This window comes from Sulfurovum xiamenensis (assembly GCF_030347995.1).
GTDB classification, from domain to species: domain Bacteria; phylum Campylobacterota; class Campylobacteria; order Campylobacterales; family Sulfurovaceae; genus Sulfurovum; species Sulfurovum xiamenensis.
In genome coordinates, this window is sequence record NZ_JAQIBC010000005.1 from 1 (window position 1) to 109,649 (window position 109,649).

Here is a 109,649-nt window from a genome sequence, read left to right on the forward strand (position 1 = left end):
TATAAAATATATAACTTTATGAGGTTTCTTCCCCGTCATATTATAAGGTTTTTGTTTTCTAGGCAATTATACAAGCATTTGCTAAGTTCACATGATCACTAATACTTCCCTTAAAGATAATAGGACATTTTTTTTGTATAATACAATGCTTTAATAAAAATAATAGAGAACATTTTGTTCTTCTAATAAATAATCAGGTTACAAAAGGAGCAAAAGTGAAAAAAGAAAAATCGGCTACAAGTATTGTCGTACATCACATACTACATACAACTATTATATTTCCATTCTTTGGATTACTTACGGGGTACTTTGTACTCAAATTTTTAGGTAAGTCTCTTGATGTTACAACACTTATGATTCTCAAAGATTTGGTCAGTATTGGTTTCGTCTTTCTTGGTGTGAAATATTCACTTTCGTACATTAACAAGAAATTTACCGTTTCAAACCCTCAACGTAGTTCAAAAATCTCGATAATAGTCTTTGGAGTTTTAGCTGCATGTATGTGGGCACTTAGTATTTTCAATGGTTTCAATATCATCGGAATTGTTTACAATACTGTCTTTTTCGGAATTATTTTTACAATTTTCTTCGTTTTTACAAAAAAATATTTTTCGAACTTGAAAATTCTACAAACAGCCGTAGCCTAATAAGACTCTACACACCAATAAAAATGGAAAATGTTTATGAACAACAAGCTCAAAAAATAAAAGTTCCTGTAGTAGCTTGGATTATTTTTATAATCTCTTTTCTTGGGATAGTTGGGCTCCTATCTTTTTTAGCTGTCATACTTGGATATCTTTCTGTAGATGATCCACATATGAAAGAATACTACGCTTCACTTGGAGTTATTGATCATTTAAAAGTAATAATCAATCCAATTTTAGCCTTTGTAGCCTCATTCATGTTGATACGCAAAAAACTTATTGCGGTAAAACTCTTTTGGGCGTATGCTTTTTTTTATATAATAAGCCAAATTTACAATCTTATGAAATCTGGAACAAATATTATGTCATTATCCGAGAGTGGTGGCATTGCTGCTCATGTCCTTGGACTACTTTGGGTTATCTTCCTTGTTTACTATTCTAATAGAATGGCAAAACAAGGTTTACTGAAACCATAACACCAATCATAAACCCACTTGCAGCTTTTTGATTAGTCAGTTTTTTAGTTTGAAAACCTTATAAAATATATAACTTTATGAGGATTTCTCACCTGTTGTATTTCTTGTGATAGCTGGACATTTTTTGTATACTACAAATGCTTCAAAAAAGGGGAGAAAGTACATTTATTTCCTCTAATAACATAGTTAGGAAAACATAATGAGCTCCATGATACATCCAACAAGAATAATATTTTTAATTGCCATCTTATTCGCCACTCTTTACTCAGACACCTGTAGTCATGATGTGAGATTGAAAGCAAAAAGCATTGGTGGTTCAATGTACGTAAAGTTTAGAATGAGAGATGCCAATAACTATTATAAAATAAAGCAAAAAAAAGCAACGGAACTACGTTATATCACACACATTTTACTTAAAAAAGGTGAGAATGTCCTCTATGATGCATCGACATCGGATAGTGTATTCCCAATGCAAATAATCTCTTTATATGCCGATAATACGAATGAATCAAATACACTGCAAGCAATTTTGACCTACAATACAGGTGAGCAGCTCAAATGTTCTAAGCCAATCAATCAAAGCATTCTAGAGGATCTGACACTTATACATAATACCTCTAAAATCAAAGAGGATTATAAATCCAATAATTATCATACTACACACCCAAAGCTTTGGGCGGCAACTAGTTTCGAAGAGGCCATTAAAATACTCTACGGCACTTCTGATGTGATAAAAACAAAGAATAAGGCCTATTCCCATTGGGATCATGAATCCGACGACCCTAAACTTGCTGTAAGTGGAGATGGTGAATACCTTCGCATATCTGCTGTGCATGAAGTAGAATCATTGATGGTTCTAGCCTCATATAGGGAAAAGGTTGTCCAATACGTCATAAGAATTCCGGAAAATCATAGCATCGGCTTTCCCATAACTGTACCAATTAACGAAAAGAATTTTACAGCTGATCTTCGCTCGTTTACAACACCAACTAGCCAATTTAAATTTACAGGATATACTAATCCTTATACAGTTGCCATTGTGTATCGTTTACGAAATGGCAAAGTGTATCAGCAGGATTTTTCGACATCTGGAATATCATTTTGTGAACCGCAGAGGACATACCTTTATGTTGAACTGAGGGATACAAATTAAAATATATATAAGTAGTATTTTAAACGTTAAATCAGCCTTTAGTATGAAAACCTTATAAAATATATAAATTTATGAGGATTTCTCCAACGCTAGAAACTATGTTAGATTATAAGGTTTTCATTAAGTCTTATTTGATAATTAACAATATAATCCCAATGATACTTAAAATAAGACCAGCATATGTACCGTAAATAAGTGAACTATATACAAACCTACTAGCATAAAAATTCCAAAGGTGTAACCGTTCTATGACAGTTACTTTTTCATTGTTTTGTAATTGTTCTCGTGTATGCTTTGTTTTTTCTTCAAGCCTTTCTGCACCATTTTCAATGCTTTTTTGTCCAATATAATCATATCCACGTCTTGTAATCCAACATAAATATGCTATTCCTAATCCAATAATAATTAAAGTTTTGCCCATTTCTTCTCTTACTTAGTATCAATTTGTAAAGTTTCATTAATCTTGATCATGCGTATATCTCCTTGATCTCATCCTGTATCCCTTATTCAATAATAAGAACTAGCTCTTTCAGAGACTTGTATTTATTTACTCTTTGCCTTTAACGAATAAAAGTACTAAATGGACAACATTGGAGAGAAAAGGAACTAATATTAATACACTCCACCATTCTGATTTTCCTATATGTCGTAAACGTTTTACAGTAAGTATGATAAACGTGTAGTGAAAAATAATTATCGTAGGAATTGACATTAAATAACCCATAGGCGAATTAGGTAATATTCTCTCAGATACACCAACTATTATCGTAATGAATATTACCAGAAGTGCTATTCCGATAACTATCATAGAATGACGAAAATATGTCATTCTATTAATGCTTCCTGTTGGATTAAAATATATTTCCATTTTGTACCTTCTGTTATGAGATTTCAGTGTCATGAGTATAACAAAAACATCTTGGTCTAACAGCCTTATAAAATATATAACTTTATGAGGTCTTCATTCTTTCCATATTCTATTTTAGATTATAAGGTTTTGACTTTTGTTATAATATTTTATTCAAGAAGTGGAAGAGTTTAATGAGAAAAATTATTTTAATTTTATTAATTATGTCTTTACAGTTATTTGGACAAGATAATAAGTATAAAGTTGGGTTTGTTATTCATGATTTTACACATGACATACTTACAAATGTAAAGTTTAAATACCCGAAGAAAGTAAAAGATTTTGTTAAGATAACATATTTTTCGCTTGAACTAGATGGCCATAAACTATACGATGCGTCGTCAAATCCATTGAGTGGAGGAATACTAGGAGTCAGTTTTTTTGTAAATAAAAGGCCAAATGCTAAAAATATTAAGTTATCTTATATTGATAGTCTTGGGCATACTGATCAAAGAATTAAAAGTATTCATAATGAAAATGTCAAAGTTAGACAAATTAGTTCACAAGATTTAATTAAAAATGAATATACAGATCACCAGCTATGGAAAATAAAAGATAGCGAAACTGCTAAAACATTCTTATATGGTTCAAGAGAACCAATATTTGGGAAAATCTTGCTTTGTATTCCAGATCCAATGGAAGAAAGTAGTCATGGTGTTACTTTGAAAATGAAATCAGATGTTCAATTTGAATCACTGGCAATTTTTACAGATAATAATACTTATGCAACTATTGCTACCATAAATTTTTTCAATAAGACTATCCCTGATTATATCAGTATTAGTATGGAAAAAGATGGAAAAATTATCATAGTTGGGAAAGGAATAGATGGGGAGTTATATCAAGTTTCTCATCATATACAATTTGTCAAAGAAGTAGACAATGGAAATATCAATTGCCACTATTAAATTGTGTACGATTTATATCGAGAATGTCTTGTTTTCATTTTTAGAAAATACAAAGTTCGTAATGACTCCTTATATTTACTATGATATCTTATTTATTAATTAGATAAAATCTTTCATTTATCCTCCACCACCACAACCATCTGCACAAGCCACACGAGCCTTCTCGCTTGTTATATAAATATTTCCCATACTGTCTTTTCCTACGATAATAATAGAATAGTCAGTACAGGTAAACATACGCACATTAAATTTAAGATCTATCATTTTCACTTTATCAAGAGAAAATACCGCTATTGTGGGATATTTGTTTTGATTATTAAAAATTGCAAAAGATTCCAAGTCAACATCGGACGAAATATGAATAGGAATTAGTGTATGACAATAATTATGTTCTTTTAAAGAAAGCGTTATTTTGTTTTCAATAGGTTCCTTTACGGTACCATAAAGTGCTTTTATCGCTTCATCAATATTTTTAGATTTAAAAATTTGAGGATTTTGTTTTCTGTAATTAATTGTTTCTACTTTGTCATATAATGCTGTGGCTTTAGATGGAGTCAAATATTGGCTCTTGCCTTTGTTGGTATTTGCATCATAATTATTTTGAGAACCTTTGTTGTCAGTAATAATAAATTTTATATTTTCAGATCCCTCAATATCAATATATTTAAATTTAATAATTAGATTTTCACGCATATAAGGACTTGTAGAAACATCTAATATTTTTTTATCATTTTTTATATCTATTACTGAAATATGACTAATATAATTTTCCTCCATACCTTTTTGATTATTATATCGTTCTTCTCCAATCATTGGAGATTTCAACATAAACTTGAGATATGTGATATTGTTGTCCCAAGTTGTTTTTAGTCTTAGATAGTTTGTCTCATTTGGTGTTGCCACTAATAAAACAGGGAATAAGAGAGTATTAATAAATGAGGTTAGTTTTTTCATGATACTCCTTAATAAAATTTATTTGTAAGTGATTCATAACTATTGATTAGAAGAACATTTTACACAGTTATTACAATATTTCGGTATTAAGAGTATATCGAAAATATCTTCTACTAAAAACCTTATAAAATTATATATGTTATAAGGTTTTTAGTAGATGTTTATGTAAAGGAGAGTAACTTTTAACACTTTGGACAAGATTAAAGGAAGTATGCAGACAAGTATGAATGATACAATCTAAAATAAAAGTTACTAGAAAACCAGAAGTATAAAAAAGGAGGACAAGGTGCCTTCATAGTTTTCATATCATTAGTATAATCTTAATTTACACAGCTTTATTCAATAACCTGTATAAAAAATAATCATTTTTAATCTCATCTATTTTGTTTGCAAATGATTTGAATATCATTGATTTAACAATATCACAATGATGATCGATAACACCAAAGAGACCATCTTCCAGAAAAGTACCGGATTGCGTTCCAAGAGTGGTGGTCTGGACTTATTTAAAAAGGCTTTATTGGGATGACGCAGGTCATATAAAAATTCAGACAATTCTCCATAACGTTTGTATGGATTCGGTTCCAATGCTTTTTTAAGTGCGTCATCGATCCACATGGGAACCTCATGGGTCTCAGTATGTAAATGTTTGTATTTCAGTTTTTTTTGGGCCTTTTTAGTTGTAGATTTAGCTACCTGCGTACCATAAGGAAGTTCACCTGAGATCATCTGATAGATGATCACTGCCAGTGAAAAAAGATCTGATCTTGTTGTGCCGACCTCGCCCAGAAAATATTCCGGTGCGGTGTATGGTGCCGTTCCAAGTATGTTCTCTTGTTCCATATAGGCATTGCTCTCCACAATTCCTTGAATTCTGGTTGAACCAAAATCAATGATCTTCACTGTTCCTGTACTGTCGATCATAATATTATCAGGTCTCAGATCCTGATGTATCATCTCCTGGCGATGAAGAGCAAGCAAGCCTTTGGCTATCTGTTCTGCAATTTCACGGACGGTTTCTATGGTCGGATTGGGATGATCGATCATCCACTGTGTCAGTGTTTGACCATCAATGAATTCTGTCACATTGTAAATATAATTGCGTTGACGCGTCTGCAGATAGGATTTGACCAGATGCGCATTGTTCATACGTATGGCGATCCACTCTTCAAGCAGGAATCGTTCGAGATACGCCTTGTCTTCACTAAGGTCAATGGAAGGTGTTTTGAGAACCACAGAGGTATCCGTCTCCATATCCACAGCCAGGTACACATGACTTCTACTGCTGGCACTCAACTCACGGATGATCTTGTACCCATCAAATAGCATCCGTGCTTCAAGTATGGGAGGAAGGGGCTTTTCACTCAATTGTTTTTGGATCTCATTGGCATCTTTATCGGGCAGTGTCTCCACTTTGACAAGCTGAATGGTCAGATTGTCATCACTCTCATTTTCATAGGCTGTTTCGACAATGTGTTTCGCTGCAGCATTCAGGTCACCACTGCATGACTCTATGATACTGATCATAAGAGCAGAACTGACATACTCATACACACCGTCTGTCATAAATAAAAAAATATCATTAACCTCTACGGGCAGTGTATCGTAATCGATCTTCAGATCCGAATCCACACCCAAGGCACGACCAAGATAACTTTTTTCCTGTGTCACCCACATACGGTGGTCTTCGGTCAACTGTTCCATCTTGTCATCTCTCAATCGATAGATACGGGCATCACCCACATGGAAAATATGGGCTGTGGTTGACCTGACCACCATTGCACTGAAGGTACAGACATAGCCTTTATTGGCATCATAGCAGTATTGGCTTTGTCTGGTCTGTGCATAGAGCCAAGAGTTCGTTGCCGTGATCACACGTTGTGCAGATTTTCGCACGGACCAGGATTCAGGTGTACTGAAATAATCCATTAAAAATGAGGTGACTGCCGTTTTACTTGCTGTTTGACTGACTTCACTGCTGCTGATCCCATCAGCCAGAGCAATGGCGATCCCTTTGTTGGTTAATTGGGGTTCTTGAGGTACACAAATATCATGAAAATCCTGATTGACCTCTTTTCGGCCTTTAGTGGAGTATTCGCCAATAGAGATCTTTAATTGTTTTTCCATTGTGTTTTGTCACCTTATAGTATCTGGATCTATACTCTTGAGAGTTTAGGTTTTAAAAGGGTTTAATTAAAAGCTTTTGCGTGAGAAAACGCCCTTAATTCAACACTTTTCTATTTTATTTTTGATTGTAGTGAAAGATTAAGACCTGCCGGCATTAATCTTTGAGCACTACACTACCATGATTTGTAAGGCAAGAATTTACCATTCATAGTGATCACCACCCTGTCACCCAGTGGGTTTTCTTCTTTGTAGATATCCAAAGAGAAATCAATGGCACTCATGATACCATCTCCGAACTTTTCACCCACGATCTCTTTGATCGTTTCACCATACACACCGACGACTTCGTACAGACGATAGACCAATGGATCCTGGGGTATCGTAAAGTCCCAGGTCTTGTTGGGATACTCTTGTAAAGTGATCGCAACCTCTTCATCCAAACCAAGTACTTCACAGAGTTTTTCTGCAGGTTCCTTTTTGAGGCTGTTCATCCCCAAACAGGCCGAAGTAACGAAAGTGGTCGATAGACCCACTTTCTCAGCCAACGCTTCCCAGCTCATCTTGGCACTTTTTTTTGCCAGGATGATCGCTTCCGTCATTTCTATTTTTTTCATTTACTCTATCCTTTTTGACTAGTGTTTTTACCTTTCAGCTTATGCAGCTGAAGGGTTTTTTGATTTGTATGAAGCATTGTTCAGTTCACGTTTTGCTCCAGTTTTAACGTGTGTTGCATAGAGTGTCAATCCTGTGAAGAGAAGACCACCTGTTAGGTTACCCAGTGCAACCGGAACCTCATTCCAAAGAAGATAGTCTACAACTGTAAAGTCACCATCCATGATCAAAGAGAATGGGAAAAGGAACATGTTAACGATCGAGTGTTCAAAGCCCATGAAGAAGAACAGCATGATCGGCATCCACATAGCGATCGCTTTACCACTCACTGTTGTAGAGATCATCGCACCCACAACACCCATTGCTACCATCCAGTTACAAAGCATTCCACGGATGAATACAGTAAACCAACCAGAAATACCGTGTGCCTGATACCCCAGTGTTCTGGCTTCACCGATACCTGCAACTTTTTGGGCAATAGCACCACCATCCGTATCAAAACCATAGGTAAAGATGAACGCCATCATAACCGCGACCGTTAACGCACCTCCAAGGTTACCAAGTCCCACTAGACCCCAGTTTCTAAGTATCTGACCTACAGTCACTCCCGGTCGTTTATCGATCCATGCCAATGGCACCAATACAAATACACCTGTCAAGAGATCAAAGCTCATTAAATAGAGCATGATAAATCCGACAGGGAAGAAGGCTGCACCCACAAGACCTGAACCTGTTTTCATCGCAACAGTAATTGCAAACACAGCCGCTAGTGCTAAAATTGCTCCCGCCATGTAAGCACGGATCAGAGTATCTTTTGTAGACATATAGACTTTTGACTCACCGGAGTCAACCATTTTTTTCACAAATTCTGTAGGGGCTAAATAAGACATGATTTACTCCATGTTGTGATAAGTAGTTTTGACATTTTCATTCCTTTTTTTAATTCATAATAGTGTTACAGGCAAAATGGATCACGCTATAACTTGATTGCCTCTTGATGATACAGATAATCATCACTCCATTGTCCAGCAGGATATAACATTTATTAGCGTTATATGTTTTGCTTATGAGTAGTATAATGTAGTTTTGTATGAATAATATTCATTCTATTGTATAAAAAATAATCATTTAAATTCAAGAAGCAGCTGACAGGCAGAGACAAACGTATCAAATATATTACTTTATAAGGTTATACAATGATATGCGAAGCCAGTAACCTATAAAAACCTAGACTTCTGTAGAGTTATATTTATTTATGCATAGAGACAAAATCAAGAAAGAAAATGAAATTTAAAAAATGATGTATTGGTTTGATAGGGATCGTGATGACCGTGTGAGTATATGAAGTAGCACGCTAACTCTCTAACACAAAGACTTGCATTAGTCTCAGTATCAGTGTTAGAGTAACAAATTTTAGAATAATGTACAAGAGCTAGCAAAAGATGCTATGTTAAGCCCCATAAATATATCATTGACATAAGCTTTTTATGTTATTTGGCACAAGTCAGTTACTTTTTAAAGACATTCCCCAACATACCTTTAATCGCACCTTGTAGATCGGCAGGGTAAATCACAAATTTTGAATTTTCACTTTTACTGATCTGTTCTAAAGAACTGATATATCTGTCACCCAGTAAGAACATGGCAGGAAGTTCCTGATCTTTTATGTTTTCGCTTATCATACGGATAGCTTCTGCTGAAGCATTTGCCAGTGCAACCTGCGCTTGTGCTTCTCTTTTAGCCGCTTCTAGTTTACCGTCTGCTTCTAAGATGGCAGCATTTTTGTTACCTTCAGCGGTGGTCTCTATGGCACGTCTTTCTCTTTCTGCAGCTGCCTGTCTCTCCATGGAGGCTTGCATAGAAGCACTGGGATTGATGTCTTGTATCTCAACAGATTTGACTGTGACACCCCAGTCGGCAACGTCATCAATAATGGAGTCTTTGAGTTTAGCTTTAATGTGTTCACGGTTTGAAAGTGCATCATCAAGGCTCATCTCTCCAAGTATAGAACGTAACGTGGTCATGACAAGCTGCTGTATGGCAACTCTAAAATCCTCTATACCATAGATGGCATCTCTAGGATTGGTCACACGTGCAAAAGTAACGGCATTGGTGTGGATGACCGCATTGTCTTTAGTGATGACCTCTTGTTCAGGAATGTCCAGAATAAGGTCTCTCGTAGAGACACGCTCTCTTATGGATTCAAGATAAGGGATGATAATGTTGAGACCCGGAGTAAGTGTTCGCGTAAATTTACCTAGTCTTTCTACTACCCATTCTTCTCCCTGAGGAACGATATTAATCCCTTTGTAGAGCGTAACGATCACCGCAATGACGAGTATGATAACGATATTTAACATTTCCATTTTTTTTCCTTGAGTTAGTTTTGAGTGATAGGTGCAACTTCTATGAGCTGTCCACTAATCTGTACGATCTTCACACGTGTCCCTTTGGCTATATCTACTTTCGATATGGCATGCCAGGAGGTATTCCCAAGCACAGGTGTATCAAAAGTGACTTTTCCTCTGCTATGGGGTTGTATATCTTCCATGACCACACCTAAAGTATCGAGTCTATAGTTTGACTGTCCACTTTCTGTTACAGGCTCTTCTCTGAACCACTTGAACCATGCTGTAATGACAAGAATGGAGAGTATCATCCAGATGGTGAGTTCGAGTGTAAAAGAGGTATCTAAAAATATGTCTAGTATACCTACGATAATCGAAGCGATACCCAGTCCAAGGATAAAAAAGGTCCCCATACTCATATCCCAAATAAGCAATGCTATACCAAAAACGATCCAGTGCCACCATAAAACAGTTTCGTTGAGAAATTCGATCAAATTCACTCCTTTCCAATATGAAGATTTATTATATCATAAAAGACAATTGTGGATAACATTTATGATAATAAGTATTATTTGGATATAATCCCCAAAATTTTCGTACTTCGTACATCAAGGATAATAAATGTCAACTTTAAATGTATATTATGACAAAGATTGTGATATCAACATCATCAAGTCAAAAACAGTAGCAATGATCGGTTTCGGTTCACAAGGGCATGCGCATGCAGAAAACCTTAGAGATTCAGGTGTAAATGTTGTGATTGGTGTAAGAGAAGGTGGTTCTTCTTGGAAAAAAGCTGCAGCTAAAAACTTTGAAGTACTTTCTGTTGCAGATGCTACAGCAAAAGCAGATGTAGTTATGATCCTTCTTCCGGATGAAAACCAAGCTGAGATCTATAAAAACGAGATCGAGCCAAACCTTAAAGAGGGTGCGACTATCGCATTTGGACACGGGTTTAACATTCACTACGGAAGAATCATCCCAAGAGCAGATATTAACGTTACTATGATCGCACCAAAAGCACCAGGTCACACTGTACGTTCTGAATTTGTAAGAGGTGGTGGTATCCCGGATCTTATCGCTGTGGGTCAAAACCCAAGCGGTACGACTAGAGAGTTGGCACTTTCATATGCATCAGCTATCGGTGGTGGTAGAACAGCGATCATCGAAACAACGTTTAAAGATGAAACTGAAACGGACCTTTTCGGTGAGCAAGCAGTACTTTGTGGTGGAACAGCAGCATTGGTACAAGCTGGTTTTGAAACATTGACTGAAGCGGGTTATGCTCCAGAACTTGCATACTTTGAATGTCTTCACGAGCTTAAGCTTATCGTTGACCTTATGTTCGAAGGTGGGATCGCTGACATGAGATACTCTATCTCTAACACGGCTGAGTATGGTGATTATGTTTCTGGTAAAAGAGTGATCAACGCTGAGTCAAAACAAGCGATGAAAGATATCTTAAAAGAGATCCAAGATGGTAGATTTGCCAAAGACTTTATCCTTGAAGGTCAAGCAGGATACCCAAGAATGAATGCTGAGCGTAACAATGACAAAGATAAACTCATTACGCAAACAGGTAACAAGCTTCGTGCAATGATGCCATGGATTTCAGCGAACAAAATCGTAGACCAAGAAACTAACTAATTTTTTTTAGTTCTTTGCATCCATCTTTGAATGATGGGTGCGGTCAGCTACAACTTGTAGCTTCTCTTTCCCAAACATTCAAATCTAAATACAAATCACTAAAAATCTTTAGTTAGTTTTATTGTCTATGGACTTTTTTTAATCCTGTCAAATTTTATATCTCATTCTTAATGCTACTTTGTTACAATAGCTGAAATTTAACAACCAGTGGACTTCATGGCAAACCAACCCAAAAAAACTAATACGAGATCTTCTTCCAGAAAAAAGCCAGTACAAAAACGAAGAGCTAGAAAACCTGCAAAAGGTTCTACTTTCAAAAAAAGTTTTTTGATCGTTCTAGGTGTTTTGTTGATGATCTCTATGGTGATTTTTGGATATTTTCTGGGTCAGCAGGATAGGATGAATGGTCACAGAACATTCACACAGAGCCATAAGTCAGATAGCACAGAGAGTCCAAAGAAACTTTTAGAGGAACTTTCAAAGATCAAAACAGAAAAACCTCGTGAAAAACAGGAGATTGCTGTTAGGAAAGCTCTAAAGACGGAAAGGAATACTTCTGAGAAACCTTTACCTCAAAAAGAAATGAATGAAGAGAACGTCGTAACAAAAGAAGAGAGACCAAAGATAAGGAGCATTCAGAAAACAATCACTTCAGATACGATCGAACAGCCAAAACTCGTGATCATTATAGATGATGTCACAACAAGAAGTCAGCTCAAGAGTATACAGGCTACGGGTATCAAACTCACCCCATCCATATTTCCCCCATCACAGCGTTCGATGACTTCACATAAATTAGCTGAAGGTTTGGAACATTATATGATCCACTTACCTATGGAGTCTGGGACTGCACAATTTAATCAACAGACGAAAACACTGATGACAAATTTCAGCAAAGAAGAGATAGAAGCCAGAGTAAAAGAGATTAGAACACTTTTCCCTACTGCGCGCTATATCAACAACCATACAGGTTCTGTGTTTACTGATAACTATGCGGCGATGCGAACACTCTATAAAACACTTCGTAAGGAAGGTTTTCTCTTTGTGGATAGTCGAACGATCGCTTCGACCAAGGTGCCTATGATAGTAGAAGATTTTGGTGATGCGTATGTTGCAAGAGATGTCTTTATCGATAATATACATACGGTCCCGTATATTCATCTGCAGCTTCAAAAAGCAGTCAAAATGGCAAAGAAAAAAGGGTATGCTATCGCTATAGGACATCCTCATCAAACAACAATGAAAGCGCTCTCAAGTGCAGCTGTGATTTTCAACGATGTAAAACTAATCTATCTAGATGAACTTTATCGATAATCTGCAGCTCAAGGGGATTTCCTCCTTTTAGTCAGGGCACAATTTGAATTACCATACTCTTTTGAAAAGTATGACAATATGTAATATTTTTAATACTCAATATGCCTCTATGATATCATGGGTGTAAAAAGGCACCCCATGAGTCAAACAATCACTCAACATTTACCCGCTTTGAATGCAATGAAGAAGTATCCTTCCACCCTTTTTTATAAGGGTAACCTGGATCTTCTGCAACGACCCAAAGTTTCTATTGTGGGAACAAGAAGACCCTCAAATTATACACGACACTCTACCTATATACTTGCCAAAGCTTTAGCCAAAAGAGGAGTGTGTGTGGTCAGCGGAGCAGCGATGGGAGTGGATACGATCGCACATGCCGGAGCGGGGGAAGAGAATACCATAGCAGTGGTAGCCAACGGATTGGATATACGATACCCGGCAGTGAATAAAGATCTCATAGAAAGTATAGAGACTCAGGGACTTGTATTGAGCCAGTTCAATGATGGTTTCAGGGCCACAGGATGGAGTTTCGTGGTACGAAATGAACTGGTCGTTGCACTCGGGGATATTCTTATTGTTACTGAGGCGGATCTCAATAGTGGTTCCATGCGTTCTGTAGAGTATGCGTTCAAAATGGGTAAAAAGATCTTTGTGCTTCCTCAAAGACTTGACGAAAGTTTGGGTACGAACCAGCTGTTGCACACGATGAAGGCCACAGCCATACATGACATAGAGTCATTTGCTTCTACTTTTGGGCAGATCGCAGAGGATGGAGTAGCAAAAGATGATTTTTTTTATTTTTGCCAAAACTCACCTACATTTGATGAAAGTATTAAAAAGTTTGGTGACAGGGTGTATGAAGCAGAGCTTGAGGGGATCATTACGATACAAAATGGTATTGTAAGGCTCTCTTAGTAAAATATATCTCCCTGTATATAGGGAGATAGATTATTTGGCTGTTTTGGAAAGTTGTGAGAGAAGTTCTTCCAATGATGCTTCTGGAAGCATACCTGCTTGTACAAATTGTACATCACCTTTTGTGTCCATGGCTACCAAGAAAGGAATACTTCCCCTCCATTGTGCTCTTTGCTGAATATAATTTACCAATTCAGTTGCTCTCTCTTCGGAGACTACAATGTAGTTCATACCTTTTTCTTCCGCAAACTTCTTGACCTCTTCATGGGTATAACCTTGTACTTCTATAGAGACAATGGCTAAAGTGTCTTTATATTTTTCCTGAAGCTTAATTAAATGTGGAATTGAAGCGAGGCAAGGAGGACATTTATGTCCGAAAAATTCTAAAAATATGACTTTCCCCTCAAGACCTTGAATGTTAAGACCTTGTTCTGTACCTCTTACGTCATAGGTTTTTCCTGTGATGTCGGTCATGGTCATTTCTGCTAAATATCTTTTATCTTCTGCTGCGTGCGTATAGCTGAAGAGTGATAAAAGTAGAAGGGATATGGTGAATAGTTTTTTCATAAAATGGGCCTTTATAGATGATTTAACAGATTATACACTATGAAGATGTAAAAATCGTGTAATTGTTTCGAATTCTGTAAAAGATTTTTCAAAGAGCATCATCGTATGTAAAAGGGGGAGGGGAAAAAATGATATGAGAAATAGACCTAAAAATATTAGGGAGAGAGGTCTATCTCTTGATGATGCTCTTGTAAAAGTATTATAGTCATATAAGGTTAACTGAATACTAATAGAAGAACACATTATAAATCAGGGAGGGTAATAATGGATCAAGTATTTTCTAAGAGCATCTTTGGGACAAGGAGAAAATGTTTTTAAAAGGAGTCCTAAAATACTTTATAAAAGGGAGGGGAAATATTTTAGGTGTCCCTCGATGCTCTTGTAAGTGTAGTGTAATACAGGAAGGTTAACCGTATGCAAATAAAGAGTAGTTACACTATAATAGTGAGATGAAATAAAGGATATTTTTAATGATAAAAAAAGTTTTATGTCTGGGATTGTTTGTTTGTACGTATGCATGGGCACAAGAGTTGTCACTGGAAAAAAGAATCGGCCAAATACTTATGGTCGGTTTTCATGGTACACATGCATCTAAAGAGAGTCAGATATGTAAAGATATAGAAACCTATAACCTCGGGGCAGTGATCTTATTTGATTATAACCCGGTGAATAAAAATAAGCCAAAGAATATTGCCACAAAAGAACAATTGGCCACTCTGACCAAAGAACTTCAGGCATGCAGCAGTGATGGGAAATTACTGATTGCGGTAGATCAAGAGGGAGGAAAGGTACAAAGACTTAAAAGCAAATACGGCTTTTACGGTAAGTTTCCCAAAGCATCAGATGTGATCAAAATGGATCAAGGTAAGATCAAAGAAACCTATACAAAAATGAGTGAAGAACTCAGCAGTGTAGGTATCAATTACGATCTTGCACCGGTGGTGGACCTTGATATCAATAGGAAAAACCATGTGATTCATGGTTTAGGACGTTCCTTTGGTAAAGACCCAAAAGTGGTTGCTACCTATGCATCTACCTTTATCGATGCTATGCATAGCAATGGTGTACTTACCTCCATCAAGCATTTTCCCGGACATGGCTCTTCGGTGGGTGACACACATAAAGGGTTTGTCGATATTACGAACCTTTGGGATGATATTGAATTGGAACCTTATAGACTTTTAAAAGACAAAGCAGATACAGTCATGGTTGCCCATGTCTTTAACCAAAATATAGATGCCAAATACCCTGCAAGTCTCTCGTATAATACGATTACAAAGTTGTTACGCTGGAAACTGGGCTATCATGGTGTGGTGATCACAGATGACCTTCAAATGGGTGCGATCAGTCAAAAATATGGGTTGAAAAATACACTTAAATTGGCGATCAATGCAGGAGATGATATCTTACTGATAGGAAACCAGCTGGATCCTAAAAAAACCGTCAGCACAAAAAAACTGGTCGATACTATAGTCACATTGGTTCAAAATGGAGAGGTGAAAGAGGAGCATATCAACAGAGCATACAAGAGAATTCAAGGATTAAAGAAGAAACTTTAGTGTATTACTTTCCAAGCCATCGTTCCAAGATGATCTTTGCAGCGATGGAATCGAGCTTCCCATCTTTTTTGTGTTTGAACTGGCCCATGGTAAGTTCTTTGGCTTCAATACTGGAACTCTGTTCATCCTGATAGGCGACTTCTATATCTAGATCAAGCAGCGACACAAAATGTTTGATACGTCTTTCCATCTCTTCAGAACTTTGGGCATCTTTTGGCAGGCCTACGATGAGTTTTTCTATTTCCCACTCTTCTAAAAATGTCTTGAGATCCTTTGCCGCCTGATTACGGTTTTTTCGTAAAATGGCATTTTGAGGCATGACGATCTTTCCATCGAGGCAGATCGCCACACCTATACGTTTAAGTCCTACATCTATACTGGCTAATTTCATAGTGAAATTGTACCCAAACTTTACTCATCTTCAATAATAGGTGGTTTCATCTTTGATGTATCATAAGTGTACTATCTTGTTCGGGTTTGTCAGAATATAAAATATTATACTTCTAAATAAGTAAAAAAATAAAATCCTTCGATAGAATTGTAGTAGGGAAATGTCAGTATGGAGAGTATGAAATTATCAGAATAAGGTAATATCGTATGTATTTGAACAAAATAAGTATGGCCATTATAGGCTTAAGCAGTATGGGGTATGCACAAGCAGACCAAGGTGCAGGATCGGAAACTTTTTGGCTATGGATCGCTCTCTTCGCTTTGGGAATAGTGGGTATAGCTATATTATTTGTTACATCTTATCAAACACAGAAGTTAAAACAGTTTTATAAGTCCATGTTCGAGAAACAGTTGGAGATGGAAAGAAATCAAAATCTCCTACTTGCCAATATGAGTGAAAATGTTCATAATATTGCGAAGCAGACACTTGAAGAAACGCAGCAACTCTCCAAAACATCTACAAATAAAGATACAGTTTTAGGAAACACTGAAAGCAGACTTTTAGATGTGACACATGATCTTTTGGATTTTCTCAGGTTAAAATCAAAACAGGTTGAGATCGTCAATGAAGCATTTAATATTAATAACGTATTGAATGAAGTGTCAGGATCCATATGCTCACAATTTTTGGGTAGTAAAGCCGAACTTATTTTTGATATACATAAAAATGTTCCACGACACTTAATAGGTGACTCGCTGCATTTAGGACAAGCACTCAAAAGTATACTTGAATACCTGATGGTACAAGAGGAACTGGATGAAGTGAAGTTGGAAGTTTCTATGTTTGATACATTTGAAGAAAATGTGGAGTTACAGTTCCAATTCTCTGATAAAGGAAGGGGGATCGATCCTAAAACACTCGAAAATCTATTTGTACCTTATTATGATGTCGATACAGGTAAATACGTAGGTTTAGGCCTTTTTGTCGCCAATGCATTGGTGGATATGATGAAGGGAAAACTTACTGTTGAGAGTCGAGAAGAGAAAGGAAGTACCTTTACACTAACCCTGCCTTTTGACATAGTGAACAAGTCTGATCAGCGAAGATACCGCTTGCCTGAAAAGGCCCTGATAGAGAAAAAGGTGTTTATTGTTGACAGTAATTATAATTCAGCGTTGGCTGTCAAAAGAATGTTTACCTATTTCAGACATGAAGTGACGGTGCTTTCTAAAAAAGAATTCATGAAAACCATGCCTAACTTAAACTCTTTTGATATCGTTATTTTAGATGAAAGTCTCTTCGATATCAGATTGATCCAGTATCTCAATCAAATCAAGATGGGTAAAGAACTGAAAGTGATTGCCCTGAATTCACTGCTCCATTCCAATCAAAATAATGTTAATGATGAAGTGATCGATGCACAACTCTTTAAACCACTCAATCAAGAACGTGTTTTTGAAATGATTGTGAATATGTATAATATTAAAGTACCTGCAGTTGAAGAAGAACAGAAAGATGAAGCGAAACAGATACAAACATACAGAAGAGATTTCACTGAAACTAAAGGTGTGACGCAACACTCTTTTCAAGATTTTTCCGGTAAAAATATTCTTATCGTAGAAGACAACCTCATTAACCAGAAAGTACTGCTTAACTTGCTGCATCTTTCTGGAATAAATATCAGCGTTGCAAATAATGGACAAGAAGCGGTTGATATGGTTAAGAAGAGTCAGTTTCCATTTGACCTCGTGCTTATGGATATCAATATGCCTATCATGGATGGGTTTACGGCTACACAAATGATACGTCTCGAGAGTCAGTATGATGGAATGCCTATCGTTGCATTCACAGCATTGGTTCTGGACAGTGAAATACAAAAGATGTTCAACTGTGGCATCAATGCATTTTTGGCAAAACCGCTCAATATAGGTAAACTCTATACGGCATTTTCTACATACCTTGATGATACATCCAAAGTGGCAGCCAAGAAAAAAGAAGTTGAATCACAAAAGGCCATTAGCTATCAAGGGATCAATATTAATGAGGGTATCACCCATGCCAATAACAGTGAAGCCCTCTATCGCGAAATATTAAAAGAGTTTGCTACTGCATATGGCACCAGTGATGAGATCTTCACCAAATTGATCAAAGAACACCGATATGAACAGGTGAAGATGTTATGTATAGATATGAGAGGGTTGACAGGAGCTATCGGTGCAGAGGATATGCATGCGTTGATCAATGATATACTGCATAAGATCCTCTACAAGAAATATGAATTACTTGCCAATTATAATGAGAAGTATAAATTTGAGATACAAACCTTAAATCGTTCTATCCAGAAGTATATTAATGCAGCATGATGGCTGCTTTGATATGAAGGATAGATGCGTCCATTTGATCAACGTGTTAGCTCGGTACAGCTTTTTTAGGTAGTTTCATGCCTGGCTGCCAGGGTGTTGTATAGCGTGAAGTAGTAATTTCCATCTTTTGTAAGGGGACATCACAATTCATGTATTTGGCGCGTTCATCTTCACTCAAATAACGTTTACACACTTTCATACGTTTAACATAGATGGGTTCCTTCTCAAAGTGACTAACTATGACCTTCCTATCTTTACTGCTTGCATGTGCGAACCATCCATCACCAAGATAGATACCCACATGATTGATCTTTTTACTTCTTTTGTTCGGAGAACCAAAGAAGATGAGATCACCGTAATAGAGGTTCTTAAACTTCACCTCTTTGCCCATTTTTGCCTGTTCCCTTGCTACACGGGGGATCTCTATCCCCATAGATCCGTAAATATTATAGGTCAGCCCTGAACAATCAAAAGCATAGGGCCCCTCTTCTGCCCAGACGTAAGGTTTACCAAGATAAGAGTAGAGTAGCTCTTGGATGTTGTTTCTGTTGGGATTACAGGTTGTTTCAGGTTTGATGATGTCATAGTTTGGGTAGTTGTAGGGTTTCTTCTGTGCACACCCGTTCAAAAGAAACAGGGTTGAAATGAACAATAAAATATATTCCCCTCTCACTTTCATAGGTATCCTTTCTAAAGTATTAACATCGCATCCCCATAGGAGAAAAATCTGTACTTTTTCTCTATGGCCTCTTTATATAAGTCTAACGTTTTTTTTCTTCCGATAAAAGAAGAGACAAGCATGATAAGTGTGCTTTTAGGTAAATGAAAATTGGTGAGTAGATAGGTGACTCTTTGGGGCGGGTTGGAAGGATTTAAGAAGAGGTCACACTCCCCGTGTGTTTTTTTCGTTCGTGCATAATACTCGATCGTTCTGGTCACGGTTGTCCCTATGGCCAACACAGGGGTATCACTGTCAAGCACTTTTGCAGAGCTTTCCGGGATTTCAAAATACTCAGAGTGCATAGGGTGGTCGAGTATCTCTTCGGCCTCGACAGGTTTAAAGGTCCCCGCACCTACATGGAGTGTCACGGTATGTGTTTTATGTCTTTTTTCTAATTCCGCGAAAAGTTCAGGGGTAAAATGAAGGGAGGCAGTAGGGGCAGCTACAGCACCGGCATTTTTGGCAAAGAGCGTTTGATAATCTGTTTCATCTTCTTCCTTGTCTTCTCTTTGCATATAAGGTGGCAGAGGGATATGCCCTATGGCATCAAGCACCAGTACCAATTCCTCAAAACGTATCTCTTTGCCATGATGTGTAAATGTGACGATTCGTGAACCGTCATTATTCAAGCCTGTCACAGTAGCGACAAGTTCATCGTCAAATAGGAGTTCCGTACCTATCTTGACCTTGCCCCGGATGAGTACAAGATAATGGTGTGCATCAAGAGGTTTGTTAAAGAGGAGCTCTACCTGACCTCCACCTTGATTGTTGAGAGATCTTTTATGACCAAAAATACGTGCTTTTATCACACGGGTATCATTGAGAAATACATCACACTCTTTTGGAAGATACTCGAGTAAGTGTTTAAACGTAGTATGGGTCACTGTGTCGGTTTTTCTGTCATACACCAGCAGTTTTGCATGGTCTCTGGGTTGCACAGGTGCCGTAGCTATGAACCCTTCGGGGAGTTCATAGTCATAATTTTTTGTCAGAAGCTCTTCATTCATACAAAGGATTAGTGTGTGCTTTGGGCAGTTTTTTCATCTTCATCTGCCTCTTCACCTTCATCTTCAACGTGTGGGTTGACCACACGTACGATGAGAATAGAGAGACCATAAAGGAGGACAAGCGGTGCAGCCATAAGAAGCTGTGTCAGTACATCAGGCGGGGTAAGTAGTGCAGCCACCACAAAGATGATCAGTACGGCATATTTGAAAAAGTCTTTGAGAGTTTTATCTGTAACAAGGCCAAGAAGTGCCAAGAAATAGGCAAATACCGGTAGTTCAAATGCGATACCAAATCCCATCATGATCTTGGTAAAAAAGCCGACATAGTCTTCGATATTGATCAGCGGTGTATAGAGAAAAGAACCAAAAGTAATAAGGAACTGAAACCCAAATGGCGTCACGACATAGTAGGCAAAAAGCACACCTACAAAGAACATGATCGAACCGCCTATGACAAATGGAAGGATCATCTTTTTTTCATTACTGTACAGGCCGGGTGCCACAAAAAGCCAGATCTGATAGAGTATGAACGGCAGTGCACCGAGCAGACCTGCAAAAAACGAAACTTTCAGTGCGACAAAAAATGCACCACCTACCTGGTGGGTGGTTACCATCCCATCAGCAGCCTTTTTCGAAAGGTGTGCCACTTGGTCCAAAGCCTCATTCAAAGGTGCTGTGATCCATGCCAATATCGCCTCATGAAAGAAAAATGCAATGATAAATGCAATAAATACCGAGAGTACAGAGAGTCCGAGTCTTTTTCGTAGCTCAACGAGGTGGGGTCTGAGTTCACTAAACATTACGCATCACCTTCAGGTTTGTCTGTTGTTTCATCCGTCGCTTCTTTTTTCTTTTGCTTTTTTGGCTTTGTAAAGGTTATCGTGTCATTTTTTGCCTCAACCTGTGTGGCAATGGTCTCCTCTTGGGCTGTCTCTTTACTGTCAGAAGTTGTCTCTTTTGAAACTGCTTTAGAAGACTCTGTTGAGATCTCCTCCTCAAACTCATCAAAATCTATGTTTTTAAAATTTCTAAGTTCGTTCGTTGCCTCATCCAGTTGTTTTTTATAATTCAGTGCTTCTTCTTTAAGATCTGCAATTTTCATCTCCTCTTCAAGAGAACTTTTTGCTTCACTTACAGTCTTTTTGACACCTTTGATAAATTTGGCAACCTCTATCATCGCTTGAGGTAGCTTATCTGGCCCCAAAAAGAGTATCGCAACAATGGAAATGAGAAGTAACTCAGTAAAGCCGATACCAAACATAATATACCTTGTAATTTAATTGCTGTATTTTATCGAATTATCCTAAAATGTAGAGTGCGAGTTCATCACTCAAGAAGAAATTATCATTATAGTAATGTGTCTCATCGCAACGAAGTTTCTCTTTTTCACAAAGGGTATTTGCTTTTTTTATCATCGCTTCTGTAAGTAGGGCTTTCTCTACACCTACATTGCTGCGCAGGCCTAAAAAGATCTTTTCTGTCAGTAGCTCATCCGGAGTGAGTACTTCTTCTATGATACTAAGCGGGTCTGCAACATAGGCTTCAATATCGGTTTGGGGATAAAAACGTTTGTTTTTAAAAAATCCTACGGCACCAGCTCCTGCACCTATATAATTCTTGAGTTCCCAATACCCTCTGTTATGTCTGCTCTGGTAGGTACCGAAGTTTGAGATCTCATAGGCTTTAAAGCCCCGTTTTTCTATCTCATTCGTGACAAAAAAAGCAAGATCCTCATTCTCCTGTCTTACCTCAGGTGTCATTGAAAACTTTGTACCGTCCTCGATGGTCAGTTCATAGGCGGATATATGATCAATAGGAAGAGAAAAGGCTTCCTTTATATCATTCAAAAGCAGCTCTTTTGTGTCACCCTGGTAGTTGTAGATCAAATCTAAAGAGAGATGTTCATATCCCAGTGTTTTAGCAGTGTGTATGGCTTCTTTTGCCTGTTGTGGGTTATGTGCCCGGTTGAGTGCTTTGAGTTTTTGTGCATGAAAACTTTGTACCCCGAAACTGACACGGTTCACACCAAGTTTTTTCATACCCTCAAGCCATACTTTGCTTGCAGAGTTCGGGTTTGCTTCTGTAGTGATCTCTGCATTTTTTTTCAGGTATGGGTGAAGCAGTTCGAAAATGGAAGCATAGAGTGCTGGGTCTACCGTTGAAGGTGTACCTCCCCCTATAAAAAGTGTTTCAATACTTTGCGGTTTAGCATCAAAACGTTGCAGTTCAAATGAAAGTTGCTGATAGAGGGCCTTCATATAGTTGGACTGGGTTTCAAATTTGTCGACATAGGTATTGAAGCTACAGTAGTGACACTTTGAATCACAGTAAGGAATATGAAGATAAATTAGCAAATAGTTTTCTCACTTTTCAAATGTTTGTAACCGCAGTTTAGATAGAATAATATCAGAAAATTAGGAATGTATCGATAAATTTTAGTAGATCTAAAGTAAAAATACCATTTGGTACTGATTACCAAAAGAGACCTGTCTCTTTTGCTTTCTTTGAAAGAAGCACAGTACTAACGCGATAAAAGACTTTGAGTTTTGTTGCGTCCTATTGAATTAGAATGTGAAATGAGTAAAAGCATGCAAAAGAAAAAGAGCTATAGGCCTAATGTTGCAGCTGTCATACTCTCTTCCAAATATCCGGACAAGTGTGAGTTCTTTGTAGCACATCGAAGTGATATCAAGAACGCGTGGCAATTTCCTCAGGGAGGTATCGATGAAGGTGAAACACCTCGAGAAGCATTGAAACGGGAATTGTTGGAAGAGATAGGCTGTGATAATGTAGAAGTACTTGGGGAGTTTCCTGAATGGATCACCTATGACTTTCCTAAAAGGTCACGAGGTAAAACATACCCTTTTGACGGGCAGACACAAAAATATTTTTTGGTACGCCTGAAAGAGAGTGCAACCATCAATTTACAGGCATATGATATTCCTGAATTTGAAGAGTATGAGTTTGTAGAGTATGAACAGTTATTTAAAAAGGTGACCTACTTTAAACGCAAAGTGTATCGTAGAGTGATCGATTATTTTATAGAAGAGGGTTTGATATAGATGTTAGTTGTACATAAATATGGCGGTACAAGCGTTGGAGATTTAGATCGTATCGAAAATGTGGCCAACCGTGTAGCAAAAGCAAAAGAAGCTGGTAATGACATTGTAGTTGTTGTCTCTGCGATGAGCGGTGAAACCAATAAACTCATAGGGTATGCAGAACACTTTACGAAGAATCCTGCAAAAAAAGAGATGGATATGCTGCTCAGTTCGGGAGAACGCGTGACAGCTGCACTGCTATCTATCGCTTTGCAGTCAAAAGGGTATGATGCAGTAGCAATGACCGGACGTCAAGCGGGCATCGTGACAGATAATACACATACCTATGCACGCATAGAGTCCATAGACCCGACTGCAATGCAAGCGGCTATAGGTGTGGGGAAGATCGTTATTGTAGCAGGTTTCCAAGGGATCAATAAAGATGGTTCAGTGACCACACTGGGACGTGGCGGTTCAGATCTATCTGCTGTTGCATTGGCCGGAGCATTGAAGGCGGACCAGTGTGAGATCTATTCAGATGTAGATGGTATTTACACCACAGATCCACGTATCGAACCTAATGCAAAGAAGCTTGACACGATCTCTTATGATGAGATGTTAGAGCTTTCGTCACTGGGTGCGAAGGTGTTACAGAACCGTTCAGTAGAATTGGCAAAAAAACTTAATGTAAAACTATACGCTAAAAGTAGTTTTAGCGACAATGAAGGTACGCTTATCACAAAGGAGAGCAATAGTATGGAAGAAGTATTAGTAAGTGGTGTTGTCCTTGACAAAAACCAAGCAAGAGTGACACTTAGAGGTGTTTCAGACAGACCGGGGATCGCAGCAGAGATCTTCACAATGCTGGCAAAGGCGAACATCAATGTGGACATGATCATTCAAAATATGGGGACGGACGGTTCAACCAATCTTGGATTTACTGTACCGCAAAGTGAACATGAAAATGCCAAAAGATTGATGGAAAGCTTTGACCATGATATCCAAGGGATGGATTTTGATGAGCATGTATGCAAAGTCTCTGTTGTGGGTGTAGGTATGAAATCCCACTCAGGTGTGGCTGCGACAGCATTTACTGTACTGGCGCAAAGTAACATCAACATACAAATGATCTCTACATCTGAGATAAAGGTCTCTATGGTGATAGATGAGAAGTATGGTGAACTTGCCATCCGTACACTTCATGAAGCTTACGAATTAGACAAGTAGGGTAAATGCAGCAGCTTTTAAAGTGGACACTGGAGACCATTCGTGAAGAAGAGTCTTCTTTTTCATGGATGGAAGAGTACCGTTATGAATGGGCACCTTTAGCCAAAAGTGCTGTTTCTCAAAGTATTGAGGGAAAAACAGCGCTTATCATTACGGATGAATCATATGAGTGGTTTTCTCAATATATTTTAAAGAATATCAATGATATGAAAAAAAACAGACCATTGCTTCCTTTCTTCTGTCTATCGAGCTGTTTCCCTCATTTTCAAGAGATGAAATCGACACAGGACTTGCAACTTCTTGAAGATATGTTGGATATCTCTTATCCTAACGGTTATTATATTTGGTATATTGGTAAAGGAGATCATCCTTACACAAAACTCGCCTATAGAAATGAAAACAGCTTTTTATGGGTCATGGATGAAGAGGTCCAAGATAGTTTTGCCTTCCGTAGTTCGGATGCTTTACTGGATATTAAACTGTTACAGCTTTTTAAGCTTTTTGACAACACACTCTCAGCAGCACTTTTCGGGGATTTAGATTTAGAGTCATGAGACTAGTGAGCCAAGTGATCATCAGCAGTAATATCAATGACACGGTGATCCAGCTCGAAGGGCTACAACAAAATGAACGTTTTGTGAAGATCATCAAAGAGGATAATTTTTTAGTCGAAGATGCAAAACTTGCGATAGAAAAGGCGTATATGGCCAGTGATGAGACCACCGTCATTATCCTTGCTGCCAAAACATTTTCCCCTGTGGTACAGAACAAACTTTTAAAAGTGATAGAAGAACCCCCACCCAAAAAAGAGTTTATTCTTATTACACCGAACAAAGCTACGATCCTGGATACCATTCGTTCACGTTTACCTATTACGATGCATTCTTCGTATACAGAAGAGGAAGCGCTGGAGTTGGATCTATCTCACCTCTCTTTGGCTACGGTATATGATTTTGTACAAACCCATAAACGTACAGATGCCAAGGCAATGAAATCGCTTGTGGAACGTATCAGCAAAGATGCTATCTATTCACAGGCATATAACCTGGATGAAAAAACGTTAAATCTTTTTTCGAATGCTTTTATTGCTTTGGATATAGGATCACCGCCACCATTTGTACTTAATACCCTGCTTTTGAAACTTCTGGCTCGAAAAAAACGGTAAAATATACTAAGACTCTAAAGGGGCTTCTATGAAAATATATCAACTTGGACATATCACAGATAAAAAAGCAGCCCTTAAAGCATTGAATGTAGAGAGCGGTGGTATCAGTATCATGGCAAAGAAGATGGAACTGCTCCATTTCTTTATCAAAGACCTTAAAACACCCGCTGCAAATATACTCAAACAGGATGCCCTTAGCATAGGTGCAGAGCTTGCTGTACCTGGTGGGGTCATACTCTGTGAAAAACCTACCTATGACTGTATTCTTATGGGAACGAGAAAACATATGGAACTCCTCTCTAAAAAAGAGTTGGCACAGCCTTTTGGACTTAAAACGATCGCTATGGAATTGAAGAAATTTCTTGCTGTAAAAACCTATCCCACACAGATCATGGGTGTGATCAATGCCAATGATGACAGTTTCTTTTCTGGAAGCAGGTTCAAGGCTGAAGATGCCATAAAGCAGATCAAAGAGATGATAGAGAGTGGTGCAGATATCATTGATATAGGTGCTGTATCTTCCCGCCCGGGGGCAGATGAGGTAAGTGCAGAAGAAGAGTTGGCACGTATCAAACCTGTTTGTGATATCATCAAAGCTGAAAAGCTGTATAAAAAAGCAACGTTTTCTGTGGACAGTTATACACCTGATGTTGTAGCGTATGCACTGGATAGTGGATTTACGATTATCAACGATATTACAGGAGCAAGTGATGATGCTATCGTCGATCTTGCAGTGAAGTATGATGCCAGACTATGCATCATGCACATGAAAGGCACACCAAAGACCATGCAAAAAGACCCATATTATGATGATGTCATGGTGGAGGTCAGTGATTTTTTTGAGGCGCGTATCGCGAAATGTGAAGGTTTAGGGCTTGTCAGAGAAAATATCATCTTGGATGTAGGGATAGGCTTTGGTAAGGCCTTGGAACATAATCTGACCCTGATCAAGAACATGGCGCATTTTAAAATATTCGGCTGTGAAGTGCTTGTAGGTGCAAGCAGAAAATCAATAATCAACAAAATTAGTACTTCTACTACTGAAGAGCGTTTGCCAGGTACCTTAGCGATCCATTTGAAAGCGGTTGAGAACGGGGCTTCTATCGTGCGTTGTCATGATGTTGCCGAACATCAACAGGCTTTAGCAGTTTTGAGAGCGATGCTGTAAATCGTGGTACGTATACTAAAGTGGATCCTCGGTTCTGTTTTGCTCACAGTGATGGCACTGGTTGTGATCTATATCTCTATCTCAAAACAGGCAGAAGCGGATCTGTATCACACTATTGACAAAGTCCCGGCGAAAAAAGCTGCTTTGGTATTGGGTACAGCCAAATATATGGTAGGTGGCGGGCAGAACTACTTTTATACCTATCGTATTCGTGCTGCAGTCGATCTTTTTAAGGCAGGTAAAGTGAAAGCTATAGTGGTTTCCGGGGATAATAGTACCAAGTATTATAATGAGACAAGCAAGATGCAAAAAGATCTGATAAAAGCGGGGGTTCCAAACCGCTATATTACCATTGATCCTTTCGGGTTAAGAACCCTTGATTCTGTGGTAAGAGCTGAAGCGATTTTTGACCTAAAAGACTATATAATCGTCTCCCAGAAATTTCACCTTGAAAGAGCACTGTTCATCGCCAAATCCAAAGGACATAAAGCCATAGGTTTTATAGCAAAAGATATACCGGGTACAGCAGCTGCGTACAGGATGAAAGCTAGAGAGTATTTTGCGAGGGCAAAAGCTTTTTTGGATGTGTATATCTTGCATACTATGCCGAAATATGATGGAAAAAAAGAGAAAGTAAACTATAAACAATGACAAACGAACAATACCAAGAGAAGATCAAACTCCTTAAAAAATGGGCACATGCTTATTATGTGGAAGATAATCCCATTGCCAGTGATGAAGAGTATGACAGGCTTTACCATGAAGTGTTGGACTATGAAACAGAGAACCCTGCAGATGTGGCAGAAGATTCTCCTACAAAGCGTGTCGGAGGTATCGTGCGTGATGAGTTTTCCAAGGCGAAGCACATCAAACGTATGTGGAGTATGGAAGATGTGTTTGACCGAAATGAGGTCGTAGAGTGGTTGGAGCGTGTAGAGAAGAATATAGGGGAGTGTGAGTATTTCTGTGAGCCAAAATTTGACGGTGCGAGTATGAACTTACTCTATGAGGATGGGAAGCTGGTACGTGCCATAACACGTGGGGATGGTGTCGTAGGTGAAGAGGTGACGGATAATGTACGGACGATACGTTCTGTACCACTCAGTATCGATTATAAGGGGCTGATTGAGATACGCGGTGAAGTGGTGATACGAAAGGATGACTTTGAGCAGATTAATGAAGAGAGACTCGAAGCAGGAGAGAGCCTCTTTGCCAATCCTCGTAATGCAGCAGCGGGGAGTCTTAGACAGCTTGACAGTTCCATTACGGCTAAAAGAAGGCTGGTTTTTTATCCTTGGGGACTTGGAGAAAACACGCTTGAACATCGAAAACTTTCCGAGAAGATGGACTATGTCTATACTTTAGGCTTTTTGGAACCGCCGTTTGCACAGGATTGTAAGGGTATCGATGAGATAGAAGCTTTTTACCGTATGCTTATTGAGAAGCGTGATGAGATACCTATGATGATGGACGGGATGGTACTTAAGGTCGATGAGGTGGCGAAACAGGAGGAGCTAGGATACACGGTGAAGTTTCCCAAGTGGATGTGTGCCTATAAGTTCCCTGCAGTCGAAAAAGTCACTCAAATCAATGCGATTACACTACAGGTAGGAAGAACGGGTGTGGTAACACCGGTAGCCGAGATCGAACCTGTGAACATTGAAGGTGCGATGGTCAGCCGTGCCACACTACACAACTTCGATGAGATCGAGCGTAAGGATATCCATATCGGTGACTCTGTCATCATCATACGAAGCGGGGATGTGATACCAAAGATCATCAAAGTTTTAGAAGAACGTAGAGACGGAAGTGAAATGATCGTTACACGTCCTACAGTGTGCCCTACCTGTAACAGTGAACTGCTTGATGAAGGCACCTTGATCAAATGCCAGAACCTTCACTGCCCTGATCGTGTGATTAACTCGATCATCCACTTCGCGAGAAAAGGGTGTATGAATATCGACGGGTTGGGAAGCAAGATCGTTGAACTGCTGGTCAAAGAAGGGATCATCAAAGATATCCTTGATCTTTATTTCATCAAGTATGAAGATCTTGAACACCTTGAAGGCTTTAAAGAGAAACGTATCAACAATCTCATAGGTGCGATCCAGGCGACCAAGGGTGTACCGTTGTATCGTCTTCTGAATGCGATGGGTATAGAGCATATCGGAGAGGTAGCCAGCAAGGCACTGGCATTGGAGTTTGGGCTGGATATCGTGGATGCAACATTTGATACTGTGGTAGCCCTGGATGGTATCGGTGAAGAGATGGCAAACTCACTGCTTGAATTTATGCGGGTCAACCATGATTTTGTCTTGCAGCTTTTTGAAACGATAGAACCTACCGTAGAAGAGAAAGTGGAAGCAGAAGAGAACCCTTTCAAAAGTAAAACAGTGGTACTGACAGGGTCTATGTCTGTAAGCCGCGGTATCATCAAAGAGATGCTTGAAAAACTGGGGGCTAAGGTCAGTGGCTCTGTCAGTAAAAAAACAGACTATGTGGTCTATGGTGAGGATGCAGGATCCAAGTTGACCAAGGCTGAGAGTCTGGGAGTGAAAACACTGACGGAAGATGAGATGAGGCAAATGCTGTGAGACTGGATAAATATTTGGTAGAAGAGGGTTATTTTGAGAGTCGTAACCGTGCAAATGATGCGATCAAAGCCGGACAGGTCCTGGTAGACGGCAAGAAGGCCAAAGCTTCAGCCAAAGTAGATGAGAACAGCATCGTCGAAGTGGAAGATACGAAATTTTATGTGAGCCGTGCAGCGCGCAAGCTGGAGAACTTTTTGGCTGAGTATCCCATGGACTTGAAAGGGAAAAGAGCATTGGATATAGGTTCCAGTACGGGTGGCTTTGCTCAGATCATACTTGAGAATGGTGTGACAAGCCTCTCCTGTGTGGATGTAGGTAAAGACCAACTGCATGTCTCACTTCGCAACAATGCAAAACTTTCATTGTATGAAGAGACTGATATCCGAGAATTTAAAAGTGATGTTGGTTTTGAACTGATCACTTGTGATGTTTCGTTCATCTCCATACTGCAGATCATTGAGGACATAGACAGACTTGCTCACAACGGTACAGATATCATTATACTCTATAAACCACAGTTCGAAGTGGGGAAGGATGTAAAGCGTGACAGCAGAGGTGTAGTACAGGATATTGATGCGATAGCCAGACGCAAAGAGGCATTTGAAGCTCAGGCTGAAAAGCTGGGATGGGAGCTTTGCTACCAGGCACGTTCGCAGGTCCAAGGTAAAGAGGGTAATCAAGAGTATCTGTATCATTTTAGAAAGAAGGAGAAGTAGCGTTGTCTTTGCGAAATCAGATCAAGCATATCGCCATAGGCTCATTTGACGGTATACATCTTGGACATCAGGCGCTTATAGATAAGGTAGATGCACTGGTGATCATAGAGAGAAATACCGGTTACTTGACACCGGGATACAAACGTTCACTTTTTACTTCTAAAGCATGCTGCTTTTACCATTTTGACAAGATAAAATCATTGACACCTGAAGCATTTGTCCATAAACTGGAAGCTGATTTTCCTGCACTCGAAACGATCGTAGTGGGGTATGATTTTCATTTTGGCAAAGATAAAGCAGGGAATGCGCAGATGATGAAAACACTGACGAATAAAGATATCTCCATCGTTAAACAGGTCACACTTGGGGAGACACCGGTACACTCCCGTATCATCAAAACGTATCTGCGTGAAGGAAAGATCGAACTGGCAAATCAATTACTGGGTAGAACCTATTATATAGAAGGCAGGGTGGTGCCAGGACAGGGACTGGGTAAAAAAGAGTTGGTTCCCACGATCAATTTGCATGTACAAGAGTATCAACTCCCAATGGAAGGTGTCTATGCCACACGTACCTGTATTGATGGTCAATGGTTGGACTCTGTAAGCTTTTTGGGGCATCGTGTGACAACAGATGACTCCTATGCCGTAGAGACACATATCTTAGAACAAGAGATCGGTGAAGTAAGTGGAGAAGTTGCACTGGAATTTGTAGACTTTATCCGTATGAATCAAAAGTTTGATAGTTTAGATGCCCTGAGGGAACAAATTCTTGATGATATCACGGCAGCAAAAAAGAGATTATCATCAAATGAGATCTAGAGAGGTTTGACCGATAATCTTTTTTAAAATTGCCTACGTAGTGTAGTGTATGTCTGCCTCATCCATGTTGTTATATTTTTTAAGACAATAAAGATCCGGATCTGGCTGAGAATACTCTATACGATTTTTACCACTGTTCTTTGCTTTGTACATTGCTGAATCAGCAGATTTTATCAAGTCTTCTGGTGTGACACCGTCATCGGGATAGATGGATGCACCGATACTCATCCCTATGGAGATCGTATTTCCTTCGATGACACAAGGTGTATGTGTCAGTGCATTGATCCTACTTAAAATTTCGTTCAGATATTCAAAACTATGTAACTCTTCAACAAGGATGACAAATTCATCCCCGCCGAAACGACATATGGTATCCTCTTTTCTTAAGATCCCTTGGAGCGCACTTCCTACTCTTTTGAGTATCTCATCACCTATAGTATGACCAAAAGTATCATTGATCGGTTTAAAATTATCCAAGTCACAAAATATAAGACTGATACATTTCTTGAACCGGTCTGCGTGGTTGATCGCATGTTCCAATCTATCATTGAATAAGAGTCGGTTGGATAGACCGGTAAGGGGATCATGTGTGGCTAAGTAGGCATGGTCATGTGCATCTTTTCGCTGGTGTGTGACATCGGAAAAGATGCCGATAAAATTTTCGATCTTACCCTGAGCATTTTTGATCGTATTGATACTGAGCCACTCAATATAGATCTCACCGTTTTTTTTACGATTGGTGATCTCTCCTTGCCAGTATCCATTCTCAGACAATTGGTTCCATATTTTCTGGTAAAAGTGATTATCGTGTTTCCCGGATTTGAGGATCTTGGGATCTTTACCCAGCACATTCTCCAGTGAATAACCTGTTATATCGACAAATGCATCATTCACATGTAGAATACGGTTATTGCTGTCTGTGATCAAGACACCATCCATGGTGTGTTCATAGACTGCGGAAGACATTTCAAGTGATTTGAGGTTGTTTCTGTTATTTATAGCCGCGCCGATGATGGATGCAGCAGTACTGAGCATTTCAACATTGGTGGATTCGAGTGTTTCCTTGTGCTCATCTCCAATACCAAGAAAACCCCACCATTTATCTTGTACAAAGATAGGCAATATGAGCAGAGAATTGATCTTAAAGAGGTCCAAGAGTTTCTTTTTTGACTTGTCATAATCCTCTCTGCTTCCATTGATAGAGAGATTTTTCTCTAATTGGTTCTTCCAACGCATGAAATAGTGTTTACGGTAGTGGATACGTTTTTTACTTTTTGCCTCAGGGTTATCATTGATATAGAGAAGTTTTTGTGCTGAAAGGTTATTTTCATCCTCCTCATTTTGGTAGATAAATATGGATGACATGTCAGAAGCTTCTTTAAGATTCTGCATCTCTTTTTTGAGTGCTTGCATCCAATCTGATTGTTGTAAAAAGTTATGTGACATCTCATTGATGGCATGAAGTATATTTTGTTGTCTCTGAATCTCTCGGTTACTACGTCTTTTCTCTATGACATCATCATAAAGGCTTTGTATGGTCTTGGAAAAGCTTTTAGAGGCAAACGGCTTGGAAAGGAACTGATTCACTCCAAGCTCGATCGCTTTAAGGAGAATATCACGTTTTTCAAAGTCTGTAAAGATGGCTATCTTCACATGTTCATCTTCTTTTCTTATCTCTTCAACCATCTCCAGGCCATTCATATGCGGCATGTTGATATCAGAGAGAATAATATCCGGTTGATGTGTCTGATAGAGTTCAAGTCCCTCTAGTCCATTGGATGCCGTGAGTATATGATCTGTATACCCATATAACATATGGTTAAGTATAGAGGTAGTAGTTTTGTCATCATCTACAATAAGTATAGTTAATTTTTCCATATTTTTAATTCTAATCCCTTGTTTCTAATTCTAATAGAAAAAGCTTTGATTTTGATAAAAAAACATGAGAAAGTATATTTTATGCTTCAACTGATTTAGACTACTCTTTGAATATAATGATAAAAATAAATTGTAAAGAAAAAGTAATGCAAGATAAAGTGTTTAATAAGCCTATAGAAAAAAAATTTGAATTTGATGAAGCAGTCGCGTCTGTGTTCGATGATATGTTGAGCCGTTCCGTGCCTTTTTATGATGAAGTACGCAAGTTGATCATCTCTTTGATACTTGCAGAACAAAAAGAGGGTAAAAAAGTGCTTGATCTTGGTTCTTCTACCGCGAAGTTCCTACTCGATCTTCACAGTAAAATGGATGTCAAGATGCAACTCAAAGGTTTGGATAATTCACAGGCGATGTTAAATAGGGCAGAGCAAAAATGTCAGGCTTTCGGTGCAAACATAGAGTTGGAATTGGCTGATATGCTGACCTATGACTACCAAGAAGAAGATATCATAGTGGCAAACTATACGTTACAGTTCATCCGGCCTATGCAGCGTGTTGAACTTATAAAGAAGTTGTATCAAGGATTAAACGAAGATGGGATGTTCATTTTTTCTGAGAAAGTGGTTTTTGAAGATAAAAAGCTTGACAAGGAGCTCATCGATATCTATTATGAGTATAAAAAAGGGCAGGGATACAGTGACTATGAGATCGCACAAAAGCGCGAAGCGCTGGAGAATGTACTGATCCCTTTCACCATCAAAGAGAATATCCAGATGTGCAGGGATGCAGGATTTAAGCGTATTGAAACGATCTTTCAATGGGCAAATTTTGTGACCTTTGTTGCAAAAAAGTAAATCTTATTCTAATGATAAAGTGAAGTTATTCACATCTTTCTCACCTTTGTGAGTAACGTAAGTACTTTTACCCTTTAAAGAGAGCATCAGATGTGAAAGGATGCAGGGTTGAGGCGTATTGAAACGATCTTTCAATGGGCAAATTTTGTAACCTTTATTATAAAAAAGTAAATCTTATTCTGATCATAAAGTAAAGTTATTCACTCTTCTTTCACCCCTGTGAATAACTTGATTCCTTTTTTTCATTTTTTTTAGCTATAATCGTCCAATTTATTTTTAAGGATATACTATGAGTTGGACACCAGGCAGTTGGAGAAATTTTCCCATAAAGCAACAACCAACATATCAAGACCAAGAACTTCTTAAAAAAGTAGAAGCTGAATTAAGTTCTTATCCACCACTTATTTTTGCAGGTGAGGCAAGAGACTTGAAAGAGAAACTGGCAAAAGCTGGACGCGGGGAAGCATTTTTACTCCAAGGCGGAGATTGTGCAGAGAGCTTTTCTGACTTTAATGCAAAAAATATTAAAAATCTTTTTAGGCTGATGCTTCAGATGAACATGGTTTTGATGTATGGTACAGGTAAGCCAGTGGTCAAAGTAGGACGTATTGCCGGACAATTTGCAAAACCGAGATCCTCTGATTTTGAAGAGATTGATGGTGTTAAGTTACCAAGCTACCGTGGGGATATCATTAATAGTATCGAGTTTACTGAAGCAGCAAGGGTACCGAATCCTAAAAATATGCTAAAAGCCTATAATCAGTCTGCTGCGACACTGAATCTTGTGCGTGCGTTTGCAAGAGGCGGTTTGGCAGATCTTACTAAAGTACACCAATGGAACCTTGAGTTTATTAGAGACAATCCGCTTGGAAAGCGTTATGATGCGCTCAGTACTAAAATCGACCATGCAATGAAGTTTATGGCAGCCTGTGGACTGAATAGTGATACAATGCCACAACTACACCAAACCACACTCTATACATCACATGAAGCATTGCTTCTTAACTATGAAGAGGCATTGACCAGACAAGACTCTGAGACCGGTGAATGGTATGACTGTTCAGCCCATATGCTATGGATAGGTGATAGAACAAGAGATCTCAATGAAGCACATATCGAATACTTTAGAGGGATCAAAAACCCTATCGGCTGTAAAGTTGGTCCAACGATGGGAGAAGATGAACTTATCGAGCTTATTGATGCATTGAACCCGGATAACGAAGAGGGAAGATTGAACCTTATCGTACGTATGGGTGCCAGTAAGATCAGAGAGTATTTCCCTAAATTACTTAAGCGTGTAAGAGATGAAGGGAAAAATGTTGTATGGTCTTGCGATCCTATGCATGGAAATGTTGAAAAGAGTTCAACTGGGTTCAAAACCAGGGATTTTGATAACATTCTTTCTGAAGTAGAACAGTTCGTGGCTATTCATAAAGAGATGGGTACTGTCGCTGCAGGTATACACTTGGAGATGACGGGAAATGATGTGACTGAGTGTACAGGTAGTACATCGTGTGCCATTACGGATGAAGGACTTGCAAGCCGTTACCATACCCAGTGTGACCCTAGACTGAATGCATCTCAAGCCTTGGAGCTTGCATTTATGCTTTCACATAAAGATGACGACTCTGAATAGGCTATACCAGTGTGAAGATGTTTTCTCCATCTTCATGCTGATAGTGTAACTCCATTTGATGAATATCCAAAATACTCTTTACAATATAGAGTCCTAACCCTAATCCTTTTTTAGAGGCATGGAAAGGTTTGAAATAATTTTCTAACGGCTCTGGCAACGCTTCACCTTTATTCCTGATTGTCAGTTTGTTGTCATTTATGGTCACGGTAATATATTTGTCCGTACTGTATTTTATACCGTTATCAAGAAGGTTCTTGATCACAAGTGTGAAAAGTTCAAAATCAACCGATAGACTATAATCTTTTTCAATGTTCGTTGTGATAAGACGTTTTGGGTTCTCTATCATCAGCATATCTTCACTGGCTTCAAGCAGGTCGCTCATCTTGTAAGGTTTGATCGTCAGTTCAAAGTTCTTGGAAGTGATCTGCTCGATCTTTGCAAATTCATCGATAAGAAGGTTCAGTCTTTCAAAGATACTGTGCATACGGGCTTTATTTTTCTCATCCTCAAGCATTTCACTGACAAGACGCCCTTTGGCGATAGGTGTTTTAAGCTCATGCATGATGGCACGTAAAAAGAGTTGGCGGGAATGCAGAAGTTCACGTATCATGGTAACGGCATGATCAAATTCATTCGCTACCTCGGCTATCTCATCTTTCTTATCACTTTTACACTCTATATCCAGGTTACCTTTAGAGAAGGTCTTGATCTGGCTTTTGAGTGCGGAAAGCGGTTGTAAACTTTTCATGATCCACAGATATAAAAAGATAATGAGAAGAAAGACAGTGGAGAAAATGAGGACACGTTTAATCGGGAACTGTGGTTTATTCTTGTTTTCAAGTATCAGTTTAAATCGATCATTGTTGATGATGATGATACGCTTTAAATGGAAGGTGTCTACGGCATAACGTTTAAGTTCACCTTTCTCTTTGAAAAAACGTTCTATCTGAACGACCATGCCTTTATCTGTAATGAGTGACACATTCTGTGCCTCAAGATAGGCTTCATCGATCTTCCCGTATTTTAGATAATAGGTATAAAGATAATGGGAAATGGCCTGTTCTTGTGCAATATTCCTCTCTTCTATCATTGCATGGTCATATTTGATAGAAAAGATAAACAGTGCACCCAACAGAAGTAAAGTAACAGAAAATACCAGTCTTATTTTACTGCGTAATGATGTGATGATCATACGAGTTTATATCCTACACCACGCACGGCCTGTATACGTTTGTTATCACCCAGTTTTGTACGTATCTTTGAGATAATGACATCCAGACTTTTCCCTTGTGAATCCATACTCATAGCCCTGGAAGTATTGATGATCTGTTCACGGGATTGTGTAATGCCTTGATGTTTTACCAGTAGGGAGAGGACTTCAAATTCAGCAGGTGTCAAAGAGAGTGCTTCTCCTTTAAAATAGATGGTATCCCCTTTCAGTTCAAAATCACTTTTAGGTGTGGCAATTTTGTTATGTTCTGATTTCGAGTAACGTCTAAGCAGTGAAGTGATACGTGCATACATCTCTTTGGGGTCATAGGGTTTAGGCAGGTAGTCATCGGCACCCAGTGCAAAACCCTCCACTTTGTCATTGATGTCCGAACGTGCGGATGAGATAATAATAGGAATATCATATTTTTCCACCACCTCTTTACAGACTTCAAGGCCATCCATCCCTGGAAGTGTAAGGTCCAAGATGAGTAGGTCGTATTTCTTCACACCGGCACTCAGACCAAGATAAGGATCTTCATAGTTCGTGACCTTGATATCATATTGTGCAAGATACTCCGTGAGTAGTTCTGCAAACTCTGTATCATCTTCAATCATTAAAATATTTATCATGGTTACCTCATAGTGTCTCTATATATTCTTATTTTAATGACTAAAGGTTAATTAAAGTCAAATGGCTTGTTAGAGTATAAATGCTTTTTGCATATATGGTTTGATCTCTTCAAAGCTAAAAGTATGGTCTGTAAAATACTCAAAAGCGATGATTCCCTGATAGAGCAGCATATCAGAACCGTCTTTTGTCGGTTTATTCTGGTTTTTTGCAAGTTTTAAAAAGGGTGTCTCTTTCCCATAGATCACATCTACACAGGCTTTTGCGGTAGGTATCACTTTTTCAAGTATGTCAGATGGAGCCGGTAGTGCATCATCTTCAAGCCCGGCAGAAGTCATATTGATCACTAGGTCATAGGGCTTTGGCCGGAAATCCTCAAAGGTATAGGTTTCAAATCCATTTTCTTTGAAATAGGTGAGCCTATCTCCACTGCGATTAAGAATGGTTACCTCATAGCCAGCTTCTTTGAGGATGATAGAAGTAGACTTGGCTGTACCTCCCGCACCTAAAAAAAGGACGGTTTTGACATTTTCGAATTCAGATATGGCTTTTAAAAAACCTGGAGCATCTGTATTGTATCCATAGAGTTTTCCCTCTTTTTCAACGATGGTATTGACCGCACCCACTTTTTGGGCAAAAGGATCCAGTACATCACACGCAGCATAGGCATGCTCTTTATGAGGTACAGTGATGTTGATACCTTTGAGGCCAAGTGAAAAGAAGGTTTCTTTGAGCCTGCTCCCCTCTTCAAGTAGATAGCGGGCATAACATCCGTCAAACTTCAGCCCTTGAAACGAGAGGTTGTGCATCAGTGGGGATTTGGAGTGGGAAACTGGATTTCCAAAGATGGCAAAGAGCTGTTTCATAGGGAGTTTTTACCCATCTTTAGAGTGTCTCCATCTCTTTGAGTGTGGAGAGCAGTGCACCTAGTTTATTTTTCACTTCCAGATATTCCAGTTCCGGTTTTGAATCGGCAACCACTCCGGCACCAGCCTGTAGGGTGATAGAGTCTGGTTTGATAAGTGAAGTACGTATGGCGATGGCTGAATCCATGTTCCCATCAAAAGAGAAGTATCCTACAGAACCAGAGTAGAATCCACGTTTTAACCCTTCATATTGTGCGATGAGCTTCATGGCTTCTATTTTAGGGGCACCTGTCATGGTTCCCGCTGTAAAAGTGGCAGCGAAGAGGTCAAACATATCTTTATCCTCTTGTAACATCGCTTCGACATCCGATACCATATGCATCACGTGAGAGTACTTCTCTACACGCATCATATCTGTGACTTTTACCGTACCAGTCTGTGCTACACGTCCTACATCATTACGTCCCAGGTCTATGAGCATAAGGTGCTCTGCACACTCTTTAGGATCATTGAGCATCTCAAGCTCCAACTCTTTGTCACGTGCTTTATTTTTACCCCGTTTACGCGTACCTGCGATCGGACGTAGAAGTATCTCACCGTCTGTCAGACGTACCATGACTTCCGGTGAAGAACCACAGATAGAGAAATCTTCATAGTCCAGCAAGAAAAGATAAGGGGAAGGGTTTTTAGAACGAAGAATTCTGTAAAAACTAAGCGGGTCTATTTTTCCTTTTTGTGTATATCGGTTGGCCAAAAGTATTTGGAAAATATCGCCGGAACGTATATTCTCTTTAGACTCTACAACCAGTGCTTTAAAACGTTCTTCATCGATACTGAAACTGCCTTCACCCTCAAGTTCTACCGGCTTAAGAGACATTGGTGTGCATGCGTTTGTCAAGATAGCTTCGATAGCACTCACTCCCTTTTTCATAGAGTCATCATTCAGGAGTATGGTGAGTGTTGCATTTTTGTGTGAGTAGGCAATGATGATCTTTGGACGTACCAGATCAAGATCAGGTGTATCAAGCGGGTCGAGCAGTGCATCCATACTCTCTTCGAGCACAGGTTCAAATACTTTGACCATATCATAGGCGATAAAACCTATAAAGCCATCCACAAAAGAGAAACCAAGTTCTGATGCTTTTTCTTTATAGGCAGCCTGATCAATACTCTTATAATATGTTTTTAAAAAAGTAAAGGGGTCTTCTTTTAAGGTTTTTTTATGACCGCTTTTATCCGTATAGACAGTTGTTTTATCTTTATAGCTGAGACGCTCTTGTGCACCTACTGTGATAAAAGAGAAGTTACCGTCACTGGTATTGACGACACTCTCAAAAAGCATGGTGACTTCATTGGGAAAAATCTCTTTTATTTTCCCATAGAGTGCAACAGGAGTAAGTTGATCAAAAAGTATTGTTTTGTGCATAGTTGTCTACCTTGTTGTTACAAAAGCTTGTTTATGTATACGGTCTCTCACATCAAGGAGAACACGTTTTACGGACTCTTTATCACTATAAGGACCTATGAGTAATCTTTTGATACCGCTTCTATTAGGTTTTGTCATGATATATTTGTACCCATTGTTTTGAATGACCGATATAAAACGTTGACTTGGTTCTTGTCTATAGGCCCCCACTTGTACATAATATCTTCCTGTAGAAACGGTTTTAGGGACAGGCTTGGAAGCTACAGGTCTCTTTACCGGTTTTTTCACAGAAGTAACTACCGGTGTAGGTGTTTTTATTGTTTTAGGCTTGACTGTTTTTTCTTCTTTGATCGTTACGGTTGGCTTACTCTGTTTCATGGATTCGTAAGCTAATTGTTCAGCCTTCCTCTTCTCTTGCATTTTTTTCCAATAGGCTATGTCAGCAGCATCTTTTTCTGCTTTTTCTGAAGACTCTTGAACCATATTTTCCTTGCCTATTTGAGAAACAGGTGCTTGAATCTCTTGATCCTCTATATTTGAAAGCACAGGTTCTTTTTGGACCACTACGGTCGATGGTTCAATGCTCTCTTTTTTTGTTTCAACCAAAGGTGTTTGAGGTTTACTTTCTACAATGTTTGAAAGTGATGGCTCTTCTTTTACCTTTTTTGGCTCAGGGGTCTCTTTTAACTGGAGCTCTGGCGCTATCAACTCTGTGGTATCTTCTTCAAACGCAAGCCTATTCTCATCGGGCGTTTTCAGTAAGATCTTAGTGAGGATAATAGCCACTATCAATACAACGATCAGTAATGCGATAATGGTTAAAAAGCTTTTGGTTTTACTGTTTTTCGGTTCGATATTATCGATAATCAAGTCATCAAGATTGTGATCATGCATAGGGGGAGTGTCTCCAGATATAAATTTGTATTGATTATATCATATTTATATATATTATTTAAATGTTAGAGTCTATTATAGGGAAGTGTGACGATATTGTATGCTTCTGGCAGTGCCAATGAAGGCAGACATTTCCATTTTTTCGTTATTTTTTCTTTAAGCGTATTTGAAAGTTTTTGAAGTTGTGCATCTGCCTCTTCCAATGGTAAGTGGTCTACTCTTATAAAGACCTGCAGTCGTTCAATATCTTTACCCTGATAGATATGATAGTCGGTGATATTGAGTGTCTTAAAGAGGTGCTTGATAAGATGCTGAAACCTTTTGTGCTCATCACCTTTGTATTCGATCACAAGATAGTTGGTATGGTTCTCTTTCAGCAGGGGGGCTGCAATTGTAAATTGCCTATTTTGGTGTTGTTCTAACAGCAGTGGTGTCAGCGGTTCATTAATACGTTCAAATTTGGCATAAAAGGTACGATTGCTGAACTGTATCTGTTCAACGATCGTATTCCTTTTAATGTAATAATGGTCATCAAAAAGATCTAAATCAAAAACTTTTATGGTTGTACCTTAGTAGATAGGCTTGTCATAGATCACAAAATCTTGTGCCAGTACTCTCATCTCTTCTTTGATCGTTGCATGCAATGCAGTGTCATTGATATTGTCAAGTACATCAGCAATCTTGTTTGCGATAAGTTCAAACTCTTTCTCTTTCATCCCTCTGCTTGTAAGTGCAGGAGACCCAATACGTACGCCTGAAGTCACAAATGGACTTCTTGTCTCACCAGGGACAGTGTTTTTGTTCACGGTAATACCTGCTGCACCCAGTGCCGCATCCGCATCTTTACCAGAGAAATCCTTGTTTAGGAAAGAAACCAGTACAAGGTGGTTGTCTGTACCGCCTGATACGACATCATACCCTCTTTTCATAAGTACATCGGCAAGTACAGCTGCATTTGCTTTTACTTGTTTTGCATAGACCTTCCATGCATCACTGAGGTTGTGCTTGAATCCAACCGCTTTTGCAGCTACTACATGTACAAGTGGACCCCCCTGTAGTCCAGGGAAGATCGCTGAATTGATCTTTTTAGCGATATCCTCATCATTTGTCATGATCATACCACCACGAGGTCCTGCAAGTGTTTTGTGTGTGGTCGTAGTAACCACATCCGCATACGGGAATGGACTAGGGTGTTCACCTGCACAGACCAAACCTGCAATGTGAGCGATATCTGCAAAAAGGATAGCACCAACTTCATCAGCGATCTCTCTGAACTTTTTAAAGTCTATCTCTCTTGCATACGCAGATGCACCACATACGATGATCTTAGGCTGTACGATCTTGGCGATCTCTAGGACTCTGTCATAGTTGATACGACCGTCAAGCTCTACACCGTAAGTGAAAGAAGAGTAGTTTTTACCAGAAAAACTTGGCTTGGAACCATGTGTCAAGTGACCACCGTGGCTCAAATCCATTCCGAGTATCTTCTCTCCAGCCTTAAGTAGTGCTGCATAGACAGCGCCATTTGCCTGTGAACCTGAATGCGGTTGAACATTGGCATAGTTACAGTTAAATAGTTCACATGCTCTGTCAATGGCAAGTTGTTCTACTGTATCAGCAAATTCACATCCACCATAATATCTTTTATACGGGTATCCTTCAGCATATTTGTTCGTAAACACAGAACCCATCGCTTCCATTACAGCAGGAATAGTAAAGTTCTCACTGGCGATCATCTCTAAGTGATCCGTTTGTCTTTCTCTCTCATTCTCAATCGCTTCAAAAATCTCTGGGTCAAATGTTTCTATGGCATAACTCATAAGGTGTCCTTTGTTAGGTTTATTAGTGGATTTATATCCAAATTTTACTTTTGCTTCTCTTGCATTCTTTGTTTACAGGCTGCTACATCTATACAGAACATACCCTTGCCTTTTTTGGCAGGTTTCAGTTCATCTATATTTTCATTACCGCATTTTTTACATTTGTTCTCAACAGCACAGATCGGTGCAAGTTCTTCTCTTGGGACTTCTGGTTTCATCGCTGGGAATAGAAGTACATCTCGGATACTGTGTTGGTTGGTCAGCATCATCACCAGTCTGTCGATACCGATACCCTCACCGGCTGTTGGTGTCATACCGTAGCTGAGTGCCTTCACATAGTCTGTATCCATATGCATGGCTTCGTCATCGCCCGTTGCCTCTTTGGCATCCACTTGTCCCTTAAATCTCTCATACTGGTCGATAGGGTCATTAAGCTCAGAGAAACCATTGGCGATCTCTTTCCCTGCCATGAATAGTTCAAAACGCTCTGCAATGTCTGGGTTCTCATCACTTCTTCTAGCCAGTGGCGAGATATCGACAGGGAAGTCTGTAATAAACGTAGGGTTAATGAGTTTTCCCTCAACAAATTCATCAAAGAGTTCAGCCTGTAGATAACCCAATGTAAGGTTAGGATCCACTTTGACATTATGCTCCTGGAGATATGCCAATGCTTTTTCCTTATCTGTGGCAACCTCTGCAGGCACGCCACCTATGCTTGTAAGCGACTCGATATACGGTATTTTTGCAAACGGTGTCGCAAAGTCTATCTCAACCTCACCATATGGCAACTTTCTTTCAAGATCAAGATTATCAAAAAGATAATCAAATAACTCTTCGGTGATCTCCATCAGTTCGATATAGGTTTTATAGGCCCAGTAGAACTCTATCATCGTAAATTCAGGGTTATGGGTATGGTCCATTCCTTCATTTCTAAAGTTTCTGTTGATCTCAAAAACCGCTTCCATACCACCCACGATAAGACGTTTGAGGTAAAGTTCAGGTGCAATACGCAGATAACGCTCTACATCCAGCGCATTGTGGTGTGTGATAAATGGTTTTGCATTTGCACCGCCAGGAATAGGGTGCATCATAGGTGTTTCTACTTCCAGGAACTCTTTATTTTCAAAGAATCTTCTTACCATGGAAACGATCTTGGATCTCATGACAAAGTTCTTTTTAACATCAGGATTCATGATCATGTCAAGGTAACGTTGTCTGTATCTAAGTTCCTGATCTTGAAGTCCATGGAACTTTTCAGGGAGTGGAGAGATCGCTTTAGAAACGATTTTCATATCTTTACAATGCAGTGTGAGTTCACCTGTTTGTGTCACAAAAGGGTATCCAGTTGCTTCGATGATATCGCCGACCTCAAAGAGTTTCTTTGCCACATTGTTATAAAAACCTTCCGGAAGTTCATCTCTATTATAATAGATCTGAACCAAACCTTCTGCATCTGCTATCTTTGCAAAAGCCGCTTTTCCCATGATACGAATAAACTTGATTCGTCCTGTTAGTGAATAGGTTTTGTTCTCATCTTTTTTCTCATCACTCTCTTGCTCTTTGATATAAGCACACTCTTCTAAAAACTGTATTGAAGGGGTTCCTTTTTGTATCTGGTTCGGGTAAGGATTGATCCCTTCTTCTCTGAGTTTTTCTGTTTTTTTGATTCGTTCTTGGATATATTGATTGTCAAATATCAAGCTCTCTCCTGTTGTTGATCTAGTTATTACATCTCTATAGGGTCAGGCCCTATGGACTATTTTGATGGGAAGCTGCTTCTCAAGCAATCCCAACGATTTATTATTGTATGAGCGGGTTACGTCTGTTTATTGGCACTTCTCACAAAGACCGGTGATCTTCATCGTATGGTCTGTCATTTGAAAGTTGAACTTTTTTGCTATCTCTTCTTGTCTCTCTTCAATGATCTCGTCGTAGAATTCTATAATATTACCACACTTTGTACAGATCAGGTGATCATGATGTTTCTTAAGCCCAAGTTCATATTTTTTACCCTGTACACCAAAAGAGATGGAGCTGGCGATCTCTGATGTTTCAAGTAGAGCAAGCGTACGATAGACAGTCGCAATACCGATATTGACATCCGGGTGTTGCTCTTTCAGTAAGGTATAGATATCCTCAGGCGTAAAGTGTCCATTGTTTTCATAAAGAAACTTTAAAACAAGCTCTCGTTGTTTTGTGAACTTCAGAGCGTTTTCTTTTAGAAGTGTCTGGAACTTTTCTAGAAGGAGAGGGTATTCAATCATACTGAACCTTGTTTTTCTATCGTGTTATTGGTTTCAATTGAAGTATTTGTCTCCACTGAAACATTTGTTTCAGCCGGAGCAGTGACTTCTTTTGTATCTGAAACAGTCAGCCCCAAATCAGAGGTGTCAAGGTTGATAAGGTATGAACCTGTCGCTCTGAGATATGGATAAAGTATAGAATCATTGATATACTTTTCTAAATTATCTTTGATCAGTGTGACATTGGATAACGCAGTTACGATCAATGCAAAAATGAGGAAGTACTTCCCCCCTCCTGCGATGAAACCAAAAAGACGATTGAGAAAACCTAAACCGCTTTCGCTGGTAAGTTTAGAAAATATCGTACCAAGGATGGTAGCACTTACCCAAATAATGATCAAAATAGCGAGGAAACCGATAAGTTTTAACAGGGATGCATTCTCTAAAGGCAAAAAGTTCGTATCAATAAATGTTGCAGCTTTATCAGAAAGTCTAGAGGCAAAGTAGACACCGCCTACCAGACCCAACAGACCAAATATTTCTTTGATAAATCCCTGCATAAAACCTTTGATCCCAAGTATCAGTACTATGGCTGAGATCGTGACATCAAAGTAGTTAAAGTCCATCATTGAAAAGCCTTCCATTGAAAAATCCATTTTATCCCCTGTTTCTACTTATAGTTTTTGCGTATTGTATCTATATCTCTCTAAAAATGTTTTGAGAGAGGTTTTGGTGATGATCATACTTTACCAGAAAGTTCAGCTGGTCTGTTGGCATACTGCATAGCAACATCACGGCTTATCTTCCCGTCTTTGAGGAATTTAAGCAGAGCCTGTGTTTGCGTTTGCATACCTGTATCCCCTTGTCCTAATTGCATTTGTGAATAGATCTGGTGCACTTTATCTTCACGTATGAGGTTTGAGATCGCATGATTTGTGACCAGGATCTCTGAAGCAGCCACACGACCCCCTCCCAGCTTAGGGAGAAGCGCCTGTGCGATAACTGCTACCAGTGAAGAGGCGATCATCGCTCTGATCTGTGGTTGTTCATCCCCTGTAAATACATCGATAATACGGTTAATGGTTCCCGGTGCTGAAGAAGTATGCAGGGTACCAAATACAAGGTGACCTGTTTCAGCGGCAGTCAGTCCGGCTTCTATAGTCTCTTTATCCCTCATCTCCCCGATCAGTATGATGTCCGGGTCTTGACGCATGGCATATTTGAGTGCTGTGGCAAAAGAGGAGGTATCTTCACCTACACCTCTGTGAGAGAAGACGGATTTTTTATTCTGGTGAATAAATTCCACAGGATCTTCCACGGTAACAATGTGTTTTTGTTCATGAAGGTTGATCTCATTAAGCATCGCTGCCAGTGTGGTTGATTTACCAGAACCTGTCGGTCCGGTGACCAGAATAAGCCCTTTTTCTCTTTTGATAAGACTTTTATAGACTTCAGGCGCACCCAGGTCATCCAAAGAAGGCACATCAATAGGAATGATCCTGAATGCAGCAGCAGTGTCCCCTAATGTACGATAGTAGTTTGCCCTGAACCGTCCGATGCCAGGAAGCAAGAGTGCGAAGTCAAGTTCATCATGCTCTTCAAATTGTTGTTTCTGTTTCTCTGTGATAAGAGAGTAACACATCTCCTCGATATCATCCCCTGTCAGTACAGGTAGATTAACGGGTTTAAGTACACCGTCGAGTCTGATCTGTGGTTCGGTACGACTTACGAGGTGTAGGTCCGATGCACCGTGTGTAACAACACTTTGAAGCAGTTTTTTGATATCAAAAGCAGCCATGATTATCCTTTTTTAATGTATAGTTTTTAGATATTGAGACTCATTATACCCAACTATCACCTTGTTATCAAGCTCAATAACGGGCCGTTTGATGAGCATATTCTCTTTTGCGAGCCACTGTTGTTTTTCTTCGTCAGAAAGATCAAGTTCTTTCAGTTTTAAGGTGCGGTAGGTCGTGCCTCTGGTATTGAAGAGGGTTTTGATATCGGTATGCTTTAGCCATGAAGCGATAGTCTCCTCGCCCACAGGTGTTTCACGGAAATCTATAAACTCATAGGCTATCTCATGGGATTTCAGATATTTTATCGCTTTTCTGACACTGTCACAATTTTTTATACCATAGATCTTTAACATGTGCTACACTTATTCGATGATCGCTGGCACGATGAAAAAGTCATCATTCGCTTGAGGTGCATGAGAGAGGATATCTTTTGCAATATCATCGGCTTCTCTAGGACTATCAGCTCTTAAAGGAGTTCCACCTTCAAGCGTTGAGAAAGAAGCATCCAAGGCTTCCGTATCCAGTTCATTGAGATTATCTACATAAGTGAGGATACCTGAGAGTTGTTCGATCACCGCTTCTTTTTTAGAATCGTCGATCCTTAGGTGTGAAAGTTTTTCAAGTTTCTCTAAAACAGTGTGATCTATTTGCATGATATCCCTTATTTCTGGTCAATTTTTATAATGGCTCTTATTATATATTAATTTAGTTTAAGATATAACTACAGGTAAAATAACAGATAAAGGGTATAAACGATGCAGAAACTGGATATGAATTCAGAAGAATTTAAAGCAGAAATGGAAAAGACAAAAGAGTTTACAGATAAAGTCTGTGAAAGTAAAGGCTGGGTCTATAACAGTAATGAAGAGGTCAATGAAGCGATCATTATGGGGCTTTCACGTCATAAATTACTTTACGGAAAAAGATTCTGTCCATGTTTTATGGTTGAACCAGATGAGTCAAAGCCGGGTAAATTCAAAAGTGTCGATGACAGGATCTGCCCATGTAAACCTGCGATAGAGAAAGAGCTCCCTGAAGATGGTATATGCCATTGTCAAATCTTTTGTACACCTGAGTACCGCGAAGCAAATAGTTAAGAAAATAATATTTTTAACTTAACAGCAAGTTATAATTTTGATTGACTATAATACTTGATTATTTTAGTCAGGAGAGCATAGTATGCAAGAGTTACTTGAAAAAGATGATATTAATTCAGAGGAATTAGAGCTTTTATTGGAAGCACGTGATGAAGGGAAAGTAGATTTCCTTTTGGTCGATGTACGGGAAGAGATGGAGTATAACATGGGCCATATTAAAGGTGTGGACATGCTTAAACCTACAACTGCTTTTCAACAATGGGCACAAGAGCTCTTTGATGAGACCAAAGAGAAGAAAGTCATCTTTACCTGCCGTACAGGTAGTAGAAGCGGACAGGTGCAACATGTATTTCAGCAACATGGACATACAGGTGTATTGAACCATTTTGGCGGTATTGTGACCTATCATGGAGAAATAGAACAATAAATGTCTAAGATCCTCTATATTCACGGTTTCGCATCTTGCGGAGAAGGGAATAAATCGTTACTCCTTAAATCCTATTTTGGTGCAGATAATGTCATAGCACCGGATCTTCCACCTTCCCCTATCGATGCTCTGGCATTGCTCGAAGAGATCTTAGCGTCCACAAAAATTGATTGTTTGGTAGGTTCATCCTTAGGCGGGTACTATGCAACTATTTTGGCTGAAAAATACCGCATGAAAGCCATACTGCTTAATCCGTCGACCCGGCCATGGGAAACTTTGGCTGCCTATACGGGGTGGCAAAAGCGTTTTTGCGATGAAGAGGTATTTGAGTTCAAGCCTGTCTATCTCGAACAACTCAAAATGTTGCAAACAGCCCCGGATAAAGGGAGCTATCTTTTGCTTTTGCAAAGCGGGGATGAAGTATTGGATTATGCTAAAGCACAATCGCTCTATAATACACACAAAGTTATCGTTCAGTATGGTGGAAATCACCGTTTTGAAAATTTGGATGAGTATCTCTCAATGGTAGAAAAATTTATAAATAAATGAGTTTGAATGAATGTAGTTGACCTATTGCTTAAATTGTTGAGTTTTGAATCTTTGACACCTGATGATGCAGGATCGTTAAAATTCATAGAAGAGTACCTTGATGAGTATGAGGCGATCTATGTGAACAAAGAGGGTGTCAAAAACCTGATGTTAAGTAAAAAGTTCTCAGAGGGACCACATCTTTGTTTTGCCGGACACGTAGATGTAGTGCCTGCGGGAGATAATTGGGACACAAATCCTTTTGTCCCTGTGATCAAAGAGGGCAATATCTATGCCCGTGGTGCACAAGATATGAAAAGTGGTGTAGCCGCTTTTGTACAAGCTTGTAAAGAGAGTGAACACTTTGAGGGTACACTCTCCGTACTGCTTACCTCTGATGAGGAGGGTGAAGGCAAATATGGTACGGCTGTGATGCTTGAACACCTCAAAGAGATAGATTTTTTACCCGATTACTGTATCGTTGCAGAACCGACGTGTGAACGTGTCTTTGGTGATGCCATCAAGATAGGAAGACGAGGTTCGATCAATGGATATTTAACGTTGAATGGTAAACAGGGACATGCTGCCTATCCGGAGAAAGCGATCAACCCGGTCCATCAGATAGCACCTATTTTAGATAAGATCGCAGGGATAGACCTGGACCAAGGGGATGATGATTTTGCACCAAGTAAAATGGTGATCACGGACATCCGTGCAGGAATGGAAGTTACGAATGTTACACCAGGATCATTAAAAATGATGTTTAATGTGCGTAACTCCACTAAAACTACACAACAAGAGGTTAAACTGCACATAGACAAATGTTTTGACGGCTTGGATTACAGTTTGGAATTAACGCAGGGTTCGTACCCATTTGTAACGAAAAGAGATTCAAAGATCGTACAGAGACTCACTTCCAGTATCAAAAATGTCACGGGAGTGGAAACCAAGTTTTCTACGGCCGGTGGTACCAGTGATGCTAGATTCATGGGGGCCTATGGCATAGATGTTGTAGAGTTCGGTGTGATAAATGACACCATTCATGCACCAAATGAAAGAACATCCATCAAAGAAGTTGAAGCACTTTGTGCTGTGTTTAAAGATACAGTGAAACATTTTAATGAAGGATCAAAATGAACAAAATAGTATTAGGCGTTTTACTTTTCTCAAGTCTACTCTTTTCTGTAGAATGGAGCAAAGATCTGGAGACAGCATTTGCCACAGCAAAAAAAGAACATAAAAATATCATGGTCTTGGTTGAAGGTGAAAACTGCAGATGGTGCAAAAAACTGAAACACCGAACACTTGCTGATGAAGCAGTAGAGAAGAGGCTAGAAAAGTTCGTGACTGTCAAGGTGATGAGAGAAGATGCTTTTGCGATGTCTGAATTGCCGGAAGTAAAAGGTGTCCCTACGATTTTTTTTATGAATGAAGACAAGGTGATTTCAGATGAAATTCTGGGTTATGTGGATGTAGAGGATATGATCTATTATATCAATGATATAGAAAAAAAGTAGAGATCAGTGTTAAAGAGTCAAGGAATCATCACAGCTATTATATGGATCGGGCTGCTCTTTTCTTACGTATATGGCGAAGAAACGATCCAGGTCGTGCATCAACAAGTGGGCACACCTCCTGCCTATGAGAAACTGAGTTGGGAAACCGATATGGATCATGCGTTTGAACGTGCCAAAAAAGAGCATAAAAATGTCATGATCATGGTAGAAGACACACGGTGCAAATGGTGTAAAAACATAAAAAAAGGTGCCTTGTCTGATCCAAAGGTACAGGATAAACTTCAGTCTTATATTTTGTTAAAAGTGCAAAGATCAGATAAGAAAAATGCTAACCGTATTGAGGATTTCACTGGAGCCATCCCGAGTTTTTATTTTATGCAGCCAGACCAAGAAGTGTTTGAGTCTGTTGTGGGCTATTTTGCTACAGAAGATTTTTTAGATTTTCTCAAGGTGCTCGAAGAAGAGAATGAGGTATTTGATCTATGATCTTCAGACGTCCTCACTTTACAGAATATATTATGGCAAGACTTGTCACCTTGGGCGTCTTTACAGGTTTTTTCTTTAGTACGCTTTTGTATATTTTTATCCCTGAAACTGATATTGCTTTTTCAGCTATAGCGCTTTTGATAGCAGGCTTCACCATATTTATCTATGCCATAAATCGTGGGGCTAGACGTATGCAAAATGAACTCAGGCTTATCAATAAATATTTGGAAAATCTTGAAAAAACAGAGAAGATAGACTACAAAGCACATTTTTTTACCCAAGAGTTTGAAGATATCAACCAGAACCTTATTAAAGTACTTGATAGTGCCAAAAAACGTGAAGAGATCAAGCAACGTTATAATGCAAAGCTGAAGCTTAAAAATCGTCAGCGTGCAGATATGATCTCAGCGATCGCACATGAGTTTCGTAACCCTATCGCTTCCATCATGGGATACGCACAGACATTGGAGGAAGATAAAGAGATCCCTCACGCACTGCAGGAAAAATTTTTAAATAAGATCTATAACAATGGTGTCAAAATCGAAGCACTCCTCAGCAGACTGGTACTGTGGAATAAGTTTGAGAGTGGTGAAGCAACACTGCATCCAAGTCAGTTTGACCTCTATACTCTGGCACAGGAAGTTAAAACATCTTTAGAAGAGAAGTACCCTCAAAGAGAGATCGTACTACAAGGAAGTAGTCATATGGTCGAAGCGGATCGTACACTTCTGGAGATCGTACTCAAAAATCTGATAGAAAATGCACTGAAATATTCCAAAGATGAAGTCGTGGTCACGATAGATAAAGGGCATATATCTGTGATAGATAAAGGTTTAGGTATCTCCTCCTCGGATATTAACAAAGTCACCAAAAAGTTTTATCGTTCGGGTACACATAGCTGGGATAATTCTATGGGGCTGGGGCTTTCTATCGTCAAGCGTATCCTTGAGTTACATGGTACAGAATTAGAGATTCAGAGTGAAGAAGAAAAGGGTTCCACCTTCTCTTTTACTCTGTAAATTTTTTCATTAATCCCTGATAGGTACATAGGCATACCCCTCATTCTGTTTGTCGATCAGACCTATCGATGCATTCGGGATGACCTTTACAAAGTCATAGACATCTTTTTTTTCCAGACCATGTTTCCGTAAACCGACCCCGCATACCAAAAATTCAACCTCATAGGTGTCGGCCAGTGTTTGTATACGTTTTCCAAGCGTTTGATAGCTAGAAAGTAAGGCTTTGTCATCTTTAAATTTACTTGCTGCAGGTTCCTTTAGAAAGAACTTGTAGGCACCGCCATGAATGACCACCGAAACATCAAGCTCACGTAGGGTACTTTCATAATGTGCTTTATTGGATACCACGGCACTTAAAATACGCAGTTCAAAATTCTTCAGATCTTTGGTGGTCAGATCGTACACAACTTTGGCAGGCGCTTCTTGTGCGTATAATATGCCTAAAGTGAAGAGTAGGCTCAAGAGAATTTTTTTCATGTATGTTCCTTTTAGTAAGTTTAAGATAGGATAGCGTTATAATATAAAAAAAATATAAATAGTTAGGAATAGGATCCCATTTTATGCGTGTAAAAATGAAATCATGTACACCTTCAAAGTACATCAGTAAAATAGCAGCCTATATTACTTTTGGTGTATTGATGGTCCTTTTTATCTCGGTTTTTTTCTTTGTACAACAAAGTAAAGAAGACAGACTTATAAGTCTAGGGGATCAGATAGTCAGTGATTTTAGAGCAGGACTTGACTATGAGATGGCCGATCTTCTCTCATTGTCTTTGGCACTCTCTGAAGATGGTGAACTAAAAAATGCATTGACAGCAGATAATGAGTCTCAAGGGTATCGAATACTCAGTAGGATAACAGAAAGGTTTAAAAAATATACACATGTAAAAACCCTGCGTATCCAGGTATTGACTCCGGATTTTTTCATTTTTGCACGTAGCTGGGATGAAGGATATGAAGGGATGCCCATTTGGTGGTTCAGGGAGGATCTGGCTTCACTGGATAAGAACAGCCGTCCAAAAGTAGGGATGGAAACGGGTAGATTACTGACTCTGAAGGCTACGATCCCTATGCGCAGTGGAGATAAGGTGCTTGGTTATCTTGAAGTGATCAAATTTATCGATGACTTTACACTCAAGTTACGAAAAAAAGGTATCGAACTTTTTGCACTGATGGATGAGAAATATCTGGAACATGCGGAATTGATGCGAAATTTCCCTCTCTTAAACGGATATGTGATCTCAAATCAAAACTTTAACCAGCAATACATGGATAAAATAGAAATGATAGACTGGGAAGCTTTATTGCTCAATAATTATGAATATGAAGATGGTATTCTTTATCTCTATGAGCCTATGGTCAATGGAGCAGGAAAACAGATCGGTATCTATCTGTTATGTATCTCAAAGGATACACTGGAACTACATGAAAAAGCAGATCAAAGTGTCTCGGTCTTCACGCAGTTTTCAGATGAAGATATAAAAAATGTGGTCGAAGCTTGGCAGACACCACATGACAGTTTCCGTAACGCCTATGACAAAGAGCTCATAGGAGTCTTACCAAAATTAAATGAAGAAGATAAAAAGGAACTTGAAGTAGAAGCGAAACGTATCCTGTATGGTTATAGCAAAGATGAGCTTATTGATATCATTGTTGAAAATAAGCATAATGAGAAAAAGTTAGGGACGATAAAATGAAAATACTAATTTTAGAAGATGAAAGTATACTTGCACTCAGTATGAGAGAATTTTTAGAAGAGAGCGGGTATGAAGTTGAATGTTTCACCGATGCTGATTCAGCGTATGATGCGATTTATGAGAATGTCTATGATCTACTGCTTTTGGATGTGAAAGTACCTGGTGAGAAGAATGGTTTTGAAATGCTCGAGGAGTTACGGGAAGATGGCAATGTGACACCAGCTATCTTCATTACCTCATTGACGGATATAGATGATCTTAGCCGGGGGTATGAGTGTGGTGCGTGTGATTATATACGGAAACCTTTTGACCTTGCGGAACTGAAATTACGGGTAGAGCAGGTGATGAAAGTACAATGTTTTGCTTCATCCGATGAGAGTATAGAACTACCATCAGGGTATAGCTATGACCTTAAAAAGATGAAGCTTACGTTTAATGGTGAAACGGTACAACTTGCTAAAACAGAGGCAAAGATACTGGAACTTCTTATCAAAAAGAGAGGCTCTGTGGTAAGTTGTGAAATGTTTTGGGAAGAGGTATGGGGAGAGTGGGTAGATCCTGCCAATATTCGTGTACAGGTAGGTAGTTTACGGAAAAAACTTGAAAAAGATTTTATTAAAAATGTGCGTGGTGTAGGGTATAGTATTGATTTTTAATACCGATGATTTTGCCCGTAAATATGCGTTTATCTATACGGGGATATTGGCTGTTCTGTTGATAGCACCGCTGGTAGTCTATGTACAGCTGCTTTTACAGATAGATGAGGCAAAAGTAAAACTCTCTCTTGAATCACAGGCAAAGAAGATCATCACCTCGATGCAGCACTATCAAAACGAAGATCAAGTCTACTATTTCCCACGCTATAAAGAGTATAAAGCAGCACTCTATACGGATCAGTATGAAGTGATATTTTCCAATTTAGAGTTTGAACCTTTGTCATTTACAGAAGGTTTTCATCAAAAAAGAAATCGTTACTATTATGTTTATCCCCTTCCAAACGCTTATTATTTCGGTGCAAGCTATTTATTGGTCTCTACGATTCATACGGCCAATAATATTTACTTTTTTGCTGCTATGGTCATGATCGCTATTGTGATCGCGCTATTTATATTTTCATTTTTATTGCTTAGAAATTTTTCAAGGCCTTTTGAAAAACTCAATACGCAGCTTGATAACTTCATCAAAGATTCTATGCATGAGATCAATACGCCTTTAAGTATCATTAACCTCAATTCTGATCTTTTTGCGAGTAAATATGGTGAAAATAAATATCTGTTGCGAATGAAGTCTGCTGCCAAAACACTTGCGACGATTTACAATGATATGGATTATCTTGTCAAAGAAGGAAGGGTCAAGTATAAAAAAAGCGACTTGGACTTTGGTGAATTTATCCAAAATAGAGTAGATTATTTTCAAGAAATAGCAAATCTTAAGCAGATACAACTCCAAACGAATATCCTTTCGGGACTTACACATACTTTTTCAAAAACGAAACTGCAACGTATCGTTGACAACACGATCTCGAATGCTATCAAATACAGCAATGACAATAGTAATGTTGAGATCAGTGTATATAGGGTGGATGACCATATAGTATTTGAAGTACAAGATCATGGTGTCGGTATAAAGGATACGAGTAAAATATTTTCACGATATTACAGAGAGAATGAAGCCAAAGGTGGCTTTGGTATAGGATTGAATATCGTAAAGAAAATTATCGATGAAGAAGATATTCTTTTAGAGGTCGATTCAAAATTTGGAGAGGGTACTACCTTTAAATATATCTTCTAATACTCCATAAAATATACACACATATCTATCAATAATTAAATTTTATGCAGGGTCATTTACATTTTTACACTTTCTTTACATTCCTTTGTTATGATGCTTCTTGAAAACAAATAAAAAGGAGTATGAATGCATACAAAGATCAAATGTTTTGCTTATGCAACATTGTTTTTATCAGCTTCAGCATCACTATGTGCTGTGGATTTGACAAAAGCATATGATATGCCAGATGCAACAAAGATAATAGAGAAAGATCTATTCCCAGCGGCTAAAACGTACACAATGCCAAAAAGCTGCGATCTTACAGATGCTAAGGCAATCGCAAGAGGGGAATTTATGTTCCATAATCTCAATGGTGCAAAAGCAAAGGGAAAACTACCAGAAGGTTTGGCTAAGACTGTTGAGAAAAAAGGTAAAGATGGCAAAGTGAAAAAAGAGCCTAAACAGTATGGTAACTGTGTAGCATGTCATGACATTGAAGGGGCGAAGGGTGCAGGAAACATTGGTCCTAGTCTTACAGGGTATAAGGAAATGTTCCTAGATACAAAAGTAAGAGATGCACAATTTGTCTATCAGAAAATTGCTGATCCTAGAGTTGATAATCCAAATACACACATGACAGTGAATCTTACTACAGGACTCTTTACTGAGCAAGAGATTTGTGATTATACTGCGTATGTAGTATCAGAAAAAAAGAAAAAATAAAAGGAACTAAAGAATGGAAAGAAGAAATTTTATAAAAAGTATCTGTGCAGCATCAGCTGTAGCAGCGACAGTGACACCTTCGGCATTATTTGCAAAAGAAGCACCAAAGGGTGGAAATATATTGAGTTATGATGCAGCAGTAGCAGCTATCACAGGTGGAAAAGCAGTAGCAGACAGTGATAAAGTGAAGTTAACAGTACCTGAAATTGCAGAAAATGGTGCGGTTGTACCTGTAAAAGTTGATGTAGATCATCCTATGGAAGAAAACAATTATGTAAAAGCGATCCATGTATTGAGTACCAAAAATGGTAATGCAAGATGTGCAGATGTCATGCTTACACCGTTAAATGGAAAAGGATATTTTGCAACAAGAATCAAATTGGGTGGAACACAAGATGTAGTTGCCTTGGTAGAGCTTAGCAATGGTACATTTATAAAGTCAGCGAAAAGTGTTAAAGTAACAATCGGTGGATGTGGTTGATCTCATAAAGAGATATTTTAAACATAGAAATTTTTAGCTTGAGGCATGAAAGAAGGGCATGACCTTTCTTTGAAAGTATGATAATTATAATAAAGGAAAACAGATGGCAGAAAGAAAGTCAATGATAAAAATTAAACCTAAAAAGTTTAAGGTGGGAGATACAGTAAAGGTTGATTTTATTGTAATTCACCCGATGGATACAGGATTACAAAAAGATAAAAAAACTGGAGAGATCATCCCAGCACACTTTATAGATAATATTACTTTCTCATTAGATGGTAAGCCATTTACAACTATGAAAGTGTGGGAAACTGTTTCAACAAACCCTTATTTTTCAGTGAACCTAAAAGTACCTGGTAAAGGTACGATCACAGTTGATTATACAGACAATACGGGTGAGAAAAACTCTAAGAGTAAAAAACTTAAACCAAAAGGATAAGCAATGAAAAGAGTCATATTACCATTAGCTCTTTTGACGGCTATGGGGACTGTAACGGTAAGTGCCAGTGAGCAGTTCGCTATGAGTGATGCTGATAGAGCTATGTATTCAGAAATGTTAGAAAATAATCCCGCTGATATCTTTGTAGAAGAAGGTGGAGAGATTTTTGAAGAAGAGATAGGTGGAGAAGCAGCTTTAGCAAAATTTTTAGGTATTTCTGAAAAAGAGTTGCCAAAATACGTTGCTGGTTTCCCAAGATATATCAAAAAGCTTGGTAATGTTGTAGGACTTGACCAAGTCATGCAAGCAATGCAGGTAGAGCAGGGTAAAGAGAAAACACCACTCAAATCAGGGAAAATGTTCTCTATGCTTGCTTATGTGAAATCATTGGCAAATGATGAAGTGATCAATATCGATGTCAATGCAGATGAACACATCAAAGCAGCGTATGCATTAGGTGAAGAAGTATATATGACACCAAGAGGAGGAAGAGGACTTGCTTGTAACTCTTGTCACAGTGCAGATATCATTGGACAAGTACTTCGAACACAACCACTTCCGGATCTTGGTGAGAATAATGTTGCTGGTACATGGCCGGCATACCGTATGACAAAGTCAAGTCTTAGAACCACACAAAGAAGATTTCAAGGATGTATGAACAATGCATTGCTTGCAGTCATTCCTTTAGGATCTAAAGAGATGAATGCTTTGGAAGTATACGTAAATAAACTTGCAGCGGATAAGCAAAAAACTATGGCCATCCCTGGATTGAAGAGATAAGGGGATAAAATGGAAATAGATAGACGAGACTTCCTCCAGATCGCAGCAACATTAGGTTTGCTGGGTGCAACTGGAGGAACAAATCTTTTTGCCGGTGAAGCCGGTAAAGAGCGTATTAAAAAATTGAGTTTTTCAGATATAGTAGATTTCAAGGCAAAAGGTAAAGCAACGATTTTACATATTTGTGATTTGCATGCGCACCTTAAGCCACTCTATTGGAGAGAGCCATCTACACTTATTTCTGCAAAGAATTTGGTGGGAACACCAGGATTCATCTGTGGTGAGAGTTTTCAAAAATATTATGGTATCCAGCCAGGTTCATTAGATGCATATTTTGATACGCATAATGATTTTACAGAACTTGCTAAGAAGTTCGGTAAGATGGGTGGTATCGCTCATATGAAGCCGATCATTGATCATGTCAAAAAAGAGAGAGGCGAAGAAAACGTCATTCTTGTAGACAGTGGTGATACATGGCAAGGTACAGCAGTTGCACTTAAAACTGACGGTGAAGCGATCGTCGATGCACAAAACTATTTGGGTGTAGATGTGATGGTTGGACACTGGGAATTTACCTATGGCAAGGAACGTGTGCAAGAACTTATCGGTATGTTAAAAGGAGATTTTATCTCTCAAAATGTTATCGATAATGATCCATTCTCGGATGAGTTTGAAGAGCTGATCTTCCCACCATACTCTATCCAGGAGATAGGCGGAGCAAAGATCGGTATCATCGGTCAGTCATTCCCGTTCACTTCTACGGCAAACCCTAAAAAGTTTACGGAAGGATGGAGTTTTGCACTACGTCATGAAACACTTCAAGAGTATGTGAATGAACTTCGTAATGAGAAAAAAGTAGACGCAGTCGTTGTACTGAGTCATGATGGATTCTCTGTAGACCAGGAACTGGCTAAGAAAGTGACAGGTGTTGACTTTATCTTAAGTGGGCATACTCATGATCCTAGCCCGGAGCCGATTATTGTGAATGACACAGTGATTATCATCTCTGGTAGCCATGGTAAATATATCTCTAGACTTGATCTGGATATCAAAGATAAAAAAGTAGCGGGTTACAGTTATAAACTTATCCCTGTAGCTTCAAATCTTATCCCTGCAGATAAAGCAGGTGAAGAGCTGATTGAAAAATGGTATAAACCTTACAATGAAGAGCTCAATGAAGTACTAGGTACAACCAAAGGACTTCTCTATAAAAGAGATACATTCTATTCAACGTTTGATTCACTTATAGGTATGGCGATTCAAGACGAGATGAAGTGTGATATTAACTTTAACCCAGGATATAGATGGGGGACAACAGTACTTCCGGGTGATGACATCTTAAAAGACAATGTCTATGAGATGACAGCGATCACATACCCTGAGGTTTATACATTTGACCTCAAAGGTAAAGTGATAGCAAAATTGATGGAAGATATAGCAGATAATGTATTTAATTCTAACCCGCTTTTACAACAAGGTGGTGACATGAGTAGAATCACGGGTGCAAGTTACAGTATCACTATCTCTGCTCCATCTGGTAAGCGTATCTCAGACTTTATGATCGGTGGTAAGCCTATTGATATGGAAAAAACCTATAGGGTCTCATCATGGGGAGGAAACTTGCAGAATGTAGGTGAAAACCTTGATAAAAAAGCGATACGTCCAGTCTATGAAGTGGTTAGTGATTACATTCGTAGACAAAAAGTGATCGACATTCCGATGGAGTCTAATGTGAAAATATTGGATATGGATTGTGGATGTCCGGTCGAAGGTGCGAAGTGTTCATAAAATAAAACCGTGCCTCGTCTTTCTGCGTGAAATGTTGTAGTCTTCTTATGAAAGGCGGGGCACAAGCGGTTGTGATATAATCACAGTTTTATTATAACACAGAGTTAATAAAGTCATTATGACAAAAAATACTAAAAGGGGTAGGAAATGAATAAGGGAATGATCAAAATCAGTATAGCTGCGTCAGCACTATTATGTATGGGTACATCTGCGATGGCAGGTGGAGATGTTGCACCAGTTGAACCGGTAGTATCTGTTAAAAAAGATACACCTAAACGTAAACTCAAAGGTAATATGGTCGTTGAATATAATGTGTTACCAGGTAGCGTAGACAATATCCGTGATATGTTTGGTGAAGGTATCTTTTATGGAAGACTCAGATCGAATACATTCTATTGGGACTGGGATAAAGAAACTTGGGATCCTAGCACTAAAAAAGGTAATTTAGACAATAAAAACTGGGGTGTAGGTGGAAGCCTTATCTATAAGTCAGCTGTATTGGACGGGTTCAGCTTTACGATGGGCTATTACGGTTCTTTAAATCCTGAAATCTTCAGAATGGATAAAGATGAAGTAGGCGGTGCAAAAGCAGGTAAAGATACATTTAGCAGACATAAAGTTAGATACGGCAGCAAAGGTGATGACTATCAGGGAAGCTACGGTATGGGAGTACTTGGACAAGCGTATTTAGAGTACAATAACGGTACAGTTGATGCGAAAGCTGGTCGTCAACTCTTTGAGTCGGTTTTTACGGCTTCAAATGACACAAAAATGATACCAAATACCTTTGATGGTGTGTCTATTAGTGCAAAAGTAGCACCAAAAACAACAGCGAGAGTTGCTTGGTTCGCGAAACAAAAGCTTAGAGACCACGAAGATGCGCATGATCTTGTAACGTTTAGTACTGCTGATGGTGATAATTGGGCTAATAATGATGATGCAGCTGTTCACAAAGGACTTAGCTATGCTAACTTCGTTGGTGCAGGTGAAGATACAAACCATGATATGTTCTTAGGGGATATCAAAACTAAAGCTGTAGATAATCTAGACTTTACTTTAAGTGCTTTAACAGTACCTGGTGTTGTGACGGATGTTGTGGCTGAAGCACACTACAGATTCCCATTAGATAATGGTTGGGCGGTAAGACCTGGTGCGAGATATTTCCATCAGATGGATGATGGTGGCGGGGATGTTGCCGGATATACAAACCTTACGGGTAAAGTTGCAACAGGTTATGATGCAGGTGTAGCTAATTCACTTGACAGTAGTCTTTTCTGTGGAAGAGTTGATCTTGAAATGCCAAACAAAAAAGGTTACTTCAGACTTGGTTACTCAAAAGTGGCAGATGAAGCAGATATCGTTGCTCCATGGAGAGGATTCCCTACAGGTGGATTTACAAGAGCAATGGCACAGTATAACTGGTATGCAAATACTGAAACATTCATGGCAAGAGCACACTATAAGTTCAACTCAACATGGACAGCAAGTTTAAGATACGCGATCCAAGATTTTGATGATGCTAAAACAACTATCCAGCCTGACAGTAATGTATGGCACTTAGATACTTGGACGAACATCACAAAAAGACTTCAAATGAGAACACGTATCGGCGTGATTGATGCTGATGTAGGTTCAACAGGAAAAGCAGATACTTCTTATAACGAATATCGTTTAGAGTTTAACTACCTGTTCTAGGAGTACGAATGAAGAGCATCATAGCACTGTGTCTTTTTTTATGGACGGCACAGGCGTACGAGTATGCTTTGACGCCTGTCAAGGTCTCTGAAGATGTACATTGCTTTTTTGGTGCACTTGAAAATATCACCAAGGAAAACGGTGGTAATATGGTTAATACATGTTTTGTTCAAACAAAACAAGGGTTTGTTGTCATAGACAGCGGCCCTACGTATGCCTATGCCAAGCAGGCATATACCCAGATGCAAATGATAGAAAATCTCCCTGTAAAGTATGTCATCAATACACATGATCATGACGACCATTGGTTAGGTAATAGTTTTTATAAAAGCAAAGATGCTTTGTTGATAGGTCCAAGGACATATGAACAAAATGTAGTTGTAGGTATGGAAACACGAATGCAGCGTACTCTGGGCAGTGAAATATACGGAAAGACAGAGATCGTCAGTCTTGACACTGTTGTAGATAACAACCTTACACTCAATGTCGGCGGCAAGATCCTTGAAATTCAACAATTGGTATCAAAAGCACACACCCAGGGGGATCTTATCGTATACTTACCTGATGAAAAAGTACTATTCGCGGGAGATCTAGTGTTTAACGGAAGAGTCACTTCCATACGTGACGGTTCGATCATAGGTTCCATTAAGGCATTGGAAAAAATAGAGGCAAGACATCCGAAAGTGATCATCGGCGGTCATGGATATAAAACTGATGCGAATGCTACACAGGCACTCAAATCCTACCTTCTTGAAATGAAAGAAGCGGTACTTGATGCATTGGATAATGATGTTTCTATAGAACAGGTCACTAAAAAAGTCACTATGCCAAAATATAAAGAAATGAAACTTTATGATATATTGCACAGCCGTAATGTCTTTGAAGCGTATCGAGAACTTGAAATGTATGATGAGGATGAAGAATGAGAATAGCGTTAGCTATGTTGTTATATGTCTATGCACTTTATGCAATGGAAGGCAAGGAAGTATATGAAAAAAAATGCGCTTCTTGTCATCAAGGTTATATCCCTATGTCTAAACTCAAAGAGAATTTCCAAGATTATAACAATACCCTGCTAAAGCTGACTGCACCCACGTTAAACCAGCTCTCTTATAGATTAAAAAAGAGCATTGGGGACCCTAAAGGGGATAATGAGATACATCGTATGGAAGTGGCTGCATTTATCAGTGAGTATGTACTGAATCCAGATAGACAAAAAAGTCTTTGTTTAGACGAAGTGATGCAGTCTTTTGAAACCATGCCTAGTCTTAAAGGAAAGGTGAGTGAAGAGGAACTTGAAGCAGTCAGTACCTATATTTATGATTTTGACGAGAAGGTCGTAGAGAAAAATAGTGTACAATATGAAGGGTTTGAAAAAGCATTGCAAAAGGCAAAGAATGAGCATAAGATCATTATGCTTAAGGTAATGACAAAAGATTGTTACTATTGTAGAAAAATGGATAGAGAGGTAATGGTGGAAAAAGAAGTGGTCGATATGCTGGAAAAGGACTTTATCTCTGTTGCGATCGATATTTCTACAACTGAGCTTCCTTTGGGATTAAAAGCCGAATTTACGCCAAGTTTTATTTTTATAGATGAAAATTCTAAAGTATTAATGAATCTTCCTGGTGCATGGAATAAAATGGATTTTCTGGATATCTTAAGAGAAGCCAAAAAGAAACAAAGGTAAAGGAGAAAAGATGAAAAAAATATTGATATTGCTCGCATGCGTATTGAGTTTTACTGTAGCAGAGACAGAGTTTGCAGAACCAAAGCCTGCCATTGATAATCCTAGACAGCTTGTATTTGGTATACCTAGCGGTGATGTAAAAGAGATAAACCGTATTTTAAGTACGGTGAACAATGTGATGAAATTCTATAGACCGGAAAACACCGAAGTGGTTATCGTGGCCTATGGACAGGGATTAAAGTCTTTACTGAAAAAGGGAGATGCGGATGTACGGAAACGTATAGAAGCACTTATGACCTATGATGTAGAGTTCATTGCGTGCGGAAACACCATGAGGACACTGCATATCGAGAAAAAAGACCTGCTTGATGACATTGGGTTTGCAACCGCAGGGATCGTTGAGATCATAGAAAGGCAACTTCGGGGCTATACCTATGCCCAACCATGATCTAGCTTGAAACATTTACATATTATTTACAGAAGATTGTTATATTACGGTATAAAAATCAAAAGGAAATAAAATATGAAATTGTTAGTTAAAGGGATGCTTTGTGCATCATTGATCGTCTCGGGTGTAATAGCTCAAGAAACTGTAAAGGGTGCAGCTCAAGCACCTGCTGCTATGAAAAATACCGCTCCGGATATAGAAGTCTTCACTTCAGAGAACGCAGATGGTAAGATCACTCCAGCAAGTATAGAACAGGCATTTAAAGATGCAGGTTTTGTTATCTCTGCGAATAGGGATATGAATGGCCCTTTTGTGAAGCAGTTTAAAGAATCAGGTTTTGATATCTATAATCTTTTCACGTTGTATAAACCGGATGCCGTTCTGGAACTGGTAAAGAAATACCCAAATGTAGGTCTTTTCGCACCTATGAGTATGTCGATCTATACGAAAAAAGGTGAAAAAAAGATCTCTGTCTCTTCTCTAACAGTCGAAGCGATGGCAAAGATCATGAAAACTCCGGCTGATGACAAAACGCTTCATGACCTAAGAGCACTGGTCAAGCAGACATTAAAAAAAGCCATGCCAAATGGTTCATTTGAAACATTACCATATGTGCAAACAGAGCCAAAAGGTGAACTCGTTACGAATTACAGTATGGAGATGGACCCAGATGAGTGGGAAGATCAATTAGAAGAGTTCAAAATGGGCTTTGAAGGCGAGCTTGCACCGAATGGCTTTGTCATCGCAGGACATAATAATTTGGGTGATGACTTTGAAGAGTCAAACTACGAAGCATTTGATTTTTATGAAGTCTACTCTATCTGTAAACTACCGGTGATCTACACTATCGCTAAAACGAGACCGGAAGCAGGAGCCTATGCGCCATGTTCACTCTATCTCAGTAAAAAGAAAGATGAAGAGGAGATGAAACTAGGATTTCCTTCTGTCTATAACTGGATGAGCTCTATGGCTATAGAGAGTAAAGAAGATATCGAAGTCTTGGAAAATGCACAGGCGGGTATGAGAAAAATATTAAGTGGGCTTACTGAATAGTACCTATATTTGGCAGTGATACAGACAAATATAATGAAATATAAATAGCAGATAGTACCTATCATTTTTTTTTAACAAAAATGTTCTATTTGCTACACTGGATTAAAAAGGTAAAGTTTCTTTGAGTAAATAACCAATTTTTAAAGCAAACTTTAATAGTATTAATCTAAGCATTTCCCTATGGTCTCATCGGATTAACGGGTACTTATAATTATTATAAGATTAGCTAAATTTAAGGAGGAAGCATGAAATTAGGTTTCTTAGTTGACCTTAACCTATGTATGGGTTGTAAAGGTTGTGAGATTGCTTGTAAAGTGGAAAATGAAGTTCCATTGAGTACTTGGCGTTTACGTGTTAAATATATAGATTTGGGAACATTCCCTGACACTAGAAGATCATTTACACCATTACGTTGTAATCACTGTGAGAGTGCACCATGTGAGCGTATCTGTCCAGTATCGGCATTACATTATCTAGAGAATGGTATTGTAAACATTGACAGTGATAGATGTATCGGTTGTGCTGGTTGTATGATGGCATGTCCTTATGGAGCGATCTATATGGATCCTGAAACAAATACAGCAGATAAATGTACTTACTGTGCACACCGTATTGAGAGTGGTATGATGCCAGCATGTGTGGTTGCATGTCCGGTTGAAGCAAATATCTTTGGTGATATTGAAGATGACCACAGTCATATTTCACTTTATATTATGGAACACAAAGGTGCTGTTCAAGTACGTAAACCAGAAAAGCATACAAGCCCAACGCACTTTTATGTAGGTGGTGGTAATGCAACATTGAACCCACTTGCACATCAGAGAATTGAAGGATTCAGTCTCTTTAATGACATTACTCACCTAGAGCATGTAGGTGATAAAAATCACGGTATCCTTGACAGATTCTTAGCACCGTTTACTGGACACCATGGTCCAACAGATAACGCAAGTTTTATTGAATCAGCGACAGATACTGAATCACATGAACAAGAGGGAGGTCACTAAGATGGTAGAAAGTACAATTAACGCAACTCAAGCAGTAGTTACACTCGATGTACCAATTCAGGGACTTGTTTGGGGTAGTATTATTACTGTAAACATGTGGGCAAAAAGTATCGGTACAGGTGTTGTCTTTTTAGCGGCATTCCTATGGTTTAGACATAAAAAAGATGAAATGCCTAACTTAAGATGGCTTATGCCTGTACTTGCATTCGTATCACTGAACGTATTTTTATTGTTTACATTGATAGATCTACATCAGCCATACAGAATGATACATATATTCACGCATCCTCATTGGACTTCATCAATTACTGTGGGTGCATGGATGGCATCACTTTTCCTAGCTATCATTACGATCCTTATGGTTATCGGTGTAGCAGATGCGTTTCCAGGTCTTGGTGGTAAGAAGTGTAAACTTACTGCAATAGCTAGAAACAACTCTGGATTTTATGAAAAGATCATGCCATTCATGGTATTCCTGGCGATTCCTGTAACAACATATACAGCGATCATTATGGCACAATCTAGTGCAAGAGAGTTATGGCAAGCACCAACTGAAGTGATGCAAATGATGTGGGCAGCACTTATGGCCGGTTCTGCAGCACTTATCTTTATTTCTGGTTCATGGAGTAAAGAAGCAAGAAAAGATTTAGCACTTGTACTTACATTCGCTGTATTCTTTAGTTTCATGATGTATATGGGTGAGTATTTCTTCTCATTCAAATCTTCAGAGGCAGAAGCCGTTTTAGCCTATGTACATTCAGGCGGAGCATATAGTGTTGAATTCTGGTTTGGTATGACACTTGGATTTATTATCCCATTCTTCTTAGGAATGAGTTACATGAAATCAGAAAACATGACGCTGCTTAGATTTGCAGCTATTTTAGCATTGGTAGGGTTATTCTTGGTAAAAGATGTATGGCTTAAGATCCCACAAATGTTACCATTAAGTTAAGGAGAAGATATCTATGACAAAATCAATGAATACAGAAGATAAAAATTTTATCGAAGGTAGAAGAAGTTTCCTTAAAGGTACAGCTTACTCTGTAGCAGGTGCAACACTTGCTGCAGGTGTATTTAAAACTGTAGCAGACACGCCTGCAATGGCAGAAACGAAGTTCACGCCTACACCAAAGACACTTTCATTCTATCCACCGTTAGAAGAGTGGGATAGTTTTACCGAGTTAGATGGTGATGATTGGAAAAGAGGTGGTACAAGTAGAAATGGTGTTCAGAGCGAAGATAACCCAGATGGGATCAAAGCAACTGAATACATGCTTGTTCCTACAGCATGTTCAAACTGTGAAGCATCATGTGGTCTAACTGCATGGGTTGACCTTTCTACTTACAAAGCTGGTGGACAACTGGCAGTACGTAAATATATGGGTAACCCGCTTCACTCTGGATCTCGTGGTAGAAACTGTGCAAAAGGGTATGCGACTCAGTCACAAATGTATGATCCAGATAGAATTCCTTTCCCACTTAAAAGAGCTCCAGGTTCTAAAAGAGGTGAAGGTAAATGGGTAAGAACAACTTGGGATGAAGCGATGAAAGAGATCGGGCAAAAAATGCACGATACACTCAAAACAGGTGATGAGATCTCTAAAAAATCGATCATGTACCACGTTGGTCGTCCAAATGAAAATGGTTTTGGTCACCGTGTACCACACTCTATGGGAATCGATGGATATGATTCTCATACAAACATCTGTTCTGCAGGTGCAAGACAAGGTACGATCCAATGGACGAATGATGACAGAAACTCTCCGGATTGGTCGAATGCAAAGTTGATCTTCCTTCAGTCATCTCACGCTGCAGATGCGGGACACTACTTCCAACAGGCAGCAGGACGTATCGCTGAAGCACGTAAAAAAGGTGCAAAACTTGTTGTTATGGATCCTCGTTTGTCAAACTCTGCTGGTATGGCGGATCTTTGGGTTCCATGTTGGCCAGGAACAGAGACAGCACTTTATCTCTACCTTGCAAACAGAATTTTGAATGAAAAAGGTATCAATGGCGAAGACCTAGTCAACCACAATTTTGTGAAAAACTGGGTAAACTGGGATCACCTCATGAAAGACAGAGACTACTTGAATGTACTTGTTGAAAAAGGATACATCAAGTCTGTACCTGCGGGTAACTCTTATGAAGAGTTCATTGAGATGATCGCTGAGATGTATAGCCCTTATACACTTGACTTTGTAGCTGAAGAGTGTCGTATCGAAAAGCGTATCGTAGAAAAACTTTACGATATGTTCATTGATGCAGGTGCAAGAGTTGCAACATATATCTGGAGAGCAGGACCGATTGGTCACAAAGGTGGATGGATGATCGCTAGATCGGCATTTTTACCATTTGTTCTTCGTGGTGCAATGGCAGGTGACAAAGGTGGCGTTGGACTTCACCACTGGCATGTTATCTCTGTTAACGGTAAAGGAAATGCTGCAACTGTGGATGGTTCAGCACCTGCAAAAGTTGACGTATGGAATGAGATCGCATGGCCGCCTGAGTATCCGTTAAGTTCTTATGAAATGAGTCATATCATGCCTCACCTTCTTATGGACGATGAGTGGAGAAACAAGTGGAATGCCAAAGGATTGAATGTTCCTGAAAAATTGGCTGTTTGGATCCCTCGTATGTATAACCCAGTTTGGATCAACCCGGATGGATTCAGATGGATCGAAGCGCTTAAAAGAGAAGATAAGATCGAAATGTCATTCAACCTTTCTCCGACCTGGTCTGAGACAAACTGGTACTGTGACTATATCTTGCCTGTAGGACTTGCTGGTGAAAGACATGACCAACACTCTGAAGCAACTGAACCAAAAAGATGGTTAAGTTTCCGTAACCCGGCACTTAGAGTTGCACTAGAAAAAATGGGTTGGAAGCCAAAAGATCCAACTAGAGCTACGCTTGAAGCACATATTAAAGCCGGTCTTGGTGAAGTATGGGAAGAGGTAGAGTTCTGGGCAAACATCATGACACATTATGTAGATCCAGATGGTTCATTGGGTATCAGAAAGCACTGGGCTTCAAAAGAAGATCCAAGCAGATGTGTGACAATTGCTGAGTGGTATCAAGCAGCATTTGATAACCTGCCAAACCTTAGAAAAGCAGCAAAAGCAGCATATCCTGACTCAAAGTATCCGAACTATGAGATGATGAGAGACAGAGGTACATGGTTAGAAGAGGCTAATATCTATAAACCACAAGAGAGACCACTGAAAAAAGTAGGTGATACATATATCGCGCATGGTCACGAGTATCATGAAAGTGAAGTGACTAAAGATGAGTTTGGTGTACTTCTTGCAACAGGACATGATGGTAAAGAGACTGCGATCGGTGTAGAAGTAGACGGTGAATTGGTACAAGGTTTCCATACATTGACTAAAAAACTTGACTTCTACTGTGAGTGGTTCAAAGAGTGGAAATGGCCTGAGTACGCTATACCTATCTATCCAAAAAATGCTGAAGAGAGAAAGAAAATGACGCATGTTGTAACACAAGTACACCATGACTTCATGCAAAAAGAGAATGAATTTGCATTGAATACAGTATTCAGATTACCATACAATATTCATACACGTTCAGTAAACTCTAAGCACCTTATGGAGATTTCACAAAACCATAACCCAGTATGGATCTATACTGAAGATGCGAAGAGACTTGGTATTAAAAGAGGTGATGCAGTGAAGGTTACGATCCAAGATACTGTATCTGGTCTTGAATCAGGTTACTTCATCGCGATGGCTGTACCGACTGAAGCTACAATGCCTGGTGTACTAGCATGTTCACACCATGCAGGTAGATGGAAACTTAAAAATGCGGTTGAGATCCCAGGATTTGAGCACAAGTTAGGTGTGATGGGTCTGGGTGCACCATTGTATGAGATGACAATGGATGGTAAAGAGGGTACACTCAAGCCAACTCAAGGTATCGTAGATGGTATGAATGAAAACAAAAACTCTTGGCAGTTTAAAGAGTACAACAGAGACATCGACAACATTTGGTGGGATGGTCTTTCTGGTTCATGGCAAAATGCTGTGGCACCTTCACATCCGGATCCAATTGCTGGTAACCATGCATGGCACCAAAAAGTTGTGATGGAACTTGCAGGTAAAGATGACCAGATCGGTGATATCTATGTGAACTATGAGAACAACATGAAAGTGTATCAAGCATGGAGAGACAAATTGACACGTCCTCTTGACAGTACAGATACACTTAGACGTCCTCAACATATCAAACGTCCTTGTGTACCTTTGTCTGACAAAGCATACGCAGTAAAAATCAAGTAAGTTCATACTTACTGACATACTCCCAGGCACCTGCTTGGGAGTATCTACATTATACAATTTCCCAGATAATTAATTTTCTTATTACTTATTTATCTTGAAAGTGGTATAGTGCCAAAATATTTAACATGAAAGCAGATGTATAGAAGATGGAATTAATGAAACAAGAGATAGAAAACCGTATCGCAATTTATGCCTTGATCTCACGATTGATGCTTGTAGAGGTAGACGAAACATTTTTGGAGAATATTGAAAAAGATGAGAGACTTTTATCATTTTTCCCTAACTATAGAGACTGGTCTAAGCGCAAGGAACTTTCACGTAAAGAGCTTATAGATCAATATTATAATGTGGACTTTACTAACCTCTTTTTAATGCACCTGGTACCGTATGAAAGTTTTTATACTAGGGATGACCAAATGATAGAAAGTGGTGGAGACAATCCTATCGTTCAACTTTATAATGATCTGGATTTCCGTGTTGAACTGGATGCTGCAAGGGTTGTCAGTGCAGACCATATAGGTGTGGAATTGGAATTCATGTATATGTTATGTGTTGCACTGCAAAAAGCTTTAGCAGCAGAGGACAAAGATGGTATCTGTGAATTGCTACAGGTACAACGTGCATTTTTAAAAGAGCACCTTTTGGAATGGGCACCGTTATTCCTGATCAATGCAAAACGTGAATCACGCACACCTCTCTATCATGATGGTGCCGAACTGGCTCTAGAGTTCCTACTCAGTGATTTTGAATATGTGACAGATAAATTGACAACATATTGTGGGGATGAAGCGTAGTCTATGGGTTTACATTTTGATGTGGGTGCGTGTGTAAGAGCGACAAGTAAATTTTCTCAGTGTAGCAAGTGTGTAGATATCTGCCCGGATTCTATAAGTCTGGTAGACAATCTTCCTAGTTTCAGTGCAGCTACTGGTGTGGAAGCCGCAGCGTGTGTGGGTATCTGTCCTACAGAGGCTTTTGCACTTTCAGACTTTTCTACCACTGAGTTTTTCTTTACTTTTTTAGAATCGAAAGTAAGGCTCATCTCACCAAAGTTCAATGTCCCTTGTATTTCAGTGTTGAGCGTGGAACACTTGATCTCTCTGGCTTTGGCAAGTGAGGAGACGATCACCATAGATATGAGTTCCTATGATGAGGATTCATTACTTTTTGAGCATATTGAAGAATGTATCGATGAGGCAAATTTCGTTCTATCTAGCTTTTCTAAAAAACAACTCGAGACAAACCATATACCATCTAAAGTTGTAAAAGAAAAAAATGAGCAAGAGCAAGAAGATGAAGTCACTTCAAGACGTTCCTTTTTGGAAAATGCTTCACTTGAAGGTGTGGTAAAACATAAAAAAGCATTTGATGATGCGGTAGATGAAGATGAAATGCAGCATTTTGAAATAGATGCTTCTGTTATTGCCAAAATAAAAGATAAAAATCTGCCAAATAAACGCAAGATACTCTTTACCACATTGAAACGTGCAGAAGTACCGGATGTGTTTGAAATACTTCCGGAAGAAGAGGTGAGCTTTACGTCTCAAAAGTTCGTAGATGAAAGTTGTACTAACTGTCAGATCTGTTATCGTATCTGTCCTACCGGGGCACTTTCATCTGACAATAAGTTCTCACTGATACATTTTGATGCCATGCTTTGTGTAAAGTGTCGCTTGTGCCATGATGTATGTGAGCCTGATGCGATACAGCTCCAAAGCGGATTTGAGATCAAAGAGTTCTTTGAACCTACTCAAAGAACCCTGGCAACGTTCAATATCAAGCGGTGTAACGAGTGCGGTAACAACTTCACTTATACAGGCGGAGAACAGATGTGTCCGCGTTGTGCAGTGGAGGAAGAAGAAGCAATGTTCCTACATGCAAATGCTAAGCGTATGAGAGGGGAGGAATAGTCATGGAACCCCATGAGATCAAACCTGACACAGGACTCTGTACCATCCTTGGTTATAATGCCCAAACAGGGTATATGAGAAAGTACTTTAACAAGATCATGAAACGTAATGGGATCAATGCAACAGCCATTGCCCTGAACATTAAAGATGAACATTTTGATTTTACCATGACGAATGTAGGAGAGTCTAAAGTCACACAAATGATGATAGAGAAAGAGTTTGGTGCTAAGGCTGTACACTATTGTGAAAGTCTGAATGAATGTGCCCAGAGAGAAGGGCGTGTAGACTTTATTGAAGTGAAAGATGGCAAGGTCCAAGGCTTTTGTCTGGACGATGAGGCAAAAGCACTTTATGACAGACCGGAGTTTTTGGATGACCAGATCATTTTTGTGACAAAGATGATGCTGATTGCCCATAGATGGTTTGATGCAGAAATAAATGTGGATGATATTCCGCTATTAATAGGAGAGAAAGAATGAGAGATATAGACGATTTAAGAAAAGAATTTGAAAACTTTAATGAGAAAAATTTTAACGGGAACCCGGCATTTGGTCCTGATGGACAATGTGCTGCGGATGAAGAAGTAGACCTTAAAGACTATCCTTCCTATACAGAAGCCCTTTATGCAAAGCTTATCGCTCCGCATGTAAGTGGTATTTATATCTCAAGATGGGATATTAAAGATATCGCACTTGCTGCGGGCGATTCTATGGCGATCCATCCACGTAAGCGTATGTTTGAGTTACTCATGAAGTTTGCAACAAGCAGAGAGAATATGCAAGCTGTACTTGATGCACTTGAAGCACATATGGAAGATAAAATTGCTATCTATACAGAATGTATGACAAAATTTCCAAACTCTGCAGAAGTATTTCAGCCTAAGATAGACAAGGCCAGAAAAACAATGAAACTTTTCCCTCAAATCATAGAAGAGTATTTCCCGGAATAATTAGAGTTGCCCTTATCATACTTTGAGTATAATAGATTATCTTGAAATTGTAAGGTACACTATGTCTGAACTCAAAAAAGAAGAAGTATTAGCATATCATAAGAAAGGGAAGATAGGTATAGACCTTACGAAACCTTGTGATACCCAACATGAACTCTCACTTGCCTACACCCCTGGTGTAGCGATACCCTGTCTTGAAATCGCAAAAGATGAAAATCTCTCTTTTGAATATACCAATCGCTCTAATCTAGTGGCAGTGATCTCTGATGGTACAGCAGTACTTGGATTAGGGAATATTGGACCTCTCGCATCCAAACCTGTCATGGAAGGGAAATCAGTACTTTTTAAAAAATTTGCGAATGTAGATGCGTTTGATATAGAACTGGATGTACATACCGTAGATGAGATCGTCACAACCTGTAAAGCGATCTCTCCTACTTTTGGAGGGATCAACCTTGAAGACATTAAAGCCCCTCAATGTTTTGAGATAGAAAAAAAGTTACAAGAAGTACTTGATATTCCAGTGTTCCATGATGACCAACACGGGACTGCTATCATCACAACTGCAGGTTTAATGAATGTACTTGAGTTGACAGGTAAAAAAGTCGAAGAGATCAAAATCGTAGTCAACGGTGCAGGTGCTGCAGGTATCTCATGTGCAAAAATGTATAAACGTCTAGGTGTCAAAAATATTGTTATGTGTGACAGTAGAGGGGTTCTTAGCAAGGAAAGAACGGACTTGAATGACTATAAAGCACCTTTTGCCATAGATACAGAAGCTAAGACACTTGATGATGCGATAGAGAACGCTGATATGTTTTTAGGTTTGAGTGTCGCAGGGGCATTGAGCAAGGAGATGGTAGCCAAAATGGCACCTGAACCTATTATCTTCGCTTTGGCAAATCCCGTACCTGAAATTTTGCCGTCCGAGGTGATGGAGGCACGTGATGATGCGATCATGGGAACAGGACGTTCTGATTATCCAAATCAGATCAACAATGTATTGGGGTTCCCTTTTATCTTCAGAGGTGCATTGGATGTACATGCGAAGAAGATCACGGAAGGGATGAAAATGGCAGCAGCTAAAGCACTGGCTACTTTAGCAAAAGAGCCTGTGCCTGACTATGTTAAGACTGCCTATCATAATGACAGTATCACTTACGGGAAAGAGCATATTATCCCTTTGCCTTTTAATAAGGAAGCTTTGGTATGGGTGGCTTCAGCCGTAGCAAAAGCTGCCTTTGAAGAGGGTGTCGCGAGAGTAGAGCATTATGACCATGAGCAATACAAAGAGCAATTGAGATGCCTTATTTATGGTTGTCCTGAGAATTAGCAATAGATGAATATAAAATCGTATGTAAATCTTTATGAACTATTGGTTTTAGAACCTGCTACACGAGAAGAGAACCGTGCTTTTGGGTTAACCCATGTGATGTTGAAACATAAACCTATTGAACAACTTTTAACATGGAGTGAGAAGCATCAAGAGAAGTTGAAAAAACCGCTTTTGTCTGACATTTTTTCTTCTTATTTGTACAGGATTACCTTTACGCTTGTAGTGATCGCATTTGTTTTGGGTTTATTAACGGGTGTGGCTCTGCTCTCCTACAATGGTGATGCACCGGTCAATGTCATCTATTTTATGGCTGTGGCTGTTTTCCTTCCTCTCTTTAGTATGTCGCTAACAATTTTTGCAATGCTTAGGGCCAGGAGAGCTGAGAATGTTCTGATACATCTTTCACCTGCTTTTTGGATGGAAAAGATTTTGGGCTTTTTACCTGGCAGGGTACAAGGGCAGATCAAAAATTTAAAGATCAATCCTTTGCTTGCAAACTGGATTATCATTAAACGTTCACAGATCATCATTCTGTTTTTTTCACTTGGGTTACTCTTGGCACTGTTGGGTGTGATCGTGACCAAGGATATCGCCTTTGCGTGGAGTACAACTTTACATATCTCTTCAGAGGAATTTCATGATTTTTTACATACTATAGCATTTCCATGGAGAGAGTTGGTACCATCAGCCGTGCCGTCACTTGAACTCCTAGAGCAGAGTCAATATTTCAGACTGGGTGCTACGCTGAATGAAGAGATGATTTCACATGCATCACAGCTTGGAGAGTGGTGGAAGTTTTTGGCTTTTTCTACCCTCTTTTATGCTGTTTTTCTACGTTTTTGGATTTTAATCCTTGCTTCTTTTGGATTGAACGCTGCAATCAAGCAATCGCTTTTAACATTACATGGAACGTCAAAACTACTCAGAGAGATCAATGAACCTATCATCTCTACACATGCAGATCAAAGTGAAAAAGTATTCATTACAGAGGAGGGACACTATAGTCAGATCGTCAATAGATTAGATGCCTCTTATGATGGGATCCAAGGATGGGCTATACCGCATGATACACTTTTGGTGTTGGGTGAAAGATTGAAGATCATCGCACCTGCACATGATGAAGTTGGAGGAACAAATAGTCTTGAAGAAGATATGGAGATCGTTTTTAAAAGTCATGGTGAAATACTTTTGTTTGTGAAAGCTTGGGAGCCCCCAACACTGGATTTTGTAGACTATCTTAGTGAATTGACCCGCAAAGTTGATAAAGTGGTAGTGGTACCTATAGGTACTGCAGAGCATCATTATGATGCATCTACGAAAGAGATAGATATATGGGAAAATAAACTCTCTATGCTCGGAGAGACGAAAGTGTGGTTAAAAAGATCTGATACTCAAGTACAGGGTGTGGAGGTGCTTCATGCCGGGTCGTAGAGAGATCGATTTTTCTCACCCTAAATTTGCGGTCGTTGGACACCCGAACAAGGGTAAGAGCTCCATCGTTTCAGCTTTGGCACTGGATGACACAGTACAGATATCTGATACACCCGGGACCACCACAAAAAAACGCTCCTTCCCTTTAACGGTAGATGGAAAGGTTCTCTATGAACTTTTTGATACACCAGGTTTTCAAAGAGCACGAAGAGTACTGGCATGGTTAAAGCAACATGATGTGCCTGCAAATAAGAAACAAGAAGTGGTACAGGCATTTATCGATACACATAGAGAAAATGAACATTTCCATGATGAAATAGAACTTCTTGAACCTATTATGGACGGTGCAGGTATCATTTATGTGGTGGATGGTTCACAACCCTATGGTGAAGAGTACGAAACCGAAATGGAAATTCTTCGCTGGACAGGACAACCATCTATGGCACTGATCAACCATATTGATGAGATGGATTATAGTGAAGAGTGGAAGAAGGCACTGGAACACTATTTCAAGATGGTACGTACCTTTAATCCTATGCAGACCAACTTTGAACAGCATATGAGTATACTTGAGAGTATGGCTCAGCTTAAAGAAGAGTGGATAGCTCCACTCAAAACATCGATCAAACTTTTTAAACAGTATCAGGAACAAATGCTTGAACGTAGTGCAACACTCATTGCGAGATTGGTGTATGAATCTGTCACTGCTGTAGAGAAACTCTCTTTTTATGCCCCTGAGGCCAGTGAACAAGAGAGATATAAGATAGAAAGTAACTATAAAGACCGGTTACGGGAGCTAGAAGTTACAGCACAAAAGGATATCGAAGATATCTGGAACCATGGTCACCTTCAAAAAAAAGAGAAAGTGTTAACATTTGAAGGGTTGGACCTTTTTTCTGAAGAGACAGCTTCTGTGTTTGGTTTGACACGTAAAGAGCTTCTCATTACAGGTATGACCTCAGGTGCCATCACGGGTGCAGGTATCGACCTGCTTTTTGCGGGGCATACACTTCTTTTGGGTGGAGCCATAGGGGCATTGATAGGTGGTGCAGGTGCGTATTTGGGTTTTAATGAACTTTCCGAAGTAAAAGTTCTGGGTCAAACAATGGGTAAACACTACTTAGAGATGGGGCCTATGGAAAATAGAAATTTCCCTTATATCTTACTGGGACGTGCGATCTACCACACCATGAAGGTTGCACAGACTTCCCATGCCAAAAGAGAAGTGTTCGATATGGAAATGGATCAGACATTTAAAGAGAGATGGTTGGATGACACATCAAGGAACGCTTTAGAGAAATACCATAAAAAATTCCGTTCAGGAAGTGCTTTGGAAGCAGAAGAACTCAAAGCGTATGAAACGCTCATCAAGCAGATATTAAAGCGTTTGATCGATGCCTGACAAAAATCCTTTTAAACATTTACATTACGATCATGATGAGCGAGAGCAGTCAGCATCTTCTTTGCACTCCAAAACAGTGGCAAAGAGGGTCACATTAGGGATTTTTGTTGCATTTCTTCTGCTCTTCCCCCATTATGCACCATGGGAACCTGGTTATGCACAGAGTGACTCTTGGGCACAGAGGATATTTACCCTTTACTTTTTTGTAGCCAATCAGACTTTGGGTATTGTGCATGAAGCGGGACATGGTGTCTGCTACATCTTGCCTTGTCCAGAGTTTCTTACTATGGCCAATGGAACGATATTCCAGTTGCTTTTCCCTGGATTGATCGCCTATTATTACTATAGAAGAGGTAACCTCTTTGCCGCACTGATAGCACTCTTCTTTGTGGGTTTCTCTCTTCAATATACAGCCTGGTATCTCTCTACAGCACATGAAGGCCGTATACTTCCGGCATATAAATCTTTTTTAGGTGTAGATGCGATTCATGATTTTCATTATATGCTCAGTACTATGGGACTTTTGGCCTATGAGTCTTTGATCGCGAGTTTGACAAGGTTTATAGCCTACTTGATCATGATCTCAGCGGTAATAGGGATGTTCTTTGAAGCATTTCCAAATACGCAGAAGAAACGCGTAAAGAGGGGATGGTGCAGAGGGAAAAGAGACGTTTAAATCAGTTTCTCAATCGCCATCAGTATTGCAGCACTTAAAAATCCACCGGCGATCCCCGCCAATACATCATCAAGCATCACTCCCAGACCACCTTTAAGCTCTCTGTCTATCCAGCCTATCGTTGAGGGTTTCCAGATGTCAAAAAGACGAAATGCCGCAAAACTGAATACAATGGCTAAGAGTACTGCATAAGGATAGTGCATTGTCACAGCCGTTGAATAGGCGATCATAAGGCTAAGCCACATACCTGCTGTTTCATCTATAACGATCTGTTGGTGGTCATGGATACCTGTTTTTTGTTCATATTTATTCACTTCAAAGATACCTATAATGGTAATGGCGAGTGTCAACATAAAAAGTGTTTCCAACCCAAAGTAGTAAAGCAGTGCTAGGCCTACAGGAAGCGAAGCCAATGAACCTACTGTACCAGGTGCTTTGGGGCTAAGTCCTGCACCAAAGAATGTGAGAAAAAGCTTTTGTATTGTCATGAGATCCCCTGTTTTATGTCAATGATGATGTCTGATAGAGTTCGATGAGTTTCAGATAAAACTGTTCCTCACTCTGCTGTTCCAAGAGACCTGAACCAGGCATCAAAGAGTAATGCATCTCTTGCAGGTTCTCAAATCTGTCAGGTAAAAGCGCTGCAAGGATATTTGCAGAGACCTCTTTTCTGACCAGGATAGAAGGAGGAATGAGTCCTGCCTGTATGAGCTTCATGATGGATGCAGAGTCATAATGTACATGGTGATGTTGCCCATGAGGACAGGTTCGTGTACTGACGAGTGTTTTGCATGTGTCACAATAAACAAGCTCATCGATGGTTTTGATCTCTATATTGATATCCTGGCAACGGTCAAAGACAGAGCTGAGACGGTTTTTATCATAATACAGACCCAGTCCACCATGGTTTTTACCCATGACCAGCTGGTTACATCCATAATTCTTCGCTAAAAGTGCATCTAAAATGAGCTCATTATACCCTGCAAAGATATAAGTGTTTTCAAATGGAATGATGATAACTTTATTGCGTGGTAAAAAGTTATCCACAAACGTAGTGAGGGCATTATGGCGTATGTCATAACGAAGACCTTCAGAGGTAAAAGGTTTACGTAAGAAGATCACAAGGAGATCGGAATTAGTGATAGCCTCACGGATCATTCTTTCGTGCGCACGGTTTAAAGGGTTCGCTGCAAGCATCATAGATGAGATATGCTTAGCACCTGTCTTTGTGATCATGTTTCTGATACGCTTCATATTGTCTTCTATCAGTGGGTAGGTGACAGTATACTCCCCGGATACAGCTATTTTACCTAGTCTGGATATGGTATTTCTTACACCTGGGTGTGTTGTATCTGCAGTACCATAGATATTTTGTAGACGCTGTACAGGATCGACTTCAAATGTCTCTTCCACTATCAGTTCACCTACTATATTCCCATCATTGATGAGTGAAACGATCTCATCTTTTTTCAGAGTCTGCAGGGTTTGATGGTTTTTTTTACCTTGTGGTGCAAGGATAAAAGAAAATGGGAAAGGTACCCCTTTGTACATTTTGGTCTCATCGACATTCTGCGCTTCTGCTTTGTTCATCAGCCTTTCTACCGGAGAGATAAGTCCTGCCTTCACCAAGGCCAGAGTAGAAAGGGCCTCAGTATCTATATAGAGTGATTTATTTCTTTTTGAATAGACCATATTTCTTCCTTTTCTCCCATAAACTTTTTCTTGAGATCCCCAATTTTTTAGAGAGTTCTGTATCCGGAAATTTGTATTGAAAACTGTTTACAATGAATTTGACATAGTCATCAATGGTCAAGATCTCATTTTGGTCATAGAGTTTAGAGTCTGTGTTAAGCGTAATGGTCTCGAAATCAGACTCCAATTCTGTGGTACTGCATAAAATGAAATCATAATCCTTCAACATCTCCAGCAGCGCTTCTTTGTCTGTCTTCTTGAGTTGATGGATCTCAGTAATATAAAGGAGAGAAGAATGACTGCTGCTTTGTATCTTCTCCTTCCAGTTCTTATCACTTAAAGGGATAAATCTAAGCAGGGTGTTTGTTTGTCTTGCATGTTCAAACACGATCTTATCTACAAGTCTTTGATAGTTTGTCTCTATGACAAGCGGTGTAGTGATCTGCTCTATATCAAAACTTGTCTCAATATCCTGAAGAAGATTTTCCATATACTCTTGGTATAAAGAGGTTTGTCGTTTCAGTGACTGGTACTCTTTATAATGCTCTATCTTCCGCATGAGGTCTTCTAACATAAATGGTTTAACGATATAGTCTTTTGCACCCAGTTTCAGTGGTTCTCCCACCGTATCATTATTGATATAGTTCACCATCAAAATGATAATCTTGTCTTTAAACTGTTTGATAAGCGGTGAAGTGTTCTGTCCTGGTAAATTTGTCGAAAGCAGATAGACATCACCCTGACTGTTCATGGCCTCTTTAATGGAACTAAATATCTCAGTCACATAGCCATTTTCATTTAGTTTAGAGGCGATACTTTGTGCCAAATAGAGTTCATTTTCTACAATGATTATTTTCATATGTTTTTCCAATTCAAATAAGTTAAGTTTGCTACGGCATGTACTGTCACACCTTCTTTTCGTCCTATAAAGCCAAGTTTTTCAGCTGTTGTAGCTTTGATATTGACAAAGTTTTTCCTAATACCGAGTATGGAAGCAAGTGTGGTTCTCATCTCTTCCTTATAAGGTAGTAGTTTTGGTGCCTCAGCCATGATAGTAAGGTCTACATTGCCTATGGTATACCCAAAAGAGGTTATCTTTTTTACGGTGTCCTGAAGTAATACTTTAGAGTCTGCTCCGGCATAGGACTCATCCGTATCTGGGTAAAGTTCACCAATATCCCCCATGCCTGCAGCACCTAAAAGTGCATCTATCAGAGCATGGATGGCAACATCCCCATCACTGTGTGCTTTAAAGCCGTAGTCGACATCTATCTTGACACCGCATAAGAACATCTCTTTGTTGTTTTCAAAAGGATGTATATCTATTCCAAAGCCCGTGAGTGTTTTTGTTGAAGGTGCCTGAATGCACGAGAGTTTTTTCAGATCTTCAATGGTGGTGAGTTTATGCGCATCCACTGAGCCTTCCACAAAATGTACCTTTTCCCCAAGAGAAGCGATCGCAGAACTGTCATCTGTGAATATCGTTTCAGTTTCAAGTGCTTTCTTGAGCATTTTAGTAACAGAGAGTTGAGGGGTTTGAATGATCTTTACTTTGTCTCTATCTATAGGTCTGTCATCAAGATAGAGCGTATCTGTGACAGGGAGTACAGGTACGATGCAGGCCCCTTTTTCTTTAGACTCCATGATACGTTGTATCATATCTGAAGGGACACAGCACCTAGCGATATCACTGACAAGTACATACTCTGAAGTTACTTTCTGAAGCGCATTGGTGAGTGATGCTTGTCTACTTTCGCCCCCTTCAATATAGGTATAGGAAGCAAAATTTTTCATCAGACGTATTTCGTCTTTTGTGGATACGATGATGATCTGATCAAAATTGGCATTTTTTTCAAAGTGTTCAGCAACGTGTAACCATAAAGGGATCTCTCCAGTATAGAGCCACTGTTTTTTCATCTTCATTTTAAATCTTGAGGAGCTTCCTGCTCCTAAAAGTATCAAAGTAGTGTTTGACAAGTTTATTCCTAAAAAATCTATACCAAGTATAGTGTGTATCAAATTGTAACGAATTATACTCACAGAACCCTTTAGTCATACTTTATCGGACAAATTTACTCTTATTTACGATATTGGTCTATTTTTTCAATCTAATTTAAGATTCAAGTGGTATAACTCGTATATCATTAACGAAATAAAATTAAGTTAGGAATAAAGAACATGACACAAGAAAATGTATTAGAAGCGTTGAAGAACGTTACATATCCGGGCTTTACGAAAGATATCGTCACATTCGGTTTTGTCAAAGATATAGTTATCAATGGTGATACTATAGGTTTGACAATAGATATTACTTCATCGGCTGATGAGGTAAAAGCACAACTTAGACTTGAAGCAACCAATGAACTCAATAAACTTGGGTTCAAAGACGTGAATATTAATATCACTGCGCCGGAAGCACCAAAACAAATGTCTAACTCAGTAAGCGGTAAGAATATCGCACCACATATTAAGAACTTTGTAATGGTAAGTTCAGGTAAAGGTGGTGTTGGTAAATCTACCACTTCTGTAAACATTGCAGTTGCTATGGCAATGCAAGGTAAAAAAGTAGGTCTTCTTGATGCAGATATTTATGGACCGAACATTCCTCGTATGATGGGTGTTGAAGATCAAAAACCAGAGATCCAAGGGAACAAAGCAGTACCATTAAAAGCCTATGGTGTTGAAATTATGTCTATGGGTTCATTAATGGAACCAGGAACGTCTCTTATCTGGAGAGGTTCTATGATCATGAAAGCGATCGAGCAATTCTTGAGAGATATTCTCTGGTCTGAACTGGATGTACTTGTGATCGATATGCCTCCAGGAACTGGTGATGCACAGCTTTCACTTGCACAAGCTGTACCTATCACTGCGGGTATCACAGTAACGACACCACAAGAGGTTTCTCTTGATGACAGTAGACGTTCATTAGACATGTTCCAAAAACTCCATATCCCAACTGCGGGTATCATTGAGAATATGAGTGGATTCATCTGTCCTTCATGTGATACTGAGTCTGATATCTTTGGTATGGGTACAACAGAACCGGTCGCTAAAGAGTACGATACAAATGTGATCGCTCGTATCCCAATAGAACCAGCGATCAGAGTCGGTGGAGATACTGGTATGCCGGTAACATACCATAAGCCAGATTCTGAAACGGCTAAGCGTTACCAGGAAGCTGCATCGAATCTTCTTGCATTTATCGATAAAGTAAATGCTGAGGGTGGAGCAGACAACTCAGCTGTACAACCAACGACACCTCCAGGTGTAAGTGCGTGTAGTACAGGTGCAGGAGCAGCTTCGGCACCTGCAAAAACTGAAGGTGAAAGTTGCGGAACAGGCTGCGGCTGCCACTAAATCCTTGCATATTATTACATCTTTGACCGAATCGCTTTGTTGCATTCGGTCATATGTCTTCAATTATACTCTCTCAATTAACCATACAATTCAATTAAATCTATAATAAACACTATTTAATATAACCCATTTGCAACTTAGTCGCATTTAATAAGTTTTCAGTTATAATTCCACCATGAAAATAGAAGAACTGATCAAAGATAAAAATATCAAGCTTACCACTGCAAGAGTAAAACTTTTAGAGATATTAAAAGAAGCAGACAGGCCTCTATGTTATGAAGAGATCAAAAATGATATTTCTATGGATAAAGCGACTTTTTATAGAAATATTTCTAAATTTGAGGAAGAGGGTATCTTGAATGCCTTTGAATCCAATGATAAAAAAAGATATTTTGAGGTCCGACTAAATCCACATGCACATTTTGTTTGTGTAAAGTGCAATAGTGTAGAGTGTATTAAAAATATTGATATCACATTGCCAAATTATGAAATTAATAATGTGATTATCAATGGTACATGTCCATCATGTTTGGCGTCAGTGTAATCTATAAATAGTGAAACAATTTATTTAATTTAATCATACAAAAGGGGGTAATTTTTATGAAACTACAACACTCTGTGAAGTTACTACTTATTGCTCTTTTTGTTTGGACATCCCAGAGTACAATCATTCACTTTCAGCATTATGATCAGGATGAGATCTCAGAATGTAACGTCTGTGATACATCTCACAAGATCAAGCTTTATCAACATACTAAAGATGTGGTTGTGATCAATGAGAATCCTTCAATAACAATAAGAAGAGAAGTGGAAAAGGTTGTTGTTAATGCAAGCTTTGACTATACAGAGGTACCACAATTCAAGCAGATTGATATTGTCAAACATTCTCAATATACCGACATATTTTTAGCACTAGGGTTTAATGCGACTGCACCTCCGATATATTTTGCATAATCAAAAAATAATTCAACCAAAACCATTTAAAAAAAACAAAAATATTAATAATTAAGGATATACACTATGAAAAAAATAGTATTAACAAGTATGCTTTGTGCCGGCTTGGCTTACGGTGATATAGCACAACTTTTAGATGAAGAAAAAAGAACGTTTGACAGTTCAAAATATATTCCGGATATCTCTCTCATTACTGACGTCTCTTATGTAAATCGTAGTATAAACGACGATGAGCTCTCTCATCTTGGACTTCCTGGTATTGCACATGGTCTCTACGCAGAACATGCACACGGTGGCAGTAATGAGGCTACCTATAATGCAAACCAGGGATTTAATTTTAACTATGCGGAGCTGATCCTTTCAAGCAGTGTGGATCCGTTTTTCAGTATGGATGCTACATTTCACTTCAGTCAAGAAGGTGTAGAAGTTGAAGAGGCTTATTTTACCTCGACTGCGCTGGGAAATGGACTAAGATTAAGAGGTGGTAAACTTCTCTCAAATTTCGGATATATCAATGCACAACACCATCACTATTGGGATTTTGGAGATATGCCACTCGTCTATGAATCATTTTTGGGAACACACGGTATCAATGAGTTGGGTGTTCAGGTCCAATGGACAGCCCCAACGCCGTTTTATCTTATGGCAGGACTTGAAGTACTTCAAGGTGAAAATGAACAAATGTTTGGCAATGGTTCAGTAGAATTAGAAAATGTATGGACAAGTGTGGGAGAAGATCACATTGAGGGTACGGATGCGCCATCTCTTTATGTAGGTTACGTGAAATCCTCTTTTGATATCGGTGATACGACGATCTTTGGTGGACTCTCTTATGCACAGGGTGATTCTCTCATAGACCATAGTGAGGATGAGGGTGATGAAGCTCATGTATTTAAAGGTGATGGAAAGCTTTACGGGGCTGATCTGGTAGTGTTGCATGCGTTTGACTCTTACCGATCTTTTAAATGGCAAACGGAGTGGCTAAACAGAGAGCTTGATGGGGTACAATATACTCCAACTGCCTCTGCAGATATCAATAAAGAACAGAGCGGTCTCTATTCTCAGCTCATCTATACCCATGATAAAAATTGGAGAATGGGTGTGCGGTATGATACAATATATCAAAATGATATTACAAAGGATGGTGTCGATATGAATGAAGTTGATGATTTCAACAAGTACTCAGCCATGGTTGAATACCACACGAGTGAATTTGCACGTTTTAGACTTCAGTATAACCGTAATGAAGCCATGTATGACGAAGCTGGTTTAAGACAGAACCTCGATACGATCATGTTACAGGCAAATATTGCTATCGGTGCGCACGCGGCACATGCTTTCTAATATGAAAAAGATATTTGTTTTATTGACACTTTTACCGTTAACTTTGCTAGCACAGCTTAATATTGCGGTGAGTTATCCTTTTATTGGTGCATTGACCAAAACGATCGGTGGAGACGATGTCAAGGTAACGGTTTTGGCAAAAGGAAAGTGGGACCCTCACTTTATTATTCCCCGTCCTTCGCTTATCAGTAAAATGAGAAATGCAGACGCGATGATCATGAATGGCGGACAGCTTGAGATAGGTTGGCTCCCGCCGATCATCAATCGTGCCGGTAATCCAAAAACCATGCCCAATACGAAAACATTTTTAAATCTTTCGCACCACATCAAGCTTATCAACAAGCCAAAAAGTGTCGACAGAAAACATGGCGATATCCATCCTGACGGGAATCCACATTTTCATATCAGTCCGAAAAATATCCTGAGCCTGGCAAAGGTCATAGAGGAGTTTCTTAGTAGCATAGATACAGCAAACAAAGATACGTATCAAAAAAACTATTATGAATTTTCTAAATCTTGGCAGCAGAAAATGGCTGTTTGGAAGAAGAAAATGAAAGATAAAAAAGGGTTGAAGGTCATTCAGTTTCATGATAACCTTGCGTATTTTAATAAAGAGTACGGTCTTGTGAATAGCGGAACGATCGAACCGCTTCCGGGGATACCGCCCTCTTCAAAACATACGATCGAGATCATTGAACTGATTAAAAAAGAGCAGCCGTGCTGTATTTTGCATGATGTCTATCACTCAACAAAAACCGCTGATTTTATCAGCCAAAAAACGGGTATCAAGATCATACTTATGCCGCATGATATAGAGGCACTTGAAGATATTGATAACCTGAGCGCCCTTTTTGACTATCTTACGAGTGCGATCAAATGATAGATATTTTACTTATTCCGATTGCTCTGGTTGTGGTGCTTGTGATGCTTCACGCTTACTTTGGTATAGAGATCCTAAAACGGGGGATCATCTTTACTGACCTTGCTATCGCTCAGTTCGCAGCGCTAGGATCATCGATCAGCCTTGGGTATTTTCATGAGGAGTATTTTTACCCTCTGACCCTGAGCTTTGCATTGCTGTGTGCTTTTTTGATCGCTTTCGCTTCGACGAGGAAACTTCATCTGGAAGCCTTTATAGGGATCCTTTATATCTTGGGTGCGAGTGGGATCATGATGGTGCTTTCACACTCCTCCGAAGGTATGGAGCATTTCAAATCGCTTCTTGCAAGCGATATACTTTTCACGCCCCTTCATGATGTGTTGCAAAGTACAATTATCTATGCTTTCATCGCCATGGCACTTTACTTTGTCTATCCGAAATTAAACGGTTTTTTCAGAGAACTCTTTTTCTTTTCGCTTCTTGCGATCACGGTTACTTCTTCCGTTTCACTTGCAGGTGTTTTCGTCGTCTTTGTACTTTTGATCGCACCACCTTTTGTTTCGATGTCTCTCAATGCAAAAAGACCATTGCTTGTCAGTTTCCTTTTTGGATGGTTTTTTAGTATCGGAGCCATTGTTATCTCTTATTTCTATGACTTACCTACAGGTTACAGCATTGTCTTTATGGGTGCGCTTCTTACTGTGGCCATCGTCATGATGGCATCCAGGAGTGAAAAGAAAAAATGATCAATCTGATCATTTTTTTGAGCGATTAGACATTTATTTCGCTACAATACATAAAAATAAACATAGGGAACAGACAATGACACCAGCAGAAAAACTCAAAAACCTATTAGAACTTGAGATCATTCCGGATCTGGAAGTCGCTATTGACGAACTTTTTGCAGCCATAGACAAAGCAAAATCTGCTTCTAAGGAACAAAAAGAAGATCTCGAAGAGATGAGAGAGATGCGAACAGAATGTTTTGCTATCATAGAAGAGCTTGGTCGTAATGAACTTGAAGAAGAAGAGATAGAAGAGCTCCTGGCTGAACTGGTCGATATGAAGACGGAAGAATAGGCAATCATTACCTTTTTCAAAAGGAACGGAGATCGGCTTGTAGCCAGAAAATGATAAAAATCGCATTTCTCTATTGACATTTTAATATTAATTGATATAATATCACCACTTTTCTAAGAATTTAAAATATAAGGAAGAAAAAATGAAAAAAGTTTCACTATCAATCGTTGCCCTGTTGGCAATGAATACATTCGCATTTGCAGGTGGGGATTTCACTACTCCGGTAGAACCGCAAGTCACTATACCAGAAGTTGATGAATCAACGGGATCTTTTTATGTAGGTGCAGGGTATACATATATAAATTTAGATGCTTCAGGGAACTTCGGTGAGCACGACGGTGATGCAACACTTTTACTGGCAGGTTACAACTTCAACCCATATATCGGTGTAGAGGCTAGATATGCCGGTTTAACGGACTGTCTTGAAAATACTGCGATCTATGTGAAGCCAATGTACCCGATCGGTGATGCTAAAGTATACGCATTACTTGGATACGGAGAAACTACATTTGACAAGGGTCCTTCATTTTCAGAAAGTGGTTTCCAATGGGGCCTAGGTGCAAACTATGCAGTGACTGAAAATATCGGTGTCTTTGCAGACTATACAAACCTGTATGATGATACAGGATTTGATAATGTTGCCGTGAGAGAAGATGTTACTGTTGATACTATCAACGTAGGTGTAACGTATACTTTCTAAGTAGCTAGATATCCGTCGGTGGGTCAGATCTTTTCTGACACACTAAAGGGTACATTCTAAAACTATTTTTAATTCTTTTATATATCTTTTCCTTCTTACTATATTACCTATTTAATTAAGCTTATTTTTATCATTTTTACACTATAGTACGGCTTCAACCTCTCGGGGAGCTTTGATCATTTATGGGAACATATCTGATGCATAGCTGAGATAGCAATTGCTTGACCCGTCGAACTTGAACTGGACAATACCAGCGTAAGGAAGAGACTTGTATCTAATTATTAACTATAAATATTATGCATAAAGAGCTTTTTTATTTATAACTTCATTAATTTCTACACCTCTTCCCTAAATATAACATTTTAAGGGAATATTATGACAAAAGCATACAAAGACACATTAACAACATCCAATGAACTTTTAACCAGAGACCCATTTCCTGCGTCTAAAAAAGTGTATCTCAAGGGTGAAATACATAAAGATATAAGAGTACCAGTACGTGAGATCACTTTGGGTGATGAATCAAAACTCAGAGTTTACGATACATCTGGTCCCTATACAGACCCAACTGTAGATATTGATGTAGGTCAGGGTATTCCTGCGATCCGTAAAGAGTGGATCTTAGCGCGTGGTGATGTAGAAGAGTATGAGGGACGCATTATGGCGCCTGAAGACAATGGTTACAACACAGATGAACAACTTGAGTTCGTCACAGCAGGTGCAAAAGGACTTGTACGTACACCACTTCGTGCTAAAAAAGGGAAAAATGTTTCTCAGCTTTGGTATGCAAGACAGGGGATCATTACGCCTGAGATGGAGTTCATTGCAATTCGTGAAAACCAAGATAGAGCGATGAACGAAGCGTATCTTCAAGACGAAGAGAGAGAAGCAAGACTGAAGGGTGAAAATTTCGGTGCGAACCTGCCAGAGGTGATCACACCGGAATTTGTACGTCAGGAAGTTGCTGCGGGTCGTGCAGTTATCCCATGTAACATTAACCACCCGGAAGTTGAGCCGATGATCATCGGGCGTAATTTCCTTGTAAAAGTAAATGCAAACATCGGTAACTCAGCAACGACATCAAGTATCGCTGAAGAGGTAGAGAAGATGGTATGGTCAACACGCTGGGGTGGAGATACAGTGATGGATCTCTCAACAGGTAAAAACATTCACACGACACGTGACTGGATCCTCCGTAACTCTCCAGTGCCTATCGGGACAGTACCTATCTATCAGGCACTTGAAAAAGTAAATGGTATCGCTGAGGATCTTACGTGGGAAGTATTCCGTGATACGCTTATCGAGCAGGCAGAACAAGGGGTAGACTACTTTACAATTCATGCTGGACTTTTACTGCACCATGTACCAATGACAACAAAACGTGTGACGGGTATTGTTTCTCGTGGTGGAGCGATCATGGCAAAATGGATGATACATCACCACCAAGAGAACTTTTTGAACACGCACTTTGAAGAGATCTGTGAAATTATGAAAACGTATGATGTCACATTCTCACTTGGTGATGGTCTGCGTCCGGGAAGTACAGCCGATGCAAATGATGAAGCACAGTTCGCTGAACTTAAAGAGTTAGGGCGTTTGACACAAATTGCATGGAAACATGATGTACAAACGATCATCGAAGGTCCAGGGCACGTGCCAATGCACATGATCAAAGAGAACATGGATAAGCAGCTTGAGTGGTGTCATGAAGCGCCATTCTATACACTTGGGCCGTTAACAACAGATATCGCGCCAGGGTATGACCACTTCACATCAGGGATCGGTGCAGCAATGATCGGTTGGTACGGATGTGCGATGCTTTGTTATGTAACACCTAAAGAGCACTTGGGACTTCCAGACAGAGAAGATGTAAAAGAGGGACTTATCACTTATAAGATCGCTGCACATGCTGCAGATGTAGCTAAAGGACACCCTGGAGCACGTGCTAGAGACGATGCGATGAGTAAAGCAAGATTCGAGTTTAGATGGGTAGACCAGTTCAATATCGGTCTTGATCCTGAGCGTGCAAGAGACTACCATGATGAAACACTTCCAATGGAAGCAGCTAAAGTGGCTCACTTCTGTTCTATGTGTGGACCAAAGTTCTGTTCTATGAAAATTTCTGCAGATGTACGTGAATATGCAGATTCACTGGGAACAGATGTAGAGAGTGCAAAACAACAGGGAATGAATGAAATGTCCATGAAATTTAAAGAGATGGGTTCAGAAGTCTATGTTGAAGCAGCTAAGATAGAAGAAAAGTAAAAACATGAATATAGGTATTGCAGGTGCTGGTTTAGTAGGTAGAGTGCTGGCACTTAACCTACTACAACGTGGCCACACAGTAAAACTTTTTGATGAAGACACAGCCTATGGCGATAAGGCAGCAGGTATCACTGCTGCGGGTATGCTCGCTGTCTTTGCAGAATTGGAAAGTGCAGAGTCTGTTATTTTTGATCATGGAAATCGCTCTATTGCACTTTGGCCTGCTCTGTTGGAACAGATCGGTATTGCAGATGCGTATCAGCAGGAAGGCAGTATCATCACTGCACATCCTCAAGATTATAATGAGCTGGATCATTTTATCGATACATTAAAGTCAAAAGTAGAGAAAGCATCGGAAATCAAGCTTCTGGACAGACAGGCATTGACACAGCTTGAACCAGATCTGGAACAACATGCTAAAGCGTTCTTTATACCACATGAAGGGCAGGTGGATGCACAGCGTTTTATGAAAGCATCAAGTGATTATCTGCTTGCACACCCAGATGTTACGTGGCATGAAGAGACGAAAGTGACTCACATCTCAGAGGGTACGATTACAGTTGGGGATGAGAGTAAAACATTTGATTGGGTATTTGATTCACGAGGACTGGGTGCCCAGGATGACATCAGTGATCTACGTGGTGTACGCGGAGAGGTGTTTTGGCTGGATGCACCTGAGGTAAATATAAGCAGACCTACACGTATGTTACACCCACGCTATAAGATCTATATCGTTCCACGACCTAATCATAGGTATGTTATCGGTGCAACAGAGATAGAGAGTGAAGATAAAAGCCCAATGTCTGTACGTTCTAGTCTGGAACTGCTCTCAGCAGTCTACAGTATGCACTCAGGGTTTGCGGAAGCACGTATCGTCAATATGCTGACAAATTGTCGTCCGGCACTCAGAGATAATTTGCCAAAGATCGAGCATGCTTCAAAGATGACACGCATTAACGGTTTGTACAGACATGGCTATCTATTGGCACCTGCAGTTGTGGAAGAAGCATTAAATGGAGGGGTATATCAATGATAAAAGTATCAGTGAACGGTGAAGTAAAAGAGCTTGAAAACAATTTAAATGTAAGTCAGATGATAGAAGCACTTGAATATAAAGTCAAAGGTTTTGCTGTCGCTGTCAATACGACGTTTGTTCCCATTGCCAAATATGATGAAACAATGATAAAAGAGGGAGATACCATAGATATTTTGGCTCCCGTACAAGGTGGATGAAATGACTAAACAGTTGGAAACCAACAATACATGGCAGATAGGCGGGAAAACATTAAACAGTAGACTGCTCATAGGTTCTGCACTCTATCCGAGTCCGGCAAATATGGAAGATGCAATTAGGATTTCAGGTGCTCAGATCGTCACAGTTTCGTTGAGACGTCAAGCAGCCGGTGAGGGAAATGGTAACCCGTTTTGGGATATCATAAAATCTTTAGGCATAGAAGTTCTACCCAATACAGCAGGTTCACACTCTGCCAAAGAGGCTATTACCACAGCACAGATGGCCAGAGAGGTATTTGGTACGAATTGGGTAAAACTTGAAGTCATAGGGGATCAGTACAATTTGCAACCAGACCCGTTTGAAACAGTAAAAGCTGCTGAGGTGCTTATAAAAGAAGGGTTCGAAGTATTCCCTTATACCACAGATGATCTGGTGGTTGCAAAGCGTTTGGCAGATGTGGGCTGTAAGATCATTATGCCATGGGGCTCTATGATAGGTTCTGGAAAAGGACTGATGAACCCGGACAATCTTATCGCTATTCGTAAGCAGTTTCCGGACCTACAGCTGATCGTTGATGCAGGTATAGGTAAACCATCTCATGCAACCCAGGCAATGGAACTTGGTTATGATGGAGTACTACTGAACTCAGCCATAGCCTTAGCACAGGATCCTGTAAAAATGGCAGATGCTTTTAGACTGGCTGTCGAGGCAGGCCGTCTGGGGTACGAAGCAGGGGTAATGAAAGAGCGTGAATTTGCTTCACCTTCCACACCTACTGTCGGTACACCTTTTTGGCATCAGTTTAATTAATATACGATTTCTCTACGCTGATTTAAGCATTATAATAGCTTATTTCTTGTATAAGTAGTCATCAATCTCTCGGGGTGCTAGGTCTTGTAAGATCTAAGCTGAGATAGCTCAAAAGCTTGACCCGTTGAACTTGAACTGGATAATACCAGCGTAGGGAAGAGAATCGTATATAAACGTCTTCGATACATCATGTATCATTTTTTATCTACTTTTTCTCCCTTTTTTCATATACATATTTTAAGGGGAATACAATGAAAACAAAAATTTTAACTGGTTCAATGATCGCAGCTTATGCATTATTGAACATACCTGCATTTGCAGAAGAGGTAACACTTGATCCAATTGTTGTTAGTGCTGATTTTAGGGAAGCAAAGCTATCAGAAACAGCTAATAGTGTATCTGTCATAGGAGAAGAGGAGATCTATGATAAATCATCTTCCGCTTTTGAAGAAGTAATTGGTAAAACACCAAATGTTAATTTTGCAAGCGGTGCATCAAGAGCACACTATATACAGATCCGTGGTATAGGAGAAAGAAGTCAGTTTTCAACTCCTGTGAATCCATCTGTTGGTCTGAATATTGATGGAATAGAATTTAGTCAAAGTGCTTTGGCTGTAACACTTTTTGATGTCAATCAAATAGAAGTTTTACGTGGGCCACAGGGAACAACATTTGGAGCAACCGGTATGGCGGGGGTTGTTAATATTCAAAGTAACGAACCAACAAAAGAGACTGAAGGTCATATAGAAGCTACTGTAGGTAATTATAATACAAAAGCATTGGGTGCAGCTATAGGTGGTACGCTTATCGAAGATACGCTACTGGGTAGATTTTCAATCTATAAAAATACCAGTGATGGCTTTATGAAAAATTGGCATATAGACAGTGAAGGTAATGAAATTAGTCAAGATGATACCAATAACATAGATGAATTAACAGCAAAAGCAAAGTTACGTTGGTTTGCCTCTGATAATCATACGATAGACCTGAACTATATGCATATTGATGTTGACAACGGTTACGATGCTTTTAGTCTTGATAATACAAGAACAACACATTCAGATGAACAAGGAAAAGATACACAAAAAACAGATGCTTTTTCTTTAATATCAACCTATCAAGTGAATCCAAAAATGCATTTAGTGTCTAAAGTCAGTCACAGTAACTCAGATCTTGAATATAGTTATGATGAAGATTGGTCGTATGTTGGAGAATTTTCTGATACTCTTGGCCCATATAGCTATTTTGACCAGTATTTGAGAGATCGTGAGCAAACAGATATGGATGTTAGATTGGTCTCAGATGAAGAGGGTCGTATCTTTAATAATTCTACTGATTGGACAATGGGAGTATATCTTAAAAACTATTCAGAAGATTTGACAAGAAACCGTAGAAAAGAAGATGTCTATGTTCTATTTACAAATGACTATTCAACAAAAAATAGGGCAATTTATGGCCAGTTAGATAGTACTTTAACACCAAAGTTAACACTAACAACAGGTTTTAGGGCAGAAAAATGGGAAGTAAGTTATTCTGATTCAGATAATTCAAATATCCATACTGATGAAAATTTATTTGGTGGGAAAATAGGGTTACAATATCAACATGACAATAGTCACTTATATTATGTCAGTTTATCTAAAGGATATAAACCTGGTGGTGTCAATGCAGATAATAATGTACCTTCTCCTGAATATAAAGAATATCAGACTGAAAGTTTATGGAATATTGATGCTGGAGTAAATGCTAATTATTTTGAGAATACATTGATCAGTAGACTTAATCTTTTTTATGGAAAAAGAAAAGATCAGCAAGTTAAAATATATGATGCATATGCGCTACAAGAATGGAGTGATTATTTGACTAATGCGGCAGAAGGTCACTACTATGGATTGGAAGCTGAACTTGATTATTATCCTAATGATACTGTACATTTCTATGGTAGCCTTGGTTTGTTAAAGTCAAAGTTTGATGACTATGCAGAATATGATGCCCAGGGTAACCTGGTACCTTCATTTTTAGAAGGTAGAGCACCAGCACATGCACCTGAGTATCAATATAATATAGGGGTAGATTATAGATTTGTTGAGAATTGGACATTTAAAGCCAATGCAGAAGGTAAGGGTAGTTATTATTTCTCAAATACACATAATGAGAAATCGACAGCATACACACTCTTTAACAGTAGTTTAGAGTATACCTATGATAACTGGACAGCAACTGTATGGGTAAGAAATTTAACGGATGAAGATTATTATGTAAGAGGATTTTATTGGTATCAGGATCCTGCTATCGGGTATGCAGAATCTCGTTATACACAGTTTGGTGCACCAAGAACAGTTGGTTTTACAGTAGCATATGATTTTTAATCTGTGTTATAATATATGATGTTTAACCCCATCAGAACTTTATTTTTAATACTACTTTTTAGTATCGCTTCATTCGCAAGTGATACTAGACCCACACTCACTATCTATACCTATGACGCTTTTGCTGTCTCCTGGGGTCCAGGACCTAAGATAAAAGAAGCATTTGAGAAAGAATATGACTGCAATGTAAAGTTTGTAGGTCTGTCCAGTTCTATAGGTGCGTTACGAAAGATACAGCTTGAAGGTAAAAACACCAAAGCAGATATTTTACTTGGTCTGGATACCAATATAGCACAAGCTGCCAACAAAACGGGACTGTTTGCCAAACATGATCTGAATACTTCAAATTTAGATTTGCCTGTCCCATATACTGATGAGTATTTTGTACCGTATGATTACAGTTATGTCGCTTTTGTCTACAATGAAAATAAGGTGAAAAATCCTCCAACATCCTTTGAAGCACTTGCTGCTATGCCCGAAGATTTTAAGATCGTGATTCAGGATCCCCGTTCATCCACACCTGGGCTTAGTTTGCTTTTATGGGTTAAAGAAATCTATAAAGAGAAAGCAGGAGAGTATTGGAAAAGACTTTCGCCTCATATATTGACCATTACGAAAGGCTGGTCCGAGTCTTATGGTCTGTTTCTAAAAGGTGAGGCAGATATGGTATTATCTTATACGACTTCACCCGCCTATCACATTATAGAAGAGAACAGAACAAACTTTAAAAGTGCACGTTTCAATGAGGGACATTACGGACAGATAGAAGTGGCTGCGATGCTCAACTCTTCCAAACATAAAGATCTGGCGAAAAAGTTTTTACAATTTATGCATAGTGAAACCTTTGCAGAGATCATCCCTACAGCAAATTGGGCTTATCCTGTTGTCAAAACAAAAGAGGGTTTACCTAAGGTATTTGAGACACTGACGCAGCCATCCAAAATGATCTTACTGGATGGTAAAACAGTTGAAGCCCATAGAAAAGAAATTATCAATGAATGGCTGAGAGCATTGGAAAGATAAAGATGTTACAAGATGTAAAAAGACTGAAAAATTCATTACTGCCAGGAGGGTTCGTCTCTCTTTTATTGCTAGGGTTTGCTTTTGTACTGTTTTTTACACTATTCCTCTCACAAGACGATGCCTCTGTAGCACAACTTGACAGTAGAGTCTTTTCACTTCTGAAGTTTACGCTCTATCAAGCTTTTTTATCGACACTTTTATCTCTATTGGTAGGTTTGGCTTTAGCCTGGAGCCTGGCTCACCAGTCAAACTTTAAAGGACGTTCTCTACTGGTGGCACTTTTCTCCTCCTCTTTGGTCCTTCCGACACTGATTGTTGTCTTTGGACTCATATCTGTACTCGGACGTAATGGATGGGTAAACCAATTAAGCCTCTATCTTTTTGATCACTCTTTTGGTTCTTACCTGTATGGATTAACAGGTATCCTGGTAGCACATGTCTATCTGAATGCTTCATTTGCTTCACGGTCTTTGCTGCATGTGTTTGAATCTATTCCCAAAGAGAAATACAAACTTGCAAAAAGTTTGAACTTTACAGCGTTTCAACGGTTTATCTATGTAGAGTGGCCGGCTTTAAGGACGACACTTTTAAGCATTGCATCAACCATATTTCTTTTGTGTTTTACTTCCTTTGCCATCGTACTTGTACTGGGTGGTTCACCTGCTTATAATACTTTGGAAGTGGCTATCTATGAGGCAGTGAAACTTGAATTTGATATTGCTATGGCTTTAAAACTTGCATTGATACAACTTGTAATGACGACGTTGCTGGTACTCTTTTCATCGAACTTCAGAACCAGTGTTGGCAATGTAAGAACAAGTGCACTCTATATTCCCTGGTCTGAGACAAAATATGTCAAACGATTTCAGGTAGCTATTATTGGTCTGTTTTCTCTGTTTTTTATCTTACCGCTACTTGCTATCATCGTTGATGGATTAGGTGCAGAATTTACAAGAATACTCACAGAACCTCTTTTTATCAAATCTTTTTTCACGAGTATCGGACTCGCAACAGTTTCAAGTATATTGACGGTACTATTCGCTATTTTTTTAAGTGATACAAAAAGAAATTTTATCCTGGGACATCGTTTACCAAGTAACACATTTTCAAAAGTTTTGAATACTATCGTTTCCTTTTCCGGAAACCTCTATCTTGCTGTGCCTTCATTGATCATGGGTCTGGGATTTTTTCTTCTGTCCCAAACCTATGAAGCCCCGATAGCAGTATGGTCAACCATCGCACTTCTCACCGCAAACGTACTGATGTCATTACCGTTTGCCTTGGCCATTTTAGCTCCTGTGATGCAAAAGACCGGTCAAAGATATGACAAACTTGTCTTTTCGTTGAACTTGAGTTCATTGCAAAGGTGGGTGTATTGTGAATACCCCTACTTGAAGTCATCTATCGGTTATGTTTTTGCCTTGTCTTTTTGTTTTTCACTGGGAGATTTGGGTATCATTGCATTGTTTGGATCGGACGACTTTTTAACCTTGCCCTGGTATTTGTATCAGCTCATGGGATCGTACCGAACAAGTGATGCTGCTGGAGTCGCTTTGATACTCTTGGCCATCACATTATGTGTATTTATTTTATTACCACGACTGTTTAGGAGTAGCGTTGCTAAAGATAATTGATGTAAAGTACCAGCATAAAAATGCAGAAGATATGTATACATATACGATGGTGGTCAAACCTAAAGAGATCGTAGCGATAGTTGGTCAAAGTGGAAGTGGGAAATCCACACTTCTTGATCTTCTCGCAGGTTTCTTACCTGCAACAAGTGGTAGTATCAAGTTAGATGAGGATGAGTTGATAGATGAGACGGTTGAAGCACGGCCTATCAGCATTTTATTTCAAAATCATAACCTCTTTGAACACCTATCGGTACAAAAGAATATACTTCTAGGCATAAGTAAAACACTGAAAAGCACACATGAAGAGTTGAAAAAAGTAAAAACCATACTCAAAGAAGTAGGTCTTGAAAAATATGAACATACTATCGTTTCATCTCTTTCAGGTGGACAACAGCAGCGTGTTGCACTTGCACGGGTATTGTTACGCCGTGAGCCTATATTGCTTCTGGATGAACCCTTTACAGGATTGGATGCCGATACAAGAATGCAGATGCTTGATCTGCTCAAAAAGATCACAGTTGAAAATAACCTGCATACCATTATGATCACACATGAGATAGAAGATAGTGAACGTATTGCTAACAGGGTGTATAAAGTAGAGAATCAAAAGCTTGTGGAACAATGATAGATCAACTGAAACAATACGCACTTTTTGAAAACAAAGAAATCGACTCATATCAGCTTTTGGAAAAGCAGGGCTACAACAATGAAAACTATCTGATCCATAGCGAAGAAAAAAAATATATTTTACGAAAGTTCATTCGAACAGATGTAGACAGAAAATTTGAATTTGAAGTACAAAAATTGGCATTTGAAAAAGGTGTGGCATCAGAGCCTTTACTTCTGGATGAAGAGAATGCATTGGTACTCTCAGCATATGTAGAGGGCAGACATAAAGAGAGTCTAGAAAAAAATGATCTGTTTCAGTTTGCAGAAGTGTTGAAAAAAGTTCATACTTTAACAATAGAAAAGGAACCTCTACTGTTAGAACCACTGCTTCAGACAAAATCAAAAGCAGTAAAGGATGCATTTGAAACTCTAAAAGATTTTCCCTCTGAATGGGTATTGTGTCACAATGACCTCAATCCTCGTAATGTACTCTTTGCAGAAACGATCCAGTTGATAGACTGGGAAGATGCAGCGATAAACGACAAGTATTTTGATCTGGCATCGGTATGTGTTGAATTCAACCTGGATCAAGAAAACGAAGCCTATTTTTTAAGACGTTATTTCACCGAAGAAAATGAAATCAATGTGCAAAAGCTCAAGGCGTATAAGATCATCTACAAAGCCTTATGTACACAATGGTTTGAGAATTTAGAACGTCAAAGACCAGTTTAGCAGTCTCATCCTCCGCATGCTGACTGACCTGTCGCAAAAAATCGGGCAGTTACGGTATCCATCGTTGAGATATGATTGTGAAGCCAGGCTGGTAATGTCTCTATAAAATAGATCTTAAGTACCTTGATATCTCTATACTGCTGCCAGTGGGTAAACAGATCGCGCATCTCTTGAAGTGCCCTGTCATGTTCCCCTTTATGTGCAAGGTAAGGAGGGAAATGCATCTCCTGCATTTTAATCTCTTCATTTTGAAAATGAATAACCGTGTGATCTATCCATTGAGTATAGAGATTATCTATAGCGGCAGCACTCTTTTCACTTCCGTCATAGGCAAGTATATGTTTAAAAATAGCGTTGATGAGATCAATATCTTCTTTATGGACCTCATTCATAAAGTCCATTGCTACTTGTGGTATCTCATCATACTCTATAAGCATAGGTTTCCTATTCCACTGTCACAGATTTAGCCAGGTTCCTAGGCATATCTACATCATTTCCAAGTCTTACAGAAATTTCCAATGCAAGCAGTTGTGTCACCACCATCATTTCAAAAAATTCTAACATCGGATGCGCATCGTAGGTTGTTTGTATGAAGTCATCTGCGAGATCAAAAGGTATTGGAGAGATGGCACAGATCGTTGCATCTCTGGCACTGAGCTCTTCAACATTTGATTTGATCTTATCATAGTGCATCGTTTTTGGCATCAGTGCAATGGTGAAAAGTTCACTGTCCGCCAGTGCGATAGGCCCATGCTTCATCTCACCTGCAGGATATCCTTCAGCATGTCTATAACTTATCTCTTTGAGTTTCAATGCACCTTCTAGTGCAAGAGGGTAGAATATATCTCGACCTATGAAGAAGAAACCGTGTCCATGCAAATAACGTTTGGAGAGTCTATTGAGTTTGGTATGCAAGGTATCAGTGACGATCAATGCTTTTGGGGTCTGCAGCATCGCAGTGATCTCATTCTTAAGTGTCTCTTTTGAAATGGTGCTTTTTTCTTGACCTGCATATAGTGCCAGCATCCACAGTACCATGGTCTGTGTTGCAAATGCTTTGGTACTTGCCACCCCTTTTTCTATACCGGCCCTTGTGAGGATGGCAGTGTCACTTTCACGAACGATAGAAGAGTTATCCACGTTACAGATACTCAGACTCTTCAATCCTGCACGTTTTGCCATTTTGAGGGCTTCGAGTGTATCTGCAGTCTCACCGCTTTGTGAAATCGTAATGAAGAGTGTATCTTTTGTCAGTAAAGGCTCTTTATATCTGAATTCAGAAGCGATCTCTACATCACATCTTACTTTGGCGATACGTTCAAAAAGATAGGCTGAAGCCAGGGCAGAGTGGTAGCTGGTACCGCAGGCACAGATCTTGATAGAAGATATCCCTTCGAAGAAGTTTTCATCCAGTTCATCAAAAGCAATGGCTTCATCAAGTACACGTCCCATCATCGTTTCGCTCATCACACGACTCTGTTCATAGATCTCTTTTTCCATGAAGAAACGGTACCCGTCTTTTTGGGCTAGTATCTTATCCGCACTCAGTGCTTGTGTAGTGAAACTCGTACTTCCATCCTTGTCAAACAGATGTACCTTGCCGTCCTGGACATAACCATACTCACCATCTTCAAGATAATAGACCTCTTTGGCTTTACCTATCACAGGGGTATCAGAAGAAGCAAAATAGATCTCCTCCTTATCAAATCCTATCAGCATAGGAGAACCATTCTTTGCAAAGAAAATAGTATCAGGGGCTGCTTTGGTGATAAGCAGTGTTGCATAGGCACCTTCCAGTCTTTTGATCGTTTTTTCAAAAGCGCTAAAAGCCTCATTGGATGAATTATAATATTTTTCAAAAAGATGTACGATCGTTTCAGTATCGGTTTGACTAAGAAATTTTACACCTTCATTTTGCAGTTCATTTTTCAACTCTTGATAATTTTCGATGATCCCATTATGTACCACATACGAGTAGGCACCTAAGTGTGGATGTGCATTGAGTTCCGTTGGTTTACCATGTGTAGCCCATCTGGTATGACCTATAGAGATACCAAAACCTTCACTTTCATACTTTTTGGTCTTTTCACGCAAATTGTCCAATTTACCTATAGCTTTATACTCAGAAAGTTTATCTCCTTCAATGACAGCGATACCTGCAGAGTCATATCCTCTATATTCAAGCTCCTGTAGGCCTTCAAGCAAGATCTCTTTTTTCTCTTTGGGTCCTATATATCCAACAATTCCACACATCTTATCTATTTCCTGTAAGTTTATCTATTATCGTATCGACATTATGACAAAACTTTCCATTCTTTTCGATGAGGAACATATCTCTTACACGGCTTTTCAGCGTATGAATTTTTGCAGTGGCAATGTCAATACCCATCTCATCAAAGATATGGATGATATAGGCAAGTAAACCTTTTTGATCTTTACAGTTTAGGTACATTACTGCATAGGTTTTAGAGTGTTCACAATCGATCTGAAGTTCATCTTCTTCTATATCTGGTAACGTAAGGGTGCTCTTTTTTGTCTCATCAAATGAATCATGAAGAATTTCTTTAATACGTGGTATCTCTTCAGCATTCACTTTAGTAGAAAAGTCGATTTTAAAATATTTAAGATCATCAAACAGTTTACATATATCCATATGCACCACACCCAATGTGGAGAGTTTCCCTAAAAGATAAGAGATATTAAATGGTTTTCTACGCGTTACTTCAATCGTTAAGTAGTTTATGTTGCTTATTTTAAATGTATAATCCTCGGTTTGAAACGCTTTTTGTGTAATGGAAACGATTTTTTGTGGACTGTAACGTAAAAAGAGTAGATCTGAAGGAATCTGTAATACTTTTTTCTGCTGTATTGGGGTAAATAGTTTGAATGCTGCATTCCGTTTGAGTGTCTGTTCTTTTTTAAGTCGTTTGGCCGCTTCGTCGAGCATGCTTTTGTTATCCAAAATTTCGATTGATTGCTCATAAAGTGTTCGGATCAATTTTGCATTAAATGAGTTGTAGATGTCTTTACCCACACCATTCATATCAGCATATGTCAGGATATAGATGAGATCCAAAAGTTTCTTGGTTTGAAAATGAGAGGCAAAATGTATAATTGTTTTTTCATTATAAATATCTTCACGTTGGGCTACTTTACTCATCAATGTATGATATAAAATGAGTGTCTCACCTATGGCTATATGTGCCGGATCCAAATGCAGCTTCTCTGCGAAAACTTTAAAGAGCGATGTACCTACAGCGTGATGGTCACGTTCTCGTCCTTTTCCTGCATCATGTAAAAAAGTGACAATTTTGAGCATGACCTTCTCTTCATCATTCAGTGCATCAAAAAGTTTTTTAATAAAAGGATCCTCTATATGTTCCAAGTGGTACATACAACGTATCGAATGCATATCGACTGCAAATTGATGGTATCCGTCAAATTGAGGAAGATCGATCACTTTTTTAATGGGTGGAATCGTATAGCCCAGGAGTCTTGCATAGGATAGTACTTTGAGAATGGAGTGACTTTCCGGCTGGTGGAATATACTCTTGATCGTCTGATAGAGTGCTCCATCAGGACGTTCAGGTTTTTCTGAGCTAATTAACTTTTGTATAAAAGTAGGGTGGGCATAAAAAGGTTTTTTTGCATGTGCAGTGAGCTGTTGAATGAGCCCATTAAAGTTTTGCTTACCTTTTTTGGGATAAAGATAGTTTTTTTCAGGATTGTCAGTGATGTAGTCCTGGGTCAGAATATTGAGCCAGATCGTACTGTAAAGTCTGATGATCTTTAAACTTTCAGTCACTTTTTTAGCACATTTCATTTGACCTTTCTTACCCTCTTTGTAACCAAGAAAATGGGCAATGTCCGGAATAAGTTCAAGACGTAACTTATCTTCTTTTTTCCCTGCAGTTAAGTGTAAAGCGGAACGTACACGGAAGAGGAATTCCAGGGCGATACGGAAGGTACGATACTCTTTCTCATCTACTACACTGTCAGGCAGATTTTTAATATTATCTACATTATAGAGTATCTTTCCTATCCAAAAAACGAGGTTGGCATCACGAAAACCACCTGATCCGTCTTTAAGGTTCGGTTCCATGGTAAGGGGGAACCTACGATGTTGTAGTTCTCGTTCTTCCAGTTTAAGCTGTATGAACTCTTTTATATGGTCATGACGAATTTGGGAGATCGCATTTTGTGTCTCTGTCCAAATGAAAATGGAGCCTTCGATCATACGTGATTCGATCAATGCTGTTTTGATCGTGATATCGGTTTTAGATACGTCATAGAGTTCATCAATAGTGTGTACCCTGTGTCCCAGTTTTAAACCTGTATCCCAAAGTATATAGAGTATTTTTTCAATGATCCCTTTTACGTTGTACGCAGGAATATCCTTATAGACAAGCATGAGATCTATATCGGAATGTACGCAGAGTTGCTCTCTGCCGTAACTTCCCAATGCGACGAGACCCAGAGGGATGGAGTTTTTCATAGGAAGATAATCACCGAACATATCCCTGGTAGCAACCTTGTAGACGATCTTTAGGATACTGTCTATTTTTTTTGTATGCTTCACAAGAAAGTCTTTACCCCCTGAATTTACAAAAGTCTCTTCAAGTGTATCAAAGTAGCTTTTTATATCCTTTTTAAGCACTTTGGCGATCTCGAAATCTGCTGCTTTAGTATAAAGTAATTCCTCTATTTGGGTTTCAAGCGTATTCAATTATTCTCTCCATAATGTTATATTGGTATAATACCCAAAAATAACTATGGATGTTCTCAGAATGGATTTGATACAAAAGGTACGCAACAAAGAGAGACTCACTCAAGAAGAGGGTGAAGCACTCTATGACTTAGATCTCTATACGCTCGGTGAACTCGCCGATGAAATTCGTAGAGAGAAATACGGCAACAAAAGCTACTTTAATATAAATCGGCACATCAACCCTACCAATGTCTGTGCAGACATCTGTAAATTCTGTGCATATTCTGCAAGTAGAAAAAATCCCAACCAATATACTATGACCCACGAAGAGATCCTGGATATTGTAAAAAAATCCGTTCAAAACGGTGCAAAAGAGATGCATATCGTCTCAGCACATAACCCTAATGATGGTGTCGAGTGGTATATGGGTGCATTCAGAAAGATCAAAGAAGCATTTCCCGAGTTACATGTGAAGGCGATGACAGCAGCGGAAGTAGATTTTCTGACAAGAGAGTATGGATACAGCTACGATGAAGTGTTGGATATGATGATCGAAAATGGTGTAGATTCCATGCCCGGCGGTGGGGCTGAGATCTTTGATGAAGAGGTACGTGAATATCTGTGTAAAGGGAAAGTCACTTCAGACCAGTGGATTGAGATACACCAGAAATGGCATGAAAGAGGTAAAGAAAGCAATGCTACCATGCTTTTTGGACATGTAGAGACACGTGCACACCGTATAGACCATATGATAAGACTACGTGATCTTCAAGACAAGACAGGCGGATTTAATGCCTTTATCCCCTTGGTCTACCAAAGAGACAACAACTTTCTCAAAGTGAAGGATTTCCCTACAGGGCAGGAGATACTCAAAACCTATGCCATCAGCCGCATTATGCTGGATAACATTCCTCATATCAAAGCCTATTGGGTCACGGCATCGGTCAATCTCGCACTGATCGCTCAGGAGTTTGGCTGTGACGACCTGGATGGCACGATAGAAAAAGAGTCCATTCAATCTGCAGCAGGAGCACAGAGCAGTCATGGAATGGACCTGAATGATTTTGTAGCCTTGATCAAGAACTCCGGCTTCCAACCCATAGAACGTGACAGTCTTTATCATGAGTTAAAAGCCTATTAGTATGGAAAAGCGCTATTATCCTTATGAAGATTTTTTAGCTGATACAAGATCTTTGGCTCAAATGATCGACTGGGAATTTGACACGATTATTCCTATTGCCAGAGGAGGTCTCTCTTTAGGCCACCTGCTTGGTGAATTTTATGATATCCGGGAAGTCTACAGTATCAATACCATTGGGTACGAAGATACGCTAAAACTGGATAGTGTGAAGGTGTTTAATATCCCGGAATTGACGGAGGCCAAAAATGTACTCGTTGTGGATGATATTGTAGATAGCGGTGATACGATGATAGAAGTGTTGAAGGTCTTGCACAAAGCGTATCCTGCCGTGAACTTTAAAACAGCTTCGCTTTTTTATAAGAAAAGTGCTAAAATAGCTCCAGATTGGTCTGTACAAGAAGCAGACAGATGGATTGAATTCTTTTGGTCTGTAGATTTAACTAGGAAGAAATAAATGGTATTAATGATAGACAATTACGACAGCTTTACTTACAATGTCGTGCAGTACTGTAGAGAACTGGGTGCAGACTTGAAGGTCATACGTAATGATGAAATGACGATTGATGAGATCAAAGCATTACATCCAGACAAGATCATTCTTTCACCAGGTCCTTCCACCCCTGATGATGCAGGAGTGACACTGGATGTGATCAAAGAATTTGCAGACACTACGCCTATTTTTGGTATCTGTCTAGGCCATCAGAGTATTGCACAGGCATTTGGCGGAGATGTGATCAGAGCCAAAAATATGATGCATGGTAAAACGTCCCAAATCGTTGTGGATGCCCAAACACCTATTTTTAAAGATCTCCCATCTGAATTCAGGGCTACACGTTATCACTCTTTAACCGTGAAAAAAGAGACGCTGCCAGATAGCGTCATCGCAACATCCCACAGCAAAGATGATGGTGAGATCATGTCACTGCAGATCAAAGACAAACCTATTTATGGTGTGCAGTTCCATCCTGAGTCTATTATGAGTGAATATGGGCATGAAATGTTAGATAACTTTTTGAAACTCTAAGATCCCAGAATGAAAAAACAGCATTTCTTTTTAGCATTCTTCTTTTATGCTATCGCTGTTTTTTATCTTGCTTCAACCACACCTATTAGCCCGCATGAGGCAAAGATACTCTATACTTCAAATGATATTGTCGGTCATATGATGAGGTGGGGTGAAAGTCTTAATGCAGGCTTTTTAGGCTTAAGGGCTTTTTTCCTTTTTTTTGGATTTTTGACCATTGGGCTTTTTTTTGCACTCAGCCGACAGTATTTTCAAAAAAGTAAAGATGTCTATCTCTCGACATTGATCTTTATGCTCCTGCCTGGTATCCTCACTGCAACCACCTTGGCTAACGTCGCTATTATTGTATTGTCGCTAGTGTTACTTTTTGTATTACTTTATGAAAAGGGCTATTATCTTTTACTTCCACCGATCATGCTGGCACTCTTTTTTATTCATGAAGCCTCTATCATTTTCTTTGTTGCCGTTTTATTTTATGCCGTGATGCACAAAGAGAAACACTTGGCTATTTTTTCCCTGAGTTTTCTTTTGGCTTTTATCTATCTGGCAAAAGGTATAGAGGTAAGCGGAAGACCCTCTGGGCACTTTGTGGAGATCTTCGGGTTATATGCTACCGTTTTTTCACCTTTACTGTTTCTCTATTTTTTCTTTGCCATGTACAGAATTTTGCTAAGAGGGGAAAAAACACTTATTTGGTACATCTCTTTTACTGCTTTGGTTTTCTCTTTACTTCTCTCTATCAGACAGCGTGTCTATATCACTGATTTCGCTCCCTATGTAATGATCGCGATTGTACTTATGTTGGATGTTTTTAACCATGCGATAGGTGTACGTTTACCCCAGTTTCAGAAACAATATAAACAAGGTTTTATCGTGGTAATGTCATTTCTTCTCTTAAGTGTGCTTTTCATTGTAGGGCATAAAATGCTCTATTTGGTCTTGAAGGATCCCAAACATCACTTTGCAGATCGTATCTACAGACCGTATCTTTTGGCAGAGAATTTAAAGTCTCAGGGTATCAAGTGTTACGATGGGGCACATGGAAGAGAACGTTATCAGTTAAGATATTATGACATACTACCCTGTTCACCAATAACTGCCCAAGACCCCTAAGAACTGTTTCTATACTACACAATATTTTTTTTATACTTATAGTTTATATTACTTTTACGAAATTTAAATTTATCTAATGCTAGACTATCAAGAACTAAATTAAAGGAGAACTCGATGGCTCAAAAGGCGATTAGAGAGTATGACGCAAAGTCAATTCTAGCAAAACATTGGGATAAGTATTTCCCAGATTTTACTTATGCATACCAAACTGTAATGGTTCAAAATGGATCGGAACTGGCAGAAGCTGCAAAAGAGAACACATGGTTAAATGAAAAAGCATTGGTTGCAAAACCGGATATGCTTTTCGGTAAAAGAGGTAAAAACGATTTAGTACTTTTCAAAGATGCTAAACCAGGTGATGTTTCATTAGCAAAAGCTATCAGCTGGATCGATGAAAAGTCAAGCGGTGAGCAATCAGTATATTTCTCATTTGACGGTGACACACCAACAGGTGAACCATCAGTTGATAAATTGACACACTTTATTGTTGAACCGTTTACTCCACACTCACAAGAAGAAGAGTATTATATCTCTGCGACATGTGTAGGTGATGATGATATGCTTTATATGTCTGCTGAAGGTGGAATGGAAGTTGAAGAGGGTTGGGAAGAGAAAGTAACTGAAGTTGCATTCAAGATCACTGACACTGAAGAGCAGATCGCTGAGAGAATCAGAGCAAATGTACCTGCAGATGTTGCTGACAAAGATAAAGCAGCATTCGCAGAATTTGCTATCGGTTTCTTCAAAGCATACAGAGAGTTGAATTTCGCATACCTTGAGATCAACCCGTTTGTAATGCAAGGTAACAAGATCGAGCTTCTTGACATGGTTGCAAAACTAGATGACACTGCTGGATTCATGATGGTAGATCAGTGGGGTGATGTTGAGTACCCAACTGCATTCGGTATGGAAGAGAAATCTCCAGAGGTATTGGCTGTTGAAGAAGCCGATGCTAAAACAGGTGCATCACTTAAATTGACACTCTTAAAGCCAGAAGCTAGAATCTGGACAATGGTTGCCGGTGGTGGTGCTTCAGTTGTTTATGCTGATACTATTGCCGATCTTGCTGGTATCGATGACCTTGCTAACTATGGTGAGTACTCAGGTGGACCAACAACAGGTGAGACTAAATTCTATGCAGAGACACTTCTTGATCTTATGACAAGAGAAAAAGATGCACAGGGTAGAGATAAGATCCTTATCATTGGTGGTGCGATCGCTAACTTTACAGATGTTGCTAAAACATTTACAGGTATCATCCAGGCATTTGAAGAGTATGCAGACAAGATGAAAGAAATTGGTATCAAGATCTATGTAAGACGTGGTGGACCAAACTACGAAAAAGGTCTTAAAGATATTAAAGAAGCAGCAGATAGACTTGGTCTATGGATCGATGTATACGGACCAGAGACACACGTAACTGATATCGTTAGAATGGCAGTAGAGGCATAAGGAGAGAAGATGGCACAATTATTTACTAGAGATACACAGGCTATTTTTTGGAACAACAACAAAACAGCGATCCAAAGAATGTTAGACTATGATTACACAATTAAAAGAGAAAAACCTTCGGTAGCAGCGATCGTTGCTCCAACTGCATCTGGAAAATTTGAGAAATTCTTCTATGGTGCTGACGAGGTGATGATCCCTACATTTAAAACGACTGCAGAAGCAAAAGCTGCTCAGCCTCAAGCTGACGTTCTTTTGAACTTTGCATCATTCAGAACTGCTTATGATGTAACAATGGAAGCATTGGAGATCGGTGGATTTCAAACGATCATGATCACAGCAGAAGGTATCCCTGAGAGACTTGCGCGTGGTATGAACCAAGCTGCACGTGATGCAGGTGTTGTTGTTATCGGGCCTGCTACAGTTGGTGGTATCGCTCCCGGTGCATTCAAGATCGCTAACGTTGGTGGTACGATCGAGAACATCGTGAACTCTAAACTTCACAGAGCAGGTTCATGTGGTCTTGTAACAAGATCAGGTGGTCTTTTCAACGAACTTTCTAACATCATCGCTATCAATGCTGATGGTATCGCAGAAGGTGTTGCGATCGGTGGAGACAGATTCGTTGGTTCTGTATTTATCGACAACCTTCTTAGAATGGAAGAGAACCCGGATGTAAAATATATGATCCTTCTTGGTGAAGTAGGTGGTACAGAAGAGTACAAAGTGATCGATGCGGTTAAATCAGGTAAGATCACAAAACCGATCATCGCATGGTGTATCGGTACGATCGCTAAATACTATGATTCAGGTGTTCAATTCGGTCACGCAGGTGCATCTGCAAATGCTGAACGTGAAACAGCTGAAGCGAAAAACAAAGCGATGGCTGAAGCAGGTATTCATGTACCGGCAACATTCAATGACCTTCCTGCAAAGATCAGAGAAGTATTTGAATCTCTTAACATCCCAGCGATCCCTGAGCCAGAGATCAATATCGTACCTAAAGTAAGAAGAAGCAAGCAGTTCATCTGTACTATCTCTGATGACAGAGGTGACGAAGCGACATACGCTGGATTCCCTATCTCTTCAGTGGCAACACCTGATACAGGTAAAGGAATCGGTGATGTTGTATCACTTCTATGGTTCAAAAAACAGTATCCGAAATGGGCAACTGACTTTATCGAGACTGTAATGAAAACTGTTGCGGATCATGGTCCGGCAGTATCTGGTGCACACAATGCTAAAGTAACGGCTAGAGCAGGTAAATCAGTGGTTGAATCATTGGTAACTGGTCTTCTTACTATCGGACCAAGATTCGGTGGTGCGATTGATGGTGCAGCACAGTACTTCAAACATGCAGATGACAACAACATGTCTCCAAAAGAATTCTTGAACTACATGAAAGGTGAGGGTGTGCCAATTCCAGGAATTGGTCACAGAATCAAATCTCTTAAAAACCCTGACCTAAGAGTAAAAGGTTTGATGGATTATGCAGCGGCACATTTCCCTGCAACACCACTTCTTGACTATGCAAGAACAGTTGAAGCATTGACAACATCTAAAAAAGAGAACCTTATCCTTAACGTGGATGGTACTATCGGTATCCTTATGGTTGATATGTGGAGAGCACTTGGTTACTCTGAAGAAGAGATCAATGAGTTTATCGCTTCAGGTACGCTCAATGCATTCTTCATCGTAGGTAGATCTATCGGATTCATCGGTCACATTCTTGATGAGAAGAGACTTGCTATGCCTATGTATAGACACCCAATGGATGACATCCTTTATGATGTACCAATGGCAGAAAAGATCTAATTTCTTTTTAGCATACCAGGCACAACTTTACAGTTGTGCCAATTTCTACATTTTATTTACTCCCAAACACTTAATTTTCTAACATATCTTATTGTTTCATATGAGAGATCTACCCTCTTTTCAGTCACTGTATATACTACAAATATAAGCACAACAAAATTAACAAAATAATATGGCTAGGGGTCTATATTTTTTTAAATAAATAAAACAATTTTTAAGCTATTTTTGCATATATAATGTAAGTAAAAATGGATAAAAAAATTTTTTTTAACAAATTTCAAATAAAACGCAAAAAACCCTTGACAAGGGATTCATTTTTGTCTATAATTCCCGTCCACAAACACAGAGACCTAGGCTGAGTTAGCCGAGAGAGTGAGAGTGTGAATGATCTTTGACAACCAAATAATAAGTAAACAAATCAACGTCTATTTGAGTTTTAATTTTACCAATTTTTAAAAAATTGGGATAAAG

Annotated in this window: 111 protein-coding genes, 1 pseudogene and 2 riboswitches; of the genes and pseudogenes, 74 read left to right on the forward strand and 38 right to left on the reverse strand. The window is 39.2% G+C overall.

Going from position 1 to position 109,649, the window contains the following annotated elements:
• Positions 1-215 precede the first annotated feature (215 nt).
• From PF327_RS07880 to PF327_RS07890, 3 genes are all read left to right on the forward strand, one after another.
• Complete coding sequence (locus tag PF327_RS07880; protein WP_289402051.1) at positions 216-647, forward strand: hypothetical protein; 432 nt, start codon at positions 216-218, stop codon at positions 645-647.
• A gap of 23 nt (positions 648-670) precedes the next feature.
• Complete coding sequence (locus tag PF327_RS07885; protein ID WP_289402052.1) at positions 671-1,120, forward strand: hypothetical protein; 450 nt, start codon at positions 671-673, stop codon at positions 1,118-1,120.
• A 319-nt stretch (positions 1,121-1,439) separates the two neighbouring features.
• The gene (locus PF327_RS07890) at positions 1,440-2,273 is read left to right on the forward strand and encodes a hypothetical protein (protein WP_289402053.1); all 834 of its coding nucleotides are present in this window, start codon (positions 1,440-1,442) and stop codon (positions 2,271-2,273) included.
• Positions 2,274-2,400: 127 nt separating this feature from the next.
• Here PF327_RS07890 and PF327_RS07895 read toward each other — a convergent pair whose 3' ends face one another.
• Together PF327_RS07895 and PF327_RS11470 are read right to left on the reverse strand one after the other, a co-directional pair.
• Positions 2,401-2,694 carry a hypothetical protein gene (locus PF327_RS07895; protein ID WP_289402054.1) on the reverse strand — a complete coding sequence of 98 codons (294 nt, stop codon included), beginning with the start codon at positions 2,692-2,694 and terminating at the stop codon, positions 2,401-2,403.
• A gap of 126 nt (positions 2,695-2,820) precedes the next feature.
• Complete coding sequence (locus tag PF327_RS11470) at positions 2,821-3,174, reverse strand: DUF805 domain-containing protein (protein WP_353049169.1); 354 nt, start codon at positions 3,172-3,174, stop codon at positions 2,821-2,823.
• Positions 3,175-3,314: 140 nt separating this feature from the next.
• Between PF327_RS11470 and PF327_RS07900 the strand changes: the two genes are divergently transcribed.
• Positions 3,315-4,088: a hypothetical protein gene (locus tag PF327_RS07900; protein WP_289402055.1), complete on the forward strand. Its 774-nt coding sequence runs from the start codon at positions 3,315-3,317 to the stop codon at positions 4,086-4,088.
• A gap of 117 nt (positions 4,089-4,205) precedes the next feature.
• Here the strand turns inward: PF327_RS07900 and PF327_RS07905 are convergent, their stop codons facing one another.
• The 6 genes from PF327_RS07905 to PF327_RS07930 form a co-directional block, all read right to left on the reverse strand.
• On the reverse strand, positions 4,206-5,042 hold the full coding sequence (locus tag PF327_RS07905; protein ID WP_289402056.1) for a thiosulfate oxidation carrier complex protein SoxZ: 837 nt from the start codon (positions 5,040-5,042) through the stop codon (positions 4,206-4,208).
• Between the two features lie 405 nt (positions 5,043-5,447).
• Positions 5,448-7,169: a bifunctional protein-serine/threonine kinase/phosphatase gene (locus PF327_RS07910; protein WP_289402057.1), complete on the reverse strand. Its 1,722-nt coding sequence runs from the start codon at positions 7,167-7,169 to the stop codon at positions 5,448-5,450.
• 173 nt (positions 7,170-7,342) lie between these two features.
• On the reverse strand, positions 7,343-7,783 hold the full coding sequence (cynS, locus tag PF327_RS07915; protein ID WP_289402058.1) for a cyanase: 441 nt from the start codon (positions 7,781-7,783) through the stop codon (positions 7,343-7,345).
• Between the two features lie 39 nt (positions 7,784-7,822).
• Complete coding sequence (locus PF327_RS07920) at positions 7,823-8,671, reverse strand: formate/nitrite transporter family protein (protein ID WP_289402059.1); 849 nt, start codon at positions 8,669-8,671, stop codon at positions 7,823-7,825.
• 618 nt (positions 8,672-9,289) lie between these two features.
• Complete coding sequence (locus PF327_RS07925; protein WP_008245368.1) at positions 9,290-10,147, reverse strand: SPFH domain-containing protein; 858 nt, start codon at positions 10,145-10,147, stop codon at positions 9,290-9,292.
• A 14-nt stretch (positions 10,148-10,161) separates the two neighbouring features.
• Positions 10,162-10,623, reverse strand: a complete 462-nt coding sequence (locus PF327_RS07930) for an NfeD family protein (RefSeq protein ID WP_289402060.1) — start codon at positions 10,621-10,623, stop codon at positions 10,162-10,164.
• Positions 10,624-10,750: 127 nt separating this feature from the next.
• On the opposite strand from PF327_RS07930, the gene ilvC reads away from it, so the two are divergent.
• The 3 genes from ilvC to PF327_RS07945 all read left to right on the forward strand — a co-directional run bounded on the left by ilvC (position 10,751) and on the right by PF327_RS07945 (position 14,005).
• Positions 10,751-11,776, forward strand: a complete 1,026-nt coding sequence (gene ilvC / locus PF327_RS07935; RefSeq protein ID WP_008245366.1) for a ketol-acid reductoisomerase — start codon at positions 10,751-10,753, stop codon at positions 11,774-11,776.
• 216 nt (positions 11,777-11,992) lie between these two features.
• A complete protein-coding gene (locus PF327_RS07940) occupies positions 11,993-13,090 on the forward strand; it encodes a divergent polysaccharide deacetylase family protein (RefSeq protein WP_289402061.1) in 1,098 nt (365 codons plus the stop codon).
• A 138-nt stretch (positions 13,091-13,228) separates the two neighbouring features.
• Positions 13,229-14,005 carry a DNA-processing protein DprA gene (locus PF327_RS07945; RefSeq protein ID WP_289402062.1) on the forward strand — a complete coding sequence of 259 codons (777 nt, stop codon included), beginning with the start codon at positions 13,229-13,231 and terminating at the stop codon, positions 14,003-14,005.
• 33 nt (positions 14,006-14,038) lie between these two features.
• Here PF327_RS07945 and PF327_RS07950 read toward each other — a convergent pair whose 3' ends face one another.
• The gene (locus PF327_RS07950; RefSeq protein ID WP_008245362.1) at positions 14,039-14,572 is read right to left on the reverse strand and encodes a TlpA family protein disulfide reductase; all 534 of its coding nucleotides are present in this window, start codon (positions 14,570-14,572) and stop codon (positions 14,039-14,041) included.
• A 470-nt stretch (positions 14,573-15,042) separates the two neighbouring features.
• On the opposite strand from PF327_RS07950, the gene PF327_RS07955 reads away from it, so the two are divergent.
• Entirely contained in the window at positions 15,043-16,131 is a 1,089-nt protein-coding gene (locus tag PF327_RS07955) for a glycoside hydrolase family 3 protein (protein ID WP_289402063.1), read from the forward strand.
• A 4-nt stretch (positions 16,132-16,135) separates the two neighbouring features.
• Here the strand turns inward: PF327_RS07955 and ruvX are convergent, their stop codons facing one another.
• A complete protein-coding gene (gene ruvX / locus PF327_RS07960; protein WP_289402064.1) occupies positions 16,136-16,522 on the reverse strand; it encodes a Holliday junction resolvase RuvX in 387 nt (128 codons plus the stop codon).
• A 206-nt stretch (positions 16,523-16,728) separates the two neighbouring features.
• Here ruvX and PF327_RS07965 point away from each other — a divergent pair, with 206 nt between their 5' ends.
• A complete protein-coding gene (locus tag PF327_RS07965; protein ID WP_289402066.1) occupies positions 16,729-18,885 on the forward strand; it encodes a response regulator in 2,157 nt (718 codons plus the stop codon).
• Between the two features lie 46 nt (positions 18,886-18,931).
• On the opposite strand, the gene PF327_RS07970 is transcribed toward PF327_RS07965, so the two are convergent.
• Genes PF327_RS07970 through hemW form a run of 5 tightly spaced genes read right to left on the reverse strand, consistent with a single transcriptional unit; the run spans position 18,932 to position 22,967 of the window.
• The gene (locus tag PF327_RS07970) at positions 18,932-19,564 is read right to left on the reverse strand and encodes a C40 family peptidase (RefSeq protein WP_289402067.1); all 633 of its coding nucleotides are present in this window, start codon (positions 19,562-19,564) and stop codon (positions 18,932-18,934) included.
• Between the two features lie 11 nt (positions 19,565-19,575).
• Entirely contained in the window at positions 19,576-20,613 is a 1,038-nt protein-coding gene (gene queA, locus PF327_RS07975; RefSeq protein WP_289402068.1) for a tRNA preQ1(34) S-adenosylmethionine ribosyltransferase-isomerase QueA, read from the reverse strand.
• Between the two features lie 8 nt (positions 20,614-20,621).
• Positions 20,622-21,413 carry a twin-arginine translocase subunit TatC gene (tatC, locus tag PF327_RS07980; RefSeq protein ID WP_008245356.1) on the reverse strand — a complete coding sequence of 264 codons (792 nt, stop codon included), beginning with the start codon at positions 21,411-21,413 and terminating at the stop codon, positions 20,622-20,624.
• Positions 21,413-21,874 (reverse strand): Sec-independent protein translocase protein TatB, encoded by a 462-nt coding sequence (gene tatB, locus PF327_RS07985; RefSeq protein WP_008245355.1) that lies wholly within the window; start codon positions 21,872-21,874, stop codon positions 21,413-21,415. Before tatB ends, tatC begins: the two co-directional genes overlap by 1 nt.
• Positions 21,875-21,911: 37 nt before the next feature.
• On the reverse strand, positions 21,912-22,967 hold the full coding sequence (gene hemW, locus PF327_RS07990) for a radical SAM family heme chaperone HemW (RefSeq protein WP_289402069.1): 1,056 nt from the start codon (positions 22,965-22,967) through the stop codon (positions 21,912-21,914).
• A 234-nt stretch (positions 22,968-23,201) separates the two neighbouring features.
• Here hemW and PF327_RS07995 point away from each other — a divergent pair, with 234 nt between their 5' ends.
• From PF327_RS07995 to PF327_RS08035, 9 genes are read left to right on the forward strand one after another with little or no spacing between them, the layout of a single operon-like run.
• On the forward strand, positions 23,202-23,675 hold the full coding sequence (locus tag PF327_RS07995; protein ID WP_008245353.1) for an RNA pyrophosphohydrolase: 474 nt from the start codon (positions 23,202-23,204) through the stop codon (positions 23,673-23,675).
• Positions 23,676-24,881: an aspartate kinase gene (locus tag PF327_RS08000; protein ID WP_289402070.1), complete on the forward strand. Its 1,206-nt coding sequence runs from the start codon at positions 23,676-23,678 to the stop codon at positions 24,879-24,881.
• A 5-nt stretch (positions 24,882-24,886) separates the two neighbouring features.
• Complete coding sequence (locus PF327_RS08005; protein ID WP_008245351.1) at positions 24,887-25,435, forward strand: HobA family DNA replication regulator; 549 nt, start codon at positions 24,887-24,889, stop codon at positions 25,433-25,435.
• A complete protein-coding gene (locus PF327_RS08010) occupies positions 25,432-26,046 on the forward strand; it encodes a DNA polymerase III subunit delta' (protein WP_289402071.1) in 615 nt (204 codons plus the stop codon). The genes PF327_RS08005 and PF327_RS08010 overlap by 4 nt, the downstream gene beginning before the upstream one ends.
• A 28-nt stretch (positions 26,047-26,074) precedes the next feature.
• Entirely contained in the window at positions 26,075-27,214 is a 1,140-nt protein-coding gene (gene folP / locus PF327_RS08015; protein ID WP_289402072.1) for a dihydropteroate synthase, read from the forward strand.
• A gap of 3 nt (positions 27,215-27,217) precedes the next feature.
• Entirely contained in the window at positions 27,218-27,865 is a 648-nt protein-coding gene (locus PF327_RS08020) for a SanA/YdcF family protein (RefSeq protein WP_289402073.1), read from the forward strand.
• On the forward strand, positions 27,862-29,808 hold the full coding sequence (gene ligA / locus PF327_RS08025; protein ID WP_289402074.1) for an NAD-dependent DNA ligase LigA: 1,947 nt from the start codon (positions 27,862-27,864) through the stop codon (positions 29,806-29,808). Before PF327_RS08020 ends, ligA begins: the two co-directional genes overlap by 4 nt.
• Entirely contained in the window at positions 29,805-30,524 is a 720-nt protein-coding gene (gene tlyA, locus PF327_RS08030) for a 23S rRNA (cytidine-2'-O)-methyltransferase TlyA (protein WP_289402075.1), read from the forward strand. The genes ligA and tlyA overlap by 4 nt, the downstream gene beginning before the upstream one ends.
• A 2-nt stretch (positions 30,525-30,526) precedes the next feature.
• Positions 30,527-31,345 (forward strand): bifunctional riboflavin kinase/FAD synthetase, encoded by an 819-nt coding sequence (locus PF327_RS08035; RefSeq protein WP_008245345.1) that lies wholly within the window; start codon positions 30,527-30,529, stop codon positions 31,343-31,345.
• A 33-nt stretch (positions 31,346-31,378) separates the two neighbouring features.
• Here PF327_RS08035 and PF327_RS08040 read toward each other — a convergent pair whose 3' ends face one another.
• Positions 31,379-33,223 carry a diguanylate cyclase domain-containing protein gene (locus PF327_RS08040; protein ID WP_008245344.1) on the reverse strand — a complete coding sequence of 615 codons (1,845 nt, stop codon included), beginning with the start codon at positions 33,221-33,223 and terminating at the stop codon, positions 31,379-31,381.
• 146 nt (positions 33,224-33,369) lie between these two features.
• On the opposite strand from PF327_RS08040, the gene cmoA reads away from it, so the two are divergent.
• A complete protein-coding gene (cmoA, locus tag PF327_RS08045; RefSeq protein WP_289402076.1) occupies positions 33,370-34,077 on the forward strand; it encodes a carboxy-S-adenosyl-L-methionine synthase CmoA in 708 nt (235 codons plus the stop codon).
• A gap of 289 nt (positions 34,078-34,366) precedes the next feature.
• A complete protein-coding gene (locus tag PF327_RS08050) occupies positions 34,367-35,713 on the forward strand; it encodes a class II 3-deoxy-7-phosphoheptulonate synthase (protein ID WP_008245342.1) in 1,347 nt (448 codons plus the stop codon).
• Position 35,714: 1 nt separating this feature from the next.
• Here the strand turns inward: PF327_RS08050 and PF327_RS08055 are convergent, their stop codons facing one another.
• The 14 genes and pseudogenes from PF327_RS08055 to gatC all read right to left on the reverse strand — a co-directional run bounded on the left by PF327_RS08055 (position 35,715) and on the right by gatC (position 47,254).
• Positions 35,715-36,905 carry an ArsS family sensor histidine kinase gene (locus PF327_RS08055; protein ID WP_008245341.1) on the reverse strand — a complete coding sequence of 397 codons (1,191 nt, stop codon included), beginning with the start codon at positions 36,903-36,905 and terminating at the stop codon, positions 35,715-35,717.
• Complete coding sequence (locus PF327_RS08060; RefSeq protein WP_008245340.1) at positions 36,902-37,555, reverse strand: response regulator transcription factor; 654 nt, start codon at positions 37,553-37,555, stop codon at positions 36,902-36,904. The genes PF327_RS08055 and PF327_RS08060 overlap by 4 nt, the downstream gene beginning before the upstream one ends.
• A 69-nt stretch (positions 37,556-37,624) precedes the next feature.
• Entirely contained in the window at positions 37,625-38,419 is a 795-nt protein-coding gene (locus tag PF327_RS08065) for a shikimate dehydrogenase (RefSeq protein WP_289402077.1), read from the reverse strand.
• 19 nt (positions 38,420-38,438) lie between these two features.
• A complete protein-coding gene (locus tag PF327_RS08070) occupies positions 38,439-39,845 on the reverse strand; it encodes an anthranilate synthase component I family protein (protein ID WP_289402078.1) in 1,407 nt (468 codons plus the stop codon).
• 6 nt (positions 39,846-39,851) lie between these two features.
• The gene (locus tag PF327_RS08075) at positions 39,852-40,739 is read right to left on the reverse strand and encodes an SPOR domain-containing protein (protein WP_289402079.1); all 888 of its coding nucleotides are present in this window, start codon (positions 40,737-40,739) and stop codon (positions 39,852-39,854) included.
• Positions 40,740-40,804: 65 nt separating this feature from the next.
• On the reverse strand, positions 40,805-41,089 hold the full coding sequence (locus PF327_RS08080; protein WP_008245326.1) for a hypothetical protein: 285 nt from the start codon (positions 41,087-41,089) through the stop codon (positions 40,805-40,807).
• Between the two features lie 27 nt (positions 41,090-41,116).
• Positions 41,117-41,299, reverse strand: a pseudogene (locus PF327_RS11475) (DUF1882 domain-containing protein); the annotation flags it as partial.
• 9 nt (positions 41,300-41,308) lie between these two features.
• On the reverse strand, positions 41,309-42,559 hold the full coding sequence (locus PF327_RS08085) for a serine hydroxymethyltransferase (protein ID WP_008245323.1): 1,251 nt from the start codon (positions 42,557-42,559) through the stop codon (positions 41,309-41,311).
• 44 nt (positions 42,560-42,603) lie between these two features.
• A complete protein-coding gene (gene lysS / locus PF327_RS08090; protein WP_289402081.1) occupies positions 42,604-44,259 on the reverse strand; it encodes a lysine--tRNA ligase in 1,656 nt (551 codons plus the stop codon).
• A 126-nt stretch (positions 44,260-44,385) separates the two neighbouring features.
• On the reverse strand, positions 44,386-44,823 hold the full coding sequence (locus PF327_RS08095; protein ID WP_008245321.1) for a Fur family transcriptional regulator: 438 nt from the start codon (positions 44,821-44,823) through the stop codon (positions 44,386-44,388).
• Positions 44,820-45,458, reverse strand: coding sequence for a CvpA family protein (locus PF327_RS08100; protein WP_238536377.1), 639 nt, complete (start codon positions 45,456-45,458; stop codon positions 44,820-44,822). Before PF327_RS08100 ends, PF327_RS08095 begins: the two co-directional genes overlap by 4 nt.
• Before the next feature lie 83 nt (positions 45,459-45,541).
• Positions 45,542-46,600 (reverse strand): type IV pilus twitching motility protein PilT, encoded by a 1,059-nt coding sequence (locus tag PF327_RS08105; protein ID WP_008245319.1) that lies wholly within the window; start codon positions 46,598-46,600, stop codon positions 45,542-45,544.
• Between the two features lie 12 nt (positions 46,601-46,612).
• Positions 46,613-46,954 carry an arsenate reductase family protein gene (locus PF327_RS08110; protein ID WP_008245318.1) on the reverse strand — a complete coding sequence of 114 codons (342 nt, stop codon included), beginning with the start codon at positions 46,952-46,954 and terminating at the stop codon, positions 46,613-46,615.
• Positions 46,955-46,963: 9 nt separating this feature from the next.
• Positions 46,964-47,254 carry an Asp-tRNA(Asn)/Glu-tRNA(Gln) amidotransferase subunit GatC gene (gene gatC, locus PF327_RS08115; RefSeq protein WP_008245310.1) on the reverse strand — a complete coding sequence of 97 codons (291 nt, stop codon included), beginning with the start codon at positions 47,252-47,254 and terminating at the stop codon, positions 46,964-46,966.
• A gap of 102 nt (positions 47,255-47,356) precedes the next feature.
• On the opposite strand from gatC, the gene PF327_RS08120 reads away from it, so the two are divergent.
• The 7 genes from PF327_RS08120 to PF327_RS08150 all read left to right on the forward strand — a co-directional run bounded on the left by PF327_RS08120 (position 47,357) and on the right by PF327_RS08150 (position 51,675).
• Positions 47,357-47,698 (forward strand): ferredoxin-thioredoxin reductase catalytic domain-containing protein, encoded by a 342-nt coding sequence (locus PF327_RS08120; RefSeq protein ID WP_289402085.1) that lies wholly within the window; start codon positions 47,357-47,359, stop codon positions 47,696-47,698.
• Between the two features lie 82 nt (positions 47,699-47,780).
• On the forward strand, positions 47,781-48,125 hold the full coding sequence (locus tag PF327_RS08125) for a rhodanese-like domain-containing protein (RefSeq protein ID WP_008245301.1): 345 nt from the start codon (positions 47,781-47,783) through the stop codon (positions 48,123-48,125).
• Entirely contained in the window at positions 48,126-48,674 is a 549-nt protein-coding gene (locus PF327_RS08130) for a YqiA/YcfP family alpha/beta fold hydrolase (protein WP_289402087.1), read from the forward strand.
• Positions 48,675-48,680: 6 nt separating this feature from the next.
• A complete protein-coding gene (dapE, locus tag PF327_RS08135; RefSeq protein WP_289402089.1) occupies positions 48,681-49,790 on the forward strand; it encodes a succinyl-diaminopimelate desuccinylase in 1,110 nt (369 codons plus the stop codon).
• Positions 49,787-50,170: a thioredoxin family protein gene (locus PF327_RS08140; protein WP_289402090.1), complete on the forward strand. Its 384-nt coding sequence runs from the start codon at positions 49,787-49,789 to the stop codon at positions 50,168-50,170. The genes dapE and PF327_RS08140 overlap by 4 nt, the downstream gene beginning before the upstream one ends.
• 6 nt (positions 50,171-50,176) lie before the next feature.
• Positions 50,177-50,656 (forward strand): thioredoxin fold domain-containing protein, encoded by a 480-nt coding sequence (locus PF327_RS08145; protein ID WP_008245294.1) that lies wholly within the window; start codon positions 50,177-50,179, stop codon positions 50,654-50,656.
• Entirely contained in the window at positions 50,653-51,675 is a 1,023-nt protein-coding gene (locus tag PF327_RS08150) for a sensor histidine kinase (protein WP_289402091.1), read from the forward strand. The genes PF327_RS08145 and PF327_RS08150 overlap by 4 nt, the downstream gene beginning before the upstream one ends.
• A 9-nt stretch (positions 51,676-51,684) precedes the next feature.
• Here the strand turns inward: PF327_RS08150 and PF327_RS08155 are convergent, their stop codons facing one another.
• Positions 51,685-52,152: a DsrE family protein gene (locus tag PF327_RS08155; RefSeq protein ID WP_289402092.1), complete on the reverse strand. Its 468-nt coding sequence runs from the start codon at positions 52,150-52,152 to the stop codon at positions 51,685-51,687.
• A gap of 83 nt (positions 52,153-52,235) precedes the next feature.
• On the opposite strand from PF327_RS08155, the gene PF327_RS08160 reads away from it, so the two are divergent.
• The 24 genes from PF327_RS08160 (at position 52,236) to PF327_RS08275 (ending at position 77,242) form a co-directional block, all read left to right on the forward strand.
• Positions 52,236-53,372, forward strand: a complete 1,137-nt coding sequence (locus PF327_RS08160) for a hypothetical protein (protein ID WP_289402093.1) — start codon at positions 52,236-52,238, stop codon at positions 53,370-53,372.
• Positions 53,369-54,028 carry a response regulator transcription factor gene (locus PF327_RS08165; protein WP_289402094.1) on the forward strand — a complete coding sequence of 220 codons (660 nt, stop codon included), beginning with the start codon at positions 53,369-53,371 and terminating at the stop codon, positions 54,026-54,028. Before PF327_RS08160 ends, PF327_RS08165 begins: the two co-directional genes overlap by 4 nt.
• On the forward strand, positions 54,018-55,163 hold the full coding sequence (locus PF327_RS08170) for a sensor histidine kinase (protein WP_289402095.1): 1,146 nt from the start codon (positions 54,018-54,020) through the stop codon (positions 55,161-55,163). The genes PF327_RS08165 and PF327_RS08170 overlap by 11 nt, the downstream gene beginning before the upstream one ends.
• A 126-nt stretch (positions 55,164-55,289) precedes the next feature.
• Positions 55,290-55,865: a sulfur oxidation c-type cytochrome SoxX gene (gene soxX / locus PF327_RS08175; RefSeq protein WP_008245283.1), complete on the forward strand. Its 576-nt coding sequence runs from the start codon at positions 55,290-55,292 to the stop codon at positions 55,863-55,865.
• A 13-nt stretch (positions 55,866-55,878) separates the two neighbouring features.
• Positions 55,879-56,346: a thiosulfate oxidation carrier protein SoxY gene (gene soxY, locus PF327_RS08180; protein WP_289402097.1), complete on the forward strand. Its 468-nt coding sequence runs from the start codon at positions 55,879-55,881 to the stop codon at positions 56,344-56,346.
• Positions 56,347-56,449: 103 nt separating this feature from the next.
• Positions 56,450-56,785, forward strand: a complete 336-nt coding sequence (gene soxZ, locus PF327_RS08185; protein WP_008245280.1) for a thiosulfate oxidation carrier complex protein SoxZ — start codon at positions 56,450-56,452, stop codon at positions 56,783-56,785.
• 3 nt (positions 56,786-56,788) lie between these two features.
• Complete coding sequence (gene soxA, locus PF327_RS08190) at positions 56,789-57,565, forward strand: sulfur oxidation c-type cytochrome SoxA (RefSeq protein WP_289402099.1); 777 nt, start codon at positions 56,789-56,791, stop codon at positions 57,563-57,565.
• Between the two features lie 9 nt (positions 57,566-57,574).
• Positions 57,575-59,353 carry a thiosulfohydrolase SoxB gene (soxB, locus tag PF327_RS08195; protein ID WP_289402100.1) on the forward strand — a complete coding sequence of 593 codons (1,779 nt, stop codon included), beginning with the start codon at positions 57,575-57,577 and terminating at the stop codon, positions 59,351-59,353.
• 147 nt (positions 59,354-59,500) lie between these two features.
• Positions 59,501-61,048, forward strand: coding sequence for an OprD family porin (locus PF327_RS08200; protein WP_289402101.1), 1,548 nt, complete (start codon positions 59,501-59,503; stop codon positions 61,046-61,048).
• Between the two features lie 8 nt (positions 61,049-61,056).
• Positions 61,057-61,974 (forward strand): MBL fold metallo-hydrolase, encoded by a 918-nt coding sequence (locus tag PF327_RS08205; RefSeq protein WP_289402103.1) that lies wholly within the window; start codon positions 61,057-61,059, stop codon positions 61,972-61,974.
• The gene (locus tag PF327_RS08210) at positions 61,971-62,738 is read left to right on the forward strand and encodes a thioredoxin fold domain-containing protein (protein ID WP_289402104.1); all 768 of its coding nucleotides are present in this window, start codon (positions 61,971-61,973) and stop codon (positions 62,736-62,738) included. Before PF327_RS08205 ends, PF327_RS08210 begins: the two co-directional genes overlap by 4 nt.
• Before the next feature lie 10 nt (positions 62,739-62,748).
• Entirely contained in the window at positions 62,749-63,186 is a 438-nt protein-coding gene (locus PF327_RS08215) for a DsrE family protein (RefSeq protein ID WP_289402105.1), read from the forward strand.
• Between the two features lie 75 nt (positions 63,187-63,261).
• On the forward strand, positions 63,262-64,239 hold the full coding sequence (locus tag PF327_RS08220) for a DUF302 domain-containing protein (RefSeq protein WP_289402106.1): 978 nt from the start codon (positions 63,262-63,264) through the stop codon (positions 64,237-64,239).
• Positions 64,240-64,484: 245 nt separating this feature from the next.
• Positions 64,485-65,243, forward strand: a complete 759-nt coding sequence (locus PF327_RS08225; protein WP_008245256.1) for a 4Fe-4S dicluster domain-containing protein — start codon at positions 64,485-64,487, stop codon at positions 65,241-65,243.
• A 1-nt stretch (position 65,244) separates the two neighbouring features.
• Positions 65,245-66,195: an NrfD/PsrC family molybdoenzyme membrane anchor subunit gene (gene nrfD, locus PF327_RS08230; protein ID WP_008245254.1), complete on the forward strand. Its 951-nt coding sequence runs from the start codon at positions 65,245-65,247 to the stop codon at positions 66,193-66,195.
• Positions 66,196-66,208: 13 nt separating this feature from the next.
• A complete protein-coding gene (locus PF327_RS08235) occupies positions 66,209-69,538 on the forward strand; it encodes a molybdopterin-dependent oxidoreductase (RefSeq protein WP_008245252.1) in 3,330 nt (1,109 codons plus the stop codon).
• A 146-nt stretch (positions 69,539-69,684) separates the two neighbouring features.
• Positions 69,685-70,332 carry a TorD/DmsD family molecular chaperone gene (locus PF327_RS08240; protein ID WP_353049170.1) on the forward strand — a complete coding sequence of 216 codons (648 nt, stop codon included), beginning with the start codon at positions 69,685-69,687 and terminating at the stop codon, positions 70,330-70,332.
• 3 nt (positions 70,333-70,335) lie between these two features.
• Entirely contained in the window at positions 70,336-71,448 is a 1,113-nt protein-coding gene (locus PF327_RS08245; RefSeq protein ID WP_289402109.1) for a 4Fe-4S binding protein, read from the forward strand.
• 2 nt (positions 71,449-71,450) lie between these two features.
• Positions 71,451-71,927, forward strand: coding sequence for a hypothetical protein (locus tag PF327_RS08250; protein ID WP_008245240.1), 477 nt, complete (start codon positions 71,451-71,453; stop codon positions 71,925-71,927).
• On the forward strand, positions 71,924-72,397 hold the full coding sequence (locus tag PF327_RS08255; RefSeq protein WP_008245238.1) for a hypothetical protein: 474 nt from the start codon (positions 71,924-71,926) through the stop codon (positions 72,395-72,397). The genes PF327_RS08250 and PF327_RS08255 overlap by 4 nt, the downstream gene beginning before the upstream one ends.
• Positions 72,398-72,458: 61 nt before the next feature.
• Positions 72,459-73,730 (forward strand): malic enzyme-like NAD(P)-binding protein, encoded by a 1,272-nt coding sequence (locus PF327_RS08260; protein ID WP_289402110.1) that lies wholly within the window; start codon positions 72,459-72,461, stop codon positions 73,728-73,730.
• Between the two features lie 6 nt (positions 73,731-73,736).
• Complete coding sequence (locus tag PF327_RS08265; protein ID WP_289402111.1) at positions 73,737-75,164, forward strand: DUF2868 domain-containing protein; 1,428 nt, start codon at positions 73,737-73,739, stop codon at positions 75,162-75,164.
• A complete protein-coding gene (locus PF327_RS08270) occupies positions 75,151-76,566 on the forward strand; it encodes a DUF3482 domain-containing protein (protein ID WP_289402112.1) in 1,416 nt (471 codons plus the stop codon). The genes PF327_RS08265 and PF327_RS08270 overlap by 14 nt, the downstream gene beginning before the upstream one ends.
• Positions 76,559-77,242, forward strand: a complete 684-nt coding sequence (locus PF327_RS08275) for a hypothetical protein (protein WP_289402113.1) — start codon at positions 76,559-76,561, stop codon at positions 77,240-77,242. Before PF327_RS08270 ends, PF327_RS08275 begins: the two co-directional genes overlap by 8 nt.
• On the opposite strand, the gene PF327_RS08280 is transcribed toward PF327_RS08275, so the two are convergent.
• Genes PF327_RS08280 through PF327_RS08295 form a run of 4 tightly spaced genes read right to left on the reverse strand, consistent with a single transcriptional unit; the run spans position 77,239 to position 80,911 of the window.
• Positions 77,239-77,730, reverse strand: a complete 492-nt coding sequence (locus tag PF327_RS08280) for a phosphatidylglycerophosphatase A family protein (protein ID WP_008245233.1) — start codon at positions 77,728-77,730, stop codon at positions 77,239-77,241. The two genes, PF327_RS08275 and PF327_RS08280, sit on opposite strands and share 4 nt — an antisense overlap.
• A gap of 13 nt (positions 77,731-77,743) precedes the next feature.
• Positions 77,744-78,934, reverse strand: coding sequence for a sulfate adenylyltransferase (locus PF327_RS08285; RefSeq protein ID WP_008245232.1), 1,191 nt, complete (start codon positions 78,932-78,934; stop codon positions 77,744-77,746).
• Entirely contained in the window at positions 78,912-79,793 is an 882-nt protein-coding gene (locus tag PF327_RS08290) for a response regulator (RefSeq protein ID WP_008245231.1), read from the reverse strand. The genes PF327_RS08285 and PF327_RS08290 overlap by 23 nt, the downstream gene beginning before the upstream one ends.
• Positions 79,790-80,911, reverse strand: coding sequence for a bifunctional 2-C-methyl-D-erythritol 4-phosphate cytidylyltransferase/2-C-methyl-D-erythritol 2,4-cyclodiphosphate synthase (locus PF327_RS08295; RefSeq protein WP_289402116.1), 1,122 nt, complete (start codon positions 80,909-80,911; stop codon positions 79,790-79,792). The genes PF327_RS08290 and PF327_RS08295 overlap by 4 nt, the downstream gene beginning before the upstream one ends.
• Positions 80,912-81,112: 201 nt before the next feature.
• Between PF327_RS08295 and PF327_RS08300 the strand changes: the two genes are divergently transcribed.
• The 17 genes from PF327_RS08300 to PF327_RS08380 all read left to right on the forward strand — a co-directional run bounded on the left by PF327_RS08300 (position 81,113) and on the right by PF327_RS08380 (position 97,928).
• Complete coding sequence (locus tag PF327_RS08300) at positions 81,113-82,294, forward strand: Mrp/NBP35 family ATP-binding protein (RefSeq protein ID WP_008245228.1); 1,182 nt, start codon at positions 81,113-81,115, stop codon at positions 82,292-82,294.
• A 175-nt stretch (positions 82,295-82,469) separates the two neighbouring features.
• Positions 82,470-82,838 carry a Fur family transcriptional regulator gene (locus tag PF327_RS08305; protein WP_008245226.1) on the forward strand — a complete coding sequence of 123 codons (369 nt, stop codon included), beginning with the start codon at positions 82,470-82,472 and terminating at the stop codon, positions 82,836-82,838.
• 56 nt (positions 82,839-82,894) lie between these two features.
• Positions 82,895-83,248 carry a hypothetical protein gene (locus PF327_RS08310; RefSeq protein WP_289402117.1) on the forward strand — a complete coding sequence of 118 codons (354 nt, stop codon included), beginning with the start codon at positions 82,895-82,897 and terminating at the stop codon, positions 83,246-83,248.
• A gap of 66 nt (positions 83,249-83,314) precedes the next feature.
• Positions 83,315-84,592 (forward strand): porin family protein, encoded by a 1,278-nt coding sequence (locus PF327_RS08315; protein WP_008245224.1) that lies wholly within the window; start codon positions 83,315-83,317, stop codon positions 84,590-84,592.
• 1 nt (position 84,593) lies between these two features.
• The gene (locus tag PF327_RS08320) at positions 84,594-85,472 is read left to right on the forward strand and encodes a metal ABC transporter substrate-binding protein (protein ID WP_289402118.1); all 879 of its coding nucleotides are present in this window, start codon (positions 84,594-84,596) and stop codon (positions 85,470-85,472) included.
• Positions 85,469-86,218: a metal ABC transporter permease gene (locus PF327_RS08325; protein ID WP_008245222.1), complete on the forward strand. Its 750-nt coding sequence runs from the start codon at positions 85,469-85,471 to the stop codon at positions 86,216-86,218. The genes PF327_RS08320 and PF327_RS08325 overlap by 4 nt, the downstream gene beginning before the upstream one ends.
• A 76-nt stretch (positions 86,219-86,294) precedes the next feature.
• A complete protein-coding gene (locus PF327_RS08330) occupies positions 86,295-86,552 on the forward strand; it encodes a hypothetical protein (RefSeq protein WP_008245221.1) in 258 nt (85 codons plus the stop codon).
• 142 nt (positions 86,553-86,694) lie between these two features.
• Positions 86,695-87,252, forward strand: coding sequence for a porin family protein (locus tag PF327_RS08335; protein WP_008245219.1), 558 nt, complete (start codon positions 86,695-86,697; stop codon positions 87,250-87,252).
• Positions 87,253-87,405: 153 nt separating this feature from the next.
• Positions 87,406-87,531: riboswitch (TPP riboswitch) on the forward strand.
• A 96-nt stretch (positions 87,532-87,627) separates the two neighbouring features.
• On the forward strand, positions 87,628-89,517 hold the full coding sequence (gene thiC / locus PF327_RS08340) for a phosphomethylpyrimidine synthase ThiC (RefSeq protein ID WP_008245217.1): 1,890 nt from the start codon (positions 87,628-87,630) through the stop codon (positions 89,515-89,517).
• 4 nt (positions 89,518-89,521) lie between these two features.
• Positions 89,522-90,550: an FAD-dependent oxidoreductase gene (locus tag PF327_RS08345; RefSeq protein ID WP_289402122.1), complete on the forward strand. Its 1,029-nt coding sequence runs from the start codon at positions 89,522-89,524 to the stop codon at positions 90,548-90,550.
• Positions 90,547-90,750, forward strand: coding sequence for a sulfur carrier protein ThiS (thiS, locus tag PF327_RS08350; RefSeq protein ID WP_008245212.1), 204 nt, complete (start codon positions 90,547-90,549; stop codon positions 90,748-90,750). Before PF327_RS08345 ends, thiS begins: the two co-directional genes overlap by 4 nt.
• Position 90,751: 1 nt before the next feature.
• Positions 90,752-91,561 (forward strand): thiazole synthase, encoded by an 810-nt coding sequence (locus tag PF327_RS08355; RefSeq protein ID WP_289402123.1) that lies wholly within the window; start codon positions 90,752-90,754, stop codon positions 91,559-91,561.
• Positions 91,562-91,621: 60 nt separating this feature from the next.
• A riboswitch (TPP riboswitch) is annotated at positions 91,622-91,735 on the forward strand.
• Between the two features lie 77 nt (positions 91,736-91,812).
• The gene (locus PF327_RS08360; protein WP_289402124.1) at positions 91,813-93,930 is read left to right on the forward strand and encodes a TonB-dependent receptor; all 2,118 of its coding nucleotides are present in this window, start codon (positions 91,813-91,815) and stop codon (positions 93,928-93,930) included.
• 15 nt (positions 93,931-93,945) lie between these two features.
• Positions 93,946-94,953 (forward strand): thiamine ABC transporter substrate binding subunit, encoded by a 1,008-nt coding sequence (gene thiB / locus PF327_RS08365; protein WP_289402125.1) that lies wholly within the window; start codon positions 93,946-93,948, stop codon positions 94,951-94,953.
• Positions 94,954-94,955: 2 nt separating this feature from the next.
• Positions 94,956-96,587, forward strand: a complete 1,632-nt coding sequence (locus PF327_RS08370) for an ABC transporter permease subunit (RefSeq protein WP_289402126.1) — start codon at positions 94,956-94,958, stop codon at positions 96,585-96,587.
• The gene (locus tag PF327_RS08375; protein WP_289402127.1) at positions 96,571-97,212 is read left to right on the forward strand and encodes an ATP-binding cassette domain-containing protein; all 642 of its coding nucleotides are present in this window, start codon (positions 96,571-96,573) and stop codon (positions 97,210-97,212) included. The genes PF327_RS08370 and PF327_RS08375 overlap by 17 nt, the downstream gene beginning before the upstream one ends.
• Positions 97,209-97,928 (forward strand): choline/ethanolamine kinase family protein, encoded by a 720-nt coding sequence (locus PF327_RS08380; RefSeq protein WP_289402128.1) that lies wholly within the window; start codon positions 97,209-97,211, stop codon positions 97,926-97,928. The genes PF327_RS08375 and PF327_RS08380 overlap by 4 nt, the downstream gene beginning before the upstream one ends.
• Positions 97,929-97,933: 5 nt before the next feature.
• Here the strand turns inward: PF327_RS08380 and PF327_RS08385 are convergent, their stop codons facing one another.
• The 3 genes from PF327_RS08385 to PF327_RS08395 are packed head-to-tail and all read right to left on the reverse strand — an operon-like array spanning position 97,934 to position 102,654.
• Complete coding sequence (locus tag PF327_RS08385) at positions 97,934-98,365, reverse strand: hemerythrin family protein (protein ID WP_289402129.1); 432 nt, start codon at positions 98,363-98,365, stop codon at positions 97,934-97,936.
• Between the two features lie 7 nt (positions 98,366-98,372).
• Positions 98,373-100,181: a glutamine--fructose-6-phosphate transaminase (isomerizing) gene (gene glmS / locus PF327_RS08390; protein WP_289402130.1), complete on the reverse strand. Its 1,809-nt coding sequence runs from the start codon at positions 100,179-100,181 to the stop codon at positions 98,373-98,375.
• 1 nt (position 100,182) lies between these two features.
• Positions 100,183-102,654 (reverse strand): [protein-PII] uridylyltransferase family protein, encoded by a 2,472-nt coding sequence (locus PF327_RS08395; RefSeq protein ID WP_289402131.1) that lies wholly within the window; start codon positions 102,652-102,654, stop codon positions 100,183-100,185.
• A 61-nt stretch (positions 102,655-102,715) separates the two neighbouring features.
• Here PF327_RS08395 and mqnE point away from each other — a divergent pair, with 61 nt between their 5' ends.
• The 6 genes from mqnE (at position 102,716) to PF327_RS08425 (ending at position 109,178) form a co-directional block, all read left to right on the forward strand.
• Positions 102,716-103,777 (forward strand): aminofutalosine synthase MqnE, encoded by a 1,062-nt coding sequence (mqnE, locus tag PF327_RS08400; protein ID WP_008245189.1) that lies wholly within the window; start codon positions 102,716-102,718, stop codon positions 103,775-103,777.
• 1 nt (position 103,778) lies between these two features.
• On the forward strand, positions 103,779-104,231 hold the full coding sequence (locus PF327_RS08405; protein WP_008245187.1) for a phosphoribosyltransferase: 453 nt from the start codon (positions 103,779-103,781) through the stop codon (positions 104,229-104,231).
• Positions 104,232-104,801 (forward strand): anthranilate synthase component II, encoded by a 570-nt coding sequence (locus PF327_RS08410; RefSeq protein WP_289402133.1) that lies wholly within the window; start codon positions 104,232-104,234, stop codon positions 104,799-104,801. It begins immediately after the preceding gene.
• A 9-nt stretch (positions 104,802-104,810) separates the two neighbouring features.
• Positions 104,811-105,914: a hypothetical protein gene (locus tag PF327_RS08415; RefSeq protein ID WP_289402134.1), complete on the forward strand. Its 1,104-nt coding sequence runs from the start codon at positions 104,811-104,813 to the stop codon at positions 105,912-105,914.
• 114 nt (positions 105,915-106,028) lie between these two features.
• The gene (locus tag PF327_RS08420) at positions 106,029-107,366 is read left to right on the forward strand and encodes an ATP citrate lyase citrate-binding domain-containing protein (RefSeq protein ID WP_008245184.1); all 1,338 of its coding nucleotides are present in this window, start codon (positions 106,029-106,031) and stop codon (positions 107,364-107,366) included.
• A 9-nt stretch (positions 107,367-107,375) separates the two neighbouring features.
• Positions 107,376-109,178: a citrate/2-methylcitrate synthase gene (locus tag PF327_RS08425; protein ID WP_289402136.1), complete on the forward strand. Its 1,803-nt coding sequence runs from the start codon at positions 107,376-107,378 to the stop codon at positions 109,176-109,178.
• Positions 109,179-109,649: the final 471 nt, after the last annotated feature.

What these genes read in the sequence shown, in the direction of transcription:
- PF327_RS07885 (WP_289402052.1), top strand. Translation starts at nt 671, where the DNA reads ATGGAAAATGTTTATGAACAACAAGCTCAAAAAATAAAAGTTCCTGTA.
- PF327_RS07890 (WP_289402053.1), top strand. Translation starts at nt 1,440, where the DNA reads ATGTACGTAAAGTTTAGAATGAGAGATGCCAATAACTATTATAAAATA.
- PF327_RS07895 (WP_289402054.1), bottom strand. Translation starts at nt 2,694, where the DNA reads ATGGGCAAAACTTTAATTATTATTGGATTAGGAATAGCATATTTATGT.
- PF327_RS11470 (WP_353049169.1), bottom strand. Translation starts at nt 3,174, where the DNA reads ATGACACTGAAATCTCATAACAGAAGGTACAAAATGGAAATATATTTT.
- PF327_RS07900 (WP_289402055.1), top strand. Translation starts at nt 3,315, where the DNA reads ATGAGAAAAATTATTTTAATTTTATTAATTATGTCTTTACAGTTATTT.
- PF327_RS07905 (WP_289402056.1), bottom strand. Translation starts at nt 5,042, where the DNA reads ATGAAAAAACTAACCTCATTTATTAATACTCTCTTATTCCCTGTTTTA.
- PF327_RS07910 (WP_289402057.1), bottom strand. Translation starts at nt 7,169, where the DNA reads ATGGAAAAACAATTAAAGATCTCTATTGGCGAATACTCCACTAAAGGC.
- cynS (WP_289402058.1), bottom strand. Translation starts at nt 7,783, where the DNA reads ATGAAAAAAATAGAAATGACGGAAGCGATCATCCTGGCAAAAAAAAGT.
- PF327_RS07920 (WP_289402059.1), bottom strand. Translation starts at nt 8,671, where the DNA reads ATGTCTTATTTAGCCCCTACAGAATTTGTGAAAAAAATGGTTGACTCC.
- PF327_RS07925 (WP_008245368.1), bottom strand. Translation starts at nt 10,147, where the DNA reads ATGGAAATGTTAAATATCGTTATCATACTCGTCATTGCGGTGATCGTT.
- ilvC (WP_008245366.1), top strand. Translation starts at nt 10,751, where the DNA reads ATGTCAACTTTAAATGTATATTATGACAAAGATTGTGATATCAACATC.
- PF327_RS07940 (WP_289402061.1), top strand. Translation starts at nt 11,993, where the DNA reads ATGGCAAACCAACCCAAAAAAACTAATACGAGATCTTCTTCCAGAAAA.
- PF327_RS07945 (WP_289402062.1), top strand. Translation starts at nt 13,229, where the DNA reads ATGAGTCAAACAATCACTCAACATTTACCCGCTTTGAATGCAATGAAG.
- PF327_RS07950 (WP_008245362.1), bottom strand. Translation starts at nt 14,572, where the DNA reads ATGAAAAAACTATTCACCATATCCCTTCTACTTTTATCACTCTTCAGC.
- PF327_RS07955 (WP_289402063.1), top strand. Translation starts at nt 15,043, where the DNA reads ATGATAAAAAAAGTTTTATGTCTGGGATTGTTTGTTTGTACGTATGCA.
- ruvX (WP_289402064.1), bottom strand. Translation starts at nt 16,522, where the DNA reads ATGAAATTAGCCAGTATAGATGTAGGACTTAAACGTATAGGTGTGGCG.
- PF327_RS07965 (WP_289402066.1), top strand. Translation starts at nt 16,729, where the DNA reads ATGTATTTGAACAAAATAAGTATGGCCATTATAGGCTTAAGCAGTATG.
- PF327_RS07970 (WP_289402067.1), bottom strand. Translation starts at nt 19,564, where the DNA reads ATGAAAGTGAGAGGGGAATATATTTTATTGTTCATTTCAACCCTGTTT.
- queA (WP_289402068.1), bottom strand. Translation starts at nt 20,613, where the DNA reads ATGAATGAAGAGCTTCTGACAAAAAATTATGACTATGAACTCCCCGAA.
- tatC (WP_008245356.1), bottom strand. Translation starts at nt 21,413, where the DNA reads ATGTTTAGTGAACTCAGACCCCACCTCGTTGAGCTACGAAAAAGACTC.
- tatB (WP_008245355.1), bottom strand. Translation starts at nt 21,874, where the DNA reads ATGTTTGGTATCGGCTTTACTGAGTTACTTCTCATTTCCATTGTTGCG.
- PF327_RS07995 (WP_008245353.1), top strand. Translation starts at nt 23,202, where the DNA reads ATGCAAAAGAAAAAGAGCTATAGGCCTAATGTTGCAGCTGTCATACTC.
- PF327_RS08000 (WP_289402070.1), top strand. Translation starts at nt 23,676, where the DNA reads ATGTTAGTTGTACATAAATATGGCGGTACAAGCGTTGGAGATTTAGAT.
- PF327_RS08005 (WP_008245351.1), top strand. Translation starts at nt 24,887, where the DNA reads ATGCAGCAGCTTTTAAAGTGGACACTGGAGACCATTCGTGAAGAAGAG.
- PF327_RS08010 (WP_289402071.1), top strand. Translation starts at nt 25,432, where the DNA reads ATGAGACTAGTGAGCCAAGTGATCATCAGCAGTAATATCAATGACACG.
- folP (WP_289402072.1), top strand. Translation starts at nt 26,075, where the DNA reads ATGAAAATATATCAACTTGGACATATCACAGATAAAAAAGCAGCCCTT.
- ligA (WP_289402074.1), top strand. Translation starts at nt 27,862, where the DNA reads ATGACAAACGAACAATACCAAGAGAAGATCAAACTCCTTAAAAAATGG.
- PF327_RS08040 (WP_008245344.1), bottom strand. Translation starts at nt 33,223, where the DNA reads ATGGAAAAATTAACTATACTTATTGTAGATGATGACAAAACTACTACC.
- cmoA (WP_289402076.1), top strand. Translation starts at nt 33,370, where the DNA reads ATGCAAGATAAAGTGTTTAATAAGCCTATAGAAAAAAAATTTGAATTT.
- PF327_RS08050 (WP_008245342.1), top strand. Translation starts at nt 34,367, where the DNA reads ATGAGTTGGACACCAGGCAGTTGGAGAAATTTTCCCATAAAGCAACAA.
- PF327_RS08055 (WP_008245341.1), bottom strand. Translation starts at nt 36,905, where the DNA reads ATGATCATCACATCATTACGCAGTAAAATAAGACTGGTATTTTCTGTT.
- PF327_RS08060 (WP_008245340.1), bottom strand. Translation starts at nt 37,555, where the DNA reads ATGATAAATATTTTAATGATTGAAGATGATACAGAGTTTGCAGAACTA.
- PF327_RS08065 (WP_289402077.1), bottom strand. Translation starts at nt 38,419, where the DNA reads ATGAAACAGCTCTTTGCCATCTTTGGAAATCCAGTTTCCCACTCCAAA.
- PF327_RS08070 (WP_289402078.1), bottom strand. Translation starts at nt 39,845, where the DNA reads ATGCACAAAACAATACTTTTTGATCAACTTACTCCTGTTGCACTCTAT.
- PF327_RS08075 (WP_289402079.1), bottom strand. Translation starts at nt 40,739, where the DNA reads ATGCATGATCACAATCTTGATGACTTGATTATCGATAATATCGAACCG.
- PF327_RS08085 (WP_008245323.1), bottom strand. Translation starts at nt 42,559, where the DNA reads ATGAGTTATGCCATAGAAACATTTGACCCAGAGATTTTTGAAGCGATT.
- PF327_RS08095 (WP_008245321.1), bottom strand. Translation starts at nt 44,823, where the DNA reads ATGATTGAATACCCTCTCCTTCTAGAAAAGTTCCAGACACTTCTAAAA.
- PF327_RS08100 (WP_238536377.1), bottom strand. Translation starts at nt 45,458, where the DNA reads ATGGATTTTTCAATGGAAGGCTTTTCAATGATGGACTTTAACTACTTT.
- PF327_RS08105 (WP_008245319.1), bottom strand. Translation starts at nt 46,600, where the DNA reads ATGGCTGCTTTTGATATCAAAAAACTGCTTCAAAGTGTTGTTACACAC.
- PF327_RS08110 (WP_008245318.1), bottom strand. Translation starts at nt 46,954, where the DNA reads ATGTTAAAGATCTATGGTATAAAAAATTGTGACAGTGTCAGAAAAGCG.
- gatC (WP_008245310.1), bottom strand. Translation starts at nt 47,254, where the DNA reads ATGCAAATAGATCACACTGTTTTAGAGAAACTTGAAAAACTTTCACAC.
- PF327_RS08120 (WP_289402085.1), top strand. Translation starts at nt 47,357, where the DNA reads ATGCAGAAACTGGATATGAATTCAGAAGAATTTAAAGCAGAAATGGAA.
- PF327_RS08125 (WP_008245301.1), top strand. Translation starts at nt 47,781, where the DNA reads ATGCAAGAGTTACTTGAAAAAGATGATATTAATTCAGAGGAATTAGAG.
- PF327_RS08130 (WP_289402087.1), top strand. Translation starts at nt 48,126, where the DNA reads ATGTCTAAGATCCTCTATATTCACGGTTTCGCATCTTGCGGAGAAGGG.
- dapE (WP_289402089.1), top strand. Translation starts at nt 48,681, where the DNA reads ATGAATGTAGTTGACCTATTGCTTAAATTGTTGAGTTTTGAATCTTTG.
- PF327_RS08140 (WP_289402090.1), top strand. Translation starts at nt 49,787, where the DNA reads ATGAACAAAATAGTATTAGGCGTTTTACTTTTCTCAAGTCTACTCTTT.
- PF327_RS08150 (WP_289402091.1), top strand. Translation starts at nt 50,653, where the DNA reads ATGATCTTCAGACGTCCTCACTTTACAGAATATATTATGGCAAGACTT.
- PF327_RS08155 (WP_289402092.1), bottom strand. Translation starts at nt 52,152, where the DNA reads ATGAAAAAAATTCTCTTGAGCCTACTCTTCACTTTAGGCATATTATAC.
- PF327_RS08160 (WP_289402093.1), top strand. Translation starts at nt 52,236, where the DNA reads ATGCGTGTAAAAATGAAATCATGTACACCTTCAAAGTACATCAGTAAA.
- PF327_RS08165 (WP_289402094.1), top strand. Translation starts at nt 53,369, where the DNA reads ATGAAAATACTAATTTTAGAAGATGAAAGTATACTTGCACTCAGTATG.
- soxX (WP_008245283.1), top strand. Translation starts at nt 55,290, where the DNA reads ATGCATACAAAGATCAAATGTTTTGCTTATGCAACATTGTTTTTATCA.
- soxY (WP_289402097.1), top strand. Translation starts at nt 55,879, where the DNA reads ATGGAAAGAAGAAATTTTATAAAAAGTATCTGTGCAGCATCAGCTGTA.
- soxZ (WP_008245280.1), top strand. Translation starts at nt 56,450, where the DNA reads ATGGCAGAAAGAAAGTCAATGATAAAAATTAAACCTAAAAAGTTTAAG.
- soxA (WP_289402099.1), top strand. Translation starts at nt 56,789, where the DNA reads ATGAAAAGAGTCATATTACCATTAGCTCTTTTGACGGCTATGGGGACT.
- soxB (WP_289402100.1), top strand. Translation starts at nt 57,575, where the DNA reads ATGGAAATAGATAGACGAGACTTCCTCCAGATCGCAGCAACATTAGGT.
- PF327_RS08200 (WP_289402101.1), top strand. Translation starts at nt 59,501, where the DNA reads ATGAATAAGGGAATGATCAAAATCAGTATAGCTGCGTCAGCACTATTA.
- PF327_RS08205 (WP_289402103.1), top strand. Translation starts at nt 61,057, where the DNA reads ATGAAGAGCATCATAGCACTGTGTCTTTTTTTATGGACGGCACAGGCG.
- PF327_RS08210 (WP_289402104.1), top strand. Translation starts at nt 61,971, where the DNA reads ATGAGAATAGCGTTAGCTATGTTGTTATATGTCTATGCACTTTATGCA.
- PF327_RS08215 (WP_289402105.1), top strand. Translation starts at nt 62,749, where the DNA reads ATGAAAAAAATATTGATATTGCTCGCATGCGTATTGAGTTTTACTGTA.
- PF327_RS08220 (WP_289402106.1), top strand. Translation starts at nt 63,262, where the DNA reads ATGAAATTGTTAGTTAAAGGGATGCTTTGTGCATCATTGATCGTCTCG.
- PF327_RS08225 (WP_008245256.1), top strand. Translation starts at nt 64,485, where the DNA reads ATGAAATTAGGTTTCTTAGTTGACCTTAACCTATGTATGGGTTGTAAA.
- nrfD (WP_008245254.1), top strand. Translation starts at nt 65,245, where the DNA reads ATGGTAGAAAGTACAATTAACGCAACTCAAGCAGTAGTTACACTCGAT.
- PF327_RS08235 (WP_008245252.1), top strand. Translation starts at nt 66,209, where the DNA reads ATGACAAAATCAATGAATACAGAAGATAAAAATTTTATCGAAGGTAGA.
- PF327_RS08240 (WP_353049170.1), top strand. Translation starts at nt 69,685, where the DNA reads ATGGAATTAATGAAACAAGAGATAGAAAACCGTATCGCAATTTATGCC.
- PF327_RS08245 (WP_289402109.1), top strand. Translation starts at nt 70,336, where the DNA reads ATGGGTTTACATTTTGATGTGGGTGCGTGTGTAAGAGCGACAAGTAAA.
- PF327_RS08250 (WP_008245240.1), top strand. Translation starts at nt 71,451, where the DNA reads ATGGAACCCCATGAGATCAAACCTGACACAGGACTCTGTACCATCCTT.
- PF327_RS08255 (WP_008245238.1), top strand. Translation starts at nt 71,924, where the DNA reads ATGAGAGATATAGACGATTTAAGAAAAGAATTTGAAAACTTTAATGAG.
- PF327_RS08260 (WP_289402110.1), top strand. Translation starts at nt 72,459, where the DNA reads ATGTCTGAACTCAAAAAAGAAGAAGTATTAGCATATCATAAGAAAGGG.
- PF327_RS08265 (WP_289402111.1), top strand. Translation starts at nt 73,737, where the DNA reads ATGAATATAAAATCGTATGTAAATCTTTATGAACTATTGGTTTTAGAA.
- PF327_RS08270 (WP_289402112.1), top strand. Translation starts at nt 75,151, where the DNA reads ATGCCGGGTCGTAGAGAGATCGATTTTTCTCACCCTAAATTTGCGGTC.
- PF327_RS08275 (WP_289402113.1), top strand. Translation starts at nt 76,559, where the DNA reads ATGCCTGACAAAAATCCTTTTAAACATTTACATTACGATCATGATGAG.
- PF327_RS08280 (WP_008245233.1), bottom strand. Translation starts at nt 77,730, where the DNA reads ATGACAATACAAAAGCTTTTTCTCACATTCTTTGGTGCAGGACTTAGC.
- PF327_RS08285 (WP_008245232.1), bottom strand. Translation starts at nt 78,934, where the DNA reads ATGGTCTATTCAAAAAGAAATAAATCACTCTATATAGATACTGAGGCC.
- PF327_RS08290 (WP_008245231.1), bottom strand. Translation starts at nt 79,793, where the DNA reads ATGAAAATAATCATTGTAGAAAATGAACTCTATTTGGCACAAAGTATC.
- PF327_RS08300 (WP_008245228.1), top strand. Translation starts at nt 81,113, where the DNA reads ATGACACAAGAAAATGTATTAGAAGCGTTGAAGAACGTTACATATCCG.
- PF327_RS08305 (WP_008245226.1), top strand. Translation starts at nt 82,470, where the DNA reads ATGAAAATAGAAGAACTGATCAAAGATAAAAATATCAAGCTTACCACT.
- PF327_RS08310 (WP_289402117.1), top strand. Translation starts at nt 82,895, where the DNA reads ATGAAACTACAACACTCTGTGAAGTTACTACTTATTGCTCTTTTTGTT.
- PF327_RS08315 (WP_008245224.1), top strand. Translation starts at nt 83,315, where the DNA reads ATGAAAAAAATAGTATTAACAAGTATGCTTTGTGCCGGCTTGGCTTAC.
- PF327_RS08320 (WP_289402118.1), top strand. Translation starts at nt 84,594, where the DNA reads ATGAAAAAGATATTTGTTTTATTGACACTTTTACCGTTAACTTTGCTA.
- PF327_RS08325 (WP_008245222.1), top strand. Translation starts at nt 85,469, where the DNA reads ATGATAGATATTTTACTTATTCCGATTGCTCTGGTTGTGGTGCTTGTG.
- PF327_RS08330 (WP_008245221.1), top strand. Translation starts at nt 86,295, where the DNA reads ATGACACCAGCAGAAAAACTCAAAAACCTATTAGAACTTGAGATCATT.
- PF327_RS08335 (WP_008245219.1), top strand. Translation starts at nt 86,695, where the DNA reads ATGAAAAAAGTTTCACTATCAATCGTTGCCCTGTTGGCAATGAATACA.
- thiC (WP_008245217.1), top strand. Translation starts at nt 87,628, where the DNA reads ATGACAAAAGCATACAAAGACACATTAACAACATCCAATGAACTTTTA.
- PF327_RS08345 (WP_289402122.1), top strand. Translation starts at nt 89,522, where the DNA reads ATGAATATAGGTATTGCAGGTGCTGGTTTAGTAGGTAGAGTGCTGGCA.
- thiS (WP_008245212.1), top strand. Translation starts at nt 90,547, where the DNA reads ATGATAAAAGTATCAGTGAACGGTGAAGTAAAAGAGCTTGAAAACAAT.
- PF327_RS08355 (WP_289402123.1), top strand. Translation starts at nt 90,752, where the DNA reads ATGACTAAACAGTTGGAAACCAACAATACATGGCAGATAGGCGGGAAA.
- PF327_RS08360 (WP_289402124.1), top strand. Translation starts at nt 91,813, where the DNA reads ATGAAAACAAAAATTTTAACTGGTTCAATGATCGCAGCTTATGCATTA.
- thiB (WP_289402125.1), top strand. Translation starts at nt 93,946, where the DNA reads ATGATGTTTAACCCCATCAGAACTTTATTTTTAATACTACTTTTTAGT.
- PF327_RS08370 (WP_289402126.1), top strand. Translation starts at nt 94,956, where the DNA reads ATGTTACAAGATGTAAAAAGACTGAAAAATTCATTACTGCCAGGAGGG.
- PF327_RS08380 (WP_289402128.1), top strand. Translation starts at nt 97,209, where the DNA reads ATGATAGATCAACTGAAACAATACGCACTTTTTGAAAACAAAGAAATC.
- PF327_RS08385 (WP_289402129.1), bottom strand. Translation starts at nt 98,365, where the DNA reads ATGCTTATAGAGTATGATGAGATACCACAAGTAGCAATGGACTTTATG.
- glmS (WP_289402130.1), bottom strand. Translation starts at nt 100,181, where the DNA reads ATGTGTGGAATTGTTGGATATATAGGACCCAAAGAGAAAAAAGAGATC.
- mqnE (WP_008245189.1), top strand. Translation starts at nt 102,716, where the DNA reads ATGGATTTGATACAAAAGGTACGCAACAAAGAGAGACTCACTCAAGAA.
- PF327_RS08405 (WP_008245187.1), top strand. Translation starts at nt 103,779, where the DNA reads ATGGAAAAGCGCTATTATCCTTATGAAGATTTTTTAGCTGATACAAGA.
- PF327_RS08410 (WP_289402133.1), top strand. Translation starts at nt 104,232, where the DNA reads ATGGTATTAATGATAGACAATTACGACAGCTTTACTTACAATGTCGTG.
- PF327_RS08415 (WP_289402134.1), top strand. Translation starts at nt 104,811, where the DNA reads ATGAAAAAACAGCATTTCTTTTTAGCATTCTTCTTTTATGCTATCGCT.
- PF327_RS08420 (WP_008245184.1), top strand. Translation starts at nt 106,029, where the DNA reads ATGGCTCAAAAGGCGATTAGAGAGTATGACGCAAAGTCAATTCTAGCA.
- PF327_RS08425 (WP_289402136.1), top strand. Translation starts at nt 107,376, where the DNA reads ATGGCACAATTATTTACTAGAGATACACAGGCTATTTTTTGGAACAAC.